The 114066-nt window shown below is 53.8% G+C and carries 119 protein-coding genes, 3 tRNA genes and 1 pseudogene (2 of these 123 cut by a window edge); 54 read left to right on the top strand and 69 right to left on the bottom strand.

Annotation, left to right across the window (positions count from 1 at the left end; translation table 11 throughout):
- Positions 1-54, top strand: the final stretch of a protein-coding gene (rsmF, locus tag O1723_RS08715; protein ID WP_023337426.1) for a 16S rRNA (cytosine(1407)-C(5))-methyltransferase RsmF. It extends 1344 nt beyond the left edge of the window; the window shows 54 of its 1398 coding nt (coding positions 1345-1398); its start codon lies beyond the left edge, outside the window; its stop codon occupies positions 52-54.
- 106 nt (positions 55-160) lie between these two features.
- On the top strand, positions 161-400 hold the full coding sequence (locus tag O1723_RS08710; protein ID WP_008500472.1) for a YebV family protein: 240 nt from the start codon (positions 161-163) through the stop codon (positions 398-400).
- Positions 401-434: 34 nt separating this feature from the next.
- Here O1723_RS08710 and pphA read toward each other — a convergent pair whose 3' ends face one another.
- Positions 435-1079 carry a protein-serine/threonine phosphatase gene (gene pphA / locus O1723_RS08705; protein WP_014884297.1) on the bottom strand — a complete coding sequence of 215 codons (645 nt, stop codon included), beginning with the start codon at positions 1077-1079 and terminating at the stop codon, positions 435-437.
- A gap of 167 nt (positions 1080-1246) precedes the next feature.
- Here pphA and O1723_RS08700 point away from each other — a divergent pair, with 167 nt between their 5' ends.
- Complete coding sequence (locus O1723_RS08700; protein ID WP_014884298.1) at positions 1247-2188, top strand: VirK/YbjX family protein; 942 nt, start codon at positions 1247-1249, stop codon at positions 2186-2188.
- Positions 2189-2658: 470 nt separating this feature from the next.
- On the opposite strand, the gene O1723_RS08695 is transcribed toward O1723_RS08700, so the two are convergent.
- Entirely contained in the window at positions 2659-3048 is a 390-nt protein-coding gene (locus O1723_RS08695) for a HumD family translesion DNA polymerase (protein ID WP_411860180.1), read from the bottom strand.
- A gap of 113 nt (positions 3049-3161) precedes the next feature.
- Here O1723_RS08695 and O1723_RS08690 point away from each other — a divergent pair, with 113 nt between their 5' ends.
- The 4 genes from O1723_RS08690 to O1723_RS08675 all read left to right on the top strand — a co-directional run bounded on the left by O1723_RS08690 (position 3162) and on the right by O1723_RS08675 (position 6385).
- Positions 3162-3524, top strand: a complete 363-nt coding sequence (locus O1723_RS08690; protein WP_032665674.1) for a GtrA family protein — start codon at positions 3162-3164, stop codon at positions 3522-3524.
- A complete protein-coding gene (locus O1723_RS08685; RefSeq protein WP_325824667.1) occupies positions 3521-4453 on the top strand; it encodes a glycosyltransferase family 2 protein in 933 nt (310 codons plus the stop codon). Before O1723_RS08690 ends, O1723_RS08685 begins: the two co-directional genes overlap by 4 nt.
- Before the next feature lie 9 nt (positions 4454-4462).
- Complete coding sequence (locus O1723_RS08680; RefSeq protein ID WP_325824668.1) at positions 4463-5965, top strand: glucosyltransferase domain-containing protein; 1503 nt, start codon at positions 4463-4465, stop codon at positions 5963-5965.
- 147 nt (positions 5966-6112) lie between these two features.
- Positions 6113-6385, top strand: a complete 273-nt coding sequence (locus tag O1723_RS08675) for a P63C domain-containing protein (RefSeq protein WP_325824669.1) — start codon at positions 6113-6115, stop codon at positions 6383-6385.
- Between the two features lie 390 nt (positions 6386-6775).
- Here O1723_RS08675 and O1723_RS08670 read toward each other — a convergent pair whose 3' ends face one another.
- Positions 6776-8053, bottom strand: coding sequence for a tail fiber domain-containing protein (locus O1723_RS08670; RefSeq protein ID WP_325824670.1), 1278 nt, complete (start codon positions 8051-8053; stop codon positions 6776-6778).
- 44 nt (positions 8054-8097) lie between these two features.
- Here O1723_RS08670 and O1723_RS08665 point away from each other — a divergent pair, with 44 nt between their 5' ends.
- The 9 genes from O1723_RS08665 (at position 8098) to O1723_RS08625 (ending at position 12580) form a co-directional block, all read left to right on the top strand.
- Entirely contained in the window at positions 8098-8757 is a 660-nt protein-coding gene (locus O1723_RS08665) for an MT-A70 family methyltransferase (protein WP_325824671.1), read from the top strand.
- Positions 8754-8972 (top strand): hypothetical protein, encoded by a 219-nt coding sequence (locus O1723_RS08660; RefSeq protein WP_325824672.1) that lies wholly within the window; start codon positions 8754-8756, stop codon positions 8970-8972. Before O1723_RS08665 ends, O1723_RS08660 begins: the two co-directional genes overlap by 4 nt.
- Entirely contained in the window at positions 8969-9505 is a 537-nt protein-coding gene (locus tag O1723_RS08655; protein ID WP_058687938.1) for a phiTE_072 family protein, read from the top strand. The genes O1723_RS08660 and O1723_RS08655 overlap by 4 nt, the downstream gene beginning before the upstream one ends.
- A gap of 91 nt (positions 9506-9596) precedes the next feature.
- Positions 9597-9812 carry a TraR/DksA family transcriptional regulator gene (locus tag O1723_RS08650; RefSeq protein WP_325824673.1) on the top strand — a complete coding sequence of 72 codons (216 nt, stop codon included), beginning with the start codon at positions 9597-9599 and terminating at the stop codon, positions 9810-9812.
- Positions 9812-10159 (top strand): hypothetical protein, encoded by a 348-nt coding sequence (locus O1723_RS08645; RefSeq protein WP_062937910.1) that lies wholly within the window; start codon positions 9812-9814, stop codon positions 10157-10159. The genes O1723_RS08650 and O1723_RS08645 overlap by 1 nt, the downstream gene beginning before the upstream one ends.
- Positions 10137-10376, top strand: a complete 240-nt coding sequence (locus O1723_RS08640) for a DUF4222 domain-containing protein (RefSeq protein ID WP_109956906.1) — start codon at positions 10137-10139, stop codon at positions 10374-10376. Before O1723_RS08645 ends, O1723_RS08640 begins: the two co-directional genes overlap by 23 nt.
- 283 nt (positions 10377-10659) lie before the next feature.
- Positions 10660-11037 carry a beta-sandwich lipoprotein gene (locus O1723_RS08635; protein ID WP_045281533.1) on the top strand — a complete coding sequence of 126 codons (378 nt, stop codon included), beginning with the start codon at positions 10660-10662 and terminating at the stop codon, positions 11035-11037.
- A 216-nt stretch (positions 11038-11253) separates the two neighbouring features.
- The gene (locus tag O1723_RS08630; protein WP_112020517.1) at positions 11254-11526 is read left to right on the top strand and encodes an excisionase; all 273 of its coding nucleotides are present in this window, start codon (positions 11254-11256) and stop codon (positions 11524-11526) included.
- Positions 11495-12580, top strand: a complete 1086-nt coding sequence (locus O1723_RS08625) for a tyrosine-type recombinase/integrase (protein WP_023330711.1) — start codon at positions 11495-11497, stop codon at positions 12578-12580. Before O1723_RS08630 ends, O1723_RS08625 begins: the two co-directional genes overlap by 32 nt.
- A 319-nt stretch (positions 12581-12899) precedes the next feature.
- Here O1723_RS08625 and O1723_RS08620 read toward each other — a convergent pair whose 3' ends face one another.
- The 3 genes from O1723_RS08620 to yobA are packed head-to-tail and all read right to left on the bottom strand — an operon-like array spanning position 12900 to position 14497.
- The gene (locus tag O1723_RS08620) at positions 12900-13238 is read right to left on the bottom strand and encodes a YebY family protein (RefSeq protein ID WP_014884299.1); all 339 of its coding nucleotides are present in this window, start codon (positions 13236-13238) and stop codon (positions 12900-12902) included.
- Positions 13239-13254: 16 nt separating this feature from the next.
- Positions 13255-14124, bottom strand: coding sequence for a copper homeostasis membrane protein CopD (gene copD / locus O1723_RS08615; RefSeq protein ID WP_014884300.1), 870 nt, complete (start codon positions 14122-14124; stop codon positions 13255-13257).
- A gap of 1 nt (position 14125) precedes the next feature.
- Complete coding sequence (gene yobA, locus O1723_RS08610; protein ID WP_014884301.1) at positions 14126-14497, bottom strand: CopC domain-containing protein YobA; 372 nt, start codon at positions 14495-14497, stop codon at positions 14126-14128.
- A gap of 137 nt (positions 14498-14634) precedes the next feature.
- Between yobA and O1723_RS08605 the strand changes: the two genes are divergently transcribed.
- From O1723_RS08605 to exoX, 3 genes are all read left to right on the top strand, one after another.
- Positions 14635-14865 carry a DNA polymerase III subunit theta gene (locus tag O1723_RS08605; RefSeq protein WP_013096102.1) on the top strand — a complete coding sequence of 77 codons (231 nt, stop codon included), beginning with the start codon at positions 14635-14637 and terminating at the stop codon, positions 14863-14865.
- 110 nt (positions 14866-14975) lie between these two features.
- The gene (locus O1723_RS08600; RefSeq protein ID WP_014884302.1) at positions 14976-15626 is read left to right on the top strand and encodes a carbon-nitrogen hydrolase family protein; all 651 of its coding nucleotides are present in this window, start codon (positions 14976-14978) and stop codon (positions 15624-15626) included.
- A 24-nt stretch (positions 15627-15650) separates the two neighbouring features.
- Complete coding sequence (gene exoX / locus O1723_RS08595) at positions 15651-16313, top strand: exodeoxyribonuclease X (protein WP_014884303.1); 663 nt, start codon at positions 15651-15653, stop codon at positions 16311-16313.
- Here exoX and ptrB read toward each other — a convergent pair.
- Both ptrB and O1723_RS08585 read right to left on the bottom strand, forming a co-directional pair.
- Complete coding sequence (gene ptrB, locus O1723_RS08590) at positions 16310-18370, bottom strand: oligopeptidase B (protein ID WP_023337428.1); 2061 nt, start codon at positions 18368-18370, stop codon at positions 16310-16312. The two genes, exoX and ptrB, sit on opposite strands and share 4 nt — an antisense overlap.
- Positions 18371-18455: 85 nt before the next feature.
- On the bottom strand, positions 18456-19106 hold the full coding sequence (locus O1723_RS08585; RefSeq protein WP_014884305.1) for a tellurite resistance TerB family protein: 651 nt from the start codon (positions 19104-19106) through the stop codon (positions 18456-18458).
- 169 nt (positions 19107-19275) lie between these two features.
- Here O1723_RS08585 and purT point away from each other — a divergent pair, with 169 nt between their 5' ends.
- Positions 19276-20454, top strand: a complete 1179-nt coding sequence (gene purT / locus O1723_RS08580) for a formate-dependent phosphoribosylglycinamide formyltransferase (protein ID WP_014884306.1) — start codon at positions 19276-19278, stop codon at positions 20452-20454.
- A gap of 42 nt (positions 20455-20496) precedes the next feature.
- Here purT and kdgA read toward each other — a convergent pair whose 3' ends face one another.
- The 3 genes from kdgA to zwf all read right to left on the bottom strand — a co-directional run bounded on the left by kdgA (position 20497) and on the right by zwf (position 24699).
- Entirely contained in the window at positions 20497-21138 is a 642-nt protein-coding gene (gene kdgA / locus O1723_RS08575; protein ID WP_014884307.1) for a bifunctional 4-hydroxy-2-oxoglutarate aldolase/2-dehydro-3-deoxy-phosphogluconate aldolase, read from the bottom strand.
- 39 nt (positions 21139-21177) lie between these two features.
- On the bottom strand, positions 21178-22989 hold the full coding sequence (gene edd, locus O1723_RS08570; RefSeq protein WP_014884308.1) for a phosphogluconate dehydratase: 1812 nt from the start codon (positions 22987-22989) through the stop codon (positions 21178-21180).
- 234 nt (positions 22990-23223) lie between these two features.
- On the bottom strand, positions 23224-24699 hold the full coding sequence (gene zwf / locus O1723_RS08565; RefSeq protein WP_014884309.1) for a glucose-6-phosphate dehydrogenase: 1476 nt from the start codon (positions 24697-24699) through the stop codon (positions 23224-23226).
- A gap of 358 nt (positions 24700-25057) precedes the next feature.
- On the opposite strand from zwf, the gene O1723_RS08560 reads away from it, so the two are divergent.
- Complete coding sequence (locus tag O1723_RS08560) at positions 25058-25933, top strand: MurR/RpiR family transcriptional regulator (RefSeq protein WP_032629265.1); 876 nt, start codon at positions 25058-25060, stop codon at positions 25931-25933.
- Between the two features lie 134 nt (positions 25934-26067).
- Positions 26068-27510, top strand: coding sequence for a pyruvate kinase (gene pyk / locus O1723_RS08555; RefSeq protein WP_008500455.1), 1443 nt, complete (start codon positions 26068-26070; stop codon positions 27508-27510).
- Between the two features lie 45 nt (positions 27511-27555).
- Here pyk and lpxM read toward each other — a convergent pair whose 3' ends face one another.
- The 3 genes from lpxM to znuA all read right to left on the bottom strand — a co-directional run bounded on the left by lpxM (position 27556) and on the right by znuA (position 30926).
- Positions 27556-28527, bottom strand: a complete 972-nt coding sequence (lpxM, locus tag O1723_RS08550; RefSeq protein ID WP_023330719.1) for a lauroyl-Kdo(2)-lipid IV(A) myristoyltransferase — start codon at positions 28525-28527, stop codon at positions 27556-27558.
- A gap of 119 nt (positions 28528-28646) precedes the next feature.
- Complete coding sequence (gene mepM, locus O1723_RS08545) at positions 28647-29966, bottom strand: murein DD-endopeptidase MepM (protein ID WP_014884312.1); 1320 nt, start codon at positions 29964-29966, stop codon at positions 28647-28649.
- Positions 29967-29981: 15 nt separating this feature from the next.
- Positions 29982-30926 (bottom strand): zinc ABC transporter substrate-binding protein ZnuA, encoded by a 945-nt coding sequence (znuA, locus tag O1723_RS08540; protein WP_014884313.1) that lies wholly within the window; start codon positions 30924-30926, stop codon positions 29982-29984.
- A 77-nt stretch (positions 30927-31003) separates the two neighbouring features.
- Between znuA and znuC the strand changes: the two genes are divergently transcribed.
- Both znuC and znuB read left to right on the top strand, forming a co-directional pair.
- Positions 31004-31759 carry a zinc ABC transporter ATP-binding protein ZnuC gene (gene znuC, locus O1723_RS08535; protein WP_014884314.1) on the top strand — a complete coding sequence of 252 codons (756 nt, stop codon included), beginning with the start codon at positions 31004-31006 and terminating at the stop codon, positions 31757-31759.
- Complete coding sequence (gene znuB / locus O1723_RS08530) at positions 31756-32544, top strand: zinc ABC transporter permease subunit ZnuB (protein WP_014884315.1); 789 nt, start codon at positions 31756-31758, stop codon at positions 32542-32544. The genes znuC and znuB overlap by 4 nt, the downstream gene beginning before the upstream one ends.
- A gap of 143 nt (positions 32545-32687) precedes the next feature.
- On the opposite strand, the gene O1723_RS08525 is transcribed toward znuB, so the two are convergent.
- The 7 genes from O1723_RS08525 to aspS form a co-directional block, all read right to left on the bottom strand.
- Positions 32688-33140 (bottom strand): hypothetical protein, encoded by a 453-nt coding sequence (locus tag O1723_RS08525; protein WP_014884316.1) that lies wholly within the window; start codon positions 33138-33140, stop codon positions 32688-32690.
- 195 nt (positions 33141-33335) lie between these two features.
- Complete coding sequence (gene ruvB / locus O1723_RS08520; RefSeq protein WP_014884317.1) at positions 33336-34346, bottom strand: Holliday junction branch migration DNA helicase RuvB; 1011 nt, start codon at positions 34344-34346, stop codon at positions 33336-33338.
- Positions 34347-34354: 8 nt separating this feature from the next.
- Positions 34355-34969 (bottom strand): Holliday junction branch migration protein RuvA, encoded by a 615-nt coding sequence (ruvA, locus tag O1723_RS08515; protein WP_014884318.1) that lies wholly within the window; start codon positions 34967-34969, stop codon positions 34355-34357.
- Positions 34970-35050: 81 nt separating this feature from the next.
- Positions 35051-35572 carry a crossover junction endodeoxyribonuclease RuvC gene (ruvC, locus tag O1723_RS08510; protein WP_014884319.1) on the bottom strand — a complete coding sequence of 174 codons (522 nt, stop codon included), beginning with the start codon at positions 35570-35572 and terminating at the stop codon, positions 35051-35053.
- 34 nt (positions 35573-35606) lie between these two features.
- A complete protein-coding gene (locus O1723_RS08505) occupies positions 35607-36347 on the bottom strand; it encodes a YebC/PmpR family DNA-binding transcriptional regulator (protein WP_014884320.1) in 741 nt (246 codons plus the stop codon).
- A 27-nt stretch (positions 36348-36374) separates the two neighbouring features.
- Positions 36375-36818, bottom strand: a complete 444-nt coding sequence (gene nudB, locus O1723_RS08500) for a dihydroneopterin triphosphate diphosphatase (RefSeq protein ID WP_014884321.1) — start codon at positions 36816-36818, stop codon at positions 36375-36377.
- Between the two features lies 1 nt (position 36819).
- Positions 36820-38592, bottom strand: coding sequence for an aspartate--tRNA ligase (gene aspS / locus O1723_RS08495; RefSeq protein WP_014884322.1), 1773 nt, complete (start codon positions 38590-38592; stop codon positions 36820-36822).
- Positions 38593-38856: 264 nt separating this feature from the next.
- Here aspS and O1723_RS08490 point away from each other — a divergent pair, with 264 nt between their 5' ends.
- Genes O1723_RS08490 through cmoB form a run of 5 tightly spaced genes read left to right on the top strand, consistent with a single transcriptional unit; the run spans position 38857 to position 42437 of the window.
- A complete protein-coding gene (locus O1723_RS08490; RefSeq protein WP_014884323.1) occupies positions 38857-39423 on the top strand; it encodes a hydrolase in 567 nt (188 codons plus the stop codon).
- Positions 39420-40238, top strand: coding sequence for a DUF72 domain-containing protein (locus O1723_RS08485; protein WP_014884324.1), 819 nt, complete (start codon positions 39420-39422; stop codon positions 40236-40238). The genes O1723_RS08490 and O1723_RS08485 overlap by 4 nt, the downstream gene beginning before the upstream one ends.
- Positions 40239-40289: 51 nt before the next feature.
- On the top strand, positions 40290-40685 hold the full coding sequence (locus O1723_RS08480; protein WP_014884325.1) for an MAPEG family protein: 396 nt from the start codon (positions 40290-40292) through the stop codon (positions 40683-40685).
- A gap of 40 nt (positions 40686-40725) precedes the next feature.
- Complete coding sequence (cmoA, locus tag O1723_RS08475; RefSeq protein WP_014884326.1) at positions 40726-41469, top strand: carboxy-S-adenosyl-L-methionine synthase CmoA; 744 nt, start codon at positions 40726-40728, stop codon at positions 41467-41469.
- Positions 41466-42437 carry a tRNA 5-methoxyuridine(34)/uridine 5-oxyacetic acid(34) synthase CmoB gene (gene cmoB / locus O1723_RS08470; protein ID WP_014884327.1) on the top strand — a complete coding sequence of 324 codons (972 nt, stop codon included), beginning with the start codon at positions 41466-41468 and terminating at the stop codon, positions 42435-42437. Before cmoA ends, cmoB begins: the two co-directional genes overlap by 4 nt.
- Before the next feature lie 262 nt (positions 42438-42699).
- On the opposite strand, the gene cutC is transcribed toward cmoB, so the two are convergent.
- The gene (gene cutC / locus O1723_RS08465; RefSeq protein ID WP_014884328.1) at positions 42700-43443 is read right to left on the bottom strand and encodes a copper homeostasis protein CutC; all 744 of its coding nucleotides are present in this window, start codon (positions 43441-43443) and stop codon (positions 42700-42702) included.
- Positions 43444-43521: 78 nt separating this feature from the next.
- On the bottom strand, positions 43522-44082 hold the full coding sequence (locus O1723_RS08460) for a VOC family protein (protein ID WP_014884329.1): 561 nt from the start codon (positions 44080-44082) through the stop codon (positions 43522-43524).
- 239 nt (positions 44083-44321) lie between these two features.
- Here O1723_RS08460 and argS point away from each other — a divergent pair, with 239 nt between their 5' ends.
- The gene (argS, locus tag O1723_RS08455; protein WP_014884330.1) at positions 44322-46055 is read left to right on the top strand and encodes an arginine--tRNA ligase; all 1734 of its coding nucleotides are present in this window, start codon (positions 44322-44324) and stop codon (positions 46053-46055) included.
- Positions 46056-46090: 35 nt separating this feature from the next.
- Here the strand turns inward: argS and bglB are convergent, their stop codons facing one another.
- From bglB to flhB, 5 genes are all read right to left on the bottom strand, one after another.
- Positions 46091-47230: a beta-galactosidase BglB gene (bglB, locus tag O1723_RS08450; RefSeq protein ID WP_032645369.1), complete on the bottom strand. Its 1140-nt coding sequence runs from the start codon at positions 47228-47230 to the stop codon at positions 46091-46093.
- A 4-nt stretch (positions 47231-47234) separates the two neighbouring features.
- Entirely contained in the window at positions 47235-48818 is a 1584-nt protein-coding gene (locus O1723_RS08445; protein WP_014884332.1) for an MFS transporter, read from the bottom strand.
- Positions 48819-49080: 262 nt separating this feature from the next.
- The gene (gene flhE / locus O1723_RS08440; RefSeq protein WP_014884333.1) at positions 49081-49473 is read right to left on the bottom strand and encodes a flagellar protein FlhE; all 393 of its coding nucleotides are present in this window, start codon (positions 49471-49473) and stop codon (positions 49081-49083) included.
- The gene (gene flhA, locus O1723_RS08435) at positions 49473-51551 is read right to left on the bottom strand and encodes a flagellar biosynthesis protein FlhA (protein WP_014884334.1); all 2079 of its coding nucleotides are present in this window, start codon (positions 51549-51551) and stop codon (positions 49473-49475) included. Before flhA ends, flhE begins: the two co-directional genes overlap by 1 nt.
- Positions 51544-52692, bottom strand: coding sequence for a flagellar biosynthesis protein FlhB (flhB, locus tag O1723_RS08430; protein ID WP_014884335.1), 1149 nt, complete (start codon positions 52690-52692; stop codon positions 51544-51546). The genes flhA and flhB overlap by 8 nt, the downstream gene beginning before the upstream one ends.
- A gap of 502 nt (positions 52693-53194) precedes the next feature.
- On the opposite strand from flhB, the gene O1723_RS08425 reads away from it, so the two are divergent.
- The 4 genes from O1723_RS08425 (at position 53195) to O1723_RS08410 (ending at position 58304) form a co-directional block, all read left to right on the top strand.
- A complete protein-coding gene (locus O1723_RS08425) occupies positions 53195-53770 on the top strand; it encodes a fimbrial protein (RefSeq protein WP_014884336.1) in 576 nt (191 codons plus the stop codon).
- 124 nt (positions 53771-53894) lie between these two features.
- Complete coding sequence (locus tag O1723_RS08420; RefSeq protein WP_023337434.1) at positions 53895-54587, top strand: fimbrial biogenesis chaperone; 693 nt, start codon at positions 53895-53897, stop codon at positions 54585-54587.
- Between the two features lie 89 nt (positions 54588-54676).
- Positions 54677-57151 carry a fimbria/pilus outer membrane usher protein gene (locus O1723_RS08415; protein WP_088555717.1) on the top strand — a complete coding sequence of 825 codons (2475 nt, stop codon included), beginning with the start codon at positions 54677-54679 and terminating at the stop codon, positions 57149-57151.
- Positions 57141-58304: a fimbrial protein gene (locus tag O1723_RS08410; RefSeq protein WP_023337436.1), complete on the top strand. Its 1164-nt coding sequence runs from the start codon at positions 57141-57143 to the stop codon at positions 58302-58304. The genes O1723_RS08415 and O1723_RS08410 overlap by 11 nt, the downstream gene beginning before the upstream one ends.
- Positions 58305-58350: 46 nt before the next feature.
- Here O1723_RS08410 and cheZ read toward each other — a convergent pair whose 3' ends face one another.
- The 11 genes and pseudogenes from cheZ to O1723_RS08355 all read right to left on the bottom strand — a co-directional run bounded on the left by cheZ (position 58351) and on the right by O1723_RS08355 (position 69968).
- The gene (gene cheZ, locus O1723_RS08405; RefSeq protein WP_014884340.1) at positions 58351-58995 is read right to left on the bottom strand and encodes a protein phosphatase CheZ; all 645 of its coding nucleotides are present in this window, start codon (positions 58993-58995) and stop codon (positions 58351-58353) included.
- Positions 58996-59005: 10 nt separating this feature from the next.
- Positions 59006-59395 carry a chemotaxis response regulator CheY gene (gene cheY, locus O1723_RS08400; protein ID WP_000763862.1) on the bottom strand — a complete coding sequence of 130 codons (390 nt, stop codon included), beginning with the start codon at positions 59393-59395 and terminating at the stop codon, positions 59006-59008.
- A gap of 17 nt (positions 59396-59412) precedes the next feature.
- Positions 59413-60462 (bottom strand): protein-glutamate methylesterase/protein-glutamine glutaminase, encoded by a 1050-nt coding sequence (locus O1723_RS08395; protein ID WP_023337437.1) that lies wholly within the window; start codon positions 60460-60462, stop codon positions 59413-59415.
- A complete protein-coding gene (gene cheR / locus O1723_RS08390; protein WP_014884342.1) occupies positions 60459-61325 on the bottom strand; it encodes a protein-glutamate O-methyltransferase CheR in 867 nt (288 codons plus the stop codon). The genes O1723_RS08395 and cheR overlap by 4 nt, the downstream gene beginning before the upstream one ends.
- A gap of 19 nt (positions 61326-61344) precedes the next feature.
- Positions 61345-62946: a methyl-accepting chemotaxis protein IV gene (tap, locus tag O1723_RS08385; RefSeq protein ID WP_023337438.1), complete on the bottom strand. Its 1602-nt coding sequence runs from the start codon at positions 62944-62946 to the stop codon at positions 61345-61347.
- Positions 62947-62990: 44 nt separating this feature from the next.
- Positions 62991-64658 (bottom strand): methyl-accepting chemotaxis protein II, encoded by a 1668-nt coding sequence (gene tar / locus O1723_RS08380; RefSeq protein ID WP_248190963.1) that lies wholly within the window; start codon positions 64656-64658, stop codon positions 62991-62993.
- 83 nt (positions 64659-64741) lie between these two features.
- Positions 64742-65704, bottom strand: a complete 963-nt coding sequence (locus O1723_RS08375; protein WP_014884345.1) for a Csu type fimbrial protein — start codon at positions 65702-65704, stop codon at positions 64742-64744.
- Positions 65701-68084, bottom strand: a pseudogene (locus O1723_RS08370) (fimbria/pilus outer membrane usher protein). Before O1723_RS08370 ends, O1723_RS08375 begins: the two are co-directional and overlap by 4 nt.
- Positions 68060-68818: a fimbrial biogenesis chaperone gene (locus O1723_RS08365; RefSeq protein WP_032665643.1), complete on the bottom strand. Its 759-nt coding sequence runs from the start codon at positions 68816-68818 to the stop codon at positions 68060-68062. Before O1723_RS08365 ends, O1723_RS08370 begins: the two are co-directional and overlap by 25 nt.
- 16 nt (positions 68819-68834) lie before the next feature.
- Positions 68835-69383: a Csu type fimbrial protein gene (locus tag O1723_RS08360; protein ID WP_032629056.1), complete on the bottom strand. Its 549-nt coding sequence runs from the start codon at positions 69381-69383 to the stop codon at positions 68835-68837.
- A 12-nt stretch (positions 69384-69395) separates the two neighbouring features.
- Positions 69396-69968: a Csu type fimbrial protein gene (locus O1723_RS08355; protein WP_023337442.1), complete on the bottom strand. Its 573-nt coding sequence runs from the start codon at positions 69966-69968 to the stop codon at positions 69396-69398.
- Between the two features lie 429 nt (positions 69969-70397).
- On the opposite strand from O1723_RS08355, the gene O1723_RS08350 reads away from it, so the two are divergent.
- Positions 70398-71657, top strand: a complete 1260-nt coding sequence (locus tag O1723_RS08350; protein ID WP_023337443.1) for a dicarboxylate/amino acid:cation symporter — start codon at positions 70398-70400, stop codon at positions 71655-71657.
- A gap of 103 nt (positions 71658-71760) precedes the next feature.
- Here the strand turns inward: O1723_RS08350 and cheW are convergent, their stop codons facing one another.
- From cheW to flhD, 6 genes are all read right to left on the bottom strand, one after another.
- Positions 71761-72264: a chemotaxis protein CheW gene (gene cheW, locus O1723_RS08345; RefSeq protein ID WP_014884351.1), complete on the bottom strand. Its 504-nt coding sequence runs from the start codon at positions 72262-72264 to the stop codon at positions 71761-71763.
- Between the two features lie 19 nt (positions 72265-72283).
- Positions 72284-74332 carry a chemotaxis protein CheA gene (gene cheA / locus O1723_RS08340; RefSeq protein ID WP_023337444.1) on the bottom strand — a complete coding sequence of 683 codons (2049 nt, stop codon included), beginning with the start codon at positions 74330-74332 and terminating at the stop codon, positions 72284-72286.
- Positions 74333-74336: 4 nt separating this feature from the next.
- Entirely contained in the window at positions 74337-75266 is a 930-nt protein-coding gene (gene motB / locus O1723_RS08335) for a flagellar motor protein MotB (RefSeq protein WP_014884353.1), read from the bottom strand.
- Positions 75263-76150, bottom strand: a complete 888-nt coding sequence (gene motA / locus O1723_RS08330) for a flagellar motor stator protein MotA (RefSeq protein ID WP_008500417.1) — start codon at positions 76148-76150, stop codon at positions 75263-75265. Before motA ends, motB begins: the two co-directional genes overlap by 4 nt.
- A gap of 123 nt (positions 76151-76273) precedes the next feature.
- Positions 76274-76852: a flagellar transcriptional regulator FlhC gene (flhC, locus tag O1723_RS08325; protein ID WP_014884354.1), complete on the bottom strand. Its 579-nt coding sequence runs from the start codon at positions 76850-76852 to the stop codon at positions 76274-76276.
- 2 nt (positions 76853-76854) lie between these two features.
- Positions 76855-77205, bottom strand: a complete 351-nt coding sequence (gene flhD, locus O1723_RS08320) for a flagellar transcriptional regulator FlhD (protein WP_013096050.1) — start codon at positions 77203-77205, stop codon at positions 76855-76857.
- Positions 77206-77998: 793 nt separating this feature from the next.
- Here flhD and uspC point away from each other — a divergent pair.
- A complete protein-coding gene (gene uspC / locus O1723_RS08315) occupies positions 77999-78427 on the top strand; it encodes a universal stress protein UspC (RefSeq protein WP_014884355.1) in 429 nt (142 codons plus the stop codon).
- 16 nt (positions 78428-78443) lie between these two features.
- Here uspC and otsA read toward each other — a convergent pair whose 3' ends face one another.
- The 5 genes from otsA to araF all read right to left on the bottom strand — a co-directional run bounded on the left by otsA (position 78444) and on the right by araF (position 84393).
- Positions 78444-79868: an alpha,alpha-trehalose-phosphate synthase gene (otsA, locus tag O1723_RS08310; protein WP_014884356.1), complete on the bottom strand. Its 1425-nt coding sequence runs from the start codon at positions 79866-79868 to the stop codon at positions 78444-78446.
- Entirely contained in the window at positions 79843-80646 is an 804-nt protein-coding gene (gene otsB / locus O1723_RS08305) for a trehalose-phosphatase (RefSeq protein WP_023337445.1), read from the bottom strand. Before otsB ends, otsA begins: the two co-directional genes overlap by 26 nt.
- A gap of 176 nt (positions 80647-80822) precedes the next feature.
- Positions 80823-81803 (bottom strand): arabinose ABC transporter permease AraH, encoded by a 981-nt coding sequence (araH, locus tag O1723_RS08300; protein ID WP_014884358.1) that lies wholly within the window; start codon positions 81801-81803, stop codon positions 80823-80825.
- A 14-nt stretch (positions 81804-81817) separates the two neighbouring features.
- A complete protein-coding gene (araG, locus tag O1723_RS08295; RefSeq protein ID WP_014884359.1) occupies positions 81818-83332 on the bottom strand; it encodes an L-arabinose ABC transporter ATP-binding protein AraG in 1515 nt (504 codons plus the stop codon).
- Between the two features lie 71 nt (positions 83333-83403).
- The gene (gene araF, locus O1723_RS08290) at positions 83404-84393 is read right to left on the bottom strand and encodes an arabinose ABC transporter substrate-binding protein AraF (RefSeq protein ID WP_008500409.1); all 990 of its coding nucleotides are present in this window, start codon (positions 84391-84393) and stop codon (positions 83404-83406) included.
- Positions 84394-85182: 789 nt separating this feature from the next.
- Here araF and O1723_RS08285 point away from each other — a divergent pair.
- Both O1723_RS08285 and O1723_RS08280 read left to right on the top strand, forming a co-directional pair.
- Positions 85183-85686, top strand: coding sequence for a non-heme ferritin-like protein (locus tag O1723_RS08285; protein ID WP_014884361.1), 504 nt, complete (start codon positions 85183-85185; stop codon positions 85684-85686).
- A 154-nt stretch (positions 85687-85840) separates the two neighbouring features.
- Entirely contained in the window at positions 85841-87184 is a 1344-nt protein-coding gene (locus O1723_RS08280) for an anaerobic C4-dicarboxylate transporter (protein ID WP_014884362.1), read from the top strand.
- A gap of 42 nt (positions 87185-87226) precedes the next feature.
- On the opposite strand, the gene O1723_RS08275 is transcribed toward O1723_RS08280, so the two are convergent.
- Both O1723_RS08275 and azuC read right to left on the bottom strand, forming a co-directional pair.
- Positions 87227-87478 carry a DUF2766 family protein gene (locus tag O1723_RS08275; protein WP_014884363.1) on the bottom strand — a complete coding sequence of 84 codons (252 nt, stop codon included), beginning with the start codon at positions 87476-87478 and terminating at the stop codon, positions 87227-87229.
- Between the two features lie 109 nt (positions 87479-87587).
- A complete protein-coding gene (gene azuC, locus O1723_RS08270) occupies positions 87588-87671 on the bottom strand; it encodes a stress response protein AzuC (protein ID WP_014884364.1) in 84 nt (27 codons plus the stop codon).
- Positions 87672-87908: 237 nt separating this feature from the next.
- Here azuC and yecR point away from each other — a divergent pair, with 237 nt between their 5' ends.
- Complete coding sequence (yecR, locus tag O1723_RS08265; RefSeq protein ID WP_014884365.1) at positions 87909-88247, top strand: YecR family lipoprotein; 339 nt, start codon at positions 87909-87911, stop codon at positions 88245-88247.
- A 197-nt stretch (positions 88248-88444) separates the two neighbouring features.
- On the top strand, positions 88445-88942 hold the full coding sequence (gene ftnA / locus O1723_RS08260) for a non-heme ferritin (RefSeq protein WP_014884366.1): 498 nt from the start codon (positions 88445-88447) through the stop codon (positions 88940-88942).
- 36 nt (positions 88943-88978) lie between these two features.
- Here ftnA and O1723_RS08255 read toward each other — a convergent pair whose 3' ends face one another.
- Positions 88979-89320, bottom strand: coding sequence for a hypothetical protein (locus tag O1723_RS08255; RefSeq protein ID WP_023330745.1), 342 nt, complete (start codon positions 89318-89320; stop codon positions 88979-88981).
- Between the two features lie 231 nt (positions 89321-89551).
- Between O1723_RS08255 and tyrP the strand changes: the two genes are divergently transcribed.
- Complete coding sequence (gene tyrP / locus O1723_RS08250) at positions 89552-90763, top strand: tyrosine transporter TyrP (RefSeq protein ID WP_032645268.1); 1212 nt, start codon at positions 89552-89554, stop codon at positions 90761-90763.
- Between the two features lie 34 nt (positions 90764-90797).
- On the opposite strand, the gene O1723_RS08245 is transcribed toward tyrP, so the two are convergent.
- Positions 90798-91466, bottom strand: coding sequence for a YecA/YgfB family protein (locus O1723_RS08245; protein WP_014884369.1), 669 nt, complete (start codon positions 91464-91466; stop codon positions 90798-90800).
- Positions 91467-91879: 413 nt separating this feature from the next.
- Here O1723_RS08245 and O1723_RS08240 point away from each other — a divergent pair, with 413 nt between their 5' ends.
- From O1723_RS08240 to O1723_RS08210, 7 genes are all read left to right on the top strand, one after another.
- Positions 91880-93001, top strand: coding sequence for a branched-chain amino acid ABC transporter substrate-binding protein (locus tag O1723_RS08240; protein ID WP_023337447.1), 1122 nt, complete (start codon positions 91880-91882; stop codon positions 92999-93001).
- A gap of 99 nt (positions 93002-93100) precedes the next feature.
- Positions 93101-94015: an ABC transporter permease subunit gene (locus O1723_RS08235; protein ID WP_014884371.1), complete on the top strand. Its 915-nt coding sequence runs from the start codon at positions 93101-93103 to the stop codon at positions 94013-94015.
- 11 nt (positions 94016-94026) lie between these two features.
- Positions 94027-95301 (top strand): high-affinity branched-chain amino acid ABC transporter permease LivM, encoded by a 1275-nt coding sequence (gene livM, locus O1723_RS08230; protein ID WP_023337448.1) that lies wholly within the window; start codon positions 94027-94029, stop codon positions 95299-95301.
- The gene (locus O1723_RS08225) at positions 95298-96173 is read left to right on the top strand and encodes an ABC transporter ATP-binding protein (protein WP_248190961.1); all 876 of its coding nucleotides are present in this window, start codon (positions 95298-95300) and stop codon (positions 96171-96173) included. The genes livM and O1723_RS08225 overlap by 4 nt, the downstream gene beginning before the upstream one ends.
- Positions 96170-96886, top strand: coding sequence for an ABC transporter ATP-binding protein (locus O1723_RS08220; protein ID WP_023337450.1), 717 nt, complete (start codon positions 96170-96172; stop codon positions 96884-96886). The genes O1723_RS08225 and O1723_RS08220 overlap by 4 nt, the downstream gene beginning before the upstream one ends.
- 231 nt (positions 96887-97117) lie before the next feature.
- The gene (locus O1723_RS08215; RefSeq protein ID WP_023337451.1) at positions 97118-97336 is read left to right on the top strand and encodes a cold shock domain-containing protein; all 219 of its coding nucleotides are present in this window, start codon (positions 97118-97120) and stop codon (positions 97334-97336) included.
- Positions 97337-97462: 126 nt separating this feature from the next.
- The gene (locus O1723_RS08210; protein WP_248190960.1) at positions 97463-97690 is read left to right on the top strand and encodes a hypothetical protein; all 228 of its coding nucleotides are present in this window, start codon (positions 97463-97465) and stop codon (positions 97688-97690) included.
- Between the two features lie 371 nt (positions 97691-98061).
- On the opposite strand, the gene O1723_RS08205 is transcribed toward O1723_RS08210, so the two are convergent.
- From O1723_RS08205 to uvrY, 6 genes are all read right to left on the bottom strand, one after another.
- Positions 98062-98148 (bottom strand) — tRNA-Leu (locus tag O1723_RS08205).
- 11 nt (positions 98149-98159) lie between these two features.
- Positions 98160-98233, bottom strand: a tRNA-Cys gene (locus tag O1723_RS08200).
- Positions 98234-98279: 46 nt separating this feature from the next.
- A tRNA-Gly gene (locus tag O1723_RS08195) sits at positions 98280-98355 on the bottom strand.
- A gap of 152 nt (positions 98356-98507) precedes the next feature.
- Positions 98508-99056 carry a CDP-diacylglycerol--glycerol-3-phosphate 3-phosphatidyltransferase gene (gene pgsA, locus O1723_RS08190; protein ID WP_023337474.1) on the bottom strand — a complete coding sequence of 183 codons (549 nt, stop codon included), beginning with the start codon at positions 99054-99056 and terminating at the stop codon, positions 98508-98510.
- A 56-nt stretch (positions 99057-99112) separates the two neighbouring features.
- Positions 99113-100945 (bottom strand): excinuclease ABC subunit UvrC, encoded by a 1833-nt coding sequence (uvrC, locus tag O1723_RS08185; RefSeq protein ID WP_014884376.1) that lies wholly within the window; start codon positions 100943-100945, stop codon positions 99113-99115.
- Positions 100942-101598: a UvrY/SirA/GacA family response regulator transcription factor gene (gene uvrY / locus O1723_RS08180; protein ID WP_023330806.1), complete on the bottom strand. Its 657-nt coding sequence runs from the start codon at positions 101596-101598 to the stop codon at positions 100942-100944. The genes uvrC and uvrY overlap by 4 nt, the downstream gene beginning before the upstream one ends.
- A gap of 385 nt (positions 101599-101983) precedes the next feature.
- On the opposite strand from uvrY, the gene O1723_RS08175 reads away from it, so the two are divergent.
- A complete protein-coding gene (locus O1723_RS08175) occupies positions 101984-102037 on the top strand; it encodes a hypothetical protein (RefSeq protein ID WP_418885776.1) in 54 nt (17 codons plus the stop codon).
- Positions 102038-102062: 25 nt separating this feature from the next.
- Positions 102063-102287: a DUF2594 family protein gene (locus O1723_RS08170; RefSeq protein WP_014832453.1), complete on the top strand. Its 225-nt coding sequence runs from the start codon at positions 102063-102065 to the stop codon at positions 102285-102287.
- Between the two features lie 66 nt (positions 102288-102353).
- Here O1723_RS08170 and sdiA read toward each other — a convergent pair whose 3' ends face one another.
- The 8 genes from sdiA to O1723_RS08130 all read right to left on the bottom strand — a co-directional run bounded on the left by sdiA (position 102354) and on the right by O1723_RS08130 (position 109505).
- Positions 102354-103076, bottom strand: coding sequence for a quorum-sensing transcriptional regulator SdiA (gene sdiA / locus O1723_RS08165; protein ID WP_014884378.1), 723 nt, complete (start codon positions 103074-103076; stop codon positions 102354-102356).
- Positions 103077-103297: 221 nt separating this feature from the next.
- Entirely contained in the window at positions 103298-104050 is a 753-nt protein-coding gene (gene tcyN, locus O1723_RS08160; RefSeq protein ID WP_014884379.1) for an L-cystine ABC transporter ATP-binding protein TcyN, read from the bottom strand.
- Positions 104047-104715, bottom strand: a complete 669-nt coding sequence (gene tcyL, locus O1723_RS08155) for a cystine ABC transporter permease (protein ID WP_014884380.1) — start codon at positions 104713-104715, stop codon at positions 104047-104049. Before tcyL ends, tcyN begins: the two co-directional genes overlap by 4 nt.
- Before the next feature lie 21 nt (positions 104716-104736).
- On the bottom strand, positions 104737-105723 hold the full coding sequence (dcyD, locus tag O1723_RS08150; protein WP_023330807.1) for a D-cysteine desulfhydrase: 987 nt from the start codon (positions 105721-105723) through the stop codon (positions 104737-104739).
- A gap of 107 nt (positions 105724-105830) precedes the next feature.
- Positions 105831-106631: a cystine ABC transporter substrate-binding protein gene (tcyJ, locus tag O1723_RS08145; RefSeq protein ID WP_014884382.1), complete on the bottom strand. Its 801-nt coding sequence runs from the start codon at positions 106629-106631 to the stop codon at positions 105831-105833.
- 86 nt (positions 106632-106717) lie between these two features.
- Positions 106718-107269, bottom strand: coding sequence for a flagella biosynthesis regulatory protein FliZ (gene fliZ / locus O1723_RS08140; protein ID WP_014884383.1), 552 nt, complete (start codon positions 107267-107269; stop codon positions 106718-106720).
- A gap of 54 nt (positions 107270-107323) precedes the next feature.
- Positions 107324-108043, bottom strand: a complete 720-nt coding sequence (locus tag O1723_RS08135; protein ID WP_014170714.1) for an RNA polymerase sigma factor FliA — start codon at positions 108041-108043, stop codon at positions 107324-107326.
- Between the two features lie 163 nt (positions 108044-108206).
- Positions 108207-109505: a FliC/FljB family flagellin gene (locus O1723_RS08130; protein WP_023337476.1), complete on the bottom strand. Its 1299-nt coding sequence runs from the start codon at positions 109503-109505 to the stop codon at positions 108207-108209.
- A 269-nt stretch (positions 109506-109774) separates the two neighbouring features.
- On the opposite strand from O1723_RS08130, the gene fliD reads away from it, so the two are divergent.
- The 4 genes from fliD to amyA all read left to right on the top strand — a co-directional run bounded on the left by fliD (position 109775) and on the right by amyA (position 113584).
- Complete coding sequence (fliD, locus tag O1723_RS08125; protein ID WP_023337477.1) at positions 109775-111187, top strand: flagellar filament capping protein FliD; 1413 nt, start codon at positions 109775-109777, stop codon at positions 111185-111187.
- A gap of 30 nt (positions 111188-111217) precedes the next feature.
- Positions 111218-111628 carry a flagellar export chaperone FliS gene (gene fliS / locus O1723_RS08120; protein ID WP_023337478.1) on the top strand — a complete coding sequence of 137 codons (411 nt, stop codon included), beginning with the start codon at positions 111218-111220 and terminating at the stop codon, positions 111626-111628.
- Positions 111628-111999 carry a flagella biosynthesis regulatory protein FliT gene (fliT, locus tag O1723_RS08115; protein WP_014884388.1) on the top strand — a complete coding sequence of 124 codons (372 nt, stop codon included), beginning with the start codon at positions 111628-111630 and terminating at the stop codon, positions 111997-111999. Before fliS ends, fliT begins: the two co-directional genes overlap by 1 nt.
- A gap of 97 nt (positions 112000-112096) precedes the next feature.
- Positions 112097-113584 carry an alpha-amylase gene (gene amyA / locus O1723_RS08110; RefSeq protein ID WP_023337479.1) on the top strand — a complete coding sequence of 496 codons (1488 nt, stop codon included), beginning with the start codon at positions 112097-112099 and terminating at the stop codon, positions 113582-113584.
- 93 nt (positions 113585-113677) lie between these two features.
- Here amyA and yedD read toward each other — a convergent pair whose 3' ends face one another.
- Positions 113678-114066, bottom strand: partial view of a lipoprotein YedD gene (yedD, locus tag O1723_RS08105; RefSeq protein ID WP_023337480.1) — the 3' portion only. 25 nt of this gene lie beyond the right edge of the window; 389 of the gene's 414 nt are visible here — the last part of the coding sequence; its start codon lies off the right edge, out of view; the stop codon is at positions 113678-113680.

Here is a 114066-nt window from a genome sequence, read left to right as displayed (position 1 = left end):
CGGGAGTTGGTCCGCGATGGCCGGTTGTTTACGGGTAACAGTCCCACCGACTAAAAAAAAGCGCATTTTTTTACTGGCGATTTTGCTCTCCTTGTCTACGATCAAAAATGGATGCCCATACTGGTCATACCAGATTCTGAAAACCGACCCGGAGAGCACTATGACGAAAACCAGCGTGCGTATTGGCGCTTTTGAGATCGACGACGCAGAGCTGCGCGGCGAAGCACAAGGCGATCGAACGTTAAGTATTCCCTGCAAGTCCGACCCGGATTTGTGCATGCAACTCGACGCATGGGATGCGGATACCAGCGTCCCGGCGATACTTGATGGCGAACACTCTGTTCTTTACCGTGAGCATTACGATAGCAAAACCGATGCCTGGGTCATGCGCCTTGCCTGACCTAAAGAGAACCCGCCCGAAGGCGGGTTATTTATTACTGTAGCTGTGCCAGCGTGAAGTAACCGTCGAACACCGCTCCGGTATCAATATAGTGCAGGTTATCAAAATCATACCGCCTGTCGACGGGCGTATGCCCGAACCAGAAATGATCCGCACCGCTAATCCCCTGCCCTTTGCCCACCATAAAGCCCATCAACCTGTCGCGATCCCACAGCACGCGCTGGGCGCTCACCGGTTTTTGCCAGCGGTATTCCGCGGCGGGGTAATCTGCGTGCGCAATAACATTGAGACCGTTTGCACAGGTTATCTCGATAATATGCGGCAATTCGCGGCAGGCGTTTAGTAACGTGCGCGCCAGCGCCTGCTGCTCGCGATCAAGGCGCGTAAACCACACTCCACCATTCATCGCCCACAGCGCAGAATCATTATTGTCCAGACTATCCATTGCCATTTGCTCATGGTTACCCCGCACGGCTCTGAACCATTTCTCATTGATGAGCTGCAGTGTTTTTACGCTGTCAGGACCGCGATCGATCAAATCGCCAACGGAAATAAGCAAATCCTCATACGGATTAAAATGGCGGCGTTTCAGTTCGTCCATAAGCCACTGATAACAGCCATGTATATCGCTGACAACCCAGACGTGACGCCACATCCCACCCTCTATTCGCTGATACATAAGGCCTCCTTTAAACAGTATAGCCGCCGTATAAAATGCAAAAGACGGGAGCGGTCCTTACAAAGTCAAACAAACGGTAAACCAACCAGAAATAAAGATCCTCACGCTATTAATCCCTTATTCCTGGCTCCTTAGAATAGAGGCAGAAAAAAACGAGGGATCTTCACGTGTCTAATACACACCTGCATAACGATGTGTTCTACCCACATCGCACAAATATTATTTCCGAGCTGGTGAACGGCGAACGTGTCCCGGGACCCATCTGGCGAAAACGCGATTATCGGCTGAAGTTCCTTTTACGTTCGCTTCTGTTCTGGTCTTCCACCCGTCGCATGCTGGAAGCCCTTTCAGGGCGTGACGATTTCGACAAACTGCTCGCCGCTCAAATTACATTGCCCAGCAAGACCCATCGGCAGTATCTGATGCGTGGCCTGACCGCGAACGATCGCGCCGACGCTATCGTTAACCATTATTACTGGATCGATAGCCTGAAAGAGCGCGCCCTCGCCCAGGCGCTGACCAGCCCGCAGGAACAAACCGTTGTTCAGTTCCATGCAAAAGAGGGCGTGATCTATACGGTTAATGCATCCTCTGCCGGGAAAGCCGAGCGCGAAGGTGAGAGCACGCTGTGGCTGCGCGATAACGAGGATACGCTGCTTGCCAGCCTGACCTTTAGCGTAGCCCGCAGCAACGGACAACGCGTAATAGTGATTGGCGGGCTTCAGGGCCCCCGCCGCTGCGTGTCGCGGGACGTCATTAAACAATCCACCCGCGCCTGTCACGGCCTGTTTCCTAAACGCGTGCTGATGGAAGTTCTTTTCCAGCTGGCCTTACAGTCATCTGTTAAGGCGATTTTTGCCGTCAGCGACGAGGGACACGTTTTCCGCGCATTGCGCTATCGCCTCAGCAAAGGCCGCCATTTCCACGCCAGCTATGACGAATTCTGGGATTCTCTGGGCGGTAAAAAGGTCTCCGGCTTCTGCTGGCAACTCCCGCTGCAGATGGAACGCAAATCTCTCGACGAGATCGCGAGCAAGAAGCGTGCGGAATACCGCCGTCGTTTTGAATTGCTTGATGAAATTGAGGCGTCGGTAAAATCCCGCTTTTAAGCACGGCGCTGACTTTCCTTAATTGCTCACAAAAATTTAACAAAACAGGCAAAAAGGGCTGGACTTCCGCCTGCGGTGTTGTGATATGTTTTACGAAGTCGCACAGGATGCATCCGCTGTATAAAGATGATAAAAGACCTAACGTATTGTCTTTCATACAGATAAAAAGAGACCGAATACGATTCCTGTTTCCGTCACAACCAGCCTTTTTTGATTTAATTCAAACGCTTACGCTTCAGAAACCCGTTAAATTCGGGTTTCAATGCTTACCAATACATCCATTCAAGATCAAACCGTTGCCATCTTTTTCGTGTGGTCGACGAGTGAACTTCGGGATCGCTTCGATCCGAAATCTCCCAAACTTTGCGTAGCTCCTTCCAGTTTCGCAACTTGCCGCTTTACGCCTTCCCATACCATCAGCATAATCCCCACCGATCCGTTTGTAAGACTTATCAGGTGCTCACTTATTCTTACATCACAGGACAATCATCAAACTCACCAGAAAGAGCATCGTTGATGCAGTACGTGATCACCCCAAACACCGGCCGCGATGTATCCGACACATCGTCTTTCATCGGTAACGGCTCCCTCCTTCCATTTTCTGGGTTTTCCAGGCAGGGATGCGGTAGCGTCCTGTAGCGCATAATCCTGAACTCACCATCAAAAGCACAGACAAGCAGAGAACCATCCTTCGGCGTCAGCGACGAATCGACGATAAGCATAGCGCCCTTCATGATCCCGGCGCGCAGATATGTCGTGCCGGCTACCATCATGTACGTGGCTGCGGGATGAGCGATAAGACGCTTATCGAGTGATATGCGCTCTTCAACGTAGTCTGCTGCAGGACTCGGGAACCCCATAATGCACCTCCGATAAATACTGTATGAACATACAGTATAATTAATCATTGGGGGTGATCAATGGTTGATCAGGTGATAAACTTCAGACCTTTCCGAATTGACTGATTTATATAATGTTAAAGCTCTTTGCTAAGTACACATCAATCGGCGTCATAAACACGCTCATTCACTGGGTAGTTTTCGCTATTTGCATATACGTGTTTCACACAGGTCAGGCACTTGGAAACTTCGCCGGTTTCGTCTTGGCGGTGTCGTTCAGCTTCTTCGCAAACGCCAGGTTCACCTTTAAGTCTTCGACAACTACGATGCGCTACATGCTCTACGTTGGATTTATGGGAACACTAAGTGCTGCTGTAGGTTGGGGCGCTGATAGATCTGGCATGGCCCCTATTATCACGTTAATCATCTTCTCCGCCATCAGTCTGGTGTGCGGTTTTATCTATTCAAAGTTCATTGTCTTTAGGGATGCGAAATGAAAGTTTCTCTGGTCGTTCCCGTCTTCAACGAAGAAGACGCCATACCTATTTTTTATAAAACGGTTCGGGAATTTGAAGGGCTTCAGCAGCATGAAGTCGAGATAGTCTTCATAAACGATGGCAGCAAAGACGCTACAGAATCAATTATCAACGCGCTTGCTGTTTCCGATCCGCTTGTGGTCCCGCTGTCATTCACAAGAAACTTCGGTAAAGAGCCTGCGCTATTCGCTGGCCTGGACCATGCAACAGGTGAGGCAATAATCCCAATTGATGTTGACTTGCAGGACCCAATTGAGGTCATTCCACACCTGATAGAGAAGTGGCAAGCCGGGGCTGATATGGTCCTTGCTAAACGCTCTGACCGCTCTACTGATGGACGACTCAAACGCAAGACCGCTGAGTGGTTCTACAAGCTGCACAACAAAATAAGCAACCCGCAGATAGAGGAAAATGTTGGCGACTTTCGCCTGATGTCTCGGGATGTTGTTGAGAATATCAAGCTAATGCCTGAGCGAAACCTTTTCATGAAAGGTGTACTGAGTTGGGTTGGTGGCCGCACTGACGTTGTTGAATATGCCCGTGCAGAACGTGTTGCCGGGAATTCTAAGTTCAATGGCTGGAAGCTGTGGAACCTTGCATTAGAGGGCATTACCAGTTTCTCAACTTTTCCACTGCGCATGTGGACGTATATCGGCTTGTTCGTTGCTGGCCTGGCCTTCATCTATGGTGCATGGATGATAATTGACACGATTGCTTTCGGTAACCCGGTTCGCGGCTATCCATCAATGCTTGTTTCAATACTTTTCCTTGGTGGGGTTCAGTTGATAGGCATAGGTGTTCTTGGGGAGTATATCGGAAGGATTTATGTTGAAGTTAAGGGAAGACCGCGATACATCATCAAAAATTATGAACCAACAAACAAGTCTTAAGGTGTTAAAATGCTTCGTTTCAATTTAGACAAAAAGCTTTTTTCAATGATATTGCTTATATCATTGATATTCTTCTTACCAATTATCTTATCAAGTCACTATTACGTTGATGATTTAGGTCGTTCTATTTACGGATATTCAAAGTGGTCTGAGAACGGCAGGCCTCTTGCTGATCTTTTATTCCTATCTTTGAGCTTTGGGCCTCAGTTGCCAGACATATCTCCACTACCGCAATTGCTTGCCTTGAGCATCTTATCGCTGAGTGTTTACTTTTCTGCAAAAGCATTTCTCACTGAATTTGATGGGTACGTTGCTGCCATCATTTCAATGGTTGCAATTTCAAGTCCATTCTTGTTGGAAAATCTATCATATAAATACGATGCTTTCCCAATGTCGATATCCGTGTTGTGTGCAATAATTCCTTTTGCATTCAAAGCGGTAAAATTAAAAAAACAATTTCTATATTGCTTCACTTCTGTAATTTTAATTTTGTGCATCTATCAGGCATCAATTAACATATATATAATATTCGCTATTTTATACGTATTAAATCTATTCAGATTGGGCGAAACTCGCAATGGATTGTTATCAATAGTAGCATCCATTGGCGGATTAGGTATTAGTTATCTTATATATTCAACTTTCATTTCACCATATTTTTTAGTTGGTAGTTATAATTTAAGGCATAGTGAACTTGCAACTTCAGGAATAAATGATGCCTTAACGGTTATATCACGCAATATTTCTGAATTTGGAAATTTGTTAAGTCTTGTTGTTACCACACCATTTATAATATTTTCTGTAGTAGTGTTAACATTATCTTTAATTGCATTAATAAAAATCGCATTAGTTAAATGTAGCTCCTCTTACCTTGAGAAAATAATGAAGCTTTTAGTCATTGTATTTTCTCCATTGGCAGTTTTGTGCATGATAACAGGCCCAATGATGCTCCTAAGGGACCCAGTACTGTCTCCTAGGGTTCTAATGGCATTTGGAACAGCATGCTTCTTCTTTGGGGTACTTTCTACGTGGGCCTTCTCTCGCACAAAAGTTTATAAATTAATATGCGGAATTTTGTTTACAGTCTATGCTCTATACTCTTTAGGGGTTACCTATGCTTACGCTAACTCACTTAACAACCAAGAAAAGTATGAGAATGCGATAATTCAATTAATGATGTCTGACTTAAATAACCTTGGTTTGAACAGTTATCAATTTATTGCTTTCAGAGGGGGGGTGTCGTTATCGCCTGAAGTTCGGATGGCAGCAAAAAAATACCCAATAATTTCAAAGCTTATACAACCAACAATAAATAATCAATGGGTCTGGGGTCACACCCAAATGATGCATTTTGATTTGGATAAGAAATTTCAAAGCTTTGATTATCACATGTCCCTTAAATCGAGTTTATGCACATTTAAAAATGTCAGAAACTCTAACAACTATAACATTTTAGTTGATAAAGAAAGCTCAACTGTTGTATTTGATTTCACGAAGACAGAGTGTAAATAGCTTTTGAAAGCCCCCCCTCCAGATACTGGGGAGGGGGAGTGTATTTATATTCTACTTGTATAAGTAGCACCGGAAAATAGGTATTTTCCATACCTTGTTTTGCTCCAATCCCCTTCCAGCCTCATAGGAAAGAGAGGTATTCAGGTTATGCGCGCTCGCACCATCAACGGATGTGAGAAGATCAACGCTACATGGGATATTGTGAAAGCTTGGCGTTGTTTTAATTACCCACCAGAGTTTTTTGAGCAGTTGTACCGATTGAGAGGTGTTCCGTTCAAAGCCAATATGCTCAAGCCACAATACTTAGGGCATCTTGTAAACAATATAACTTATGACCGTATGGCACCTGAGCTCAGAAGCGCATTAAAAGAAGAAAGAGCAAAAACCAAAAAATCGGGGCAAAAATGCATCAATTTTTAACCAATGGAACAGGATACAGCCTTCTCCAGAAGAGGCTCACAGGAGTCACAACGCTGATGCAAGCCAGCGATACATATGAGGGCTTCTTAGAGTTACTTGATAAAGTACATCCTCTTATGAAAATAGAAGAGAGTCATGATATAGATTAACCCATCACTCAGTCAGACAACTACCCGGCCCCCAAGCCGAGTTCTTTGTTTACAGAGCCTAGAAAGCACATTTGGCTGAGTTCCTGATAGTTCGCCAGGTTGGCCTTTAGATTTTACTCGGTTAATATTCCCCACGTTTGCTCGGGCATGAACACTGAGCAACCAGCCGCCGCCCGTTCTTTCTTAAGTCGGACGGCGGTTTTATTAGCGAAGCCGTTTCAATATGCTGTCTTCAGGTATATCAAGCTCCACCCTGTTTTAGCTCATCAACCTGTTTACTAAGTTCTGCTACCTTTGCGTTAAGTGCCTTTATGGCTGCAAGGGCATCCATCATCAGTGGGTTAAGGTCAAGCGTCATTTTCCCTACACCCTCAGCAGAGTGAACATATTCCTTGTCGATTTGTTCGATCTGCTGAGCAATTACGCCACGGCGCTCTGTCTGCTCATCATCATCAAGATAGTAGAATCGCTTAAACTCCATTTGACAGATGTTTTCAAGAGAATCAGCAACATCGAGATCGCCGTTGACGTGTTTAAAATTAATATCTGATGTTCCAACAGACTGCATCTGTGTCCATGGAATGGTGGACGAAGGAGTATTCATAGCAGCACTACCCAGGTTCCTGACAAAAAGATTGCCGGATACTCCTGTAAATATCTGCTGTCGGCGCGTAGGGTCATACCCGCATACAATTCCCGATCCTGCTTGCGGCGCCCAGGAAGTACCAGAGCCGTCAATGCCATAAAACCCTGATTCGGTATTTCCTAAGACGTTAACAGTTGGAGTTCCGAAACCGAAATAGCCCACACCTAAAACATTACCAGTATTGGGGCCAACATCCTTGGTGGCGGCACTTCCTAAACCAAGGTTTGTACGAGCACCTGCTGCTGTCTTATCACCGGTTCCACCCTGGGAAATGCTTAGCGCGGTAGTCAGCCCGGAAAGACTGGTGATGTCACTGTTTGCCCCTTTCTTCGCCAGCGATTTCTGCCCCGGTACGGTGACGGGCACACCGTTAATCGTGATAGTGACGTCTGTAGTACCGTTCATCACATCAGCAAAGCCGCTCATGTAGCGCTGGTACATCGTGAAGGTTTCAGCAATGTCCTGCGCCAGGCCATCCACACTCAGGCTGTCGCTCAGAAGAATGGCATATTTGGTTCCAGCAGGGATAGCAGGGTTAGCAGCTGGCGTAACGGTGAGAGAGGTTGCGCTTCCAATCGCGGTAATCTGGAAAACCTGCGCCGGGCTGGTCAGCGCGATGACGGTACAGCCGTTACGAATCAGCGAGCCAGCTGCAGTGAAGTTTGTTCCCGTACCTGTAAGGGTACCCGGTTCACCTCGGCAAAGATGTCCTGCTTTATGGAATTGATCCGGACGTTCAAAACATAGACTGGTCAGGATTCTATGGCCCGCGCGGAAATATGGGCGCGCCGTCCGTTCCGGAAGTCGTCGAGTGGGCGAAGACCGGTCGGGGGGGGAAGGTTTACGACCTGGTGAAAGCGAGCATAGACGCATCAGTTTGTTCGTCTCGTTATGGACTCTGTGAGTGAGGATTAGTGATGACTGGAAAATATTCTCTTATTTACGCTGATCCTCCCTGGTCTTACGGCAACACCAGCAGTAACGGGGCAGCCGCCGACCACTACTCCACCATGAAGTTAATCGACATCAAGCGCCTGCCAGTATGGGAGCTTGCCGCCGAAAATGCAGTGCTGGCGATGTGGTACACCGGCACGCATAACCAGGAGGCCATCGAACTGGCCGAGGCCTGGGGATTTACCGTTCGCACAATGAAGGGCTTTACCTGGGTGAAGCTGAATCAGAACGCCGAGCTGCGAATCAACAAGGCGCTGACAGAGGGTGAAATCACCGACTTTTACGACTTCCTCGATTTGCTTAACACCGAGACGCGCATGAACGGAGGCAACCACACCCGGGCCAACACCGAAGATCTGCTGATTGCCACCCGTGGCGCCGGGCTGGAACGTAAGCACGCCGGGATTAAGCAGGTGGTCTACAGCCCGCTCGGAGCACACAGCGAAAAGCCGTGGGAAGTTCGCCACCGAATGGAGCTGCTTTACGGCGATGTACCGCGCATTGAGTTATTCAGCCGAAGCGCAGCGCCAGGCTGGCATCACTGGGGAAATCAGTGCGCCACCGCCGCGGTTGAATTGCTTCCCGGCTGCGCCATCCAAGTCGTGAAAACGGAGGCCGCATGACGCCAGAAACAGACAACGCCATCCGCGCCGCCTGCCGCCGCTGCACCGAAGAAATCCAGCAGGCCATGCGCAAAAAGCCAAAGCCTAACTGGAACGAAACGGTGCCTCCCATCATCAACAAGCATCACAAGAAAATTGGAGCTCTGGGAGTTAGCCTCCTGGAGTTCGTCGTATACACAGGGCGGCTTAATCGCCGCTTCGGAGTTGAATCGTGAAGGTTGAAAAAAGCGATGTTCTGGCGTTTACCATTTCAGATGTTGAACGCCTCGACCCTGTCAGGGTGATGATTGAAAACTATGAGCCCGGTAAGGGTCGCATCACAATCACCTGCTTCGGTAAGGCGTGGACCGGAGCCTGGTTTGCTATGGGCGGTGATACCGTGCAGGAGTTCATTAAGCGCGTCAGCAATGATTACCTAATCGGCTATTTTGACCCACAACTGCAAAGCACAGTGGACGATGATAATGACGCCAACCTTGCTTTCGTGAAGGGTGAGATTATCCGGCTGCGTCGTGAGCATGAAATTGACGGCAATGAAGCGCGATCAATGTGGGATGAGGCTGAAGATGCTGAAGATGTGAAGGCGAGCTGCTGCAATTATCTCGTCGGCGACAAGTTGCTTAACCTGCTAGGTGATGATCCATGGTACGCAAAATGGCCGTCAGTGCCGAACCATCATTATCAATACCTCGAACGCATCATTGATGCAGTGCGCGGTGGGCTCGCAGAACTGGAGTGCGCCGCATGAAGGCACTAATCACCAGGTCGCTAAAGCGGCCTTTTTTATTGCTGGTGTTCACATTCAACAGAATTAACAGACAGTTCCGGGAGCATTGACCATGGATATCATCGATACCGCAGCAGAGATTGAAGAGCTTCAGCGTAACGCTGCCCTTTCCGCTCACCGAGTAAACCGCAACGTCGTATCAGCTGAACGTTGTGAAGAATGCGACGAACCAATTCCCGAGCCGCGGCGTGCTGCCGTCCCCGGCTGCCAGACGTGCGCCAGTTGCCAGGCTGATTTGGAACTTATCCGTAAGCAAAGGGGCTCCTGATGGATTACACCAAACTCAGTGACGGTGAAATAAGTGTAAGGCTCGCATATTTCCTGAAGCCAAAGTACACCGCCACTATTCACCCGCATGAAAAGACCGGTGCCAATTTGTCGTGGAACTGGTTTAACACGGTACAGAACACCGCCTGGTTTCCGTTACGTCGTGCCGAAGAGCTCTACCCGGCAATGAAGAAGCATCGAATCGGTCTGGTACCATTAGGTAAGACCGTGTGGCAGGCAACTCATGAGTCTGGTGTCAGCTCGACTCACCGTAACCCGCTGCGCGCTGTGGCAATCGTCTACCTCCTTTTGCAGGAGTCAGCCAATGTTCAGGATAATCCAGCCTAACACCTGGTACGCCGATGATTTCGGCGCACCCTGCAAAATCCTCCGCGCTACCCACGAAGTAATCCACTACATCCGCAACGGTCGCACCTGCATCGCCAGCATGGGCCGCTTTCAACACGAATTCGAACCGCTGACCAAAGCACAGGCCGAGCGGATCGCCGAAGAAATCGAAACAGCAGAGCACCTGAAGAAGCTGCGCGCCCAGCGTGCGGCATGAGGAGAGATTATGAAGAGAAATTCGGCCGCTCGGCGGCTACTTGGGATGGATCACTGGCGTAGTAATACGCAGCTCATGTCGTACTCGCATTGGCATGTAGCAGTAAAGAAAGGGAGGTCTAACCCTAGCTGGGTTGCTGTTCGAACACGAAGTTATGACTTCTCCAATTTCGATGAATAACGCAACTGATAGCCAGTTATGAGCTGGCTATTGGGTGCGAAAGCACTGCCACGTTATCCCTTTTGCCCGGCCCCGCGCCGGGCTTCTTTTTACAGGTGACAAAATGAAAAAAGGTTTACTGCTCCTGGCTGTTCTGGCGCTGTCAGCGTGTGATGTGAATGATGCGGATGTGGCCAGCCGCAACGTCAGCAAAGCCGCGGACAATTTCGAAGCTCAGCGTCGCTTTGTTTTTTATAACGGCATTACCGGCGAATTTATGCTGGAGATCACCGGACTTTGCTCCAAAGACAATACCAGCACCGATCGTACCCTGGGCGTCATCTGCAAGACCGGGCCGGGCGTCTACAAAAAGCACATGCTCGGCCTATCAGATAACGTGACCTGGTTCATGGAAGATCTGAGCGGCACGAACGCCAGCGTGAACCATTATCGCGTCACCTTCAAACCTTCCGTAATCATCCCTGACATCGATATCCGCTAACCACTTTTACAGCAGGAGCGCCCCATGCAATCAAACCCCATGACCTGGCTCATCGCCGCACTTATGGCGCTGGGCGCTCTCATCTCATTTCTTCACGAACCGGAAGGTGTGCAATGGCTGCTTTTAATGTGGGCGCATTGATTTACCATCCTGATTTCGATTAATCAACACGTCAATGCGGCCTCGCATATAATGCCAGGTGGCTAAGGAGTTCTCATGGCTAAGCTTCTCAATTTGCAGGAATGGGCTGCTGAGGTCTACACGACTCCACCCTCCATTTCTACTCTGCGTCGATGGACGCGGGATGGGCGAATTTATCCGGCGCCGGAACTGCACGGAAAGGAGTATAAGGTTCAGCCTGACGCTATCTACGTGGATCCGCGCAAGAAGAATCGGCGCGCTAAACCGAAACACACCAAACTGCCGTCCGGCGGCACCTTACTGGAGAGACTGACTCATGGCGAAAAGGCCAGTACGTTACGACGCTAACCTGCCACGTAACCTGACCTATCGTAAAAGAGACAGGCTTTACAGCTGGCGCAATCCAGTGACCGGGCAGGAGATTTCTCTTGGCCGGATTGATCGCAAGGACGCCGTTGCCCAGGCCATCGAGGCCAACAACTACATCGACCAGAATTACCTTCCATCTTCTCTCCTGGATCGCATTAAGGACGTGCCAACATTCACAGTGGCCGCATGGCTGGAGCGTTACGAGGTAATTCTCGAGCGGCGCGAGCTGAAACCAAACACGATGAAGGTCAGGCGAAACCAGATCGCCACCATAAAGGAAGAGTTCGGGAAAATTCCCCTCGCTTCTGTCACGACAAAGGACATCGCCTCATTCCTTGAAGCGTACATTCTCTGCGATAAAAAGAGCATGGCTTCCGGGCTCAGGTCTGTGCTGATGGACATCTTCAGGGAGGCGATTGTGGAAGGACATGTCGACAGGAACCCGGCAGAACCGACGCGAACGCCGACACCGAAAGTTAAGCGAGAACGCTTACTGCTCGAACAATTCACGGTCATCCGCCAGGCAGCGTTAACTCATTCTGAATGGGCGCCAAACGCATGCGATCTGGCACTGGTCACCGGCCAGCGGCGGGAGGATATCTCACTGTTCAGGTTCAGTGACATTAAAGACGGGAGGCTTTTCGTTACTCAGGAGAAAACAGGTCACAAACTGGCGCTTCCCCTTGATTTGAGGCTGGACGTCGCCGGGCTTGTGTTGCAGGATGTCATTGATCGATGCCGGGTGAATAACCCTTCCGACTTCATGCTTTACTCTCCGGTCCGCCGCGGGGGAAGAAAGCCGGGGCCGCTAACGCCTGACGGTCTTACCCAAGCCTTTGCAGAGATAAGGGATTCGACCGGGTTAAAATTCGGACCTAATCCACCTCCTTTCCATGAGATCAGAAGTCTGGCGAGCAGGCTCTATGAAAAGGAGCGCGGGGAGGAATTTGCTCAGCGCTTACTCGGCCACAAAAGTTTAACAATGACCAAAAAATACCTGGACGCACGCGGTGCAGAGTATGTTATGGTTTAGACAGGATATGGAATATTCGAGTAATTTTCGGGGGATTTCGTGTTAATACCGAAAAAACCTTTGAAAAACAAATAGATAAAAAGAGACCGAATACGATTCCTGTATTCGGTCCAGGGAAATGGCTCTTGGGAGAGAGCCGTGCGCTAAAAGTTGGCATTAATGCAGGCTAAGTCGCCTTGCCTTTTAAGAATAGATGACGACGCCAGGTTTTCCAGTCCACAGTTAAAGCGGCCAGAAAAAAAGCGTTAAATCATCATCAAAAACAAAAAACCGCAGTGCTTTCGCGAGCATCTGCGGTTTTTTATTGGAAACCTGAACGCTAGCAGAGCTTGTCAGCGCGTTCGATAAACGGTGTCAGGCTCATCTTCTGCCCTGGGTGAGCCGGGTCATCAATCTGGATCACGCTGATGGGCTGGCCGCTGCTCTTGCCGCTGGCCACCTGCTGCTCTGCAACCTCATTCAACGGGTATTGCACCAGCGTACTCGGGTTGATCGCGTATAACGCATGGCCCGGACGACAGGTCAGCATCACCTCTTCGCGATTAAACGCCCACTTGTCTTTACCCACTTCAAAACGGCTGACGGTGATCACCTGCGGCGCGGCCAGAGCGCTCCCCGTGCAGGCCAGCAATAAGAGCGAAAGTACTGTTTTTTTCATATGTTAGTTAACCTTGTCAGAAGGGTTCCCAGGTGGCGAACAGGCTGACCGCTGCCAGAACCAGCGCTCCCAGCACCACTTCTGCCTGTGTCATCCTGATAAAAAGCTGTTGTGCCCTCCCGGAATCCGGACGAAACCGTGGCACCAGAAAATACCGATTTGCCAGCGCAATTGCCACCATCAACGCCACCAGCGCACATTTGAACAATAAAAGCTGCACGTAGCCAGCCTGCCACGGAATATGGACGCCCAGAATCAAGAGCGAATTGATCGTCCCTGTGAGCAGCACGCCCGCGACGGCATAGTGGCCTACGCGCGAGAAACGCATCATGGTGTAGATGGCCGCGTTCTGCCAGCGCCCTTTTGCCAGATGCATGCAGAACAGCAGCGGCAGTAATCCGCCGAGCCAGGTTGCGGCACATAACAGATGAACGGCATGATTGAGACGCTGCACAGCCCCCAACGGACCTTCGTTCATCGTCGCGTGGCCTACCCCTGCCAGCAGCACAAACTGCCCCATTGCGAGCAGTAGCAGCCGGGAGCCTTTCAGCGGCGCAAGCCACGCGGCAGCAACCGTAATGGAAGCAAGGATAATTTGCCACAGCCAGACGCTGCCAAACTGCGTCCCCAGTACGCCGTGCCAGACTTGCGGGTTAAACACATCTCCCCAGCCGTCGCCCATTAATCCGCCCTGAAGCATGAACATCAGAAGCGCAGCGGCCAGGCTGATTAAAGATGCCACCCGCTGCTGTAGCGCGAAACGCAGAGCCATCAGACGGTGGAGAGAGGAAGGCGCCAACCAGACGCTGTATAGCGCATTACCAAAAACGAGCATCAGCGCCGCGAAATGGATAAAGCGCAACCCAACATAGACCAGTGCCAGCATGCTATTTCACGCTAAAGTGATAGCTGCCTTTGGTTTTGTGGCCGTCGACGGAAACCACATGCCAGTCCACCTGGTAGGTTCCGGTCGCCAGCGTTTGCGCCAGCGGAACGATCAGTTGAGCCTTGTTCTTTTCGTCTCGCGTTACGGCTCCCGTTTTGACGACCTGCTTGTGCGCATCCGTCACCACCACACCGCTAAATCCCGGTTCGATACCTTCCGAAAAATTCAGCGTCAGTGACTGCGGAGCGCTCACCACGCTGTCTGCTGCCGGGCTCTGCTGTTTAAGATGCGCATGCGCCAGCACAGTAGGTGAGATAACGACTGATGCCAGAAAAACCAGCGCGCATACCGTGCGTGAAGTGGATAATCCCATCGCGATCATTCCTTTTTGTTATGTCTGTATGCTAAAGAATAACGCTGTATAATAGACGAGTCGAGGATCATCCCACCTCCGCTTGTCATCGTCGCGCAATCGCGGTAACGTTGCCGCCGCATAAACAGGAGAAGGAAATGAAAATCAATCTGGCCGCCCTTCCTCAGGACGAGATGGATAAAGTGAATGTCGATCTCGCAGCCGCTGGCGTTGCGTTCAAAGAGCGTTACAACATGCCCATCGTGGCTGAAGTTGTGGAACGGGAACAACCCGCCCATTTGCGCGACTGGTTCCGGGAAAGATTAATTGCTCACCGTCTCGCTTCGGTCAACCTCTCTCGTCTGCCGTACGAGCCTAAAGTTAAATAAGCTTAACGAGTCGTTACACTTCCTTACGCGAAATCTGGCAGGATAAGAAAACCCTGATTAAATTAGGTGTATTCTTAAATCCCTGCGACTCAGTGTATAAGGAAGTCACGATGTCACAATGGAATATAGCGGCAGCCCAGTATGGCGGGCAGTATCACAGTGTTGATGAACACGTTACCCACCACCTACGCTTCATTGCCGAAGCGGCACAGCAGCAGTGCGATCTGCTGGTCTTCCCGGAACTCTCCTTAACCGGCTCAGGCACAACGACGTTACCTCCCCCACCGTGCGACGCGCAGCTGGAACCCTTGCTTGATGCGGCACATTTTTACCAGATTAGCGTTATTGCCGGGCTTCCCCTTGAGCGGAATGGCCAGCGTCAGAAAGGTCTCGTGCTCTTTACGCCCTCTCGGCCGAGCATCGTGCGCTATCCGCAAGGCGGCGGTGCGAGCCTGGTTCCGGGGGATAAACAGCTCACCATCATTGATGCGCAGGGCGATTCCCCCAATCTCGATCCGCAAGCAACGCTGTTCACCAGCAGCCAGTCGGTAAGGGACAACCGCTGGCGGCAGTCCATCAGCACCCTGCAACGCTTTGCACACAAATATGCCATTGCGGTATTAATGGCGAACGCCAGCACCGGCAGCGCATTATGGGATGAAAAAGGCCAGTTGATCGTGCGGGCGGATAAAGGCGAGCTGCTGTTGACCGGCACGCTTAACCGACAGGGTTGGCAAGGCGATATCATTCCTTTAGGCTAAGCGTTTTAAGCTCAGGAGATTTTCATGCTGCGCGTCATTGATACCGAAACTTGCGATCTTCAGGGCGGAATTGTGGAGGTGGCCTCGGTCGACGTCGTTGACGGAAAAATAGTCAACCCGATGAGCCATCTGGTGCGGCCCGATCGCCCTATTAGCCCGCAGGCCATGGCTATCCATCGCATCACTGAATCAATGGTGGCGGATAAACCCTGGATAGAAGACATTATCCCGCACTACTATGGCAGCCCGTGGTATGTCGCCCACAACGCCAGCTTCGACCGTCGGGTTCTCCCCGACATGCCCGGGGAATGGATTTGCACCATGAAGCTGGCGCGTCGCCTGTGGCCGGGGATCAAATACAGCAATATGGCGCTGTATAAATCCCGCAAGCTCAGCGTCAGAACGCCTGAAGGGCTGCACCATCACCGCGCCCTGTATGACTGCTATATCACCGCTGCGCTGCTGATCGATATTATGAATACTTCCGGCTGGACACCGGATGATATGGCGACGATTACCGGCCGTCCTGCACTGCTGACGACGTTCACCTTCGGAAAATACCGCGGGAGAGCAGTATCGGATATTGCGGATAAAGATCCGGGCTATCTGCGCTGGCTGTATAACAACCTCGACAAGATGAGCCCGGAGCTACGCTTAACCCTGAAGCATTATCTGGGTGAAGCTTAACGTTCAGCCTGGCCTGGAAGCGTATCCTGCGCCAGGCCGATCAAAAAGGCGTATTCCAGCGCCACCCCTTCATAAGATTTAAACCGCCCCGACTTCCCTCCGTGCCCGGAGTCCATATCGGTACAGAGCAGCAGCAGGTTGTCGTCGGTTTTCAGTTCCCGCAGCTTCGCCACCCATTTCGCCGGTTCCCAGTACTGCACCTGTGAATCGTGCAAACCGGTGGTCACCAGCATGTGCGGGTAGGCTTTCGCTTCCACGTTATCGTACGGGCTGTACGCTTTCATATAGCGATAATAGATTTCATCCTGTGGATTCCCCCACTCTTCAAACTCCCCGGTCGTGAGCGGGATAGATTCGTCGAGCATGGTGGTGACCACATCGACAAACGGTACCTGCGCAACGATGCCCTTAAAACGCTCGGGACGCTGATTGATCACAGCGCCCATCAGCATGCCGCCCGCGCTGCCGCCCATGCCAAAGCAGAGCTGCGGATCGCCATAGCCTTGTTCAATTAAGGCGTCGCAAACGTCGAGATAATCATTGAACGTGTTTTGCTTTTTCAGGAATTTCCCGTCTTCATACCAGTGCTGGCCCAGCTCACCGCCGCCGCGAATATGAGCGATGGCAAAAACAAAGCCGCGATCGAGCAGACTTAATCTGCTGCTGCTGAAGTCGGCATCCATGCTGGAACCATAGGAGCCGTAGCCGTAAACCAGGACAGGGTTTTTACCTTTCTGAAAATGCGCCTTGTGATACACGAGCGAAACCGGCACCTCGACACCATCGCGCGCGGTAACCCACAGGTGTTCGCTACGATAATTGTCGGATTCAAATCCCTTCACTTCTGTTTGCTTCAACACCTGGCGCTGGCCGGTATCCATATCCAGTTCGAACAGCGTGTCCGGCGTGGTCATCGACGAGTAGCCATAGCGCAGCCGGGACGATTCAGGCTCAGGGTTAAAACCAATCCAGGTGACGTAGGCCGGGTCGTCGAACGCGATCCCTATCACCTCGCGCGTTTTGCGGTTGATTTGCCGGATACAGGTCAACCCCCGCTGACGCTCTTCCACCACCAGCCAGTCGGTAAACAGCGTGAACCCTTCGAGCATCACCTGTTCCCGCGCGGGAATAAGCACCTCCCACTTGCGCTCGTCGCGCACCTTGGTCTTATACAGGCCAAAGTTTTTCCCCTCGCGGTTTGAGCGCAGATAAAAGCTGTGCTGGAAGTGATCCAGACTGTACTCATGGTCTTTTCGGCGCGGCAGAAAGCAGAGCGGCTGGGCATCAGGCAGTTCGGCATCCAGCAGTAGCACTTCTGAGGTGGTAGCGCTGGCAAGGAAAATAATCACATAGTGGCGTGAGGACGTTTTATGCAGGCTGACATAAAACGTTTCGTCTTTCTCCTCATACACCAGTTCGTCATCGGCGGAGTCCGTGCCTACACTGTGGCGCCACACCTGATAAGGCAGCAGCGTGGCGGCGTGCTTTTTAACGTAATAGACCGTCTCGGAATCGTTCGCCCAGACAAAATCCGGGGAGACGTTTTCCAGCATTTCCGGATACCAGTTACCGGTTTCAAGATTGCGGAATCGCAGGCCATACTGACGACGGGAGAGATAATCCTCCGCCAGCGCCATAATGGTGTTATCCGGGGAGATGGACATACCGCCCAGCGTATAAAACTCGCTGTGGGCGGCACGCTGGTTGGCATCCAGCAGAATATCCCATTCATCCCACTCGGCGCTTAATACCGACTGTCGCTGATAGATGGGATATTCACTGCCGGGCTCGTAGATATGCCGATAACGATAGCCGTTTTTGGTCCAGGGCGCGGAGATATCGCGCTGAGGAATGCGCTGCACCATTTCGTTCAGCAGCTGGTCCTGAAGCGCCTGCTGGCTGGACATGACCTTGCGACCGTAATCGTTTTCTTCATGCAGGTAGTCGAGTACCTCTGGGCGGGAACGTGAATCGTCCCGTAGCCAGTAATAGTTATCTATACGCGTATCGCCATGGGTGGTAATCGCATAAGGAGTACGTCGGGCTTTCGGTGGCATGACATCATTCTTTTAAGTTTTACACCCTATAAGGTTGGCAAAACCCGCGCATGATGCAAGCGAAACATGGCTACATCAGCGATAGCTAGCCCTGTAGCATCTGTTTTTGCTCCCGGATATCCTGCTCGATCCCCTCGCGAACATCCTGAGGAATTTTCAACGCATCGCCCAGGGCGTTGAGATAGCTGCGTTCCATAAAGTGGTCAATATCAATGGCGGCACAGCTCAGGAAATAGAGTTCCAGCGCCTCTTCCTCATTCTGCACGCTTTGCGCCAGACGCTGCGGATCGAGCGGCTGCTCAATGGCCTGCGCCACCAGCGTTCTGCCCTGCTCCTCCACGCTGGCTTCTCGCATCTGCTGCTCGATAGCCGCTCGTTCTTTATCATCAATATGCCCGTCGCTTTTTGCGGCAAACACCAGCGCAAGAATGAGCCGCTCCGTACGCAGATCCAGCGGCGAAGTCTCCTCCCCAAAGTGGGGTTCATCCTGGTGCGCCGCGCGTACCCTGTCCTTGTACTTGTTCCACAGCACGGTACCGGCGATAGCGCCGCCACCGGCCAGCAACGCGCCGGTACCGTACTTTGCCAGCAGCTTACGTGAGGATTTATTGGCGACCAGCAGCCCTGCCAGCCCTCCGAGCGCCCCCGGTACCAGCAGTTTGCTGAGCCCCTGGTCGCCGGAACCTGATGTTTTCTGCCCTAACATGGATTGCAGTTGATTTAACCAGCCTGACATGGTTTCCCTCACTTAACGGTTAACATTTCCACAGCGTAAGCGAGCAGGCGTCAGGAAATGTCCGTCGAGGCTAAAGAAGCGCAAATTTCTCGTCGGCCCTTTTGCCCTGCGCAAGACAGACGCAAACGTTTTCGTTTATACTGCGCGCATCTTTTTCAGGGGGAATGTTATGACTCGTTTAGGAACCGCGCTGCGACCTGCGGCGACGCGTGTGATGCTGTTAGGATCGGGCGAGCTGGGGAAAGAAGTCGCCATTGAGTGCCAGCGTTTAGGGGTAGAAGTGATTGCCGTAGACCGCTACGCCGACGCGCCCGCCATGCATGTTGCCCATCGTTCTTATGTGATTAACATGCTGGACGGAGAAGCTCTGCGGACACTCATCACGCAGGAGAAACCGGATTTTGTGGTGCCGGAGATTGAAGCTATCGCGACCGATACGCTGATCGCGCTTGAGCAGGAAGGTCAGCGCGTGGTGCCTTGCGCCAACGCAGCGAAACTGACCATGAACCGCGAAGGCATTCGCCGCCTGGCGGCAGAGGAGCTGGGGCTGCCCACTTCAAGCTACCGTTTTGCGGGCGATAAAACCGCATTCCTGCAGGCCGTCGATGAGATGGGTTACCCGTGCATCATTAAGCCGGTGATGAGCTCCTCCGGAAAAGGACAGAGTTTTATCCGCGACAGCAGCACGCTGGACAAAGCCTGGGATTATGCGCAACAGGGTGGCCGTGCCGGAGCTGGCCGCGTGATCGTCGAGGGGGTGGTGAAGTTTGATTTCGAAATCACCCTGCTTACCGTCAGCGCCGTGGATGGCGTCCATTTCTGCGATCCGATCGGTCACCGCCAGGAGGATGGCGATTACCGCGAATCCTGGCAGCCACAGCAGATGAGCGCCCTGGCGCTGGAACGTGCCCAGGATATCGCCCGTAAAACCGTTCTGGCGTTAGGTGGTTACGGTCTGTTCGGCGTGGAGCTGTTTGTCTGCGGCGACGAGGTGATTTTCAGCGAAGTCTCCCCTCGCCCGCATGACACCGGTATGGTGACGTTGATATCGCAGGATCTCTCCGAGTTCGCCCTGCATGTTCGCGCCTTCCTTGGCCTGCCGGTTGGCGGTATTCGTCAGTACGGCCCGGCGGCCTCGGCGGTGATCCTGCCGCAGCTGACCAGTCAGAACGTGACGTTTGATAACGTCGAGGGCGCAACGGGCGCCGGGTTACAGGTACGTTTGTTCGGTAAGCCGGAGATCGACGGCACCCGTCGTCTGGGCGTGGCGTTAGCAACCGGGAATAACGTCGACGAGGCCATCGCACGCGCTAAAGCGGCGGCAGCGAACGTTGAGGTAGCAGGATAAAAAAAACGGGCCGAAAGGCCCGTTTTTCATACGATAAAAAACTTATTGCTTCGCGCCTTCAACCGCTTCGCGAGCCAGTTTCGTGATGCGATCCCAGTCGCCCGCTTCCAGCGCATCCGCTGGCACCAGCCATGAACCCCCGATGCACAGCACGCTTTTCAGCGCCAGGTAGTCACGGTAGTTCGCCGGAGAGATACCGCCCGTCGGGCAGAAACGCACCTGAGAGAATGGACCTGCAATCGCCTGCAGCGCTTTGGTGCCGCCGTTGGCTTCTGCCGGGAAGAATTTGAACTCTTTCAGGCCGTAGTCCATACCCAGCATCAGTTCAGACACGGTGCTGATACCCGGGATCAAAGGAATAGTGCCTTCGGTCGCTGCTTTCAGCAGCGGCTCGGTCAGGCCAGGGCTGATAGCGAACTGAGCTCCGGCCTCCGTGACTTCTGCCAGCTGTTGCGCGTTGAGAACAGTGCCCGCACCGATGATGGCGTCCGGCACTTCTTTGGCGATAGCGCGAATCGCATCCATCGCGCAGGCGGTACGCAGGGTCACTTCCAGAACACGAACGCCACCCGCAACCAGCGCTTTCGCCATTGGCACAGCGTGCTCCAGCTTGTTTACCACGATAACCGGCACGACAGGGCCAGTGGTCAGGATTGCTTCTGCACTTGTTTTCCAGTTTTTCATCAGAGTTTTCTCTCGCCAGATCGTTAAAATCAAGTCGTCTTAAAACGTAATACAGGTCGCGCCCTGCTCCGCACCGGAGAGTTTCTCACGCAGCGCGCTGAACATTTCGCGTCCGGTCCCCACGCGCGATGCGCTCAGGTCAGGAATATGTGGCTGACGTGCCGCCAGCTCTGCCTCATCCACCAGCAGGGTTAACTCACCTGTCTGACCGTTCACGCGGATCATGTCACCGTCGCGCACTTTCGCCAGCAAACCGCCGTCATAAGCTTCCGGCGTGACGTGGATGGCTGAAGGCACTTTGCCGGATGCACCGGAGAGGCGTCCATCGGTCACTAACGCAATTTTGAAACGGCGGTCCAATAATACACCAAGTGGTGGCATAAGTTTATGTAATTCTGGCATGCCGTTCGCTTTTGGCCCCTGATGACGCACTACCACCACACAGTCTTTATCAAGCAGACCCGCGTCAAAAGCGGGTAATACGTCGTGCTGGCTTTCAAACACCACAGCCGGCGCTTCAATAACCTGGTTCTCTTCCGGTACAGCAGACGTTTTCATCACCGCACGACCGAGGTTGCCGCTCAGCACTTTGGTGCCACCATGAGGAGAGAACGGATTGTCGATGGTGGCAATCACCTGCGCATCGAGAGATGCGGTCGCCCCGTCGCGCCAGTCCAGCTCGCCATTGTTCAGCCACGGCTCCTGGGTATAGCGCTGCAGGCCAAAGCCTGCCACGGTGTTGACGTCTTCATGCAGCAAACCGCCTTTCAGCAGCTCGCGCATCAGCAGCGGTACGCCACCCGCAGCCTGGAAGTGGTTGATGTCCGCCGGACCGTTCGGGTAAAGACGTGCCATCAGCGGCACCACGGAAGAGATCTCAGAGAAATCATCCCAGTTGATCAGAATGCCCGCCGCGCGCGCCATGGCTACCAGGTGCATGGTGTGGTTGGTCGAACCGCCGGTGGCCAGCAGAGCCACGATACCGTTGACGATCACTTTTTCGTCGACCATTTTGCCCATCGGCATCCATTCATTGCCGTTTCCGGTCAGACGCGTCACCTGACGTGCTGCGGCCTCAGTCAAGGCCTGACGCAGAGGTGCATCCGGCTGGATAAAGGACGAGCCCGGCAGCTGCATGCCCATAAATTCCACCACCATCTGGTTGGTGTTGGCCGTGCCGTAGAATGTACAGGTACCCGGCGCATGGTAGGACGCGGCTTCCGCCTCCAGCAGCGCCTGACGGTCTGCTTTTCCTTCCGCATACAGCTGGCGAATACGCACTTTTTCTTTGTTCGGCAGGCCGCTTGCCATCGGGCCAGACGGCACAAAGATCGCGGGCAGATGGCCAAACGACAGCGCTGCCATCACCAGTCCCGGAACGATCTTGTCGCACACGCCCAGGTACAGTGCGCCATCAAACATGTTGTGTGACAGGCCTACTGCAGCAGACATCGCAATCACTTCGCGGCTGAGCAGCGACAGCTCCATACCATCCTGCCCCTGGGTCACACCGTCGCACATTGCCGGCACGCCACCCGCGACCTGACCTACCGCATTCACGCTGTGCAGCGCGTTACGAATGATATTGGGATAGACCTCATACGGTTGGTGGGCGGAGAGCATGTCGTTATAGGAGGTAATAATGGCGATATTGTTACGCAACATGCTTTTCAGGGAGGCTTTATCATCGGGCTGGCAGGCCGCGAAGCCGTGCGCCAGGTTACCACAGGCCAGCTGGGAGCGATGGACGGTATTGCTCTTTGCCTGTTCAATCCGGGCGAGGTAGGCCGAACGGGTCTCCTTCGAGCGCTCAATAATGCGTTGTGTTACGCGTAACAATGTCGGATTCATAAAAGCTCCTCTAATTTATCTGTCCGGGCTCAGGAGTTTACAACGTCGCTGGCAGTTGTTAACACCGCTGAAACGCTTGCCGTCCGGAGCTCTGGGGCAAAATCACTTCCGGCAGTGTAATAAAAAAAGCGCCGCGGGGAAATCCACGCGGCGCTTAAAAGAATAAAAATTGTGCCACTAGCTGTGTTAGATCATGTTACCGGTAAAATAACACTTTCGGGCTAGTGGATTATCCTACTCAAACTCGTTCCAAGAGCGGCCATCACGGGTGATCATGGCCACCGATGCAACCGGACCCCAGGTGCCCGCCTGATACGGTTTTGGCGCATCCTGATCGGCTGCCCAGGCTTCGGTAATGGAATCGACCCATTTCCACGCCTCTTCCACTTCATCACGACGCACGAACAGCGCCTGGATACCACGCATGGTTTCCAGCAGCAGACGCTCATAAGCATCCGCGAGGTGCGTCTGGTTGAAGGTTTCGGAGTAGCTCAGATCCAGTTTGGTGGTCTGCAGGTTATGCTTGTGATCCAGGCCCGGCACTTTGTTGAGGATCTGGATATCAACCCCTTCGTCCGGCTGCAAACGAATGGTCAGTTTGTTCTGCGGCAGTTCCTGCCAGGACTCTTTAAACAGGTTCAGTTCCGGGTTTTTGAAGTAGACGACGACTTCGGAACATTTGGTTGGCAGACGTTTACCGGTACGCAGGTAGAACGGCACGCCCGCCCAGCGCCAGTCATCGATGTCCACGCGGATCGCTACAAAAGTCTCGGTGTTGCTGGATTTGTTCGCGCCCTCTTCTTCCAGGTAGCCCGGCACTTTTTTGCCTTGCGCAAACCCGGCGGTGTACTGGCCGCGAACGGTCTTCTCACGCACGTTGGAGCGGTCAATGCGGCGCAGCGACTTGAGCACTTTGACTTTGGCGTCGCGAATGCTGTCTGCCGTCAGGTCAGACGGCGGTGACATGGCGATCATGCACAGAATTTGCAAGAGGTGGTTCTGGATCATGTCGCGCATTTGGCCTGCCTGGTCAAAGTAACCCCAGCGGCCTTCGATACCTACCTCTTCCGCCACGGTGATTTCCACGTGGTCGATAGTGCGGTTGTCCCAGTTATTCACAAACAGGGAGTTAGCAAAACGCAGCGCCAGCAGGTTCAGTACCGTCTCTTTACCGAGATAGTGGTCGATACGGTAAACCTGGCACTCTTCGAAGAACTCTCCCACCTGGTCGTTGATTTCACGCGAGGTTGCCAGAGAGGTACCCAGCGGCTTCTCCATTACCACGCGCGCCGGTTTGGCGTTCAGTTTGGCTTCGCCGAGACCTTTGCAGATGGCGCCGAAAGTGCTTGGTGGCATGGCGAAATAGTTAATGGTGACACGGTTTTTCTGATCCAGCATGGCGCCCAGGCGGTTAAACGCGCTGACGTCATTGACGTCCAGGTTGCAGAAATCAAGTCGACCGCTCAGGGTATCCCACAAACTTTCATCAATTTTTTCCTTCATGAAAGTTTCGAGCGCCTCGCGGACGACTTTGGTATAAGCGTCCTTATCCCAGTCGGCGCGCCCTACCCCCAGGATACGGGTATCCGGATGAATTTGGCCCGCTTTCTCCAGTTGATACAGGGAAGGCAGCAATTTTCGGCGTGCAAGATCGCCTTTCGCGCCGAAAATGACCAGGTCACATGCCTGGGCTGTTTGCGTTACCGCCATGTCATTCTCCTCAGTTGGATCACCTGGTACTTCTGCCAGGTATCGTTGTAATTTTATTACAATGCACTGTACTGCTTTTACGTCATTCCCGAAACCATTAGCACTTATCCTCTCGTGCGATACGGCAATTTTTCGCCTTGCAGCCGATTAAGGGGGCATTATGACGCAACAAGCGTCGATAATTTGCGCAACAGGGTCATAGCAAAACCCGACATCGATCAAGTAATGAAAAAAAACAACAACATTATCTTGTCGACTGTTACCCTTTATGGAAGCCACAGGGGTAATATCGGCTAATCGAATGAAGATTTCATCCATTTATGAAATCGTTTCCACCCCCACGAGCGCCCTGTTAACAATGAATATGCTTGAAAAAATCCAGTATCAACTGGAACACCTTAGCAAATCCGAGCGAAAAGTGGCTGAAGTCATTCTTGCCTCTCCCGCTCAGGCGATTCATTCAAGCATCGCCGCGCTGGCTCAGGAAGCAGGCGTTAGCGAACCGACCGTTAACCGCTTCTGCCGTAGCCTGGAAACGCGCGGCTTTCCTGATTTTAAACTGCATCTGGCACAAAGTCTGGCAAACGGCACCCCTTATGTTAATCGTAATGTGGATGAAGACGACAGCGTAGATGCCTACACGGCGAAAATTTTTGAGTCAGCTATGGCCACGCTTGACCACGTTCGTCAGTCTCTGGATATGAGTTCGGTGAACCGTGCGGTGGATTTACTTACCCAGGCCAAGCGGATCGCGTTCTTCGGACTTGGGTCGTCGGCCGCCGTGGCGCACGATGCCATGAATAAATTCTTCCGCTTCAACGTGCCGGTGATTTATTCCGATGACATTGTGCTGCAACGCATGAGCTGTATGAATTGCAGTGAAGATGACGTCGTGGTACTCATTTCGCATACTGGCCGCACCAAAAGTCAGGTGGAACTGGCGCAGCTGGCCCGTGAAAACGATGCCATGGTGATCGCCCTCACCACCGCCGGTACGCCGCTGGCACGAGAGGCGACGCTCGCCATTACGCTGGACGTCCCGGAGGATACCGATATGTATATGCCTATGGTTTCCCGTCTGGCACAGCTCACGGTTATAGACGTGCTGGCGACCGGTTTTACCTTGCGCCGGGGCGCAAAATTCAGAGATAACTTGAAGCGAGTCAAGGAAGCGCTGAAGGAATCGCGTTTTGATAAAGAATTGCTCATAAAGAGCGATGTTTCCTTAAAGTAGATAACGAAGACGTAACCAATAATTACGATGTAATGATTTACGGCATTCGGTCCACTCTTTGCTGCCTTGCGGCAGATGAAGGCCGATTCAATGTTCACGCAACACCAAAGTTGTTTCAGTCAACGGAGTATTACATGTCCAGAAGGCTTCGCAGAACCAAGATCGTTACCACCTTAGGCCCGGCCACCGACCGCGATAATAACCTTGAAAAGATTATCGCCGCGGGTGCCAACGTGGTGCGCATGAACTTCTCTCACGGTACGCCAGAAGACCATAAATTACGTGCCGACAAAGTGCGTGAGATCGCCGCTAAACTGGGCCGCCATGTCGCTATCCTCGGCGATCTGCAGGGTCCTAAAATTCGTGTCTCCACCTTCAAAGAAGGTAAAGTTTTCCTCAATATCGGCGATAAATTCCTGCTGGATGCCAACCTGGGCAAAGGCGAAGGCGATAAAGAAAAAGTCGGGATTGACTATAAAGGCCTGCCAGCTGACGTGGTGCCTGGCGATATCCTGCTGCTCGACGACGGACGCGTACAGCTGAAGGTGCTCGAAGTTCAGGGGATGAAAGTGTTCACCGAAGTCACCGTCGGCGGCCCGCTCTCCAACAATAAAGGTATCAACAAACTGGGCGGCGGCCTCTCTGCGGAAGCGCTGACCGATAAAGACAAAGCGGACATCGTTACTGCGGCTCTGATCGGCGTTGACTATCTGGCAGTCTCCTTCCCACGCTGTGGCGAAGATCTGAACTATGCACGCCGTCTGGCCCGTGATGCAGGCTGTGATGCCAAAATTGTTGCCAAGGTTGAACGCGCGGAAGCCGTTTGCGATCAGGACGCCATGGACGATGTGATCCTGGCTTCTGACGTGGTGATGGTGGCCCGCGGCGATTTGGGTGTGGAAATCGGCGATCCTGAGCTGGTTGGTATCCAGAAAGCGCTGATTCGTCGCGCACGTCAACTGAACCGCGCGGTGATCACCGCGACCCAGATGATGGAATCCATGATCACCAACCCAATGCCAACCCGTGCGGAAGTGATGGACGTCGCTAACGCCGTGCTGGATGGTACCGATGCGGTAATGCTGTCTGCGGAAACCGCTGCGGGCCAATATCCTGCTGAAACCGTGGCCGCGATGGCGCGTGTCTGCCTGGGCGCAGAGAAGATCCCAAGCATCAACGTCTCTAAACACCGTCTGGACGTGCAGTTCGACAACGTGGAAGAAGCGATTGCGATGTCTGCCATGTACGCGGCAAACCATCTGAAAGGGGTTACCGCGATCATCACCATGACCGAATCAGGCCGTACCGCGCTGATGACTTCCCGTATCAGCTCCGGTCTGCCGATCTTCGCCATGTCCCGTCATGAACGTACGCTGAACCTGACGGCGCTGTACCGCGGTGTGACGCCAGTGCACTTCGACAGCACCAATGACGGCGTGGCAGCCGCGCACGATGCCGTCAATCTGCTGCGCGACAAAGGTTACCTGGTGTCCGGTGATATCGTTATCGTGACGCAGGGTGATGTGATGAGCACCATTGGCTCAACCAACACCACCCGCGTTATGACCGTCGAGTAACAACGTCTGTGTTAAAAAGCCCTCTCCAGATGGAGAGGGCTTTTTTTATTTCCTCGGATAAAGCTCTTTACGCTTATAGGGCTCCGTTTCACCCGGCTTTCGCGTTTTAAGCAGCTTCAATATCCACGTGTACTGTTCGGTATGCGGCCCCACCAGGATTTCCACCTCTTCGTTCATGCGACGCGCAATGGTGCGATCGTCAGCGGTCAGCAAGTCATCCATCGGCGGGCGGACTTCAATGCTCAGACGGTGCGTTTTACCATCATAAACCGGGAAGAGTGGGATCACGCGGGCGCGACACACCTTCATCAGGCGGCCAATCGCGGGAAGTGTGGCTTTGTAGGTCGCAAAGAAGTCGACAAACTCACTGTGCTCCGGTCCGTGGTCCTGATCCGGCAGATAGTAGCCCCAGTATCCCTGACGTACGGACTGAATAAACGGCTTGATACCATCGTTACGCGCATGCAAACGACCGCCAAAACGACGACGTACGGTATTCCAGACAAAGTCGTAGATTTTGTTGCCCTGGTTATGGAACATGGCCGCCATCTTCTGACCCTGAGAAGCCATCAGCATCGCCGGAATGTCGACACCCCAACCGTGAGGAACGAGGAAAATCACCTTCTCGTCATTGCGACGCATTTCGTCAATGATTTCCAGCCCTTTCCAGTCAACACGGTCAACGATTTTTTCCGGCCCTTTCAGCGCCAGCTCTGCCATCATTGCCATTGCCTGCGGCGCGGTGGTATACATCGCATCGATGATAGCCTCGCGCTCGGCATCGCTTTTTTCGGGAAAACAGTAATAGAGGTTGATCTGCGCACGGCGACGCGCGCTTTTGCCTAAACGCCCGGCCAGACGGCCAATTTTCCCCAGCAGGGGATCGCGCAGCGCAGCAGGCAGCATAGCGATGCCTGCAAAGGTGTAGACCCCGAGCCAGGCGCCCCAGTTGCGCGGATGGCGAAAGGATTTTTCAAACTCAGGAATGTATTCAATATTGTTTTTTTTTGTTTCCATGCTGGTTCCAGGGTCTGGTGACGCAAAATTTTATTGATAGTGTAGCGAGGCAGTCGTCCACGCACAAAAGAAAAAGCCGGCGCATACTGACACCGGCTTTTTTCACAAAAACAGAAGGCTTAGTTTAAGCTCAGCTGCGGTATCACCTCTTTCACCTGCGCCAGGTAATCAGAACGATCTTTACCCGTCAGGCCTTCGGTGCGTGGCAGTTTCGCCGTCAGCGGGTTTACGGCCTGTTGGTTAATCCACACTTCATAGTGCAGGTGCGGGCCGGTCGAGCGTCCGGTGTTGCCGGAGAGCGCGATACGGTCGCCACGTTTCACTTTCTGTCCAGGTTTAACCAGCAGTTTACGCAGGTGCATATAGCGGGTGGTGTAGGTACGACCGTGACGCACCGCGACATAGTAGCCTGCGGCACCGCTACGTTTAGCCACGACCACTTCACCATCACCCACAGCCAGCACCGGCGTGCCCTGCGGCATGGCAAAGTCAACGCCACGGTGTGGTGCGACGCGCCCGGTAACCGGGTTCAGACGACGCGGGTTAAAGTTAGAGGAAACGCGGAACTGTTTAGCCGTCGGGAAGCGCATAAAGCCTTTCGCCAGTCCCGTACCGCTGCGGTCGTAGAACTTACCGTCTTCGGCACGGATGGCATAGTAATCTTTGCCATCAGAGCGCAGACGTACGCCCACCAGTTGGCTCTGCTCACGCTTGCCGTCGAGCATTTCGCGAGACATCAGCACGGAAAACTCATCGCCCTTCTTCAGCTTGCGGAAATCCATCTGCCACTGCATGGCTTTGATCACCGCACTGATTTCAGAGCTGGTGAGGCCGGCATCACGGGCGCTGGAAACGAAGCTTCCGCCTACTGTGCCTTTCATCACGCTGTTCACCCAGTCGCCCTTCTGCATTTCACTGGTCATTTTGAAACCGTTTGCAGTGCGATCGTAGGTGCGGGTTTCACGGCGGGACATCTCCCAGGTTAACCGCTGGAGATCGCCATCCGCCGTTAAGGTCCAGGAGAGCTGTTGCCCTATTTTCAGGTTACGCAGGTCTTTATCTGCAGCAGCGAGCTGACTGATATTCCCCATGTCGATACCGTACTGGTTGAGCACGCTGCTCAGCGTGTCACCGGTAGAGACAACATACTCGTGGATCCCGGCCTCGTTCTCGATTTTATCGTCCAGTTCATCCTGGGGAATCGCTTCATCTTCCTGAGCAGCCTGGTCGATAGGCTCACTGGCTTCAGGCAGCAAAGAACGGATCTCGCTCTTTTCAAGCTCGATGGTTTTGATGATAGGCGCAGAACTCGGGTGGTAAACATAGGGCCGCCAGACGGCGACCGCTAAGGTGAGTACTGTAAGCGACCCCAGCATAACGCGGTGGGGTCGAGGCAGATTGTTAAATGCCAGGGCGACAGAGCGGGCTATCTGTTGCACGTATTCACTTCCTCGTTAATCTCCTTTCAGGCAGCTCGCATACTGGTTCGCCAGTTGGCTGAGGAACTGCGAATAGCTCGCTTTGCTCAACTGGATATTCGTTCCTAGCGGGTCAAGGGTCCCCATGCGCACGGATGTCCCCCTGGCCACGGCTTCTACGACCGCTGGCCTGAACTGTGGCTCAGCAAAAACGCATGTCGCTTTTTGCTCAACCAACTGTGTTCTGATTTCATGTAAACGCTGCGCACCAGGTTGAATTTCAGGGTTGACGGTGAAGTGCCCAAGCGGGGTCAAACCATAGTGTTTTTCATAGTAGCCATAGGCGTCATGAAAAACGAAATACCCTTTTCCTTTCAACGGTGCGAGCTCATTACCTACCTGCTTATCGGTTGCGGCTAATTGTGCCTCAAAATCCTTCAGGTTGGCGTCTAGTTTGGCTCGACTTTGCGGCATAAGTTCCACTAATTTGTCGTGGATTGCAACCGCTGAAAGCCGCGCTATCTCTGGGGAAAGCCAGAGATGCATGTTGTACTCACCATGATGGTGATCTCCATCACCTTTTTCACCCTCTGCCGCGTGATGGTCATGTTCATCACCGTCGTCATCCGTGCCTTTCATGAGCAACGGTTTCACGCCGGAAAGCCCGGCAATCGCAACCTGTTTATCGCCTGAAATCTGTTTGGCCGACTTCTGCATAAACGCTTCCATCTCTGGTCCAATCCAGACGACTAAGTCCGCGTTTTGTAAGCGTTTTACATCTGAAGGGCGAAGAGAATAGTCATGCTCAGAGGCCCCGTCAGGCAGCAAAACCTGGGTTTCCGTCACCCCATCGGCAATGGCCGACGCGATGAATCCAAGCGGTTTAAGCGAAGCGACAACCGCCGCGTTAACATCTTGTGCGGTTGTACCCCAAAGGGCAGCGGATAATGCTGCGAAAAGAAGCGTATTTTTATGTAACATAATGCGACTAATCATCGTAGTGAATGCGTGGAATGTGATATTATAACATTCGTTGACTTCTTCAAGCTTAAACTGACATGACGACACTGGTTTCTCTCGATAATATTTCGGTCTCTTTCGGCCAGCGCCGCGTCCTCTCTGACGTGTCGCTGGATCTGAAGCCCGGCAAAATTCTGACGCTGCTTGGTCCTAATGGCGCAGGTAAATCCACGCTGGTACGGGTTGTACTGGGTCTGGTGACGCCCGATGAAGGTGTTATCACCCGCGAGGAAAAATTGCGTATCGGCTATGTGCCTCAGAAATTACATCTGGACGCCACGCTGCCTTTAACGGTGAGTCGCTTTCTGCGTCTGCGCCCCGGCACGCGGAAAGCCGATATTCTCCCGGCGCTGAAACGCGTACAGGCGGGCCACCTGATTGACGCGCCGCTGCAAAAACTTTCCGGGGGTGAGACGCAGCGCGTTTTGCTGGCGCGCGCGCTGTTGAGCAGCCCGCAACTGCTGGTGCTTGATGAGCCTACCCAGGGGGTGGACGTTAATGGTCAGGTCGCGCTTTATGATTTGATCGATCAGCTTCGCCGTGAACTGAATTGCGCCGTGCTGATGGTCTCCCACGATCTCCATCTTGTCATGGCGAAAACGGACGAAGTGCTGTGCCTTAACCATCATATTTGCTGTTCCGGCACGCCTGAAGTGGTCTCGATGCACCCGGAGTTTATCTCCATGTTTGGCCCTCGTGGCGCTGAACAGCTGGGTATTTACCGTCATCATCATAATCACCGCCATGATTTACAGGGACGAATTGTCCTGCGCCGGGGAAATGGACACTCATGATTGAACTGTTACTGCCCGGCTGGCTGGCCGGGATTATGCTTGCCTGCGCCGCGGGTCCACTCGGCTCGTTTGTGGTCTGGCGCAGAATGTCCTATTTCGGTGATACCCTCGCGCACGCCTCTTTGCTGGGCGTGGCTTTTGGTTTACTGCTGGATGTGAATCCCTTCTACGCGGTGATTGTCGTCACCCTGCTGCTGGCAGCCGGGCTGGTCTGGCTGGAGAAACGTCCGCACCTCGCCATTGATACGCTGCTTGGCATTATGGCCCACAGCGCGCTCTCGCTGGGTCTGGTCGTGGTGAGTCTGATGTCGAATATCCGCGTCGACCTGATGGCCTATCTGTTTGGCGATCTGCTTGCCGTGACGCCGGAAGATTTAATTTCCATCGCCTTCGGTGTGGTGGTGGTACTCGGTATTCTGCTCTGGCAGTGGCGTAACCTGCTGGCGATGACCGTCAGCCCGGACCTGGCCTTCGTCGACGGCGTGAAGCTGCAGCGGGTTAAGCTACTGCTGATGCTGGTGACGGCATTAACCATCGGCGTGGCGATGAAGTTCGTCGGGGCGCTGATTATTACCTCGCTGCTGATCATCCCTGCCGCCACGGCGCGCCGTTTTGCCCGCACGCCGGAGCAGATGGCCGGTGTGGCCGTGATTATCGGGATGATTGCGGTAACGGGTGGGTTAACCTTCTCGGCGTTTTATGACACGCCTGCGGGGCCGTCAGTGGTGTTGTGTGCGGCGGTGTTGTTTATTTTTAGTATGATGAAAAAACAACCGAATGCATGAATGAGCGATTACCGCTTTCATAGAGGGTCACGCTTCGCTTCATGCGCTGTGATCAACGCATGGCGGGACTTAAACCTCTGGAGTGCGCCCATGTTGGGTGCCAACGTAAATAAGCACCGATAAAATTATCGGTGCTTATTTTATTACCTGGTACACGTTGCTAAATGCAATTTGGCACCAGGGACGTTTATCCCGCCTTCCATATCAAGACACTTGACAATACCATCGGTATCAACTTTTTTCAGCTGTCCGTTAACATAGTCCCAATGACTCGCAATAGGTTCATATTCGCGTATATAAACTTTGCCGCTTGCTGGTGCGAAGGCATATTCTGGATATGTTTCCAGCATCAGCATCCCATTCATAGCGAAATTGAGCTCACGAATATTCTGCAATTCTGGATTAGAACCACATGGCTCCATCACCGCCTGCTGGTAAGCAATGCCAGTCATACATAATTTTCGTCCGTTACTGGTATTTTCAAGTTTATTATCCACCATTTTCCATGTTTGGGTTCCGGAAATAGCGGCATTCGCGGCGCCAGACAAAGCCGCCATAGTCAGAGCGGCAATAGTCAGAGCCGTCATTGTTTTCATTTTGTTATTCCTGATGTGATGATGAAATTTATTCATAGCATGGATATCGCTATAAATTCATCATAGAGGGAATAAGCGAATTATCTAAAATGATAGGTAGGATAAATTTATCCAAAATAATATGGATGATAATTCAGATGAGGTAACTAATCGGTCAGCGTCGCAGGCGAAATTTAACATCCCGCCTGCTCATCATTACGGCATTGACGGTGGCGTAATGCCGAAATGATTCCACGCCCGCACCGTCGCCATACGACCACGCGGCGTACGCTGTAAGAATCCCTGCTGGATCAAATACGGCTCCAGAACATCCTCGATAGTTTCACGCTCTTCACCGATCGCCGCCGCCAGGTTATCCAGCCCGACCGGTCCGCCAAAGAATTTATCCAGCACCGCCAGCAGCAGTTTGCGGTCCATATAGTCAAAGCCTTCGGCATCGACGTTAAGCATATCCAGCGCCTGGGCGGCAATCTCTGCCGAAATGGTGCCATCGTGCTTCACTTCGGCAAAGTCGCGCACGCGACGCAGCAGGCGGTTGGCAATACGCGGCGTACCGCGCGAACGCTTCGCCACTTCAAAAGCGCCCTCTTCGCTCATCTCCAGCCCCATATAGCGCGCGCTACGACCGACAATATGCTGCAGGTCCGGCACCTGATAAAACTCCAGACGCTGCACGATACCGAAGCGGTCGCGCAATGGAGAGGTCAACGATCCGGCACGGGTCGTTGCGCCAATCAGGGTAAACGGCGGCAGATCGATCTTGATGGAGCGCGCAGCCGGGCCTTCACCAATCATGATATCCAGCTGGTAATCTTCCATTGCCGGATAGAGCACTTCCTCTACCACCGGAGACAGACGGTGGATTTCATCGATAAACAGTACGTCATGCGGTTCAAGGTTGGTCAGCATTGCCGCCAGATCGCCGGCTTTCTCCAGCACCGGGCCGGAGGTCGTGCGCAGGTTGACGCCCATTTCATTGGCAACGATATTCGCCAGCGTGGTTTTCCCCAACCCTGGCGGGCCAAAAATCAGCAGGTGATCGAGCGCATCGCCGCGCAGCTTTGCCGCCTGGATGAAAATCTCCATCTGGGAACGTACCTGCGGCTGGCCGATATACTCATCAAGCAGTTTCGGGCGGATCGCACGATCCACCACGTCTTCTGCCTGAAGGGTGCCTGCCGATACCAGGCGGTCTGCTTCAATCATCCTTTACCTCACAATGCAGCGCGCAGCGCTTCACGAATCAGGGTTTCACTGCTGGCATCCGGTTTGGCAATTTTGCTTACCATCCGACTGGCCTCCTGAGGTTTATAGCCCAGCGCCACCAGCGCGGCAACCGCTTCCTGCTCAGCGTCATCATCTGTTGACGGCGCCCCAGATGACGTCAGAACCAGATCGGTGGCTGGGGTGAACAGATCGCCATGCAGACCTTTAAAGCGGTCTTTCATCTCAACAATCAGACGCTCGGCGGTTTTCTTACCAATCCCCGGGAGTTTAATCAGCGCCGCAGGATCTTCGCGCTCAACGGCATTCACGAACTGCGGAGCAGACATACCGGACAAAATCGCCAGCGCCAGCTTCGGCCCCACGCCGTTGGTTTTAATCAGCTCGCGGAACAGAGTACGTTCCTGCTTGTTGTTGAAGCCGTAAAGCAACTGAGCATCTTCACGCACCACGAACTGTGTAAAGACAATCGCCTCTTTACCCGCGTCCGGCAGCTCGTAGAAGCAGGTCATTGGCATGTGGACTTCATAGCCAACGCCACCCACTTCCAGCAGCACTAACGGGGGTTGTTTTTCAATGATGATGCCTCTGAGTCTGCCTATCACGTGACGCTCCTGCGTTCTGGAAAATGTTTGACTGGCGACATAATAAAAAAAGGCTGGATGTTTATCCAGCCTGATTTCTCTTTATCGTAACCTGCCTCGCGCCAGATTGAGCCGCGATTCACTCATTTGCATCGCGTTCTGGCTGACGTGACAGTGGGTAATCGCAATGGCCAGCGCATCGGCTGCATCGGCCTGCGGGTTCGCGGGAAGCTTCAGCAAGGTACGCACCATATGCTGCACCTGGCTTTTCTCCGCGCTACCTATCCCCACCACCGTCTGCTTTACCTGACGTGCGGCATATTCGAACACCGGAAGATCCTGGTTCACGGCGGCAACAATTGCCACGCCGCGCGCCTGCCCCAGCTTTAGCGCCGAATCGGCGTTTTTTGCCATAAAGACCTGCTCAATGGCAAAAAAATCAGGCTGAAACTGGGTGATGATTTCCGACACGCCCGCATAAATCAGCTTCAGGCGCGACGGCAGATCGTCCACTTTGGTGCGAATACAGCCGCTGCCGAGGTAGGTTAGCTGGCGTCCCACCTGGCGGATAACGCCATAACCGGTGACGCGCGAGCCGGGGTCAATCCCAAGGATAATCGACATCACGCGTCTCCCGTAAACGGCTTATACGCTCTCATCAGAGAGTCGCTGCAACCTCATCAGAGATTTCACCGTTGTGATACACTTCCTGCACGTCGTCGCAGTCTTCGAGCATGTCGATCAGACGCAGCAGTTTTGGCGCAGTTTCCGCATCCATGTCCGCTTTGGTGGATGGGATCATGGAAACTTCAGCGTTGTCCGCTTTCAGACCCGCGGCTTCGAGTGCATCGCGCACGGCGCCCATCTCTTCCCACGCGGTGTAAACGTCAATTGCGCCATCATCGTAGGTCACCACGTCTTCCGCACCGGCTTCCAGGGCGGCTTCCATGATCACATCTTCGTCGCCTTTCTCGAAGGAGATGACGCCTTTTTTGCTGAACAGGTAAGAAACGGAACCGTCGGTACCCAGGTTGCCGCCGGTTTTAGTGAATGCATGGCGCACTTCTGCAACGGTACGGTTACGGTTGTCGGACAGACACTCAACCATTACGGCAGTACCGCCAGGGCCGTAACCTTCATAAATGATGGTTTCCATGTTCGCGTCTTCATCACCGCCTACACCACGTGCGATGGCACGGTTCAGGGTGTCACGCGTCATGTTGTTGGACAGCGCTTTATCCACCGCCGCGCGCAGACGCGGGTTAGAGGCCGGATCGCCGCCGCCCAGACGTGCCGCTGTCACCAGCTCACGAATGATTTTGGTAAAGATCTTACCGCGTTTGGCATCCTGTGCCGCTTTACGGTGTTTGGTGTTGGCCCACTTACTATGACCTGCCATAAAAAGTTCTCCAAAAATCGCGCCTTCTCAGGCAGCGTTAATTACAAATTCTTCAATCGCCTGCCGGTTGCTCCACGACTTGGTCAGTGCGGCGGCATCCGTCGCATCCACCCAGCGGTAGTTCAGGTGTTCGGTAAACACGATCTCCCGCTCATGGGGGAGCGCGAGACAGAACCACGATTCCGTATTGCGCTCAATGCCCGGCGCGTAGCGATGACGTAAATGGCTAAAAATTTCAAACTCCACCGTGCGCTGACAGTCCTTCAGGGTCAGTTGCTCGCGAGCAACATCAATGGTGACCTCTTCCTTTACTTCACGCGCGGCGGCCTGCGGCGCGGTTTCCCCCTCTTCCAGGCTGCCGGTAACCGACTGCCAGAAATCAGGATCGTCGCGCCGCTGCAACATTAGCACCCGCTTCGTGTCCTGGGCATAAATGACAACTAAGACAGAAACGGGAAGCTTGTATGTCATATCAGTTTTTCTCTTCCTTCTTCACCACCTCAATGCCCAGCTCAGCCAGTGCAGTCGGGTTAGCAAAGCTTGGCGCTTCGGTCATCAGACACGCTGCGGCAGTGGTTTTCGGGAAGGCAATAACATCACGAATGTTATCGGTACCGGTCAGCAGCATGGTCAGACGGTCAAGACCGAAAGCCAGACCTGCGTGTGGAGGTGTACCGTATTTCAGGGCGTCCAGCAGGAAGCCAAATTTCTCGCGCTGCTCCTGTTCGTTAATGCCCAGGATGCCGAACACGGTCTGCTGCATTTCGCCGCTGTGAATACGCACGGAACCCCCACCCACTTCGTAGCCGTTGATCACCATGTCGTAGGCGTTTGCCACCGCATCTTCCGGAGACGCTTTCAGCTCTGCCGCCGTCATGTCTTTTGGCGAGGTGAACGGGTGATGCATCGCGGTCAAGCCGCCTTCGCCGTCGTCTTCAAACATCGGGAAGTCGATAACCCACAGCGGTGCCCATTTGGTTTCGTCGGTCAGGCTGAGGTCTTTGCCCAGCTTCAGACGCAACGCGCCCATCGCATCGGCAACCACTTTCTTGTTGTCTGCGCCGAAGAAGATCATGTCGCCATCCTGCGCGCCGGTGCGCTCAAGAATCGCTTCCACGATGTCCGCATTCAGGAACTTCGCAACCGGGCTGGTGATCCCTTCCAGACCTTTCGCACGCTCGGTTACTTTAATATAGGCCAGACCTTTCGCGCCGTAGATCTTAATGAAGTTGCCGTAATCGTCGATCTGCTTACGGCTCAGTGCCGCACCGCCCGGTACGCGCAGGGCTGCAACACGGCCTTTCGGATCGTTAGCCGGGCCGGCGAATACCGCGAACTCAACGGATTTCACCAGGTCTGCAACATCCACCAGCTCCATCGGGTTACGCAGGTCTGGTTTGTCGGAACCGTAACGACGCTCGGCTTCGGCGAAGGTCATGATCGGGAAATCGCCCAGCTCGACGCCTTTCACGTCATTCCACAGGCTACGCACCAGCGCTTCCATCACTTCACGCACCTGCTCGGCGGTCATGAAGGAGGTTTCCACATCGATCTGGGTGAATTCTGGCTGACGGTCAGCACGCAGGTCTTCGTCGCGGAAACATTTGACGATCTGATAGTAGCGATCGAAACCGGACATCATCAGCAGCTGTTTGAACAGCTGTGGAGACTGTGGCAGCGCGTAGAATTTGCCTTTATGTACGCGGGATGGGACCAGATAATCGCGCGCACCTTCCGGTGTGGCTTTGGTCAGCATCGGGGTTTCGATATCGAGGAAACCGTGGTCATCCATAAAACGGCGCACCAGGCTGGTGATTTTCGCACGGGTTTTCAGGCGCTGGGCCATCTCCGGACGACGCAGATCCAGGTAGCGGTATTTCAGACGCGCTTCTTCCGTGTTGACGTGGTTGGAGTCCAGCGGCAGCGCTTCAGCACGGTTAATGATAACCAGATCGGACGCCAGTACTTCAATGGCACCCGTCGCCATGTCTGCGTTGACGTTTTTCTCGTCACGCGCACGCACGGTACCGGTGACCTGAATGCAGAACTCATTACGCAGCTCAGAAGCCAGCTTCAACGCATCCGCACGATCCGGGTCGAAGAACACCTGAACGATACCTTCACGGTCGCGCATATCGATGAAAATAAGGCTACCAAGATCACGACGACGGTTGACCCAACCACACAGGGTGACCTGCTGTCCGACGTGGGACTGACGCAGCTGCCCGCAATATTCTGTACGCATGAGATATCCCTTAATTAGCCGCAGGCTAAATGTCGCCTGGAATGCAGGCTACTATGTCGCAGCTTTCTGTATGTCACAACTGGATGAAAAAAGGCGGCTATTATACTGGAAATTCCGCCGGACGATAAGAGCGAACCACGGCCTGACGGTCGTTTGCTGCACTCTTATTGCGCATTCTCACAAAAATTAACAAAATTATCCGACCCATTACAGGTCATCACGTCGTATGGTGTTACGGAAGTGATTCATTTAACGGGAGTAACGATGTTAACACTGGATGCCAGCAAAACCGCGCTTGTGGTGATTGATTTACAGGAAGGGATCCTGCCCTTTGCCGGTGGCCCGCACGCTGCGGATGATGTGGTTAGCCGCGCCGCTCGTCTGGCGGAAAAATGCCGTGCCAGCGGTGCCCCTGTAGTCATGGTGCGCGTCGGCTGGTCCGCTGATTTCGCCGAGGCGTTAAAACAGCCCGTTGATGCACAGGCGCCCGCCCATGCCCTGCCGGAAAACTGGTGGACGTATCCGGTGTCGCTGGGCAAACGCGACAGCGATATCGAAGTGACCAAACGTCAATGGGGCGCATTCTACGGAACCGATCTGGAACTGCAGCTCCGCCGACGTGGTATCGACACCCTTATTCTGTGCGGCATTTCCACCAACATCGGCGTGGAGTCTACCGCCCGTAACGCCTGGGAGCTGGGCTTTAACCTGGTCATTGCGGAAGATGCCTGCAGCGCGGCTTCCGCGGAACAGCATCAGGGTAGCATGACCCATATCTTCCCGCGTATCGGACGCGTGCGCAGCACGGACGAGATCCTCAGCGCACTATGATGTATGTGGGGTTACCCCAGTGGTCGCACCCGAAATGGGTGCGCCTGGGCATCACCGGCCTGGAAGAATATGCCCGACACTTCAACTGTGTCGAGGGCAACACGACCCTCTACGCGCTGCCTAAAGCGGAGATTGTTGAACGCTGGCGGGAGCAAACGACCGACGATTTCCGGTTCTGTTTTAAGTTTCCGGCGACCATCTCCCACAACGCCGCGCTGCGCAACTGCGGGGATTTAACCGAAGAGTTCTTTACGCGCATGTCGCCACTGGCGAACCGGATTGGGCAATACTGGCTCCAGCTTCCCGCTACGTTCGGCCCGCGCGATCTGCCTGCCCTGTGGCAGTTTCTGGATAGCCTGCCCCGCGAGTTTACCTACGGCGTGGAGGTCAGGCATGCTGAATTTTTTGCCAAAGGTGAAGCAGAAATAGCGCTCAACCGCGGCCTGCTGGAACGTGCGGTCAACCGTGTCATTCTTGACAGTCGCCCCGTCCACAGTGCAATCCCGCACAGTGAAGCGATTGTGGATGCACAACGCAAAAAACCGAAAGTGCCGGTCCACGCCATCGTCACCGCGCAAAACCCGATGGTCAGGTTCATCGGTAGCGACAACATGCTGCAAAATCAGGCGATGTTCGCCGTCTGGCTGCAAAAATTAGCAAAGTGGGAGCAAACCACTACGCCCTATCTCTTTTTGCACACACCGGATATTGCGCAGGCACCCGAACTGGTCGATGCTCTCTGGCAGGCCTTGCAGGCTGCGGTTCCCACCGTGGGCAACGCCCCCTCCATTCCACAACAATCTTCTCTTTTCTGATATCACCCCCTATCATAGTGAAGTGCCATCTGCCAAAAACAGGGAGTTTGTATGGTCAGCGCGCTGTATGCGGTGTTAGGTGCATTACTGCTGATTAAGTTTTCATTTGATGTTGTGCGTCTGAGAATGCAGTACCGTGTTTCTTATGGTGACGGCGGTTTTTCGGAACTGCAAAGTGCTATCCGCATTCACGGCAATGCAGTCGAATACATCCCCGTCGCCTTGATTTTACTGCTGTTTATGGAGATGAATGGCGCAGAAACCTGGATGGTTCACGTCTGTGGCCTGCTTCTGATTGCTGGCCGGCTTATGCATTATTATGGCTTTCACCACCGCTTATTCCGCTGGCGTCGTTCCGGCATGAGCGCGACCTGGTGTTCGCTTTTGCTGATGGTGCTGGCTAACCTTTGGTATATGCCGTGGGAGTTGGTTTTCTCCCTCCATTAGCGCACAATACGCCACTTTATTTTTCCCGGATTTTTACGTTATGTCAGATCGCGACACGCTTTTTTCCGCGCCTATCGCCAGCCTGGGCGACTGGACCTTCGATGAACGGGTAGCCGAAGTCTTCCCGGATATGATCCAGCGCTCTGTTCCCGGTTATTCCAATATTATCTCTATGATCGGTATGCTGGCTGAGCGCTTCGTTCAACCCGGCACGCAGGTCTATGACCTGGGCTGCTCGCTCGGCGCGGCAACGCTGTCGGTACGTCGTAACGTTCATCATGAAGATTGCCGAATCATTGCCGTCGACAACTCCCCGGCGATGGTAGAACGCTGCCGTCGCCATATTGATGCGTATAAAGCCCCTGTACCGGTGGACGTCGTCGAAGGCGATATTCGTGAGATTGAAATTCACAACGCGTCGATGGTCATCCTGAATTTTACCCTGCAGTTCCTGGTGCCTGAAGACCGTCAGCTGCTGCTGGACAAAATTTACCAGGGGCTAAATCCCGGCGGCGCGCTGGTGCTTTCCGAGAAATTCAGCTTTGAGGATGCCGACGTTGGCGAACTGCTGTTCAATATGCACCACGATTTTAAACGTGCGAACGGTTACAGCGAGCTGGAGATCAGCCAGAAGCGCAGCATGCTGGAAAACGTGATGCTGACAGACTCCGTAGAAACCCACAAAGCACGCCTGCGCAAAGCCGGATTTGAGCATAGCGAACTGTGGTTCCAGTGCTTTAACTTTGGCTCACTGGTGGCGCTAAAAGCCGGAGATGCAGCATGATTGAGTTCAGTAATTTCTATCAGCTGATAGCTAAAAACCATCTGTCTCACTGGCTGGAAACTCTGCCCGCGCAGATTGCCGCATGGCAGCGCGATCAGCAGCACGGCCTGTTAAAGCAGTGGTCAAATGCGGTGGAGTATCTGCCAGAGCTGACCCCGCATCGTCTGGACCTGCTTCACAGCGTCACCGCAGAAAGCGAAGCACCGCTCCCGGCCGGGCAGATCAACCGCATCGAAACGCTGATGCGTAACCTGATGCCCTGGCGCAAAGGGCCTTTCTCGCTCTACGGGGTGAACATCAACACCGAATGGCGCTCCGACTGGAAATGGGATCGCGTTCTGCCTCATCTGTCTGACCTGACCGGGCGCACTATTCTGGACGTGGGCTGCGGCAGCGGTTACCACATGTGGCGCATGATTGGCGCAGGCGCGCATCTGGCAGTCGGTATCGACCCAATGCAACTGTTCCTGTGCCAGTTTGAAGCAGTGCGTAAACTGCTGGGCAACGACCAGCGCGCCCACCTGCTGCCGCTGGGAATTGAGCAACTTCCTGCCCTGAAAGCGTTTGATACCGTGTTCTCCATGGGCGTGCTCTATCATCGTCGCTCCCCGCTTGAACATCTGTGGCAGCTGAAAGATCAGCTGGTCAGCGGCGGCGAACTGGTACTGGAAACGCTGGTGATCGAAGGTGACGAACATGCTGTTCTGGTGCCGGGCGATCGCTACGCCCAGATGCGTAACGTCTACTTTATCCCGTCCGCGCTGGCATTGAAGAACTGGCTGGAGAAGTGCGGTTTTGTGGATGTGCGGATTGCCGATGTCAGCGTGACGTCACTCGAGGAGCAGCGCCGCACCGACTGGATGATCACCGAGTCGCTGGAGCAGTTCCTTGACCCGGCCGACCACAGCAAAACCATCGAAGGCTATCCGGCACCGATGCGTGCGGTATTGATCGCGACGAAGCCGTAACCCTTTAGCCGGGTGACGGCTACGCCTTACCCGGCATACGCGTCGCACGTTTTCTCCAAAATAGTTCAAGTTGCAGCAAGGCGGCAAGGCAGCGAATCCCCGGGAGCTTACATCAGTAAGTGACCGGGGTGAGCGAGGCGGCCAACGCGGCTGCGGCTTGAAATATGAAGGAGAAAAAAAGGCCCCTGTGTAATTTGCAGGGGCCTGGTACAAGCAAGCATCATATTGGGCGACATGATGCGCGGTAAAAATCGGTACGTTGCTACACGTGATAGCGCTCAATCAGCGACTTCATTTCCGCAACCGACTCTCCATCTACACCGTAGCGTGAATACTCATCCGCTTCAGCATCCGTCGACATTGACAGCCCTGTATTGCGATAACGCATGGGTGAAGGTATCCATTTCCCCGCAGAGCTGTGAAGCTCTTCCACCCCGGCGTTTAAAAACCGTTCCAGATTGCCGGCACGGACTCCCGCACCCGCCATTATTATTGGAACACCGGAATGGGCTTTTAGTTCCGTAATTAATTGCAGACCTTTTTCAGCAGAAGACTGTTGCCCTGATGTCAGAACGCGCGCCACACCCAGTTCGGCAAGGGTATCAAACGCTTGCAGTGGGTTTTTGCACATATCAAACGCACGATGAAACGTCACGGCCATTCCTTTTGCGGCGTCCATCACCTGACGCATACGCGGCAGATCGACCTCACCGTCTTCATCCAGCAGGCCGGTCACCAGCCCGGGGAACCCGAGGTCACGAACAAGGGCGATATCTTCAAGCATGGCACTGAACTCACCCGACGTATAACAAAAATCACCGCCGCGAGGACGAATAATGGGGTGTACCGGAAGGGTGACGGCCTTACGGGCCGACGTCAGCACGCCGTATGAGGGCGTTAACCCTCCTTCTTTCGGGGCGGCGCACAGTTCAATGCGATCGGCCCCTTTCCGTTGCGCGGTGACGGCACACTCCACGCTATAACAACAAATCTCCAGCAGCGCCATCGACTCCTCCTTAAAATCGGCTTAACGCGCCATCATGGCACGCCTCTTGTTTTGGGTCTCAGCGACGAGTCACAACTCTCAGGCTTCGCTGGCAACGATCTGCTCAATGGTCCACGGATGAAATTTCACCGTCACCTGCCCGTCAGTCACGGCCAGCGTCGGATTAGGCAGACGCTCACGCTCGCCTTTGGGCGAACTTGTCTTCACAAAAATGCCCGGCTGGCTTAATCCCTCGTCTGAGAGCAGGGCCAGCGCGCGCGCGTTCAACGTTTCCGGCTCACCCGGCAGGACGATTTCGATATGCTCCCAGCCTTCGTGCGGGTAACGTTTTTCACCCGGCCATGGCAGTTCTACAACGGTGAATTGCCAGTGCGCCACGCAGACCGGTTCATGCAGTTTGAACAGACAAATGGGACGACCATTAATCATGTTCTCAGAAAGCAACTCACCACACTGTTCAAACCCGCGACGCCAGCGCTCGGCAGTCGCGTTTTGATGGCAGCGCAAAGAGATGTGATCGGCCTCAAGCGGCGCGATATCCAGACCAAGACGGGTGGCAAGTTCTGTGAACGCCTGGGTGAAGCGCGGTAAATCTGCGGAAATATCATGCAGTTCGTCAATGGATTGCCAGTTCGCCATACGTCAGTCTCTTTTCATGTCGCAAAGCCGCTAATTTACTCTGTTGCCCTGTTTCGACCAACCTCTGAATCGCGGTTTTTACGACTGCATGTTTATGCACCTCTTCTCTGGCTGGATTCTGAGCAATCTTCGGGCCCCGCAATGCTGACGGCAGAAGGCATTTGCAGTATACTCCCGCCCTAAATTCTTTAACTGGCGCGGGCGGTTGTAGGCCCGCATCAAAAACGTAAGGTATCCAGGTGAATATTCAGGCTCTTCTCTCCGAAAAAGTCAGTCAGGCACTGATTGCCGCAGGTGCGCCTGCGGATTGCGAACCACAGGTTCGTCAGTCAGCAAAAGTACAGTTTGGCGACTATCAGGCTAATGGCGTGATGGCAGTGGCTAAAAAACTGGGCATGCCGCCGCGACAGCTCGCTGAGCAGGTATTGACGCATCTGGATCTCACCGGTATCGCCAGCAAAACCGAAATCGCTGGCCCGGGCTTTATCAACATTTTCCTGGAGCCTGCATTCCTGGCAAGCCACGTTGACGCGGCGCTGAAATCAGACCGTCTGGGTGTCTCCCGACCACAAGCGCAGACGGTGGTGATCGACTACTCTGCCCCGAACGTGGCGAAAGAGATGCACGTTGGCCACCTGCGTTCCACCATCATTGGTGATGCCGCGGTGCGCACGCTTGAGTTTCTCGGTCACAAGGTAATCCGCGCAAACCACGTTGGCGACTGGGGTACCCAGTTCGGCATGCTGATTGCTTACCTGGAAAAACAGCAGCAGGAAAACGCGGGCGAAATGGCGCTGGCGGACCTGGAAGGGTTCTACCGCGAAGCGAAAAAGCATTACGACGAAGACGAAGCCTTTGCCGAGCGCGCGCGCAGTTACGTCGTCAAGCTGCAGGGCGGGGATCAATACTTCCTCGAGATGTGGCGCAAGCTGGTGGACATCACCATGTCCCAGAACCAGCTTACCTATAACCGTCTGAACGTGACCCTGACCCGTGATGATGTGATGGGTGAGAGCCTTTATAACCCAATGCTGCCGGGCATTGTGGCGGACCTGAAAGCGAAAAACCTGGCGGTTGAGAGCGAAGGTGCAACAGTCGTGTTTCTTGATGAGTACAAAAACAAGGAAGGTGAACCGATGGGCGTGATCATCCAGAAAAAGGATGGCGGCTATCTCTACACCACCACCGATATCGCCTGCGCGAAGTACCGTTACGAAACCCTGCATGCTGACCGTGTGCTTTACTACATCGACTCCCGTCAGCACCAGCACCTGATGCAGGCCTGGACTATCGTGCGTAAAGCCGGTTACGTACCGGATTGCGTTCCGCTGGAACACCACATGTTCGGCATGATGCTCGGTAAAGACGGCAAGCCGTTCAAAACCCGTGCGGGTGGTACCGTGAAGCTGTCTGACCTGCTGGATGAAGCGCTGGAGCGCGCCCGTCGTCTGGTGGCAGAGAAGAACCCGGACATGCCTGCCGACGAGCTGGAAAAACTGGCTAACGCCGTCGGTATCGGCGCGGTGAAATACGCGGATCTCTCTAAAAACCGTACCACCGACTATATCTTCGACTGGGATAACATGCTGGCGTTTGAAGGCAACACGGCGCCTTACATGCAATATGCTTACACCCGCGTGCTCTCGGTGTTCCGTAAAGCGAACATTGATGAAAACGTGCTGGCGAATGCGACCGTGACCATCACGGAAGATCGTGAAGCCCAGCTGGCGGCGCGTCTACTGCAGTTTGAAGAGACGCTGACGGTTGTCGCCCGTGACGGTACGCCGCACGTTATGTGCGCTTACCTGTACGATCTGGCGGGTCTGTTCTCCGGCTTCTACGAGCACTGCCCTATTCTGTCTGCGGAAAATGAATCGGTCCGCAACAGCCGCCTGAAGCTGGCGCAGCTGACGGCGAAGACCCTGAAGCTGGGTCTGGATACCCTGGGTATCGAAACCGTAGAGCGTATGTAATACAAAAAACCCGGCAGCCGCCGGGTTTTTTATTATCAGAAATACTTCCGCAAATACTCCGTCAGACACAGAATCGCCATGGCCTGTCCATAGGGCATCGACGTCAGCGGGATTTGGCGATAAAACGCCAGGTCGCTGCCCATCCCCGTGCCGAACGACGTTTGCAATAACTCCCCTTCCGGCGAGATATTTTTCACGATGCCGCGAATCGCTTTTTCAGCAACGTCAGCATACGCAGGCGCAACATAGCGCTTACGCACCGCTTTCAGGATCCCGTAGGCAAACCCGGCCGTCGCGGACGCCTCCAGGTACGAGCCCGGATCGTCCAGCAGAGTATGCCACAAGCCGCTCTCGTCCTGACACTTTTCCAGCGCGGCAATTTGCGCATTCAATACCTGCACTAGATAACGGCGCACGGCGTTGTTTTCCGGCAAATCAATCAGTTCGAGGAAATCCGGAATCACGATGGTGAGCCAGCTGTTGCCCCTCGCCCAGCGGGCACGGGCAAAGTTATGGTTGCCGTCGTAACTCCAGCCGTGGAACCACAGGCCCGTCTCCCGGTCCATCAGGTTCTGCACGTGCAGCAGGAACTGATACACCGCCTCTTCAACGTACTCCGGTTTGTTGAGCAGTTTGCCGATTTTCGCCAGCGGCAACACCGTCATCATCAGCGTGTCATCCCACATCTGCTGATGATTCTCTTCCGCCAGGGTGATGTGCTGCATGCCACCGTGATCGGTGCGCGGCATCTCGGTCATCGCCCATTCCGCCCAGCTTTCCAGCCACGGCAGCCAGGCCGGGTTTTTGGTCTCTTCATAACGACAGGCCAGCGTCAGGAACGGCGACATCGTATTAACGTTTTTGGTAGTGGCACCTTCAGCAAAACGGTCAGCAAACCAGCTGTCGATAATCTCGCGCATGCCTGTGTCACCGGTCTGGCAGTAATACTGCCAGATACCGTACAAACCGACGCCGTGCGTCCATTCCCATCCGCCCCAGCCTTTGGTGTCGATCACGCGCCCGTCGTCCAGCCGCAGCAAAAACTCACCCGTCTTGTCGTGGATATTGACCAGGTTATGCGTCACCTTTTGAATCAGTGCTTTCAGCTCATCTCTGGCGATAAAGCGTTCAGGTTGACGCAATAACGGGCTATGTTTGACAGGCCAAACTTTCATCATCTTAACCTCTGTTGTATGTCGAATTCAGTACTGCACGATCCTTCAGCGAAGGTGCGGCTGGCTTATTACGATTCAGATAACCGATGTTGTTATTACCCCACAGTGACGCATACGGCATACCGGCCAGCATCTCGACAGTGGCGCGGGCGTGCGGCGTCGCTGATTCCGGTATCGCATGACCCCACGCACGCATTTTCGCGGTCTCCTCGCGCAGCGTGCTATGGGTCTGTAAATTCAGTCTGAAGCTCAGGGAAACGAGGAATCCGCAGAACAGCACCAGGAGGGTGCCCACACTCAGGATCATCAAAATGGTATGGCTCACTTCCGCAGGCTGCACTTTCTGACCGCTGACAAAGCCGGACATCTGCATCACGATGCCCACCAGCATCACCGCACCGGCCTGAGAGGCTTTACGGGTGAGGGTCATGATGCCGGCGAAGATCCCTTCGCGGCGCTGACCGGTGATCACTTCGTCCACATCAGCGATGTAGGTATAGGTATTCCACGGCACGTAGTTGATACCGCCGCGGCCAAGACCGGCAATGGCAGAAACCAGCAGCAGCAGAGAATAGATGTCGCTCAGCCCGGCATAATAGAGGACGGCGTAAGAAAGAGAGGCCAGGCCAAACAGTACCACCACCATGCGGTAGGACGGCGCAGGACCAAAGCGAATGCACAGCGGGATCATCCCGAGCACGGCGAGAAACTGGAAGATGGCCATCGTACCGAGCAGGTTAGAGGCCATTGAGGCTTCCTGCATCAGCACAAACACCACGTAGTAGGTGAAGACCGCGTTAAATACATCCTGCGCAATGTAGCCGCCGAGATACATGCCCAGATGCTGGCGGAAAATTTTAATTCGCAGCGTAGAACTCAATTCCACGAACAGACGATTAAGGCTCTGGCCCAGCGTCAGCTTCTTCTTCTCTTCTTCAGCCCGCAGCGCCGCTTCGGACCATTCCTCACGCGGACGTTCCCAGGTAAAGCACCAGACGAAAATGAGCATCAGGGCGCACAGAACGGAGAAAACCAGGCTTGCATAGAAGAAGGAGACCGCATTGTCTTTACCGAAATGCGTGAGCAATATCCCGGGCAGAAAGGAGGCCAGAATGGCGGACATCTGCGCCATGGAAATACGCGCCCCGGAGAACTTGGTTTTCTGTTTGAAGTCATCGGTCATTTCCGGCACCAGCGTCTCGTACGGCACCAGAATCATGGTGTAGACGATATCAAACACCAGATAAGTCAGCAGGTAATACCAGAAATTCATGTCCCCCACCCACATCAGCGAGTAGCTGAACACGCACGGGATCCCCAGCAGAATAAAGAATTTACGTCGACCAAAGCGCTTTCCGAGCCAGGTCGTACCGAAGTTGTCCGTCAAAAACCCCATTAACGGACTGACAACGGCATCCAGTACCCGTGCCGCGGCAAAAATGAACGTTGCTTCAATCGGTGTGAGTCCACAGAAGGTGGTGTAAAAATACAAAAGCCAGGCCGCCGTCAGGGCGGTGGTACCCGCCCCGAGGAAATCACCTGACCCGTATGCAAGATAATTTGCGAGTCCAATTTTACGTGTTTTCATTGCCGTCAACCCTAATCAATGTTGGGAGACTCCCTGTAAGCAAACCTCGTCCGGGAGCTTTTACACGGCTACAGTAAAGGCATCGACTTCCTGATACCTTTCTGTTTCTGCCATCACACAGGGGGGGAATGGCAAAAATGCAAAGAGTATCGTCACGCGTGTCACTGATTTATAAAACAGCGTTTCTTTTTCATCAAAAGGTGAGGTCAGTTTTGCGAGCCAGCCATCAGTATTCCCTGATGGCTGGTGAAAAAGCGGGCAGTTAGCGGTAGTTTACAATGACAGAATTGCTCTGCACTTTTAGCGCCGGGATCAAACGTCCCCCGCCCGGCACTTCCCAGATAAAACGCAAAGGTTCAATGGCGGGCACGCCGTTGAACGCCTGCGTCGTGCCATTCTCTCCGTCGATTTCCGTACAGCGACTCTGGGAGCAGAGCCGCACCCGCAGTCCGGCTGGCGTTGGGCCAATCAGTCTGTAATTCCAGACCACCATCCCCATCAGACCGGAAACCGCTTCAGAGGGCGACAGCGGAGTAGAAGACATGGCGACACCCCGGTTGCTCAGGGTCACGCCCATGCTGCTTGCCTGCCAGGCGCCTTCCCCGGCCGCCTGTGCCGCCAGCGGGAAGAGCATAATCCAAAGCCATTTAGCCATTATTTTCCTCCAATCGTCGCCGTCATGCGGATATGACGGTTATCCGACAACTCCATATTCGACAGCACCACCAGCTGGTTCAGGCTGCGACGCAGGAAGCGCGACAGCAGCGGACGCAGCGCATGGTTGACCAGCAGCACCGGTGGCGCCCCCAGCATCTCCTGACGTGCCAGCGCCTCCTGGGTCTGCTCCAGCAGGCGATCCGCCAGACCTGGCTCCAGGCCGCCCCCGCCCTGCAGGGCCTGCAGCAGCAGACGTTCAAGCGGCGTGTCGAGGCCAATCACCTGCACTTCTCCGGTTCCCGGGAACCACTGCTGCGTGATTGCACGCCCCAGCGCCACGCGCACCACCGCCGTCAGCTCGTGCGGATCGCTTTGCAGCGGCGCATGCTCGGCAAGGGTTTCCAGAATGGTTCGCATATCGCGGATCGGCACTTTTTCCTCGAGCAGGTTTTGCAGCACCTTGTGCAGCGTGGTTAACGTCAGCACGCCCGGGACCAGATCTTCCGTCAGCTTCGGCATCTCCTGCGTCACGCGGTCGAGAAGCTGCTGCGCTTCCTGACGACCAAACAGCTCTGCCGAGAATTGCCCAATCAGATGATTAAGATGGGTTGCCACCACGGTACTGGCTTCGACTACCGTATACCCCTGGATTTGCGCCTGCTCTTTCAGCGCACTTTCAATCCAGATGGCCGCCAGACCAAAGGCCGGATCGACGGTTTGCTCGCCCGGCAGCGTGCCTGCCGCGGTGCCAGGGTTAATGGCCAGCCAGCGACCCGGGTAGGCATCACCGCTGCCAATTTCGACCCCTTTCATCAGAATACGGTAGCGTGCAGGCGGCAGATCCATATTGTCACGGATGTGAACCACCGGCGGCAGGAAGCCCATATCCTGAGCGAATTTTTTACGGATACTGCGGATACGGCCAAGCAGCTCGCCATCCTGCTGAAAATCCACCATCGGGATCAGGCGATACCCCACTTCCATTCCCAGGGAATCTTCCAGCTGCACGTCGTTCCACGTCGCCTCGACGGCCTGAGTATTCTCCGGCATTTTCACCGGAACCGGATCCGCCGCCGGTTGGGTTTCACGGCCACGCATCCACCAGGCAAGGCCCAGCAGACCCGCCGTAAACAGCAGGAAGACGAGGTTTGGCATGCCCGGTACCAGACCAAGCAAACCCAGAACGGCAGCGGCCAGCAGCATTACGCGCGGGTTACTGAAGAGCTGGCCAACCATCTGCTCGCCAACGTCCTGATCGGTACTCACGCGGGTGACAATCACGCCCGCCGCCGTGGAGATGACCAGCGCCGGGATCTGCGCGACCAGACCATCACCAATAGTCAGCAGCGTGTAGCTTTCCGCCGCGTGGCCCATGTCCATGCCGTGCTGCAATACCCCCACCAGCAGGCCGCCCACCACGTTAATCACCATGATCAGAATGCCCGCGATGGCATCACCGCGCACAAACTTACTCGCACCGTCCATGGATCCGTAGAAGTCCGCTTCCTGAGTGACTTCCGCACGGCGTTTTTTGGCTTCATCTTCCGCGATTAACCCGGCATTCAGATCGGCGTCGATCGCCATCTGCTTGCCCGGCATCCCGTCCAGCACAAAACGGGCGCCCACTTCCGCAATACGTCCGGCACCTTTGGTGATAACCATAAAGTTGATGATCACGAGGATAACGAATACCACGATACCGATAGCGAAATTACCGCCGACCAGGAAGTGGCCGAAGGCCTCCACCACTTTACCTGCTGCTGCCGCGCCGGTGTGTCCTTCCATCAGAATGATACGCGTGGACGCCACGTTCAGCGCCAGTCGCAGCAGAGTGGTAAACAGCAGAATGGTCGGGAACGCGGCAAACTCCAGGGTCCGCTGAGTGAACATCGCCACCAGCAGCACCATAATGGAGAGCGCAATATTAAACGTGAACAGCAGATCGAGGATGAATGCCGGGAGCGGCAGAACCATCATCGACAAAATTAACAGGATGAGAATCGGCCCGGCGAGGATCTGCCATTGGGTCGATTTCAGGTTGCCGGGCAGGCGCAACATTGCCACCAGATTAGCCATCAGTGTCCTTCTCGTTCATAAAATCCAGCGCGGCAGGCACCGGAAGGTTCTCAGGTTTCACAGGCCGTTGACCCCCGGCCAGACGCCAGCGTTTCAACTGCCATACCCAGGCCAGCACTTCCGCCACCGCGGCGTAGAGTTGTCCCGGGATCTGTTGTCCGATTTCCGCATGGCGGTATAAGGCACGCGCCAGCGGTGGAGCTTCCAGGATCGGCACGCGGTTTTCGGTGCCAATTTCCCGGATACGAAGTGCGATCAGCCCCGCCCCTTTCGCCACCACTTTCGGCGCGCTCATCTTGTTTTCGTCGTAGCGCAAGGCAACGGAATAGTGTGTCGGGTTGGTGACGATGACATCCGCCTTCGGCACATCCTCCATCATGCGCCGACGAGCGGCAGCACGTTGCATCTGACGGATACGCCCTTTAACGTGCGGGTCACCTTCCATCTGCTTATATTCGTCACGGATATCCTGACGTGACATTCGCAGTTTCTTGAAATGGCTATAAAGCTGGAAGATAACGTCAAAACCGACCATCGGGATAATGCTGAGCACCACCAGCAGCGCGCAGAGTCCAACCAGATTCAGGGCGTTACTCATGGCAGTAAGGGGCGACTCGCTGATGAGGCGCATCATTTCGGGCCAGTGATACCAGAGGAAGAACCCGGCAGAACTGCCCATCAGTACCGATTTGAGAATAGCCTTGAGCAGCTCGGCCCCGGTCTGCGCCGAAAACATTTTCGCAATGCCCGGCAGTGGGTTCAGCTTCGAAAATTTGGGCTGCAGTGATTTTCCGCTAAACACCAGACCGCCCAGCATGACTGGAGAGACCAGCGCCACCAGCACCACGCCGGTAATTAAGGGCAGCAGCGCAACCATGGCCCCTTTTATTAACTGAATAATCTGGCTGAGGATCAGATTCGGGTCATTGACCATAGTGTGGTCAAAACGTAAGCCAGTTGAGAGCATTCCCGCCAGCTTGCGGGCGAGCGACTCCCCACCCCACCAGATAATGCACACCCCTACGACAAGGATCAGCAGGGAGGTCAATTCTCGGGATCGGGGGATCTGCCCTTCCTCACGCGCTTTTTCAAGTCGGTGGGGTGTGGGGGCTTCCGTTTTGTCGTCGTTCTCTTCTGCCACAGTGCATGCTCAGCCCATTACGTCACGGTTATCTTGCCACGGGAGGTTATCGCCAATGGGTAGATAAACCCCTATAATTATGCCCTGTTAACCACTTTAACGATTAAACGCTGTAGCGAGGCTGTTTGCCGTTCAAAAAACGCACAACTCAGGTTTGGCAATCACTTTTTAATACTGATTATTTTTTAAAAGTGTTTTTAATAAAAATAAATATAAAATTTTTAAAAACTGAGTTGGCCGGTTTCATCATCAAAATACGTCTATTTTTTGATCAAAATATACTTATGGATAATATTAAATCGAAAAAATTATAATTGATTTATATCAATGATGGTTTTTCTCCAGTATTAAAATATTTTTCATAACGGTTATAATAATTAATATTAATCTTGACCCGCAATTACTTGAAGGAAATTACCCGCTATACTTCTGCACGGTGTCAATTGAGCCAAAATATTAAATTGAATACCTAACGTGTTTTTAAACTCAGGAGTTTTTGCAGATGGATTTCAAAAATAACTTTATGGCTGGCGCAGTACTTGCGGCCATTTCGATGGGCAGTTTTGCTGCCGAAATGAATGCGGGGACGGTCCACTTTACGGGAGAAATTATTGAACCGAGCTGCACCATTCAGGGTGATAGCGGCACGGACAGTACGGTCCCTCTGGGGACGTACCCTAAATCTCTTTTTAAGGCGGTCGGAACTGAATCTTCCCTGACCCCGTTCTCGATTACGCTCGCAAACTGCCCGGTAAAGAGCGATGGGCTGCCGGCAGTACAGCTCACCTTTAACGGCACGACGACCCTGACCAATACCTCTACGCTGCTGGATGTCAGCAAAATCACCACCACCGGTGAGACCGCCGCTACCGGTATCGGCGTCGCCGTTAGCCCGGCGGGCAAAGACACTCAACTTATCACCATGGATGGGGCAGAAGGACAGGTTTATATTCAACTGGCCACCCGTACTACCGATACCATTAAAGCCGACTTTAACGCCCGCTATAAGTCATTTGCCGCAACGGTGACCGCTGGCCCTGCCGATGCGGATATGACGGTGAATATTTTATACCGTTAATACCTGTTTATCTAATATTCAGCATGCCACTGATTAGATAATGACACGTAATGCGTCATGCTCCGATAATAGTCCGAAAGCGGACTATTATCATTATTTCAACCTGCTCCAATAAGGGTTTCCCGTGCGCACATCCCTGCTGTTTTTATTATGCCTTCCCGTTATAACAAGTTCGTTTTGTCACGCCGCGGGAATACAAATCGGCCGCACCCGCATAATTTACGATGCTGCAAAAAAGGAAGTTGCCCTGCCGCTTACGAACAGTGAAAAAGAATTGCCCTGGCTGATCCAGACCTGGACAGACACTGGCGATGGCAAAACGCGTGGGCCCTTTATTGTCACGCCCCCCCTCTTTCGACTCGATCCTCAAAAAGAGCAAAGCCTGCGAATCACCTGGAACGGCAGCCCGTTACCGAAAGACAAAGAGACGCTGTTTTATTTGAATGTACGCACTGTGCCCGCAACAGCCGCAGAGGATGCCGATAAAAACGTGCTACGACTCATCTACAAAACGCGCCTGAAGCTGTTCTGGCGTCCCGTGGGGCTCAACGGGACACCGGGCGAATCCTGCAAAAATCTGCGCTTCGTGCGCCATGGGCAGCAGCTTGCGGTGATAAACGACGGTGCGTTTTACACCGTTTTTGACTCTCTCTCGCTCGGCTCGCAGAAGCTCGACAGTGCCGATATGGTGGGGCCAACATCACGTGTTGATATCCCTCTTCCCGATGCTGCACCGGCGGATGACGTCAGCTGGCGGTGCATTACCGATTACGGCAATGCCTCCGAAAAATATACGTTCCATCTGACCAGGGGATGAACGACAGAATGATTGCAGGACGTAATTTCTTGCCTGTTTGGGGAACCTTTCGGCTGAATTCGGTTACCCGCTGTCTGGCAAGCACCCTTATGCTAGTGGTGTTTTCCGCAGATGCCCGGGAGTATCTTTTTTCCCCTTCCTCGCTCGAAGGGGACATGCTGACGCAGCAGGATATCGACCTCTCGCTTTTTACAAAATCGAATGCCCAGTTGCCCGGCACCTACTCTTCCGTCATCACAATCAACGATCGCAGGCTGAAGGATGCCAACATTCGCTACGTCAGCAGATCTGACGGGCACCTGATCCCCCAATTGAGCCCCGCGATGCTGCGCGCCTGGGGCATTAATATCGACCGTTATCCTCCGTTGCTGAAGCGTCCGGCGGAGGAAACGCTCCCAGAGTCGCTGGATAACTATATTCCACAGGCGTCTGCAGAGCTTGATTTCTCAACAATGACGCTTAGGTTGAGCATCCCCCAGGCCGCGCTGGCTGATAACGGTCGCGATTTTATCGATCCCTCGCGCTGGGACGATGGTGTTCCCGTCCTGTTCAGCGATTATTCGCTGTCGGGCTCGCAAAGCAAAGAAGATCGCGAGGACAGCACAGAAAGCCGCTATCTGAATTTGCGTACCGGGGCGAACCTGGGCGGCTGGCGTCTTCGAAACTACTCAACGTGGAGCAAATCGGACGGCGATTCACAGTGGGATAACATCAACACGTTCCTGCAGCACGACATCGACGCGCTGAGAGCGCAGTTCACCGCGGGCGAGAGCAGCACGCATGGCGAAGTGTTCGACAGCCTGCAGTATCGGGGCGTCAATCTCGCCACGGACGAAGAAATGTTGCCCTATAGCCAACGCGGTTATGCACCGGTCATTCGCGGCGTCGCAAGCTCGAATGCGGTCGTCTCGGTGCGCCAGAACGGATATCTCATCTACCAGCAGAACGTTGCCCCCGGGGCGTTTGAGATCAACGACCTTTACTCCACCACCAACAGCGGCGACCTGGAAGTGACGGTGAAAGAGGCCGACGGCACCGAACATCACTTTACTCAACCCTACTCAAGCATCGCCATTATGCAGCGCCCGGGACACATGAAGTATGAATTGACGGCGGGCCGTTATCGCGCAGACAGCGGGAGTGACCAAAAGGAGCCCGACTTCCTTCAGGGGAGCGTCATCTACGGCGTCAACAATCTGCTGACCTGGTTTGGCGGGCTAACCCTTTCGCAAGACTATAGTGCCCTCAATACGGGCGCTGGCATTGCGCTGGGGCCGCTGGGTTCGCTCTCTACAGACGTCACCGCCGCCGATACCACGCTTGACGACGGCAGCAAGCATGTCGGCCAGTCCTGGCGCGTACTCTATTCGGGGAAAATTGACGCCACCGATACCAATTTCACGCTTGGCAGTTATCGCTACTCGAGTCGCGGGTATTACAGCTTTGCTGACTCTAATCAGAAGCAGGACGGACACGATAGCGATTTGCTCTTCCGCTATAACAAACGCAACCGCGTTCAGGCCAGTATCAGCCAGAACCTTGCTGGCGTCAGTCTCTATCTTAACGGCTACCAGCAGGACTACTGGGGGACGTCGAAAAAAGAACGCAGCCTGTCGTTAGGTTTTAACACCGTTCTGTCTGGGGTGAGTTATCACCTGGCATATACCTACAGTAAAACGAACGACGAGGAGGCCGACCGGATGGTCTCCTTCGGCTTTAGCGTGCCGCTAACTCGCTGGCTCCCCCGCGCGTGGAGTAGCTATAACATCAGCAACACCAAAAATGGCTACACCCGACACAATATCGGCGTCAACGGAACGCTGCTGGACGACGAACGTTTAAGCTATTCGCTGCAGCAAAGCCATTCTAATCACGATGGGGAGGATACCAGCAGCGTATATGGTACCTATCGTTCTCAATACGCCAACCTGAATGCCGGTTATTACGCCTCTTCCGGCAGCGCGGAGCAGATGAACTACGGGATCAGCGGGGCCATTGTTGCACACCCGCGCGGCGTTACGCTGGCGCAGCCGTTAGGGAGCCAGTTTGCCATTGTCAATGCCAACGGCGCCTCCGGTGTACGCTTCCAGAACCAGCAGGGTATTCAGACAGACTGGCTGGGTAACGCCGTTATCCCGTCCCTGACGCCGTATGAGGAAAATGCGATTCGTATCGACACCGCAAGCCTGCCCGAAAACGTGGAGAGCAGCGATACGTCAATCCGGGTGATCCCTTCACGTAATGCCGCCGTTGAAAGCCGGTTCGATGCGCACGTTGGTTATCGAATGCTGATCGCGTTAACCCGCCCCGGCAATCAACGCGTCCCCTTTGGCGCAATCGTCACCAGCGCGAACGCGGACCTGAGCGGCATCATGGACGATACCAGCACGGTATACCTGGCCGGCGTCGGCGAGCCCACACAGCTCACGGTGAAATGGGGAAAAGCGCCAGACCAACAGTGCGTCGCCCATATTTTACAGCAGGCAGAGGGATACACGGAGAGCCCTAACGGTATCCGTTCAACCCGCGCGCTTTGTCAGCAGGAAACAGCTTATGCTCACTAAAATGAAAAGACGAACCCTTACGGTTTCTCTGACCAGCACGCTGATGCTGGTATCGACGGGGTCTTTCGGCGCCGTCACGGTACTCAAAAATTGTTTCGGAGCCCCACAGACGTATTCCATTGATTACCATCATGAATTTACATCGACGGAAAACGTTGCAAACAACGATTATGATATTCCGGGTCACCTGGTCGGCGCAGGTGCCGACCTGGAAGCAAACTGCACGTGCCCGGGAAACATGTTTTCGTCAAGCACCGTCTACGAAAAAACCCTGGCTGGCAGTCCCCTTAACCCCGGCACCAGCGGTACTGGCTATCTTACGGATAAAGTTGATGCCCACATTACTGGCTATGCTGATGCGATTAACTCCCCGGACGGCAGCTCGCTCACCCCAATCCCGATCAATGAGTACCCGACCCCGCGGGGAAATATGCTTACCGTGCTCGAATCGAGCCTGTCTAAAACAGAAGAAGAAAGCGACGTATGCAGCAATGACTCCCGGCCTGACGGTGGTGCCGCATCGAAACGCAAGTTTCGCTGGAACGTCGTGGCCGTGCTGCTGCACATAAAAAAACCGATACTGGGTGAAGAGGTGATCCCGGCGACGCTCATCGCCCAAAACTACGCCTGCCTTTATATTGGCACCGGTGGAAGCTGCGACGCCACTCAGGCAGAACACGTCTCTGATATCTGGTTTGGCGGCACCCTTTCTGCACCGCTGAGCTGCACCATCAACGCAGGCAGCACGATTGAAGTCCAGTTTGGCAGCATCGTCAGTAAACAGTTTACCCGCAAAGGGCAACCGCCTCAGGGCTATGCCCTAAAAAGCGTCGATATTAACTACCACTGTGACGATAACGCCGTTGGTAATAATGACCGGATAAAGCTCACCCTGACGGCCGACCAGGGCATAGTGGATAGCAGTACGCCCTACATTGCTAAGCTGCTTGAAAGGGACGATCTGGGCGTGCGGGTGTACGACGAAAATAGCCAGAACGTGGCGCTGGATGGGACTTATGCATTTCCAGTAAACCTGGACGAGCAGGGAAACGGCAGCGTTAAAATACAGGCGGTTCCCGTCAGCACTACGGATGCCACGCCCGCACCGGGGAGCTTCGAAGGAAACGTCACGGTGAAGATGGAGCTGCGCTAGAACAGACCCTCAGGTTACGCAGGCAACCTGAGGGTAACGGCACCAATCAGAAGCCGAGGCTGTCCAGCAGATCGTCAACCTGATCCTGGCTTGCCACCACGCCCGCTTTGCTGGCGTCGAGCTGTGGGCCATTGAGCAGGCTTTCGTTCTCGCGTTTTGGACGGGCTGCCGGTTCCGGGATGTTCTCCAGCAGAACCATCAGCAGCTGGCGTTCAATCTCCTGAATCACATCCATCATGCGCTTGATCACCTGACCCGTCAGGTCCTGGAAATCCTGCGCCATCATGATATCCAGCAGCTGGGCGTTGGTGAAGCTGGTGTGGCCCGGCACATCCCCCAGGAACTGACGGGTATCGGTCACCAGCTCGCGGGCATTCGCCAGCTCGATCGGGTTCTCGAACCACTCATCCCAGCGTTGGGTCAGCGCTTTCGCGCCCTTTTCCATCGCATCCTGATGGGGCTGCGACGCTTCAACGCTGTTCAGCGCACGTTCTGCCGCCTGGGCGGTCATCTGCACAACGTAGTCCAGACGATCTCGCGCGTCAGGAATCGCTTCCGCCGCTTCCGCAATCGCCTGATCCAGACCCAGCTCACGCAGGCTGTCACGCAGCATGCGCGTCAGGCTGCCAATACGGACGATGATATCGCTCGGCGAGTGTTCTTCAACGGGTTTCATAGCAGGTTGCAACATTTCCATCACCTCACATGCCGAGTTTCTCGAAGATCTTACCGAGCTTCTCTTCCAGGGTTGCCGCGGTGAATGGCTTCACCACATAGCCGCTTGCGCCCGCCTGTGCAGCAGCAATGATGTTCTCTTTTTTCGCTTCTGCGGTGACCATCAGAACCGGCAAGGACGCCATTCCCGCATCGGCACGAATGGTTTTCAGCAGCTCCAGACCGTCCATGTTTGGCATGTTCCAGTCGGAGATAACAAAACCAAACCCACCCGCCTGCAGTTTGTTCAGCGCATCAACGCCGTCTTCTGCTTCTTCAACGTTGTTGAAGCCCAGCTCTTTCAGCAAGTTGCGCACAATGCGACGCATGGTGGAAAAGTCATCCACAACCAAAAACTTAAGCTCTTTATCCGCCATAAAATAATACTCCTGAGTCAAATACGTATTGCCTGTCCGGCACTGATTTTCGCCAGCATCTGCTGGCTTACCTGGCTAAGATCGACCACTTCGCTCACGCCACCCATATTGATGGCCTCGCGCGGCATGCCGAACACCACACAACTTGCTTCATTCTGCGCAATCGTCCAGGCGCCAGCCTGGTGCATTGCAAGCATTCCGGCGGCACCATCGTTGCCCATCCCCGTCAGGATCACCCCAACGGCGTTGCGCCCCGCATGTTTCGCCACCGAATGAAACAGCACATCCACCGACGGACGGTGCCGCTTGACCGGCGGTCCGTCATGAATTTTGATTTGATAGTTTGCACCGCTGCGCGCCAGCTCCATATGCTTATCACCCGGGGCGATATAGGCATGTCCCGGAAGCACGCGCTCGCCGTCTTCCGCCTCTTTCACGCTGATCTGACACAGCTTATTCAGGCGTTCGGCGAACGAGCGGGTAAAGCCTGGCGGCATATGCTGGGTAATCAGAATACCCGGACTTGAAAGCGGCAATGGCTGGAGTACATGACGAATTGCCTCTGTTCCTCCGGTTGACGCCCCAATAACCAGCAGTTTTTCCGAGCTGAGTAACGGGCCGGCCTTCAGGGTTGCCGGGGCGGCCATTGGCTTATGGGCCGCCAGTTTTGCCCGCGATGCGGTACGAATTTTCTCCGCGATCATCTCGCTATACGCCAGCATCCCCTCGCGAATACCGAGCTGCGGTTTGGTGACAAAATCTACCGCCCCCAGCTCCAGCGCGCGCAGGGTGATTTCCGATCCTTTCCCGGTCAGGGAGGAGACCATCACCACCGGCATCGGCCGCAGCCGCATCAATTTCTCCAGGAAATCGATGCCATCCATGCGCGGCATCTCGACATCCAGCGTGAGCACGTCGGGGTTATATTTTTTAATTAAATCCCGCGCGACCAGCGGATCGGGCGCCGTTGCTACCATCTCCATGTCGCTGTGGCTATTGATGATTTCAGTCATGATCTGACGCATCAGCGCTGAATCGTCGACAGACAATACCCTGATTTTACTCATGCTTTTTCCTTACTCAGCGCATATACCGTTTGCCCACGCAGGCTAAACTCTCGCGCGAGGTTGCTGAAGTTTTCCGAGTGCCCGGCAAACAGTAAACCGTCAGGCTTGAGCAACGGAACAAACCGACGCAGAATGTCCTGTTGCGTCGTTTTATCAAAATAAATCATGACGTTACGGCAAAAAATGGCGTCGAATGGCCCCGGCACGTTGTACTGCTTGTCCAGCAGGTTAACGGGCGCGAATTCGACGCAATTCGCCAGCTCCTGGCGTACGCGTACCAGGCCTTCATGTGGGCCTGTCCCACGCATGAAATATCGCTGCAACTGCTGCGGCGACAGCGTTTTCAGTTCGTCCTGGCGATACACGCCGTTGCGCGCCTTCTCCAGCACCTCGGTGTCGATATCGCTGGCGTAAACCTTCCAGCGCCCGGGCGCCATCCCAAGCGTGTCGGCAAGTGTGATTGCCAGCGAGTACGGCTCTTCACCGGTCGAGGCGGCCGCACTCCAGACGCGATACTCCCCGGTACGACGCCGCGCGTGCTCGGCCAGTACCGGGAAGTGGTGGGCTTCGCGGAAAAAGGCCGTCAGGTTAGTGGTTAACGAGTTGATAAAAGCCTGCCACTCTGCGCTGTTCTGGTTGGCTTCGAGCATGCTCAGATAGCGACCAAAATCATCCAGCCCCAGCGTACGCAAGCGCCGCACCAGACGGTTGTAGACCATGTCCCGCTTATGATCCGCAAGCACGATCCCTGCACGCTGGTAGATTAACTGACATATCCGACGAAAATGCGCGTCGGACAGCGCGAGGCGCTGTGTCATCTGCAACAATAATGACGTTTGCCCAGGGGGCATTGGTGATGTCATAGCGCCTTCTTAATTACATTCAGGATACAACTGGCACGGCCTGCGACCGCCCGACTTCTGTTACTGCTTCAACGTGCTCTTTCACATTAAATACCGCGACCAGCCCGGTGAGACGATCCGCCTGGCTGGCCAGCTGATCGGTTGCCGCTGCCGCTTCCTCAACTAACGAGGCATTCTGTTGCGTCACCTGATCCATCTGGCTGACGGCCTGAGCAACCTGCTCAATGCCGCGACGCTGTTCGTCCGACGCAGACGCAATCTCGCCCATGATGTCGTTAACCCGCGTGACGGAGGTGACGATCTCATGCATGGTATGCGCCGCCGTATCCACCAGGGCTGAGCCTTGCTGGACGCGTGATACCGACTCTTCAATCAGGACCTTAATCTCTTTCGCCGCGTTGGCGCTGCGGCTGGCCAGGTTACGCACTTCCCCCGCCACGACCGCAAACCCACGCCCCTGTTCACCGGCGCGCGCCGCTTCAACCGCGGCATTCAGCGCCAGAATGTTGGTCTGGAACGCGATACCGTCGATCACGCTGATGATGTCACCAATCTTTTGCGAGCTGGTGGCAATCTCCTGCATGGTGCTGGCAACGTGAGAGGCCTGATCGCCCCCTTTTTTCGCCGTCATTGCCGCCTGTTTTGACAGGTCAGACGCCTGACGCGCGTTATCGGCGTTCTGGCTGACCGTCGCGGTCAGCTGCTCCATGCTGGCCGCCGTCTGCGCCAGCGAGGCCGCCTGCTGCTCGGTGCGGGAAGAGAGATCGTTGTTGCCTGCCGCAATCTCTGAGATCCCGGTGTGCATGGCATAACTGCCCTGACGCACATCGGAGACGGTTTCCCGCAGGGCACCCTGCATCGCCTTCAGGCTGGCAAAGATCGCCGAAATTTCGTTCTTACCGAACACCGCCACCGGACGCGCCAGATCGCCCTTCGCAATACTGTCGAAGTGGCTGCTGATAATCGCCAGCGGCTGCACAATCATTTTGCGTGACCAGAGCAGTGCCCCACCGGTCAGTAGCCCCGCCAGAATCACGACGACGCCAAAGATCACACCCGACATGTGATAGCTGATACGGCTGTCTTCCTCTGCACGTTGAACAGACTGGTTAATATCCTGCTGCCACGCGTTAAAGCTGTCGTCGAACGCATCCTGTGAGGCCTGCACCGGCGCGGTCATAAAGTCCGAGAGCTGGTTGTTCTCAAGCCAGGTCGCCTGGTGGTCCAGATCGCTGTACCACTGTTCAAAGTTCTTCTTCATGGCGGCTTTCAGCGCGTGCTCTTTCTCGCTGCCCGCCGCCTGCGCCGTGAAAGCGTTAAACTGTGCGCCAGCCTGTTTCAGGCTGCTTCGCGCGGTGGCCATCAGCGCTTTAATGTCATCCGGCGGATAGCTCAGCGCGGTTAAGGTGCCCGCCTTGTTCAGCGCAGTGCTTGCCTGCAACAGCACGGCACGCGTTTGTGCCAGTGCGGAGCGCTGCTGATTACTCGCCTCAACATCCTGCAAATTCTGATAGCCATCGCGAAACGCCCAAAAAGACAACCCGTTACTGCCAACCTGCAACACACCGCAAAGGATCAGAATCAAAAACAGTGTGGTCGAGATACGAATACGATTTAACATCCACGCTCCCATCAAGCGGCAAGCAGCCGCGGTTTAATTGTCAGTCAAAATGTTTCCCAGTTTTCATCTTGTCCGGCCGGTGCAGCACGCAGGCGAGTTGCCGTCGATTCGGCGGCAGGCGCTTTATACGTGGCTTGCGCAGTGACCGTATTTCCAGCGAGTGAAGCGAGACGAAACGCCGAGACGGCCATCTTCAGACGGCTCGCCTGGTCTTCAAGTGCAGCGGCCGCGGCCGCGGACTCCTGCACCAGCGCGGCGTTTTGTTGTGTCACGCGATCCATTTCCGATACCGCCAGGGCAACCTGGTCGATACCACGACTCTGCTCATCAGATCCAGAGGCGATTTCACCCATGATGTCCGTTACGCGGGTAACAGCATTCACGATGTCATTCATGGTCTCCCCGGCGCTTTCCACCAGTACCGAGCCGGTATCCACGCGGGAGACTGAGTCTTCAATCAGGGCCTTAATCTCTTTCGCCGCGTTGGCGCTGCGGCTGGCCAGGTTGCGCACTTCCCCGGCAACCACCGCAAACCCGCGACCCTGCTCACCCGCCCTCGCCGCTTCCACGGCGGCGTTCAGCGCCAGGATATTGGTCTGGAAGGCGATGCCGTCGATGACGCTGATGATGTCGGCAATTTTCTTCGAGCTGTCGGCAATTTCGTGCATGGTTTTCACCACGCCATCCACCACGCGGCCGCCGCGCTGCGCCGTCTCGGAGGCGCTTTCAGCCAGCTGAGAGGCCTGACGGGCGTTATCGGCGTTCTGCTTCACGGTTGCGGTGAGCTGCTCCATGCTGGCAGCGGTCTCTTCCAGCGCGGACGCCTGCTGCTCGGTACGGGATGAGAGATCGTTATTCCCCATCGCAATTTCGCTGGTGCCGGTATAGATGGCATCCGTGCCGCTACGCACGTTGGCGACGGTATCGATGAGCGAGCGCTGCATATGGTCAACGCTGTTAGCCAGTTCGGTAATCTCATTGCGCCCGGAAACGGCCAGCGTTTTGGTTAGATCGCCACCGGCAATTTCACGAATGTGGGCAATGACGCGACCGAGAGGATTCAGCAGGATGTGGCGAATGCCGTACCACACCGCGACCAGGACAATAACCAGCGCCAGCGCCATCGCCGCCATCTGCCATTTCGCAAAGCGGTAGTCATTCTGGCTTTCCGTAAAGGCCGAGTGATACAGATCGCCACTGGCCTTCGCATATTCCCCGAGCGCGGCGCCGAGTGCGTTTTGCATCCCCTGCGTGGGCTGTGCGAAATAGGCGTCCATGTTGCCGCTCTCCAGGAACTGGATCAGCTCCGTCAGGCCAGCAAAGTATGCAGTGTATTTTTCATCAATATTCTGGCTAACCTGCGCCATAGCAGGCTGCGGCGCGATCTGTTTGAAGGCGGCGTAGTGTTTTGCGGCGTCAGCCAGGGTGGCGCGGGCATTTTTCAACAGATCGGTCTTCGCGCTGCTCTGCTGATTGTTAGGGTCCATCATCATGCGCGCGGACGAGCGGCTCAGGTTGATACGCGTTTGCAGCATCAGATCCCACGTCGAGGTGAGTTCACTCTGCTGCAGGCGAAGATCGTTCGAGGCGGCGAAACTGTCCTGGTTCTGTTTTAATGACGAGAAAAAAAGCCCGCCGGAGATAAGCTGAAGTAGTGCGAAAATGACCAGCACCATCATAAGCATTGTGACAACGCGGATACGGTTCAACATACAACACCTTCTCATAGATTTATTAACGGTGTTATCGGCACAGGCCACAGGAACTTTACATTTGCGAAAGGGAAAAGCGTGGACTAAAACGCGACGTCAACAATCAGCGTATCGGTGTAGGTGCCAGCGGGCGGCGTAGTCTGACTGGTCAGGACCTTCGCGGTGTAGTTGTAGGTGCGCAGTAAACCGTCGGTGCTGACCTGGGACGCGGTCGCGCTGGTCCAGCGTTCGGCACCGCTGCCGCCCCAGCGGTTGGTGGTGGCTTCTTTATAAATATCATAACTGAGGAAGTTGCTGCCGCTCACCATACGCCGTACGTTGTTCAGGGCGTTGGCACCATTATTAATGCCAATGGTGTAGGTGCTGCCTTTAGTACAGGTCACGGCAATGGCTTGCGAGACGGTGGGGAAACTTTGCACCAGCGGCGCGCTGTTAAAGTTCACGTCCGGCGTGGTCATGGCGCTGCAGTCATTGGTGACGGTCATGTTCAGCAGAATACTGGTTGTTGCGGTTCCCGACTGGGGAGACGTACAAAGGCTTCCAAGACCGACAGCACAGACGTTGTAATTGATGCTGAAGGTCAACAGCACCTGGTAAGGCCCGGCCGTCACGTTTTGCCCGGCGACGGTGCGAAAATAGAGCGGTATGTTGTACCGCTTTGAGCCAAGCAACCCCAGCAGGGTGTTACCGCTCCAGGTATACGATTTACTTATCTGCACTTCGCTACTGCTCGCACAACCCGATAATCCACACAGCCGGGTGGGGATCACATCAGTAATACTCGTGTCGTCGGTGCGTTTCAGGTTGGCGCGGCTGTTGCCCGAAACCGACGCCGCGGTGTAATTCAACGTCACCGAATCGTTGGTCAGAACATTCAGTACCGCATCGCATGCCACTACCAGCGTACCGGTGGTTTCCACCTCCCCGGTTCCGCTAAGCGCAAACGACGTGACGCTACCAAACGAGGCATTGACCGTACTGATGGTACACGCCGCCCAGCCCCCGCAGGAGAACAGCAGCAGCATCAACAGCAGCCAGCGTTTCACGGGCCCTCCCGACACACCAGCGGACCGTAGGTTTGCAGCTTATGCTGCGGATTAGGCCCCACGTTCAGGTCGCCGTGCAGCGCTTCCCGGCAGGCGTGATCACCTCAAGCGGATTGACGTCGCTGAGATTCTCCAGCTAGGCGATCCCGTCATAGCCCACCACCGCATTACTGCGCGAGGCTCGCCGCACCTGGCTTCCAACCGGAATCGCTTGCCCGCGCGCATCATGCAGAATGACGCTTGCCACTCTCTCCTGCTCCATCGGGAAATCCACCAGATAACCGCTGTGACGACGGATGGCAATCCGCCGCTCCGTCTCTTTCAGCCGGGTATCCGCAGGCAGATTCAGCGTATCAATCCGGTAGCTTGCCGGGTAATACGCCGACACCCCGCTGACCAGCAGGTAACCGTTGTTATTCGTTTTACCCACGGGCTGGTTCTCATAGCTGACGGGCACGTCCGGATGACCGTCGGTGCTGATCACCACAAACGCATCGTTGATTTTGTTCGCCGCAAACAGCTCTCCGTCCATCAGGACAATCGCGCCCATTGCCTCGCCCCACCAGGTCATGGTGTCTCTTTCGCCGTAGCCGCCGCCCTGCAGTTCGATGTTGTTATTGCGCCAGCCCAGCGTACCCTGCTGATAATCACTGGATTTTGACTGATTTGCCCAGGCCATGTTCCAGCTAAAACCACCGTCAGAAGGCATGGAGTGGTTATAGTTAATCCGCTGCGTGCTGCCCGCATCCGGGGTGTTCTCAACGGTGACGGCAGCGCTGTCGCGTGCGCCCAGCGGCACCTGCAGCGAGAGCGCAACCGTCCAGTCCCCCCGCTGCTGGTCCCGGCTGCCGGCCAGGTAAATACTGCTTGCGCCCCACAGATTTCGGCTCCATGAGAGATTCAGCAGCTCCGTTTTTTGGCCGTCAAAGCTCTCTACGCCGATCCAGGCCGCGCCAATATTGCCGTACTGCCCCATATTAAACGTCAGGGAATACTGGTCCGTATTGCGGCTAAAGCTGGCGATGGGTTTGTCGTTTTCGTCATACACCGTCGGCTGGTCATAAAGGGCAAGATTGCCAAAACCGCGATCGCGACGCGTGTGCTGGGTGGCCACGCTGAACTCGCTGGTATTGTACTGGTAACCCCAGTTGATTTGCCCGCCGTTGTCTCCGCGCATGCGGCTTTGTGAGTAAGAGGTGTTCACTACGCCAAACTGGCCGAGTTTGATCACCGTCCCCGCCCCGCCCAGGGCCAGCTCCTGCGCCCCTTCCGCATGGCCCTCCAGCGTCAGCCAGTCGGTCACCCCGTAGCGATACGAGCCGCTACCGGCAGCAGGACCGTAGTCAAAATTCCTGATGCCATAGCTCCGGCGCAGGCTGCCGAGCGTCACGGCGCCGTCACTCAGCCCTTGTTTGAGCAAATCGCTGGTGACATAAAACGGTAGCGTGGTACTCACCTGACGGCCCAGCGCATCGGTGGTGACCAGCACCGCATCCCCGGCACCGTTGATATAGGGCAGATTGGTCAGGGTGAAGGGGCCAGGCTGAAGCTGGGTTGAGCCAGAGCGATAGCCGTTGATAAACAGATCCACCGAGGTAGGCACCGCGGCTTCACCCGAAAACTCCGGCAGCGGCCATGTCACAAGGTCCGGGCGCAGGGAGAAATCACGTCCGTAGCTAATACCGCCCATCCGCACGCTGGAGGTCCAGCTCAGGGCATCGCTGATCACGTCCCCCGCGCTCAAGGTGGTCGCGTCATCCTCACGGGTTATCAGCAGCGTCGTGTCATAGCGAACATACCCTTCCTGTTGACCGTCGTTTCCGGTGAAATTTTTCCGGGCGTAGCCGGTGGAGGAGAACGAGCCGTTCTCGTTGAAGTAGCGGAATTCATGCCAGAGCGACGCCTGACCGCCAATATGTTCCGTGTGGTTGGTATACAGATCGTAATTCAGCAGCGCCCCACGCCCATAGTGCGGTTTGGTCTGCGCCGTTTGGGCACTGAAAGGCGTCACCCGGGCACTGATCCAGTCGCGGGGAACGGTCAGCAACAGGCGCTGTGCGGCACTGTCATACGCCACACGAACCTGACTTAGTGAGGCGAGATTCACCTCGCCGGCGGGCACATGTTCCGGGGGGAGCCCCGCGCGCAGCAAATCGGCGCTGGAGATAAAGAAAGCGCCGTTACGTTGCGTCACGGGTACCACCAGACCGGTGTCGTAGTGGTTGAGCACGAGGGCAAGCTGGAAAACCGCCTCATCATTTACCGCCTGCGCCTGAGGAGGCGGCGGTAAACTGTCGTCACCGGGATCGGCCCAGGTTGTGGTGCTGACGCAAAGCAGTAGCATCATTGCCGGCTTCAGTTGACGGGCGTCGACTGCCATTGTTCATCCCTGGCATTAATCTGCGCGCTCATCCGGTCCGGCTGACGAACGCCAGCGGGAATTGGCCAGCTGCGGGTGCTGCCCGGGAGGACGTAACCCAGTAATCCCTCCGCTACGGTGCGTTTCTGTCCGCCCTGATCCAGTGACACCTGACTTAATCTGACGTGCACATCCCCCTGATTACGTACCTGTAATGCAGGCTGTCCTCCCTCGTGGGTCACGCGCCAGCTCAGGTTTCGGGTCTCGGCCAGGGCATGATGCGCCCCCTCTTTAAGGGTCGGGATACCCTGTCCGTAGACAAACAGCGGAATGGAATAGCGCATCTGTAATTTAAGGCCGATGGAGGGTTCGGCTTTCGCGTCGGGCTGGGGAATTTCATCAACAATAATGCGGTAGGCTTGTTCGACCCCGACAGGGACTGCGCTCTGTTTGATAAGGCGAATCAGCTGTTTATTGCCTTTCTGAATGGTGACAATGGGCGGGCTGGCGACCACGTCCTGCTGCGCGCTGTAGCGTTCGTATCCCCCTTCCTGCTTCCAGCGCACAATACGCACCTGCATCGTCGTTGCGCTGTTTCCCTGGTTCTGGATCCACAGCTCCGTGGCGTTGGCATCTGCGGCAAGCCAGGGATCGATGGGCCAGAGCAGAATGGTGGCCGCCGCCTGCGCCTCGCCTGTGGCCGCGACGCCTGATAAAACACCCGCCAGACACAACTGCCGGAACAATGGCTTCATCGACTCTCTCCCTTTATTACCATGACAAGGTCACGGTGAGCTGATCGGAATAGGTTCCTGCCGGGCTAAAGCCGGTCAGTAGCGCCACGCCAAAAAGCGGCAGCGCGATGTTATTGCTGTTGGTATAGGTCACCGGTATTGCCTGGTTAACGCCAATTTCGCTGTTGGCGGCCAGCGAGCTGCTGCTGTAGAGCCGGTACGGCACCAGTTCTGTTCCTCCGGACCGCTTCATCCGACGGACGGATGAATAATTTTGACCGCCATTAATGCTCATGCTCAGCGCCACGCCAGGCGTACAGGCGATAGACAACGCCCCGTTTGGCACAAAGCTGGTACTGACTGGCGCGCTTTCCACCCCGTTATGGGTGCCAAAATCCAGCGTACCGAGAAGCCCCCCGCTACCGGTGGCCACCGCGCAACCCGGTACAATGGTCGCGCTGACCTTAAAGGACTGCGATGTCACCGCCCCCGCAGCAGGTATCAGCAACAGCCCGACGATCAGCGCGAAAAAAGGCTGCACGCTTCCCTCTGCGCGTTTGCGCAGACCTGTAAAAGGGGCCTTCATGGCAGTGCAGATCTAATAGGTCACGCTGACGTTAATCGTGTCGGTATAGGTCCCGGGTACCACCGTTACGCTGTTCCCGCCTCCGGTAATGCGGCCGTACAGGGTATAACTGTCGACCCCACCTGCCGTAGACGCGATCGGCAACGCGGTGTTATTGGCAATCACAGAGTTGAACCCGCTGTCGCTGTACAGGCTATAAGCCACGCCCTGTGCCGCGTTGGCCGTATTGACCAGGTAGCGCTCAGGCGTCCCTGGCGACCCCACCACGGATCCAGGGGCGGTGGAATGGGTATTGCCGGTTATCGCGACCGTATAGCTGGCGGTCGTACACTGGACGGTAAAGGTGTTTCCGCCGCTGGCGCCGCTCAACTGCGTCGTAAGGGTGGAAAACGTTGCGGGATGGGTACCAAAATCGAGCGTCCCGAAGTTAATACCACTTTGCGTGGGCGATCCGTTTATCAGGCAGCCGTTTGTCAGCGTCAGCGTCGCCCCGATGGTGCCGCTACTGGTAACGGCCAGTGCCTGATTAACTACGGTCGTAGTCAGTAATGTGCCTGCACAGATCAAAAGGAGTTTTCTTTTCATTTACCACCCTCCAGAAGACGTCTCCGTTCCCTTGCAACATTTTATTTTTAACGTTCAAGATGTTAGCCCCGCTTAACGTTCCTCTGAGGGGGTTATTGAGAATTTAGTTTACGGATATCGCTTCGACCACCCGACGCAGGGTAGTCACAACCTATGTCTTATTGACAGCATTTATTTTTTAAAAACAGAAAGTTAAACCGAAATAAAAGAATATTCGGGCGCGAAGCCTGAGGATATATCCGCAAAAGTGTGATAAGCGTCACAATATATCGTCTGCACATTAACAACAAAATTAATAAAACTTAAAAACTTGTTGTATCCCCCTACGCTTTGCGTCAATTTATGTGCCGAATAATTTCCCGCGCAGTAATAAAAAATCTATATGTATCGGCGCGGGCGACATCTAAAGCGCATAGAGGGTCTTTTTTCGTGGCAAGTGCAAACAAACTCACACTCTTCATCGTGATATTCATGATGGCGGGTATTCTTTCAGGAGCAGCAATTCATGAATACGCATCTGCGGATGCCATTAAAGCCTGGTCGGATAATATTACCCTGCTGACCGACATCTTCCTTCGTCTGATCAAAATGGTTATTGCACCCTTGGTCTTCAGTACGCTGACCGTCGGCATTATGAAACTGGGCGAAACCTCCACCATTGGCCGCGTTGGCGGTAAAGCGATGGTGTGGTTTATCAGCTCATCGGTGCTCTCCATTCTGGTCGGACTGTTTATCGTCACGCTGGAGCATCCGGGAAGTGGCCTGAACCTGACGATCCCAACCGAGGCGGTAGATACCGGTCTGGCCGTTGGGGGCATGACGCTGAAAGCGTTTCTGTCTCACACTATTCCAACCAGTATCGCAGGCGCGATGTCGAACAATGAGATCCTGCAGATTGTGGTGTTCTCAATGTTCTTCGGTATCGGCGGTGCGTCGCTGGGGCAGAAATTCAACGCGCCGCTGGTTGCCGCGCTGGATGTGGTTTCCCATATCATGCTGAAGGTAACCGGTTACGTGATGTACGTTGCGCCGCTGGCCATCTTTGCGGCGATCTCCTCCGTCATTGCCACTCAGGGCTTAGGCATTCTGTTGAACTATGCCTCCTTTATTGGCGGTTACTATGTTGCCATCCTTCTCACCTGCCTGGTATTGCTCGCCGTGGGCTATATGGTTTTGAAAAAAGAGGTGTTTCGCCTGGTCAGCATGTTGAAAGACCCGGTGCTGGTGGCGTTCACCACCAGCAGTTCTGAAGCCGCCTACCCTAAAACGCTGGAGCAACTGGAGCGTTTTGGCTGCTCACGCAATATCGCCTCTTTTGTTCTGCCAATTGGCTACTCCTTCAACCTGGTGGGGTCGATGGTGTACTGCTCGTTCGCGTCGATGTTTATCGCCCAGGCGTATAACATTCACCTGAGTTTCTCAGAGGTAACGGTACTGATGTTAACCCTGATGCTGGCGTCAAAGGGGATTGCGGGCGTACCGCGTTCGTCCCTGGTGGTGCTGGCCGCGACCATTCCAAGTTTTAATATCCCGGTAGCGGGCATTCTGCTGCTGATGGGGATCGACCATTTCCTGGATATGGGGCGTTCAGCCATTAACGTGCTGGGGAACGGGATTGCGACCGCGATGCTGTCGCAGAATGAAGGGGCGCGGGAAGCGGAAGCTGAGCTGGTAAAGCAGGAAGCGTAAGGATATGAAAGGGGTGAGGCCTGATGCCCTCACCCCGACCCTCTCCCACAGGGAGAGGGAGCAAACATAAAAAACGGCAACCGGGTTGCCGTTTTGCTTTTACCTACGCTACGTGATTCGCCGCGATATCCAGCAGCGCCATCTCTTCGCTGTTCAGCAGCTTCTCAATGTTCACCAGAATCAGCATACGCTCGCCGAGCGCACCCAGACCGGTCAGGTATTCGGTCGACAGGGTGACCGCAAACTCCGGCGCAGGGCGAATCTGGTCAGAGGTCAGAGAGAGCACGTCAGATACGCCATCCACCACGATACCCACCACGCGCTGCCCCAGGTTCAGGACGATCACCACGGTGTTGTCATTGTAGTCAACGTCGCCCTGGCTGAACTTCACGCGCAGATCGACGATGGGCACAATGACGCCGCGCAGGTTGGTGACACCTTTAATAAAAGCAGGTGTGTTAGCGATGCGGGTAACCTGATCGTAACCACGAATTTCCTGCACTTTAAGGATATCGATGCCGTACTCCTCATCGCCTAAAGTGAATACCAGGAATTCCTGTCCTGATGGCTCGCCCGCCAGTTTCGTTACATTACTCATACCGGTCATGTTTTTACCTTCTACTTAATCAGGCGGCTGTGTACGCCACACGTTGTTCACGATTTAATCCCTGAAGCGCCGACACATCGACGATCAGCGCCACGCTACCATCACCCAGAATGGTCGCGGCAGAAATACCAGGCACTTTGCGGTAGTTGCTTTCGAGGTTCTTCACCACCACCTGATGCTGACCAATCAGCTGATCAACCAGCAGCGCATAGCGACGGCCCGCACTTTGCAGGATCACAACGATGCCCTGCGTGGCCTCTGTCTTCGCGCCGTCCACTTCGAACACTTTCCACAGTTCCACCAGCGGCAGATATTCCCCGCGCACTTCGAGCACGCGCTCACCGCCCGCCAGCGGATGCAGATCTTCTTCACGCGGCTGCAGGGATTCCATCACCGCGTTCAGCGGAAGAATGAACACTTCGTCTGCCACTTTCACGGACATCCCGTCGAGGATCGCCAGCGTCAACGGAAGCAGGATGCGAATGGTGGTGCCGGAACCCTGCTTAGACTGGATCTCAACGTGGCCGCCCATCTCCTGGATGTTACGTTTCACCACGTCCATGCCGACGCCGCGCCCGGAAACGTCAGTCACCTGCTCTGCGGTAGAGAAGCCGGGCGCGAAGATCAGCATCCCCACTTCTTCATCGGTCATGTTTTCGTTGACCGCCATGCCCTGCGAAATCGCCTTCGCCAGAATACGCTCGCGGTTAAGACCCGCGCCGTCATCGGTCACTTCGATGCAAATATTCCCGCCCTGATGTTCCGCAGAGAGAATCAAATTGCCCACCGGCGATTTTCCGGCAGCAATGCGGTTTTCCGGCAGTTCAATACCGTGGTCGAGGCTGTTACGCACGAGGTGCGTTAACGGGTCGATAATGCGCTCGATCAGGCTCTTATCCAGCTCGGTGGAGCTACCCATCAGCGTCAGTTCAATCTGTTTATTCAGTTTGCTCGCGAGATCGCGTACCAGGCGCGGGAAGCGGCTGAAGACATATTCCATCGGCATCATACGGATGGACATGACCGATTCCTGCAGATCGCGGGCGTTACGTTGTAACTGACCCATACTGGTGATCAGATCGCCATGGGTAACCGGGTCCAGTTCATTAGAACGTTGTGCCAGCATCGACTGGGTGATCACCAGTTCGCCCACCAGGTTGATCAGCTGGTCAACCTTCTCAACGGCAACGCGAATGCTGGTGGATTCGCTGGAGCGCGCGGCCGGTTTTTCACCACGTGCAGGTGCAGCAGCGTCTTTTGGCACCGCTTTCAGCGCCGGGGCCGCAGGCGCGACAGCCGGGGTCGGAGCCTGAGCGATGACGGCCACCTCTTCCTGCGCTACTGGAGCTTCCGCTTCGGCGGTTTCGGTTTCGGTTTCGGTTTCGAAGGCAATCTGGTCGGCTTCAATCACAAAGCACAGCACCGCCACGATATCGTCCTGACCAATCCCGTCATCAAGCGTAGCGGCGAGGCTGTCTTTGCCTTTCACGACATTGCTTAACGTCGCCAGGTTACCCAGCTCTTCTTCCAGCAGGTTAACCTCATTCTCTTTCAGGCGTGAAAGCACAACACGCAATTTGCCCGCTTGCGCAGCGGCTGGCGCGGTTTCACCGGCACCAACCGCATCGACAACGCTCAGTTTTGCAGCAGGGACAACGGCTGCTGCGACCTCACCTTTTGCTTCCAGGGCGAGCTGGCGAAGCGCATTGCAGATATATTCAAAGCTGGCGGCATCAGGCTCTGCCGAACTTTTATAGGCGTCGAGCTGTTCCTGCATAATATCTTTGGTTTCCAAAAACAGGTTGATAATGTCGGTATTGAGCTGCATCTCACCGCGTCGTGCTTCATCCAGCAGGTTTTCCATTAAATGGGTTGTTTCCTGCAGGATGGTAAATCCAAACGTTCCGGCTCCGCCCTTAATGGAATGCGCCGCACGGAAGATGGCATTGAGCTGCTCGGAGTCCGGTGCTTCGGGCACCAGGTCGAGCAAATGTTGCTCCATATCGGCCAACAATTCGTCGGCTTCATCAAAGAATGTCTGGTAAAAATCGCTAATATCCATGCTCACGCTATCACCTCGGATTGGCTGGTGGCGATGTTGGAACGGCAGCCGAAGGAACGGCCCCAGGCTGTTTTAAATCGTCCAGTGACTCATTCTGACTTTCGGCGTTTTCATGCAGGATGGCCTGCTCCGCCTGCTGGTTCAGCACTAAAAGACTGATACGACGGTTGATGGCGTCATCCGGCCCGCGGTCGGAGACGCGCATGGTTGCTGCCATGCCGACCACGCGCAGTACCTTGCCATCATCAAGCCCACCGGCCACCAGCTCGCGACGCGAGGCGTTGGCACGATCGGCAGAAAGCTCCCAGTTGCTGTATCCCTTCTCCCCACTGGCGTACGGGAAATCATCCGTGTGGCCTGACAGGCTGATTCGGTTAGGAATGCCGTTCAGCACCGGTGCAATAGCGCGCAGAATATCGCGCATGTACGGCTCAACCTCGGCGCTGCCGGTTTTAAACATCGGACGGTTCTGGCTATCAATGATCTGAATACGCAACCCTTCCTGCACCAGATCGATTTTCAGGTGCGGTCGCAACGCACGCAGTTTGGGGTCAGCCTCAATCAGCTGATCGAGATCGCCACGCAGTTTTTTCAGACGCGCCTGTTCCATCTTCCTCTTCAGCTCGTCGATGTTCGGCTCTTTTTTCACCTCACCCTTCTGCTGGGTGTAATCATCACCGCCGCCAGGAATGGGGCTGTCGCTGTTAGAGATACGCGGCCCACCGGTCACTGCCGTCGCCAGCGGCGTACGGAAATATTCGGCAATCTGGATCAGTTCTTTCGGGCTGGAGATGGAGATCAGCCACATCACCAGAAAGAACGCCATCATTGCAGTCATAAAGTCGGCGTACGCGATTTTCCACGAGCCGTGCGCGCCATGCCCACCGCCCTTGTGCTTGCGTTTTTTTACGATGACGATCGGATGGGACTGGTTTTTCATGCGTCCTCAGTTGTCGTCTGTTGGTTTGGGTTTTTCACCGCGCGCACGTGTTCTTCAAGTTCGATAAACGACGGACGCTCGCTGGAGTAAAGCGTTTTACGGCCAAATTCAACCGCGATCGGCGGCGCATAACCGTTGAGGTTTGAGAGCAGCGTGATCTTCACGCACTGCATCATTTTGGTGGTTTCCGCGCTCTTCTGGCGCAGGACGCTGGCCAGCGGAGAGATAAAACCATAAGCCAGCAAAATACCGAGGAAGGTCCCTACCATCGCATGGGCAATCAGCGCGCCCAGTTCGGCCGCCGGACGATCCGCCGACGCCAGGGCATGTACCACCCCCATCACCGCCGCAACGATACCGAAAGCCGGAAGCGAGTCACCCACCAGCGCCAGGCTGTTGGCCGGCACTTCAGATTCGCTTTCGTGGGTTTCGATCTCTTCATCCATCAGCGCTTCGATTTCGAAGGTATTCATATTGCCGCTAATGATGAGTCGCAGATAATCGACGATGAAATCCAGCATCATGGCATCAGCCAGAATGCGCGGATAGCTGGCAAAAATTTCGCTCTCTTTCGGGTTTTCAATATCCCGCTCAAGAGAGAACATCCCCTGCTGACGTGACTTCGCCATCAGGCGATAGAGCAGAGCCAGCAGATCCATATACATGCTTTTGGTATATTTCGAGCGACGGAACAGCAATGGAATGGCTTTCAACGTGCCCTTGATGGATTTGCCGTTGTTACCAACGATAAAAGCCCCTACCCCTGCGCCGCCGATGATAATAAGTTCAGCCGGTTGATAGAGTGCTCCAAGGTGCCCGCCGGTCATCATGTAACCGCCGAAAACTGTACCGAGAACTACCAGGTAACCTAATAAGATAAGCACGACATCATCCTTCCGCTAGTGACTATGGCAAGGACGTTCAGTTCGTAGCGTTTACCGTTTGAGGGGTAAAAAAAAGCAGCGGTAATGACTTACCGCTGCTGGAATCTTGCCCACACGTTCGGGTTAAACAGCTTGTTCGATCTGTTCATCCAGCAGTTGTGGAATAATATCGGCAGCATCCCGGGAAAGTTTACGTCTTTTTACTGCGCGGGATGGAGGCTGGCATAAACTACAGGCGAAGCTGCCAACAGGCTGATGAGCATGGGTAATAAAATTGCCATCGCAGCAATTACAGCGCGACAATTCAAGCATTCCGCTCTCAACAAAACGTACCAGCGTCCATGCGCGGGTCAGTGCCAGCAGGGGGCCTTCGTCCTGCTGCGGGCATTGTTCAAGGTAAAGTTTATACGCTTTGATCACGGCGTCGACGCCGCTACACAAACCGGTTTTCAGAAGGTATTGCCAGGCGTTACAGAACATCGATGCGTGGATATTTTGCTCCCACGTCATAAACCAGTCTGTCGAAAACGGCAACATGCCTTTCGGCGGGGGACTACCACGTAACTCTTTATACAGTTTAATGAGGCGACCACGGCTCAGCTGAGTCTCGCTTTCCAGCATTTGTAAACGAGCACCCAGCGTAATCAGCTCCATGGCAAGCTGTATGTCACGCGCTTCCTGAACAATGCTTTTCTCGCTCATTGCTAGGCCCTTTTCTTACGGGCTGCGTCATCAGGCTGGCTGATTTCGTTAAGCAAGCGAGTGGAGAGAAGAATACCGGTATGGATCTGTTGCAGATCGTCAACACGGGATTCCTGCGTCAGACGCGTGATCGTCTGCGGATTGTCAAAACGGAACTGGCAAACCAGTTGATTCGTTTCGGCCAGTTTTACCATCTGCGGGAGGGTTAAACCACCCAGCATGGTTGCCATTTCTTCGTTAATACCCAGACGAAACATCGCGGACGCTTTGTCCTGACTAATTAAACGCTGCGCGAGCAGTAAATATGACAAATTGATGTCATAGATATGTTTTAGCAACTCGGATGTATGCATTGTTCCCATCCCGAATAACCAACTATTATTTTTATGCGGAAAGACCGCACCCCGTGATGTCGCCGGGAAATCACCCGGTATAAAAAGAAAAGGCTAAATGCATAGTTGAATCTAGGTTTGTATTCATCGAAACGCGCAAGAGTCGAAACGCAGTAACGTCTCTTACGTGGTTTATCATTTCTTACAAATAACTAAGATTTTTCCTAATTCGACGCAAACTCTACTCGTCAGATTTGCCACATACAATGCAGCCACCCTCAAATTTAAAAAAATGTGATCCACGTCACACAATTTAAGTGAATATCCTCCATAAATCCATCAGTATGACTTGTAGTTTGTTCATTTTTTGCCCATTTGGCACAGTTTTGTATTCTTAATCGACGAATAGTCATGCAGAAGGGTGAAGCGAACTGGCATGTATCGTGCTTTTCCTGCCGTGAGCGCGCCCCGGAAACCTTCACAAGATGCTCATCTTAAGGAAACATTTTTCTTACCGTGAAAAAACATAGAGTTATGCAAGCCGCCCATAAAAATTGTTTCAGAGCGTGATCATTCGAAATATGTTTATAACGGGTTAAAACGATTTAACGGCAAAAGAGGGAAATTGTGTGATTTACGTTAAGTTGTTAATTTTTTTCATTTAGACGCGTTTTTCAGTTATTCTTCTTATAAGAATAATTAATGAATAATTATGATAAGCTTCACACTAATGTCGTAATCCCCTCTTGCAGATCCTGGTCATTCGCGGTAATGGTGATCACACGCTGTCTTTCAGACATCTAAGGAGTGCGACATGAGTTACTCCCATCTGCTTGTATCTGTTGCTGTTTCCCCCGAAAGCCATCTGCTTGTTTCCCGGGCCGTGTCCATCGCCAGGCCCAGCAATGCGCGCATTAGCCTCATCACGCTTGCAGCCGAACCCGAGATGTATAATCAGCTGGCAGCCCCCATGCTGGAAGATATTCGTGAGGTATTGCAGGAAGAAACACAGCAATTTCTGCGAGAGTTGGTAGAAAAGGCACAATATCCTGTTTACGAGACCGTAATTGCGACCGGTGAACTTAATGCTCATATTCTCGACATGTGTCGCAAACAGAATATTGATTTAGTGATTTGCGGGAACCATAACCACAGCTTTTTATCTCGCGCAGCTTGCGCGGCAAAATCTATTGTCGCGTCAAGCCAGGTTGATGTGCTGTTAGTGCCGCTTGGGGGGTCGTAAACCCCCCGGAGGAATATCAGGCGAGTTTAGGGAATGTTGCGATCTTTTTTTGCAGATCGCCTTCATGGCTTTGCGGCGTTATTTCGCGGAGATCCTGAATAAAACGCGCCTGCCAGTGATTAATATCGTTCTTACGGATCGTTTCCATCATCTCAGCATGGCGTGAAATGCGCTCCGTCAGCGGCATGGTCAACGCGCGGTTGAGGGCATTAGCCACGTCATCCCTATCGTAAGGGTTCACGATAAGCGCTGACGTGAGCTCATTCGCCGCCCCGGCAAACTGGGAAAGCACCAGTACCCCCGGGTCCGCCGGGTCCTGAGCCGCCACATACTCTTTTGCCACCAGGTTCATCCCGTCACGTAACGGGGTGACCAGCCCGACGTCTGCATAGCGGAAGACTTTCATCAGGATTTTGCGGTCAAAATGCTGATTCAGGTAAAAGAGCGGCGTCCAGCCAAGCTGACCATAGCGACCATTGATGCGCCCCGCTTCCGTTTCCAGCTGGTGACGAATATCCTGGTAGGCCTGAACTTCACCGCGCGACGTTGGCGCTATCTGGGTATAACGAATTTTACCGTGGTGCTGAGGGTATTTATCCAGCAGCGTTTCATAGGCCAGGAAGCGTTCCGGTAGTCCTTTGGAATAATCCAGACGCTCTACCGAGAAGATATTCTTCACATGCTTGAGTTCATTCTTCAGCTGCGCCAGCTTCGGCGGCAGCGGGCCGGAAGCCTGATCCGCAATCTCGTCGGGTTCAATCCCAATCGGATACACTTCGGTGTGGAAGGTTTTCCCCCACGCCGTATGGGTCTTGCCGCCTTTTGTCATCAGTCGCGTTTTACCTGACACCGAATCCAGGAACGCGAGGCGGTCATTTTCGGTCTGGAAGCCCAATAAATCGTAATCACACAGCCCCTCCAGCAGCGCTTCATGCGGCGGCAGTGCGGTAAAGATCTCCGGCGTCGGGAACGGTATGTGCAGGAAGAAGCCAATCCGGTTGTTTACTCCCCTTTTACGCAGCTCTCGGGCGAAGGGCAGCAGGTGGTAATCGTGGATCCATAAAATATCGTCTTCCTCTATAAGAGGCAGCAGTTTATCCGCCAGTAGCGCGTTGACGCGCGAATAGCCTTCGAAGGATTCACGCTGGAATTTGACCAGGTCAAGACGATAATGAAACGCAGGCCACAGCACGGCGTTGGAGAATTGCGAGTAATACTCGTCATAGTCTTTCTCTTTCAGCGCAAAGGATGCCCACGTGATATTCCCACGCGTCACTTTGTTAAGCGGTTTCTCTTCTTCACTGATTTCACCACTCCAGCCAAACCACAGCCCACCAGCAGCTTTCAAGGCACCTAACACCCCTACCGCCAGGCCACCTGCACTGGATTTTTTATCATCAGGCGGTGCAATTCGGTTAGAGACGACGACTAAGCGACCCATAATGGTTTCCCCCTTTGTTTTGCGCTATTTGTTGTTGTTGCTGGTTAGCGATATCAGATATCCACTGCCAGACGGCGTCGACATTTGCCAGACGCCATTCTGCGACAGTGTTACCAGGCCCCACCTTAACGGCGATCCCTCCGGCCTGATTCACCACGCGAAATCCGGCCTCGTCGGTCAGATCATCGCCTAAAAATACCGGTATACGTCCCTTAAATGGCGGTTCCGCCATAAACGCCGCAATAGCAGCACCTTTATTAATGCCCTCAGGTTTTATCTCAACGACACACTTCCCCGGCTGCAGCGCGAGCTGCGGGTGTGCATCGGCCACGCTACGGGCAATCGCAAATATCGCTGCTTCGTGATGCGGTGCCTGCCGATAGTGCAAGGCGAATGCCATGCCTTTCGCTTCCAGTTCCGTACCCGGGAGTGACGCCAGCGCCGAGGAGAGTTCAGTGTGTAACGCCTGAATTAAGGTATCGGGGAGTGATACAACATGCAGTTGATCATGGATATCGCGGCGCTCCGCTCCGTGTACACCGGCTAGCGGAAAGTGGTAAGGACTGGCGAGCACATCCAGCTCGGCCATTGAGCGCCCTGAAATCAATGCCAATGCGCCCTCGTTCAGTCGAGAGAGCTGCTGCAAATTCTCTAGCACCGTATCCGGTACGACCACGTCGTCAGGATGCGGCTGGATCCCGGCGAGCGTCCCGTCGAGGTCAAAAAAGAAAGCATATTTTCCGGGCAGTACAGGCGGTGCGGTTAACGAGTCAGCCACCCTTTTCCTCCTTACAGTTGATGAGAGGTAAACGCCTTTACCTCTTTCATAGCCATGTAAGTATAGACAGTGTGATGGGGCTCGCCATTTGACAACCGCCCCGCCAGCAAAACTGGCGAGGCGGTTCAGGGGTCAACTATGGTTATAAGTTGAGCAATAAAAAGTCAGCGTCGGGGTTACACGGTACGCTTCGCTTTTTGCTTGTAACGGTCGAATATCACCGCCGCCAGCAGGATCAGACCACGCACCACGTACTGAGAGAACGGTGAAATATTCAGCAGGTTCATGGCGTTCTCTACCGTCCCTAAAATCAGGATACCGGCCACCACATATGAGATTTTTCCGATGCCACCCTTGAGGGAAACACCCCCTAAAACGCAGGCAGAAATGACGATCAGCTCATAACCAATCGAGGTCATTGGCTGACCGCTGGTCATACGCGAGGCCAGAATAATCCCGGCGGCGGCAGAAACCAGTCCCGAGAGGACAAAGATAATAATCTTAGTGCGCACCACCGGCACACCGGCCAGACGTGCGGCTTCTTCATTGCCCCCGATAGCCAGAGTATTGCGGCCAAACGTGGTCCGGTTGAGCAGGAAGCCGAACAGGATCAGGCAGGCCACGGTGAGCCAGATTGGCGCAGGCAGGCCCAGCCAGTTGGCGTAACCTAGCGTAAAGAAGCGCTCGTCTTCAATCCCGACCGCTTTACCGTCGGAGATGATATAGGCCAGACCTCGCACAATTTGCATCGTCGCAAGCGTGGTTATCAGGGCGTTAATCTTCAGACGAGCAATGACAAAACCGTTCACCAGGCCGCTAAGCACGCCGAGTAACAGACCCGCCAGCACGCCAATCCACAGGCTTTCTGTCATGTTGATCACCACGGCGGTGGTCACGCCCGCACAGGCGATAACAGAGGCCACCGACAGGTCGAAATCACCGGAGGCCAGACAGAACAGCATACCGCAGGCCACCATGCCGGACATGGAAATGGCCAGGCCCAATCCTTTCATATTAATGAAAGTGGCAAAGTTAGGGACGAAGATCGCACAGGCGACGAAAAGTGCGGCAAAGACCACCAGCATGCCGTACTGATCCCAGATACGACCAAAACTAAAAGCCGACTTCGGCGCTCCGGATGTAGTAACAGAGGACATCATTAACTCCTTACTCAGGCGACTGCCTGGCTGACTTTAGGCATGGCGAGGTTCAACGCCTGTTGTTCATTCGCCTGTTCATGAAGTAATTCACCGGCGATTTCGCCTTCACGCATCACCACAATGCGGTCGGCAACGCCAAGCACCTCCGGCAGATCGCTGGAGGCGAAAAGTACCGCCACGCCGCGTTTTGCCAGTTCATAGATCACGTTATAAATCTCGTGTTTTGCGCCCACATCGATACCGCGCGTCGGCTCATCCAGCAAAATGACCTTCATGTCTTCCGACAACCAGCGGCCTAAAATGGCCTTCTGCTGGTTCCCCCCTGACAAATTCATAATCAGCTGTTCCGGGCCGGGCGTTTTAATATTCAGCGAGCGAATATGGTGGTCGGCATTGCTCGACTCCCAGCTGTCGTTTATCAGGCAACCCGCGCGAATAAACTTACGGCGGGCGGAAATATTGATGTTGTCACGCACCGAATGCACCGGAATGATCCCTTCCGCTTTGCGGTCTTCCGGACAGAGCATCATTCCTGCCCTGATCGCGTGGGCGGGTTTCTGGATATCAACCTGCTCACCGTCGATGGAGACCCGCCCTGCGGAAATGCGGGTACCCCCGAACAAGCCTTTCATTAATTCGCTGCGCCCCGCCCCTACCAGGCCAAACAGCCCGACGATCTCGCCGCTGCGGACGGATAATGAAACCGGTGTTCTCACGCCTGGCGCTTTCACGTTTTCCAGCCGCAGGCGTTCAGGGCCATACTCGCGCGGCTTCCAGTGATAGATATCGCCCAGATCGCGCCCGACCATCGCCTGAACAAGCTGGTCATGGTTAACCTGCTGCATATCGCTAAAGGTGCGCACATAGCGCCCATCTTTAAAAACGGTAATGGCATCGCTCAGGGCAAATATCTCTTCCATGCGGTGCGAGACATACAAAATGGTGCGTCCTTCCTGTCGCAACTCGCGGATCACGCGGAACAGGTTTTCGATTTCACGCTTGGAGAGCGAGCTGGTGGGTTCATCGAAAGCAATAATTTTGGCGTTGCGCGCCAGCGCCTTGGCAATTTCAACCATCTGCCACTGGCCGATGGAGAGATATTTCAGCGGCGTCTGGGGATCGACATCCAGACCAAGATGTTTAAGCTGCAGCCCCGCTTCATAATTAAGTAGCGAACGGTTCACCACGCCGCCTTTGTGCGGAAGCTGGCCTAAATAGATATTTTCCGCCACGGTCATCTCGGGAATAAGGTGCAATTCCTGATAGATAATGGCCACCCCGGCATTAAGCGCCGCCGTGGTATCGGCAAAGGCCATCTCTTCGCCGCGAATAGCCAGCGTGCCGGTTGTTGGCGCGTAGTTGCCGCTGAGGATTTTTAACAGCGTGGATTTCCCCGCTCCGTTTTCCCCCATCAGGGCGTGAACCTGTCCGGCATAGCAGTCAAAGCTGATATCGGTCAGCGCATTAACACCGGGGAACGTTTTCCCGATGCCGCGAAAAGAGAGATAGGGATGAGACTGTTGCATAACGACTCCGTGATTCCTGTAGTCTGTACGTCTGGCCCCTTACGGCGAGTAAGGGGCACAATCACAGCGTATTACTTACCGCCCAGTCCTTTTTTCGCCAGTTCCTCTTTGAAGTTGTCGCGGGTGATCAGCACCACGTCGGTCACTTCGGTAAATTTCGGCGGTTCAGCGCCTTTGGTTACCCAGTTGTAGAGCATTTCGCTGGATTTGTAGCCGTGGACATCCGGGCTTGGCAGCAGAGAACCGTAGAAGCCGGTGGCCTGCGCTTTGGAAAGCTCACTGACGGCGTCAACGCCGTTGATGCCAATTCCGATCACATCGGGCGCTTTAAAGCCCTGGCCTTCTGTCGCACGGACCCCACCCAGCACGGTGTTATCGTTCATACCGACCACCAGCCAGTGCTTCACTTCCGGGTGCTGAACCAGCATGGAGTTCGCGGCGTCAAATGCCCCCGGGATATCGTTGGATTTGGTCGGGACTTTATAGATCTGTTTCTCCGGGAAACCGGCCGCTTTCAGCGCGTCCATTGAGCCCGTCGTACGACGACGTGCCGTGTCCAGCTCATCAGCGGTAATGGCCATGACGGCGGTCTCTTTCACATCCCAGCCGCGTTTCTGCATTTCTTTATAGAGTTCCTGACCCTGACGTTCGCCGATTTTGGTCGCCGCCATCATGACCAGCGGCACGCTGTCCATCGGTTTGCCTTTGGCATTCACGAACTGATCGTCAACGGCAATGACTTTCATGTCGTAACCGCGGGCTTTCGCCGCAATGGCGGACCCCAGTTTCGGATCCGGTGTACAGATAACAAAACCTTTTGCACCGCTGGCCGCCAGGCTGTCGATGGCGTTCAGCGTTTTCTCACCGTCGGGCACGGCGATTTTAATCACTTCAAAACCTAAATCTTTCCCGGCTTTATCTGCGAATTTCCACTCGGTCTGGAACCAGGGTTCTTCGGGCTGTTTTACCAGAAAACCGAGTTTTAAATTCTCAGCGATAGCGGATTGTGACATAACGGCAGCCAGACCGATGGCCGCCAGCGCTTTAGTAAATTTGTGCATGGTAAACTCCAGCTTTAGCATTCTTTTCTGTAGGGAATATTTGCGTGCTTCTTATTTAATCGGACTTAAAACAAGGCATTAGCGCTTACCTCGTCATAAGCGTTATTGCTGGTGATAGTTTTAGCGGGAAATTAATCATCCATAAGAGAGCCCCATCACACCGCAGAATTACAGTAATTGCGTACATAAATTCAGCGAAAAATGACATAAAAAAGGCAGGATTTGTCAGACAAATAAAAGAGGGGTGAGCAGAATTATCCATAAGATTAGCTAAGAAGTCCCTGATGCCATTAGACCTGTCACGCCGGGGCTAAGGGTTGAAAGGAACACCCTGCTTTCCATCAAAAAAACACACTCGCGCTGAAAATATATTTCCCGGCAAAAATTGATTTAGCACAATTTTAATGAAACATCATATATGCGAAATGAATTATCTGTATTTATTGCTTTCCCAGATAATTATTCCGGCGCAATACCCCCGAAACACAAACCGCAGCACTAAAAACAGACTATCCCTTTGTTATTAGTAAGATAGTGAGATTTCATTTCATGGGAATCTATTTGCATATTTGTACTATATTAAATTTTGTAATGTATGGTAAAAACAGCGGGATTAAGACTTTTCTTAAATTAAAGACAACGGTATGCTTATTTATATCGAACACAGGAAGTGAATTTCGGTCAGCTTTGGCACTGCAGAATCTCTTTTTCTGCTCTATTTCTTCGTATTTGCCTGGCGCTCAGGTTAAGCAACGGACATCACGTCCCACAGTCTATAAGGATATGAGTATGGCTACCCAAACGATGATGCAAAAACTTAACGCGCAGATGAACCTTGAGTTTTACGCCTCAAATCTGCACCTTTACCTCAGTGCGTGGTGTTCCGAGAAAAGCCTTACGGGCTCTGCCACGTTCTTTCGTTCACAGGCCCAAAGCAACGTCACCCACATGATGCGCGTCTTTAATTTCCTGAAAGCGGCGGGGGCAAACCCGGTTGTTAAAGCCCTGGAGGGGATCAACGATAATTACTCTTCTCTGGAAGAATTGTTTGAAAAGACGCTGGAAGAGTATGAACAGCGTTGCACGACACTCAACAAGCTGGCCGATGAAGCCAGAGCGCAGCATGACATGACCACGCTGAAATTCCTGCGCGATATGGATAAAGAGCAGCAGCAGGACGGAATGCTGCTGAAAACCCTTGCGGACGAGATCCATAATGCGCAACAGGCAGGTTTGTGCCCGGAACAAACCGATCGCCACCTGCTCGACATTGTCACAGTGCAGCATCACTGACGCTTTTGACCTGCTCCCGTTCGGAGCAGGTTACCTTCCCTGCGCCAACCTTCTGCTTTTGCTGAGATTTAACAAATCAGATCTCGCTCCCAATGATTAACCACACAACATGTAATGATTTATTTAATTACATAATCATTGACGAGGGAGCAGCATGATCACCATTGAGTTTATTGTCATTCTCCTCTGCCTGCTGACGGGTACACGTTTCGGCGGCATGGGGCTTGGGTTAATCAGCGGGATTGGCCTTTTTATTTTGTGCTTTGTCTTTGGTCTCCAGCCCGGCAAGCCGCCGGTTGACGTGATGTTGACCATTCTCGCCGTGATTGGTTGTGCAGCCACCCTGCAAACTGCCGGCGGGCTCAATGTCATGATGCAATTTGCCGAACGCCTCCTGCGCAAACATCCGCAGCACATCACGCTTCTCGCCCCGTTTACCACCTGGATGCTGACCTTTCTCTGCGGTACCGGCCATGTGGTCTACACCATGTTCCCCATCATTGCGGATATCGCCCTGAAAAAAGGGATCCGACCCGAGCGCCCAATGGCCGTGGCATCGGTAGCATCGCAGATGGCAATCACGGCATCACCGGTTTCCGTCGCCGTCGTGTCGCTGGTCTCCATCCTGGCCGCCCAGCATGGGATCGGTCACGCGTGGGGGATCCTGGAAATACTCGCCGTGTCGGTTCCCGCTTCACTTTTTGGTGTCGCCATTGCTGCCCTGTGGAGTTTACGCCGCGGGAAAGATTTGTCTGACGACAGGGAGTTTCAGGAAAAACTAAAAGATCCAAAGCAGCGTGAGTTTATCTATGGCGGTACGGAGACGTTAATGAATCAACGTTTTCCGAAGCAGGCTTACTGGTCGACCTGGATTTTCTTTGCCGGTATTGCCGTGGTTGTCCTGCTCGGGGCCTTCCCTGAACTGCGCCCCGCCTTCGAGCTGAAAGGCAAAATGACGGCGCTGTCGATGAACCTGGTCATTCAGATGATGATGCTCATTGCCGGTGCCGTGATGCTGATGGCCTGCAAGGTCAATGCCTCAGCCATTTCTAACGGCGCGGTATTTAAGGCCGGTATGGTGGCGATTTTCTCGGTGTTCGGGGTGGCGTGGATGAGCGATACCTTTTTCCAGGCGCATCTGGACGAGTTAAAACTGGCGCTGGAAGGCGTGGTGAAAAGCCATCCGTGGACGTATGCCATCGTGCTTTTCCTGGTGTCGAAGCTGGTGAACAGCCAGGCGGCTGCCCTGACGGCCGTGGCGCCAATGGGGCTGATGCTGGGGATCGATCCAAAAATGCTGATCGCCTTTTTCCCGGCGTCATACGGCTATTTTGTTCTGCCGACCTATCCCAGTGATTTAGCCTGCATCGGCTTCGATCGCTCAGGAACCACCCGCATCGGCAAATTCATCATTAACCACAGCTTCATTCTGCCCGGATTAATCGGTGTGAGCTGCGCGTGTGCGGCGAGCTACCTGCTGGTACAGACTTTCTTTTAAAGGCATCAACGGGCGACTTACGCGGTCGCCCGTTTGCAGATATTAATGCGACTCGCCCTGCGGGGTGAAGCGCAGCTCAATCAGCGCGATGGCTTTCTGGATCGCACGAAGCGTCACCGGGTCAGCGGCGGCAGGATGGCTGGTGAAATCAATGTTTCTCAGCTGCGTGGACATCTTCTCGCGGACTTCAACTGGGGCAATAACATCCAGAACATCAAGGATTTGCTTAATAACCAGCTGACAGGCAACAACGTCAGAGACCAGTTCCTGATCGGCGCTCAGGTTTTGTGACATGGGGCTTCTCCTTATTTAAAGGCCGCCATAGTATCAAAACGCAGCCCCTGACATCTCCCCTTCGTCACCAGCAGGAACAAAAAAACCCGCCGAAGCAGGTTTTTTTTTATCAGAACATGGCGCCCGGCGGCACGTCTTTAAAGGTGCGGCAGTAATTGGCCCACATACTTTTGAGGATTTTGCGCAGTTTCATTGTGATGCTCCATTAACTTGTCATACAGCTTTATCGTCAATGCGCCTATAATATGACCACCATCACAAAAATCAATGTTTTTGCGATGTGCGTCACAATTAAATTTACTGCAACACCTGTTAGCCAGCAAAACCGCGAACAAAATCAAAGAGAGAAGGCAGATCGTCCGGCTATTCCTGGCATTGGGCTACGTCTCTGCGGGTACGATAACGTATCTCCATCCACTCAGAGCGAACCATGAAAAGAGTCATCGTAGCCGGTACGATCCTGCTGCTCGCGGGATGCAGCGTTAACCGTCAGGCGGAAATCAGTAGCCTCGACGCACCAAACGGCATTGTCCGCCTCGATTACGGTCAGGCCGTGCTGCAAAATGCCTGGTCTGACGAATATGTAAATAACGGCACCGCAGTGAAAGCCTGCCAGGGTATGGGGTATGCCACCGCGTCTGCCTACGGGCAACCCGTCAAAACCTGTACGCTGATAAGCGGCTCTTTGTGCCTTAACGAAAGCGTGACCATTCAGTATAAATGCATGGGTTATGCCGTTAACCCTAAGTCAAATAATCCCTGGTATTAATCCAAGCTGCCAGCGTTTGCTGGCACTTTATTTAACTAAGAACAAAAACAATTCGCATTAATATAAAACCGACAATGCGTTTTATTCCCATTCGTATTTTGAAGTAATGAATATTTATTTTACGTTTTGCAAATAATTAAATAACAAATTATAGTGTCGCTCATTGTGAACCAGTAATAATAACCCGGAGCGTCACCATGCTGAAAACTGAAATGATCGACAAGCTCAATGCGCAAATGAACCTTGAGCTCTTTTCATCCCTTCTCTACCAGCAGATGAGCGCCTGGTGCAGCTACCACAGCTTTGAAGGTGCGGCCGCGTTTCTGCGTCGCCATGCGCAGGAAGAGATGACCCACATGCAGCGCCTGTTTGATTATCTGACCGACACCGGCAGCCTGCCGCGCATTGAGACCGTGGCCTCGCCTTTTGCCGAGTATAATTCTCTCGATGAACTGTTCCGCGCCACCTACGAGCACGAACAGCTGATCACGCAGAAAATTAACGAACTGGTTCATGCGGCAATGACCAGCCAGGATTATCCAACCTTTAATTTCCTGCAATGGTATGTGGCAGAACAGCATGAAGAAGAGAAGCTGTTTAAATCCGTGCTGGATAAATTATCCCTGGTGGGTAAATCAGGTGAAGGTCTTTACTTTATTGATAAAGAACTTTCCACTCTCGATACACAGAATTAATTTCAACGCGGTGCGGGTTTCCTGCACCGCGTTAATTTACATACATCCTGCGCAGCTGGTACAGCGCCAGTCATGGGGATTGACGGCCTGATAAAAATAGCGGTAGCTGGCCGTCTCAAGCGGAATACCCACCTCGAAAAACAGGTCTGTCAGCCAGTCAACGTTTTCAATAATCCACTCATCTTCCTGTAAGCCTTGTGCAAAGGTTTCATCTTCAGGATCAATAACCGAATAGATTGCCCAGGTGCCCATATCCTTTTCGCGGCGGGACTCAGGCAGCGTCAGAGGCTGGTTCTGCCAGCTCATTATCCAGTGTCCATGGCACAACAGATTGCCTCCCCGGCTCCATGCCGCTTTAAATGGATTCTCCCCCGCCATAAAAAACCCTCACATTATTTTATTATTTGCACGAGTTGTTTACGTTACGCCTGAAATTTGCGCCGTGACATTGCTCTTATGAAGTAGGCATCGCCCCATCAAGGATCACAGCATGCCTAATCTGTAAAGATTTTATTACACACCTTGTAACGGTGATTTGACGAATTACGGCTTTTCCCTTACTCTGCGCCGCAGAAATTGTCGCGATTCACCATCGTTGTAGAGGAAAGCGTGAGAAACAGAACCCTGGGAAGTATTTTTATCGTCGCCGGAACGACGATTGGCGCAGGAATGCTGGCAATGCCCCTGGCTGCTGCAGGTGTGGGATTCGGGATGACGCTGCTGCTTCTTGGCACACTCTGGGCGCTGATGTGTTACACCGCGCTGCTACTGCTTGAGGTTTACCAGCACGTGCCCGCCGACACCGGTCTGGGTTCACTGGCGGCGCGCTACCTGGGACGCTACGGTCAGTGGATAACCGGCTGTAGCATGATGTTCCTGATGTACGCCCTGACTGCCGCGTATATTAGCGGGGCCGGGGAGCTCATCGCCTCCAGCGTCAATGACTGGTTTGGCTCTGACATTACCCCGGCGACGGGGGCAATCTTCTTTGCGCTCATCGGCGGCGGCGTGGTCTGCGTGGGGACCTCGCTGGTCGATCTGTTCAATCGTTTTCTCTTCAGCGCCAAAATTCTGTTTCTGATTGTCATGCTGGTCCTGCTGGCACCGCATGTGCACAAGGTTAATCTGCTGACGTTGCCGCTGGAAAAAGGGCTCGCGCTTTCCGCTATCCCGGTGATTTTCACCTCGTTTGGCTTCCACGGCAGCGTACCGAGTATTGTCAGCTATATGAACGGTGATATTCGCAAGCTGCGCCGCGTGTTTGTTATCGGCAGCGCGATCCCGCTCATCGCCTATATTTTCTGGCAACTGGTGACGCTGGGCAGCATTGACTCTTCAACCTTTATTGGACTCATGGCGCAGCACGCTGGCCTGAATGGTTTTCTGCTGGCACTTCGCGAGGTCGTCACGTCTCCTCACGTGGAGCTGGCGGTCCACCTGTTTGCCGACCTGGCGCTGGCGACCTCGTTCCTGGGCGTGGCGCTCGGCCTGTTTGATTACCTGGCCGACCTGTTCCAGCGTCGCAATACGGTTAGCGGGCGGTTGCAGACGGGGGTAATTACTTTCCTGCCGCCGCTCGCGTTTGCGCTGTTTTACCCACGCGGGTTTGTGATGGCGCTGGGTTACGCCGGCGTGGCGCTGTCGATCCTGGCACTGTTACTCCCTTCCCTGCTGGCATGGAAGAGCCGCCAGCAGCATCCTCAGCAGGGGTACCGCGTGGCGGGAGGAAAACCGCTGCTGGGCATTGTGTTTAGCTGTGGGGTGGTGATTATTCTGGTGCAGGTATTGATTGCCGCCGGCATGTTGCCGGAAGTGGGTTAAATAAAAAAAGGGGCTATCTTTAGCCCCTTTTTTATCAATGCAAACAGCAGCTCTTAAACTTCTTCCCGCTGCCGCAAGGACACGGATCGTTACGCCCGACCTTCGTGCCGTTCACAATCGGCTTCTTTGCTTCCGGCTGCTGCGGGTTATCTACCCAGTATTGATATAAACGCAGTGCCGCTGGCTGGATGCGCTCAATGCTGGCGATATAGTCTTCTTCGCTCAGTTCATCAAGCTTCTCGCTGTTCTCTTCCGTACCGTGCAGGGCAATCACCTCGAGATCGGCCTTCAGAGACTCCGGCAAGGCTGACCAGTCCGTCAACGCCACGCCGCGCATATAGCCATAGCACCACTCTTCCACCACGGTGTAGCTCTCACCGTCGACGTCGTTATATCCAAACATCGGCTCAAACTGGTCCGGGTATTCGCTCAGCCGCTCAGCAATGTCGTTCATATGCTTAAAGCAGAGATCGATAAAACGGTTCATTTCACGATCGTTTTTCCAGCGCGGAATGTATTTCTCCCCGCCCCACACGGCCACCAGCCAGGTATCTGGCTCAACGACAACAGGGCCGGAAAGCACTGCGGTAAGCATGCCGTCCAGTTCGGATACATCAATCACGGACGCATCGTCATGGCCGTAAGACATGAGAGTCTCTTCCAGCCATGCCATTTCGCTTTCATTTAATGGACCTTCCGTCATCGCGGACACTCCTGATAAAAAGGAAAAGATCCTAACACAGTTCTTACGCCGTTCCCGGCTGAAGTTTAGGTCTTCATTGCTGCAAAAGTGTGCAAATCGTGACCCTTGCACAACTTATGGGCTTTAATGTTAACGATATGTGATCTCCGCTGTAATTTCTTCTCCTGCCGCAGGGCGGCAGAACGCGGCGCTCTATACTCAAAGATGTCATAACCCCGTCAAGGGGTTAACCATTCTGGCAACGTTTTTGCTTGCTGTTCTTCGCGCGACGCTGCGCATGGAAACCTCGCCGTATCATGCAGGATGCCGTTCGTTTAGTGCATTTTGTTCTTGCCCGTGTTTTGGATTGGCTGCGCCCTGGGCGTTCAGGTTTACGCCGTGGTGCAAAAACCTCTTTGCTAAGGAACATAATAATGTCGCTGAAATTAATCAGAACTCCCCTGTCTCTTGTGTTAGCTGGTTGTCTGGTGACGGCGTTTTCCGCCCGGGCAGATATCGTGATTGGTGTCGCCGGGCCGTTTACGGGACCCAATGCCACCTATGGCGATCAGTACTGGCACGGCGCAACGCAGGCCGCTGAAGATATTAACGCTGCCGGCGGGATTAACGGTGAGAAAATCAAGCTGGTTCAGGGTGATGATGCGTGCGAGCCTAAACAGGCCGTGGCTGTCGCCAACCGCTTAGTCGACCAGGATAAAGTCAACGCCGTTGTCGGCCATTTCTGCTCCTCATCGACCATGCCCGCCTCTGAGGTGTATAGCGATGCGGGGATCATTTCCATTACCCCCGGCTCGACGAACCCGCTGATCACCGAACGCGGTATGAGCGATATGTTCCGCATGTGCGGCCGCGATGACCAGCAGGGCCAGGTTGCCAGCGACTTCATCATTGATAAGCTGAAAGCCAAACGCGTGGCGATCATTCACGATAAAGACACCTATGGGCAGGGGCTGGCAGACGCCACCAAAGCGGCACTGGCGAAACGCGGGATCAAGGATGTGATGTACGAGGGGTTATCGCGCGGTGAAAAAGACTTTAACGCGCTGGTGACGAAGATTGGCGCGCAAAAACCGGACGTGGTGTTCTTCGGTGGCTGTCACCCGGAAGCCGGTCCGCTGGTTCGCCAGATGCGTGAACAGGGCGTGCAGGCGAAATTCTTCTCCGGCGACTGCATTGTTAATGAAGAGATGGTGACGGCGGCGGGCGGTCCACAGTATACCAACGGCATTTATATGACTTTCGGTAAAGATCCTCGCCTGATCCCGGACGGTAAAGCAGTGATTGAGAAATTCCGCGCCGCTAAATTTGAACCGGAAGGTTACACCCTCTACTCCTATGCTTCCGTGCAGGCCATTGCTGCTGCGTTTAAAGCCACGGGCGGCAAGGACTCCGCCAAAGCCAGCGAGTGGCTAAAAGCGAATACGGTCGACACGGTGATGGGTAAAAAAGCCTGGGACAGCAAGGGCGATCTGAAAGTCTCCGACTACGTGGTTTACCAGTGGGACGACAAAGGAAAATATAAGGAAGTGCAGTAACGGGACGGAATCACGCTCAACGTCGGCGGGCCTGCCTGCCGGCGCGTAATAAACATCAGGCTGCACACCATGTGCAGCCTATAAAACGAGCGCGCTAAGATGAGTACATTCTTCCTGCAGCAGTTAATCAATGGCTTAACGCTGGGCTCCGTCTACGGCCTCATCGCCATCGGCTACACCATGGTGTATGGCATTATCGGGATGATCAATTTCGCCCACGGCGAAGTGTATATGATTTCCGCTTACCTCTGCGCCATTGGCCTGGCGCTACTCTCTTTCTTCGGCCTGCAGTCATTCCCCCTGCTGATACTGGGAACGCTGGTATTCACCATTGTCGTTACGGGGGTGTACGGCTGGACCATCGAGCGTATTGCTTATAAGCCGTTGCGGAATTCTACGCGCCTGGCGCCGCTTATCTCTGCCATCGGGATGTCGCTTATCCTGCAAAACTACGCGCAGCTGAGCCAGGGGCCGCGCCAGCAAGGGGTGCCAACCATGCTCGACGGCGTACTTCGTCTGCATCTGGGCGAAGGTTTTGTGCAAATAACTTATACCAAAGTATTTATCCTGGTCGCCTCGTTTGCCGGCATGCTGGTGCTGACCTGGATAATCAACCATACCCGGCTGGGGCGGATGTGCCGCGCGGTACAGCAGGACCGTAAAATGGCCTCCATTCTGGGGATCAACACCGACCGGATTATCTCCCTGGTCTTTGTCATTGGTGCGGCCATGGCGGGCCTGGCAGGTGTGCTCATCACCATGAATTACGGCACCTTTGATTTCTACGTCGGGTTTGTGATTGGCATTAAGGCGTTTACCGCAGCGGTGCTCGGCGGGATTGGCTCCCTGCCGGGCGCGATGCTCGGTGGGTTGATTCTGGGCGTCGCCGAGGCGCAATTTTCCGGCATGGTGAACTCCGATTATAAAGATGTGTTCTCGTTTGGCTTGCTGGTCTTGATCCTGATTTTTCGCCCTCAGGGTCTGCTTGGCCGCCCGATTGTCGCCAAAGTGTGAAGGAGAATACGATGACCTCTCACGGCTTTTCGCTTAAGCGCTGTATTCTGGACGCCATTTTTTCCGGCCTGATTGCGTTAATCATTTTTGGCCCGATTGCCGGCGTGGTGCTGGACGGATACAGCTTTAACTTCGCCGGGCAGCGACTCGCATGGATAGTCGGCATCGTTATGCTGGGTCGTTTTCTGCTGAGCGCTTTTTTAAGTACCGCCCCAGGTGCACGTTTTCAGGCACGTTTTGAAGCCGACAGCGCAGGTGTTTATGTCCGGCCACCGGAATACAAAAGCCGCATGCGCTGGATTATTCCCCTGGTGATTGCCGTTGCCATTTGCTTCCCGTTTGTCGCCACCAAATATGTGCTGACCGTCGCCATTCTCGGACTGATCTACGTGCTTCTCGGGCTGGGGCTGAACATCGTCGTGGGTCTGGCGGGTTTGCTGGATCTGGGGTATGTCGCTTTCTATGCGATTGGTGCGTACGGCCTGGCGCTGGGGTATCAGTATCTCGGCTTAGGCTTCTGGAGCATGCTGCCGCTGGCGGCCATTATGGCCGCTGCCGCGGGCGCCCTGCTCGGTTTTCCGGTACTGCGCATGCACGGTGACTATCTGGCCATTGTCACCCTCGGGTTCGGGGAGATCATTCGCCTGATCCTGAACAACTGGCTGACGTTCACCGGCGGGCCTAATGGCGTGTCGGCCCCTCCTCCTACCTTTTTCGGCCTTGAGTTTGGACGACGCGCAAAAGAAGGCGGCGTGCCTTTTCACGAGTTTTTCCACCTCACCTATAACCCGAACATGAAGTTTATCTTTATCTATACGGTGCTGTTTCTGGTGGTAATGCTGGTGCTCTATATCAAGCACCGCCTGACGCGGATGCCGATCGGCCGGGCGTGGGAAGCCCTGCGGGAAGACGAAATTGCCTGTCGCTCCATGGGGCTCAATCATGTGCTGGTCAAGCTGTCGGCCTTTACGCTGGGCGCATCGACTGCGGGCATCGCCGGGGTATTCTTCGCCACCTATCAGGGGTTCGTGAACCCGACATCGTTTACCTTCTTTGAATCCGCGCTGATCCTCGCCATTGTGGTACTGGGCGGCATGGGGTCTACGCTTGGCGTGGTGCTGGCCGCCTTTGTGCTGACGGTCACGCCGGAACTGCTGCGCAGTTTTGCCGAGTACCGGGTCCTGCTGTTTGGCATGCTGATGGTGGTGATGATGATCTGGCGTCCACGCGGTTTGATCCGCATTAACCGCAGCGGATTTGCCGTGCGTAAGGGCGTCGCGCCATGAACGAAACGATATTGCGCGTTGAACATCTGATGATGCACTTCGGCGGGATTAAGGCGCTAAACGACGTCAACCTGGACGTGCAGCGTGGTTCCATTACTGCCCTGATTGGGCCAAACGGGGCGGGAAAAACCACCGTATTTAACTGCCTGACAGGCTTCTACAGAGCCTCCGGCGGCAATATTTTATTTACCAGCCGCAATAAGACGACCAACGTCATTCAGGTACTCGGGCAAAAATTTCAGCCGGGTGACTGGATTAACCCCGCGCAGTTCGGGCAGCGTCTGTTCTATAAAATGTTTGGCGGAACCCACCTGGTCAACCGCGCCGGGCTGGCGCGCACCTTCCAGAATATCCGTCTGTTTCGCGAGATGTCGGTCGTGGAAAATCTGCTGGTCGCACAGCATATGCGCGTTAACCGTAATCTGCTCGCCGGGATCGTTAATTCCCCGGCCTACCGTCGGGCTGAAAGCGACGCCCTCGACAGAGCGTTCTACTGTCTGGAAGCTGTCGATCTGGTGGACTGTGCCAATCGCCTGGCGGGGGAGATGTCGTACGGTCAGCAGCGGCGCCTGGAGATTGCCCGGGCAATGTGTACCGGACCGGAGATGATCTGTCTCGACGAACCTGCCGCCGGGCTAAACCCGGTTGAAACGCATAAGCTGAGCAGCATCATTCGTTTTCTGCGGGATCATCATGACATCACGGTATTACTGATTGAGCATGACATGGGGATGGTGATGGAGATTTCGGACGATATTATCGTGCTCGACCACGGTGACGTGATTGCCAGGGGGAAACCCGCGCAGATCCAGCATGATGAAAAGGTCATTGCCGCCTATCTTGGCACGGATGAAAGCGAGGTCACCCTATGAGCGAACCGCTGCTGGCCTTCCGCGAGGTGGATGTGTTTTACGGCGTGATTCAGGCGCTGAAAGAGGTCTCACTTGAGGTGAATACAGGAGAAACCGTGGCGCTGATTGGCGCAAACGGCGCGGGTAAATCGACATTACTGATGTCCATCTTTGGCCAGCCGCGTATCCGCAACGGACAGATCCTTTATCGCGGCGAAGACATCAGCCATAAATCCACCCACTACGTCGCCTCCGGCGGCATTGCGCAGGCACCTGAAGGCAGACGTATCTTTCCGGATATGACCGTCGAAGAGAACCTGCTGATGGGGACCATCCCGATTGGCAACCAGTTTGCGGCCGAAGATATGCAAACGATGTTCGATCTGTTCCCTCGCCTGAAAGAACGGCGTAAACAGCGCGCGATGACCCTGTCCGGCGGAGAACAGCAAATGCTGGCTATCGCCCGGGCGCTGATGAGCCGTCCGACGCTGCTGTTGCTGGATGAGCCCAGCCTGGGCTTAGCCCCGATTGTGGTGAAACAGATTTTCCAGACGCTGCGCGAGCTGGCCCGCAACGGGATGACGATCTTCCTGGTGGAGCAGAATGCGCACCACGCGCTGAAGCTTTCCGATCGCGGGTATGTGATGGTTAACGGGCAGATCCGCCTGAGCGGCAGCGGCGAGGAGCTGCTGGGCAATCAGGAGGTGAGGAAGGCGTATTTGGGTGGGGTGTGACGTCGGCTTAAGCGGGTCCCAAAGGGCAAAAATAAAATTTGCTTATTAGCCCATCCCATGCCTTAATGATCGCGTTGGTTCGATACAATATTTTATATGCGGTATTTTTCCAGTCAGTCCTCTTAACCAGGCGCTATCTCTGATATCCCCTCCTTTTGAGTTCATACGTATACGTTTATACGTTCCCTATCATAACGTTGTTATTCTAAACGTCTTCAAATGGAGTATTTTATGTCATCCAGGATCTTAGGTCTGGTCAAGTGGTATAACGAAGATAAGCGCTTTGGATTTATCTCCCCTCTCGATGGAAGTAAAGATGTATTTGTTCACTTTTCTGCCTTACAGGAAGAAAGTGTCAATACGCTTTTCGAAGGCCAAAAGGTCGAATTCGCTATTATTGCCGGTAATAAAGGCCCAGCGGCAGCCAACGTAATGCTCTGCGATAAGTAATATTATCATTGCGCTACGACGACGATGAGACCTTTAGCAAGCAAACGGCCCTTTGTGGAAAAATATAAATAGAACCCCATTGGAAATTTGCGGCTTGAAAAACAACGACAAAATACAAGGTGATATATGAAAAAAGTGATCGTTTTTTTTAATGGAAAACCTTGCATAGCTATCTCGGTACTTAAAGGGGTTACATCAATACGTGAAGCGTATCCCAACGGAGAAGAAGTCAATCTACAGATCATGTCGGCAGGTTTCCCGTCCTTAACAGGTGACCATGAGGTTATCTATGTTGCATCTGATCGGGAACTGGCCTCACAGGAAATCTTTGATGCAGCCTCTAAATATTTGTAACTATCGGATTTTACAGTTCTAATTTTAGAAAACTGTTACGCTTTACCATCATTATAATAACTATGCATCATTCTTATCGCCTGCTTTATGTAGGCTTTTTTTTATGAAGCCTACCGATACACCAGTGTTGCCTCGACTCCTGCCGTTTTTCATCATTTCACCAGCAGTAACATAATCACATTTACGTAACGGCATAAGTAAAAAGACATAGTCCAGAAAGCACTTCATGATTGAAGAGTAAAAATGGTGCGGTAGGCAGGCGGGGAAAAAATGACAATTACTAATAAGTAACATAGATTTCAAACACAAAAAAACCACCTTTCGGTGGTTTCACGACACTGCTTATTGCTTTGATTATTCTTTGTTTCCCATGGTAGCCGGAGTGGGACTTGAACCCACACAGCGCGAACGCCGAGGGATTTTAAATCCCTTGTGTCTACCGATTCCACCATCCGGCCAGGGAAGAAAGTGGAGGCGCGTTCCGGAGTCGAACCGGACTAGACGGATTTGCAATCCGCTACATAACCGCTTTGCTAACGCGCCGTAAAACTTTTCTAACTGACACCCGCTATTGCGCATGTCTTTAATCTGGAGCGGGAAACGAGACTCGAACTCGCGACCCCGACCTTGGCAAGGTCGTGCTCTACCAACTGAGCTATTCCCGCATGTCATCAAGTCAACTTCTAAACACTTGATTTCATTATCGTCCGGCTTGCTGTGCCGCCGTTCGATGCGTTGCATTCTACTGATATGACGTTATGAGTCAACGTTATTTTTTGCTTCCCTGGATCGTTTGCTGAAAATTACGGCGAAACGATCACTGATCAAGCAAATCCCCGCGCGCAGCGTTCAAATATTGCAGCATTGACCACAGCGTCAGCACTGCCGCTACCCACAGCAGACCAATTCCCGCCCACTCAACCCAGACGTTTGGACGCCAGAGCATCCAGACCAGCGCCGCCATCTGTGCGGTCGTTTTCACTTTCCCGATCCAGGAGACCGCCACGCTGCTGCGTTTACCCAACTCCGCCATCCACTCACGCAGCGCAGAAATGATGATTTCACGGCCGATCATGGTTGCCGCAGGCAGCGTCACCCACCAGGTATGATAGTGTTCAGCCACCAGCACCATCGCGATAGCAACCATGACCTTATCCGCTACGGGATCGAGAAACGCGCCGAAGCGGGTGCTTTGATTCCAGCGACGCGCCAGATAGCCATCAAACCAGTCCGTTACCGCTGCGATAAGGAAGATCAATGCGCAGGCAAAAGGTGCCCACACAACCGGCAGATAAAACGCCAGCACGAAGAACGGAATGAGTACAACACGAAAGAGAGTGAGCAACGTAGGGATATTATATTGCATAGTGACGGTAACTATTTGTTGTCAGTAAAATTTAGCTCTATGTTGCTACAGAGCCCTCAATGTTTCAACGAGTAGTAGATCTTTTCTGCCAGCCCTTGCGAAATACCCGGCACTTTTGCAATTTCCTCCATGCTGGCGTTGAGTAATCCTTGCAATCCGCCCATATACTTCAGCAGCATCTGGCGACGTTTTGGCCCGACGCCCTCAATGGTTTCCAGAGTACTGGTATTTTTCACCTTCGCCCGTTTTTTACGGTGCCCGCTGATAGCATGGTCGTGCGATTCATCGCGAATATGCTGGATAACATGCAGCGCCGGAGAGTCTGGCGGCAGACTGAAGCCCTCACCTTCCGGTTCGAAGAACAACGTCTCCAGACCCGCCTTACGATCGGCCCCTTTCGCCACACCTAACAGCAGCGGATGGTTTTTGTCCCACTCAACGTCGAGCGATTCAAATACCGCTTTCGCCTGGCCAAGCTGGCCTTTACCACCGTCAATCAGGATCACATCCGGGATCTTGCTCTCTTCAATCGCTTTACCGTAACGACGACGCAGCACCTGATTCATGGCGGCATAGTCGTCCCCCGGCGTAATGCCGGTGATGTTATAGCGTCGATACTCGGCGCGCAGCGGGCCATTAGCATCAAACACGACGCAGGATGCTACCGTCTGCTCACCCATCGTATGGCTGATATCGAAACACTCCATACGTTTCACTTCCGGCAACTTCAGGAGCGTTGCCAGCGCGGTTAACCGCTGGCTGACCGTCGATTGCTGAGACAATTTTGTGGTCAGGGCCGTCGCCGCGTTGGTCCGCGCGAGCTTCAGATAACGCGCCCTGTCGCCGCGGGGTTTGGTTTGTACGTTGACCCGACGGCCCGCCAGCTCGGAAAGCGAATCGGCCAGCAGGGTTTTATCGTCAAGGTTGAAATCGAGCAGGATCTCCGAGGGGAGCGTGCGCATCTGGCTTCCCTGTAGATAGAACTGGCCGACAAAGGTTTCCACCACTTCCCCCAGCTCGGTACCACCAGGCACTTTGGGGAAATAGCTGCGGCTGCCGAGTACCTTGCCCTGGCGGATAAACAGCACGTGAACACAGGCCATTCCGGCGTCAAAGGATACGCCGATAACGTCGAGATCGTCACCGGTATTCGAGACAAACTGTTTCTCGGTGACCCGGCGCACCGCCTGAATTTGGTCACGGATCCGTGCGGCCTCTTCAAACTCAAGTGCGGCGCTGGCTTTTTCCATCCGCGCGATCAGCTGGGTTAACACCTGATCGTCTTTTCCGGCTAAGAACAGGCGTACATAGTCCACCTGCTGGGCATACTCATCTTCACTGACCAGCCCGGCAACACAGGGGCCCAGGCAGCGACCAATCTGGTACTGCAGACACGGACGCGAGCGGTTACGGTAGACACTGTTTTCGCACTGACGAATCGGGAAGATTTTTTGCAGCAGCGCGAGCGTCTCCCGCACGGCATAGCCATTCGGGAAAGGACCAAAATATTCCCCCTTCGCGTGTTTTGCACCACGGTGCATCGCCAGACGCGGATGAGTATCGCCACTGAGAAAGATAAACGGATAGGATTTATCGTCCCGCAACAGCACGTTATAGCGCGGTTGATAGAGCTTTATATAATTGTGCTCAAGCAGCAGGGCTTCGGTTTCGGTATGCGTGACGGTGACATCAATATTATGAATGAGAGAGACCAGCGCTTCAGTCTTACGGGAGGCAAGGTTGCTGCGAAAATAGCTGGAAAGGCGTTTTTTAAGGTCTTTCGCCTTCCCCACATAGATAACCGTACCGCCAGCGTCATACATCCGATAGACGCCAGGCTGGCTGGTTACCGTTTTCAGAAATGCTTTTGAATCGAACACATCACTCACTGACTTAACAACGTCTCCGCATTACATAAACCATGTCGGATGGCCAGATGAGTCAGTTCAACATCACCATGAATGTTCAGTTTACTGAACATTCGATAACGATAGCTGTTCACCGTTTTCGGGCTGAGGTTCAGCTGTTCCGAGATCTCATTTACCTTCTGACCTTTCGTGATCATCAGCATAATCTGCAATTCGCGCTCAGACAAACTGGCAAACGGGGACTCGTTTTTCTCGGGTTCGATCTGGCTCAAAGCCATCTGTTGCGCAATGTCAGAGGCGATGTAACGCTGCCCGGCAAACACGGAGCGGATGGCATTGACGACCTCCTGCGGAGCGGCACCTTTGCTCAGGTAACCGGCCGCACCCGCCTGCATCACTTTCGCAGGCAGTGGATTTTCAGTATGCACGGTCAGCATGATGACTTTGGTATCTACGAAGGTACGCGCAATTTTGCGCGTTGCCTCAAGGCCACCGATGCCGGGCATGTTCATATCCATCAGCACCACATCGGCGGAGTTTGTGCGGCACCATTTTACGGCATCTTCCCCACAGCACACCTCTCCGGCAACTTTAATCCCTTTTATATCTTCAAGAATGCGTCGTATCCCTGCGCGCACCAGTTCGTGGTCATCAACAAGAAGGACGTTGATCAAAGGAAATGTCTCCAGAATAGGGATAACGCTACTGAGTGGTAATTTGGTTTATATTAACGGTTTTCCTCACAAGATTAAAACGTTAAAAAATCGGCTATTCGATTTTGCTCTCGTTTTTGGAAATTAGCCTGTACAGTCCGTGGAAAGAGAGTCCTTGCCATCAGGGCTTTTGCGCTTTTTTTTAAGCATCCGTATTCAAAAAGTTACAAAAACCTTGCTCCTTTTCCTCGGGGAAAACAGTTTTCAGATTTTTGTAACAATAATTAACGGTAAGCAAACCACTCATAAACAATTAATAGTCATACCAGGGCATCAGTCTACCGCCTGGCGGAGTTTACGCAAATAAACAGCGCAGTAAAAGTACGAAAAACAACCGCTGCATTTTTTGCTTCAGCTTGTGGTATACTCCGCCGCCTTGACTTTCGTCGTCGCGCTTTAGCGCCGTTTAATAATGAGGAAAATAAATGAGCACACCTGAATTTGCCACTGCGGAGAATAACCAGGAACTGGCACAGGAAGTAAACTGCCTGAAAGCACTGCTGACGCTGATGCTGCAGGCGATGGGCCAGGCTGATGCTGGTCGTGTGATCATTAAAATGGAAAAGCAAATCGCGCAGATGGAAGACCAGGCGGAATCGGCTGTATTTGCAAACACCGTTAAGCAAATTAAACAAGCGTACCGCCAGTAACAAAAAACGGCTGGATGCACTGCATTCAGCCGTCCGCTCGTCTGTCACGCAGAACGTACTCTCTAATCAGATCAGTCCCGTTGCCGCCGCGTAACAAGCAATCTGGGTTTTGTTGGGTGCATTGAATTTTTTCTGCATATTCTTCTGATGGAAGTTAACCGTATTCTCTGAAATGGAGAGAATGATCGCTATTTCCGCTGACGTCTTCCCTTCCGCAGTCCATTTCAGAATTTCCCGCTCACGCTTGCTGAATTTCATCTCTGGCGGCATCACCATCCCATCTTCAAAACGCAACAGCGTGGTTAATGCCATTTGCACCAGCATTTGCAACCGTAGTTCTATTTCTTCCTGCCTGTACGGCACATCCTGCACACTCGTACGGGAAACCGAGAGGAAACCGAGCGCGTGATTAGGCAGCATCAGACACTGCGTTATTCCCGTGCGTAAACCGTGATCCTGTGCGTTATGCCATAACTCCTGCGCATCCGCGAATAATGCGTCCGTCCAGGGAAGATGACCCTGAATGAAATTCTCCGGCTTTAAAACCGGATCAATCGCGAAATAGTTCGCGGATTGATATTGCGCCATCCACTGCTTTGGATAAGTGGTTTGCAGCGAGACCTTGGGTCGCGTAAATGGCACGGGATGGCGCACGCAGAGCGCGTAATAATCGAATTCAAGCGCCTGCGTTTGTCGCTGAAGTTCCTGATATACCTCGTCGGCACAGGTCAATTCCTGAAACCGGAGGAAGCAATCCCGTCGCCAGGTGAAAAAGTCTGAATCCTTCATACTTACTAAAAGAAGCCTCTGAAAAGATAATCATTATTATGGTGAATATAACCTAACACATAAAACTTATTTCTAACCACAAAATATCGGCAATAACACAATTAACTTTACTATTGATAAGGCTTATCTGCTTCGGGTGGAATAAAAAAGCAGACGCCCGGGGCAACAGGGAGAATAATTTGCTCCAGAAAAGATTTCAGGAGCAAATAAGGACAAAAATGCTACTGCATGAGGAATTTTTCAAGGAACTGACGGGTTCGCGGCTGTTGAGGATCCGCAAATAAACTTTTCGCCGGCCCCTGCTCCACAATCCGCCCCTGGTCCATGAAAATGGCCCTGTCCGCCACGTCACGAGCAAAGCTCATTTCATGGGTCACGATGACCATCGTGCGCTTTTCCTGTGCCAGCTGCCGAATGGTGTTCAGCACCTCGCCCACCAGCTCGGGGTCGAGCGCCGAGGTCGGTTCATCAAACAGGATCACGTCAGGGCGCATCGCCAGCGCACGCGCTATCGCCACGCGCTGCTGCTGGCCTCCTGACAGGCGGCGCGGATAGCTGGTCTCTTTACCTGCCAGCCCAACTTTAGCGAGCAGCTCGCGGGCACGCGCCGTCGCGTCCTCTTTTGGCTCACCTTTTACGATGACCGGCCCTTCAATAATGTTTTCCAGTACCGTGCGGTGCGGAAAAAGATTGAAGTTCTGGAACACAAAGCCCACATGCTGACGCAGACGGCGAATTAATCCTTTCTGCTGGCTGATGGATTTACCGGTATCAATCGTAATCTCCCCGACCCGGATGGTGCCCCCTTCCGGCTGTTCAAGCAGGTTAATACTGCGCAGCAGCGTCGTTTTTCCCGACCCGCTCGGCCCGATAATCGCCACCACTTCGCCCTGCTCCACTTCCAGATCGATCCCGTGGAGCACCGTTTGACCATGGAATTTTTTCACCAGGTTTTTAACGTCGATAGCACTCATTTTGGATCACGCTCCTGGCGGTTAAGCTGGTTTTCAAAATAGTTTTGCAGAGCAGACAACACCGTTGCCATCACCCAGTAAATCAGCGAGGCAGCCAGATACATGGTGAAGACTTCAAGGGTGCGCGAGGTAATAAGCTGCGCCTGACGGAACAGTTCAGGCACCTGAATCGTTGCGGCCAGAGAGGTATCTTTGACCAGGCTGATGAAGCTGTTGCTCAGCGGCGGAAGCGCCACACGCGCAGCCTGCGGCAAAATAGCGCGACGCAATGTTTGCCACGGCGTCATCCCGATACTGGCCGCCGCTTCCCACTGACCTTTATCAATGGACGAGATTGCCGCGCGCAGGGTTTCAGAGGTATAGGCCGCCGTATTGAGCGACAGACCAATCATCGCCGCCGGGATCGGATCCAGCTCGATACCGAATTGCGGTAGACCGTAGTAGATCATAAAGAGCTGAGCAATGAGTGGCGTACCGCGAAACACGGAGATATAAAAACGCGCCAGCCAGCGTACCGGCAGAATGGGCGACATACGCATTAAGGCCAGCACGAAGCCCAGCACGAGGCCGAAGAACATCCCGCCAATACTCAGCTGGAGCGTAAATACCGCACCTTTCAGCAGATACGGCAGGGAATCAATAACCAGTTGTATACTTTCTTGCATTATTATTTTTCGACCTGATTTTTAGACATGAGGATGATAAGCAAACAGCGCGGGCGCCCCGCCGGTGTGCACAAATAAAATCGGCCCTTCATCCTTAAAGCGTTTCTGCGTAATGCCATCTATAAGCCCGGCCATCGCTTTACCCGTATAGACCGGATCAAGCAGTATACCCTCAAGGCGCGCCAGCAGTTTAACCGCCTCCATCCCCTCTTCATTAGGCGTGCCGTAGCCCGGCGCAAAATAGTCATCCCAGAGCAGAATATCGGCTTTTGCCTTAAGCGCCAGCTGCTCTGCCACCGCCTGCTGTAACGTGACCACTTTCGGCTTTTGATCCGCAACGCTGCGGGACACCGTCACGCCTATCAGTTCCACCTCGGGCATAAGCTGCTCCAGCCCCACCGCCAGCCCGGCGTGCGTGCCTGCACTGCCAGACGCGACAACCACGGAGGAGAGGCTCACCGCCCCCTCACACTGCTGCGCGATCTCCAGCGCACTTTCCACATAACCCAGCGCGCCCAGCGCATTCGAACCGCCGACAGGGATAACATAAGGACGGAAACCCTGCGCTTCGAGGCGCGTAGCCAGTTCGTCGAGCTGGGCAGTCGGGTCGGTCAACGCATCGACCATCTCCACCTGCACATTAAACAGATCCAGCAGCAGACGATTACCGTTTGTGAGATAATTTTCTGCCCGCGTGCCAATTGGGTTTTCCAGCAGTGCCACGCAATGGAGACCAAGCTTCGCCGCGACTGCCGCCGTCTGACGAACGTGGTTGGACTGGATTGCCCCGGCGGTGATGAGCGTGTCCGCCCCTTCACGCAGTGCATCCGCGGCCAGAAACTCCAGCTTACGCAGCTTGTTGCCCCCCATCGCCATCGGCGTCACGTCATCGCGCTTAATGAAAATATCGCGTCCTACGTAATCAGAAAATCGCGGCAGATACTCCAGCGGAGTCGGCGCGCCGATAAACTCCAGGCGGGGAAAGCGCGTTAAATTCTGTAGTGACATGGGTTCTCCGGTAACTCAGACAAAATGTGATATTTTTCATTATGCACGCAGACGCGTAAGAAATAAAAAAGGCGCTTTTAAAAGCGCCTTTTTTTCACGTCAAAGACTTATTTGGTGACGTCTGCGCCGAACCACTTCTCGGAGAGCGCCTTCAGGCTGCCGTCTTTTTGCATATCAGCAATCGCAGCGTCGATCGCTTTCACCAGGTCTTCGTTACCTTTACGGACCGCAACACCGGATTCCTGACGAGAGAACGCATCACCGGCAACCGCCAGAGTGTTGTTGGTTTTCTTCACCAGATCCAGCGCGGCCAGGCGGTCAACCAGAATGGCGTCAATACGACCTACGCGCAGATCCTGGTATTTCGTCGGGTCATCATCATAGGTACGGATGTCCACGCCCTGAACGTTCTGGCGCAGCCACTCTTCGTAGTTCGTGCCCAGGCCGACACCCACTTTTTTGCCTTTCAGGTCGGCCGCGGTTTTGATGGTGCCTTCGTTACCTTTCTTCACCAGCGCCTGAATACCGGACACGGTGTACGGCGTGGAGAAGTCATACTTCTTCTTACGCTCGTCAGAAATGGTCACCTGGTTAATCACCACGTCAATGCGTTTGGAATCCAGCGATGCCAGCATACCGTCCCATTTGGTCGGTTTCAGGGAGGCTTTCACGCCGAGGTGTTTTGCCAGTTCTTCGGCAAATTCCACTTCAAAACCGGTCAGTTTGCCGTCGTCGCCCTGGAAGCTGAACGGAGGATAGGTTCCTTCCAGCCCAACCAGCAGCGTTCCGCGCTCTTTTACTTTGTTCAGCAGATTTTCTGCAGCGAACGTTTTCACGCTCATACCCGCAACCAGCGCCACGGCCATAACGCCCATCAACGCCTGACGACCCAGAAGTGCTAATTTCATAAATACCCCGATAGCGTAGAATTTTTACGTAGTGTAGAGAAATCGCCTGCGACGTCAAAGGCGACTGCGCTACATCTTATTCTTTTTTAATATATATCAGAAGTTGTTCCGGCGTGGCCTTTCTGCTTCATCGCGCCCGGCATTTGTACCTTATATTGCGCATACTTGCGCAGCGCAATACGGTAGTTGTTGGTGCTGGTGGCAGGCAGCCACGGCTCCAGATTCTCATCCAGATAACCGGTTTTTAGCAGATCGCGAGAGATGTTGTTAACGGTCAGATGCTGTCCTAGGCGGCGCAGGCGAACCACATATTCGCGCACGGTGCCGTGGCTCATCTCCGTTTGTTCAAACAGGAATTGTTTGAAGCCGATAATGTCGAAGAAGTCGCTTTGCTCTTTGCAATGGAGATCGCCACAGAAACGGCAAAGCGCCACCCACTCTTTCTGCTCTTCGAGCCACGCCGCTTCGTCCATCAACGTGTCGAGGCGAGAGATCGCGATTTTATTCACGATCTCGCCACGGCGAACCAGCGTGATACGATCGAGTAGTTTCTTACAGTGGGCGCAATGCGTCTGGCTGTGTTTAAAGTCTTTCAGGTAGCGGCTTAAAGGCCGTCTTTTTGATTGCTGCACCGTCATGATAACTCCTGGTTGTCAATACGTTGTGCGGCATTTTTCGGGTGAAAAAATCACCTATAACTTACCCAGCTTGGTTCGTAAGCGTTTAATGGCCTGGCTGTGCAACTGGCTCACCCGCGACTCCCCCACCTCCAGAACAGCGCCAATCTCTTTGAGATTAAGCTCTTCCTGGTAATAAAGGGTCAACACCAGCTGTTCGCGTTCAGGCAGCGCTTCAATCGCTTCCATTACGCGCTGGCGTAAATTCCCTTCCATTAAATGGTGTAACGGGTTTTCCTGCTGGTGTTCATCCGTCACCAGCTCGATGCTATCGCCATGCTCTTCGCGCCACTCGTCATAAGAGAAGAGTTGGCTATTATTGGTATCGAGCAACATCTGACGATACTCTTCAACAGCAATGCCAAGACGTTCCGCCACTTCGGTTTCCGTTGCGTTGCGTCCCAGTTCCTGTTCCAGCTGCCCCATCGCATGCGCCACTTCGCGGGCGTTGCGGCGAACACTTCGCGGCACCCAGTCACGGCTGCGCAGTTCGTCCAGCATCGCACCACGAATACGCTGAACTGCGTAAGTCGTAAATGCCGTTCCTTGCAGAGCGTCGTATCGGTCAACTGCATTCAATAACCCGATACCGCCCGCCTGTAGCAGATCGTCAAGTTCCACGCTCGCCGGCAAGCGCACCTGGAGGCGCAATGCTTCGTGACGCACCAGCGGGACATAACGCTGCCACAGCGAGTGTTTATCCATTACACCTTCAGCGGTATAGAGTGAATTCACGATAAACAGCCCTGCGTTAATTGAGTTATCGGCATGATTATCCGATTCTGCAGGGGTTTCAATCGGGTGAATAGTGAGTGAAATGAGGGGTTATTTGGGGGGTTATGCGAATAGCGCTAAATAAAAAACCCCGCCGAAGCGGGGTTTGAGCATTATCAGGCGATTAGCCCTGCAGCAGAGACAGAACCTGCTGAGGAACCTGGTTAGCTTTGGACAGCACGGAGTTACCGGCCTGCTGAACGATCTGCGCTTTAGACATATTGGACACTTCGGTCGCATAGTCGGCGTCCTGAATACGGGACTGCGCTTCAGACAGGTTGGTGGTGGTGTTGTTCAGGTTGGTTACCGCAGAGCTCAGACGGTTCTGTACCGCACCCAGAGAAGAACGGAATTTATCAACAGAAGCGATAGCTTTGTCCAGCAGAGCCAGAGGGTTCTGAGTTGCAGTACCTTTCAGCTCAGCAGTTGCAGCCGCGCCGCTCAGTTGCAGAGTACCGGTAGCAACACCAGTAGTTGGCGCTGCTACGCCGCTGTTCGCCAGAACGTCGGTGCCGTTAGTACCAGCCTGGTAGTTTTTGCCCTGGATGGTTACGTAACCAACAGCTGCGCCAGCAGAGTCGGAAGTTACTTTGATCAACTGACCGTTCTGAGTTGCACCAGTAACACCGTTGGTAGCGTCATCATAGGTCACGTCAGTGGTGTTCAGGTTAACTGCACCAGAGGTGGCGTCTACAGACACAGAGTAGTTGTCGGAACCAGAAGATACTACGAATGTACCAGTACCGTTACCCGCAGAGTTCTGAACTTCGTGCAGGCTCAGGGTGCTTGCATTCACGCCCAGTTTAGTTGCAACTGCGCTCAGGTCCACATTCTTCGATGCAGCAGTGGTATCGCCGATCGTAGTGATAGAATCGCTCAGTTTCAGGGAGTTCTGAGAAACAGAGAAGCCGCCCAGGCCCAGAGTAGAAGAGTCGATTTTCTGCAGGTCGATGTTGATGGTCTGGCCATCGTTTGCACCAACCTGAATCGCCATAGAACCGTTTTTAGCCAGTACGTTCACGCCGTTGAACTGAGTCTGACCCGATACGCGGTCGATTTCAGACAGACGGGATTTGATTTCGTCCTGGATTGAAGACAGGTCAGAATCAGAGTTAGTACCGGTGGTCGCCTGAACGGTCAGTTCACGAACACGCTGCAGGTTGTTGTTGATTTCAGACAGCGCGCCTTCAGTGGTCTGCGCCAGAGAGATACCGTCGTTAGCGTTACGTGCAGCCTGAGTCAGACCTTTGATGTTAGACGTGAAGCGGTTAGCGATAGCCTGGCCCGCAGCATCATCTTTAGCGCTGTTGATACGCAGACCAGAAGACAGACGCTCGATAGAAGAAGACAGAGCAGACTGGTTCTTGTTGATGTTGTTCTGAGTGATCAGCGAGAGGCTGTTGGTATTAATGACTTGTGCCATGATTTCGATTCCTGTTGTTCATCAAATCTGTTTGGTTAGATTTGGGTTTCCACCCTTCGGCTTCATCGCCGTCAAAGGTGTTATCGTCTGGTCCAAAACAACCTTTAGATTTTTTTTCAGGATCTCGATAATTTTTTTAGCCACGGAAATACTCTTCTCTATTACCGTTATTCCCGCCATTAAAAAAAAGAAATTAACCGTAAACTTTCCCCCATTAAGGCCGATAACCCCACTATTCGTTCTACGTGTCGATAGATTAAGGAATAAATATGGCAAGTATTTCATCATTGGGGATTGGTTCGGGTCTTCAGTTAGCAGACATTCTGGATAGTCTGACCAAGGCCGAAAAAGAGCAGCTAACACCGATTTCCAAACAACAGTCATCTTATACCGCCAAGCTGAGCGCTTACGGCACGTTGAAGAGTTCACTGGAAGCGTTTCAGACCGCCAACACCGCGCTGAATAAAGCCGACTTGTTTACGGCCACCAGCACGGCGAGCAGCACCACGGCATTCAGCGCCACCACCTCCGGCAGCGCGATTGCGGGTAAATACACCATTAGCGTGTCGCAGCTGGCGCAGGCGCAAACGCTGACCACCAAAAATACCCAGGCGGATACTAAAACCGCTATCGCCACGACAGATAGCAAAATTACCTTTACCGCAGGCAACGGTAAAAAACCGGTGACGGTAGATATCAGCGCGGCCAACTCCTCGCTGAACGGCATTCGTGATGCCATTAACAAAGCGGATGCCGGTGTCACCGCCAGTATTATTAACGTCGGTAATGGTCAGTATCGTCTGTCCATCACCTCTACCGAAACCGGGGCGGACAACGCGGTCAGCATCAGCGTGAGCGGCGACAGCGCTCTGCAATCCTTTATGGGTTATAACGGCACCAGCACCGACGCCAGCAACGGGATGACGGAAAGCGTCACCGCGCAGAACGCGAAGCTGAAGGTGAACAACGTAGATATCGAAAACAGCAGCAATACCATCAGCGATGCGCTGGAAGATATCACCCTGAACCTGAACGATGTCACCACAGGCAACCAGACGCTGACGATCACCAAAGATACGTCGAAAGCGGAAACGGCAATGAAAGCCTGGGTGGATGCCTACAACACCCTTCAGGACAGCTTTGCAACATTAACCAAATATACGGCGGTGGATGCAGGTACAGATGCACAGGATGCCAGCAACGGCGCCCTGCTCGGTGACAGCACGCTGCGTACGATCCAGACCCAGCTGAAAACCATGCTGAGCAACACCGTCGGCGGTACCACTTATAAAACGCTGTCGTCACTGGGCATTACCTCGGACCCAAGCTCAGGAAAACTGGAGCTGGACAGCACGAAGCTGAAAAAAGCGCTAACTGATAACCCAACCGCCGTAAAAGATCTGGTTGTGGGCGACGGTAAAGCCACCGGTATCACCACCACCATGGCCACCAATCTGACTGACTGGCTCTCCAGCAAAGGGATTATCCAGGCGGCAAAAGATGGGGTCAGCAAAACGCTGAACAAGCTGACGGATCAATACAACTCAGTCAGCGATCGTATTGATGCACGTGTGGCACAGTATAAAGCTCAGTTTACCCAGCTGGACGTACTGATGACCTCATTGAACAACACCAGTAGCTACCTGACGCAGCAGTTTGAAAATACGTCCAGCAACAAGTAGTAAACGCTAATCAGACCCGAGGGGGATAACATGTACGGCGCAAAAGGTACACAAGCCTACGCAAAAATAGAGGTTGAAAGCGCGGTGATGAGCGCCAGCCAGCAACAGCTGGTTATCATGCTATTTGATGGAGCCCTCAGCGCGCTGGTTCGCGCGCGTCTGTTCCTGCAAGACGGCAATATCCCGGCAAAGGGACTCGCGATTTCGAAAGCGATCAACATTATCGAGAACGGTCTGAAGGTCGGCCTGGTGGAAAGTAATGGTGATGAGCTCACACAAAACCTGATCGCCCTTTATGCCTATATGGTTCGTCGCCTCCTGCACGCCAATGTGAATAACGACGCCAGCGCCATCGAAGAGGTGGAAACATTGCTGCGCAATATCGCTGACGGGTGGAAGGAGGTTGCCGGTACCCCACAACTGATGCAGGACGCCTTCTAATGAGTAATGCACCGCAGCTCTATACCCTTTATCAGCAACTCCTTGAGCAGAGCCAGTTGATGTTGCGACTGGCCCGGCAGGGGCTATGGGATGATCTGATCATCTGTGAAACCGACTATGTTAATGCGGTGCACTCACTGGCTCGTCTCACTCAGGAAAGTGAACCTTCGATGCAGATTCAGGAGCAGCTTCGCCCGACGCTGCGGGTGATCCTGGACAACGAAGGCCAGGTAAAAACATTGCTGCAAGCCAGAATGGATGAGCTGGCGAAGCTGGTTGGGCAATCCTCCATCCAGAAAACCGTTCTCTCCACCTACGGTAATCAAGGCGGCCATGTCCTGGTTCCGCAAAGTAATAGCGATATCAGTTAGCCATTTAACTGGCGTACGAGCATTAACCGTTTCGTACGCCAGCATTTCTGCCAAACCTGCGCCATACTTGAGTTTCGCGACCTCATGGAGATGGTGCATGCGCAACCCAACACTTTTACAATGTTTTCACTGGTATTACCCTGCTGGCGGTGAATTGTGGCGAGAAGTCACGGCGTTAGCCCCTAATCTTAATGAAATCGGCATCAATATGATCTGGCTTCCCCCCGCGTATAAAGGTGCGTCCGGCGGGTATTCGGTTGGCTATGACTCATACGATCTGTTCGATCTCGGCGAATTTGACCAGAAAGGCAGTATCGCCACGAAATACGGTGACAAAGCGCAGCTGCTGGAGGCCATAGAGGCGCTGAAAAGCAATGATATCGCCGTGCTGCTGGACGTCGTGGTGAACCACAAGATGGGGGCAGACGAGAAAGAACCTGTCCGCGTTCAGCGCGTGAACGAGCAGGACCGCACGCAAATTGATGATGAGATCATTGAGTGTGAAGCCTGGACACGCTACACCTTCCCTGTCCGTGCCGGGCAATATTCTCAATTCGTCTGGGATTACAAATGCTTCAGCGGCGTGGACCATATTGAAAACCCGGATGAAGACGGCATCTTTAAAATCGTCAACGACTACACCGGCGAAGGCTGGAACGATCAGGTTGATGATGAGATGGGTAACTTCGATTATCTGATGGGCGAGAATATTGATTTTCGCAATCACGCGGTCACCGAAGAGATCAAATACTGGGCCCGCTGGGTCATGGAACAGACGGGCTGCAACGGTTTTCGTCTGGATGCCGTCAAGCATATTCCCGCCTGGTTTTATAAAGAGTGGATTGAGCACGTCCAGGACGTCGCTGACCAGCCGCTGTTTATTGTGGCGGAATACTGGTCCCATGAGGTGGATAAGCTGCAGGCCTATATTGACCAGGTCGACGGTAAAACCATGCTCTTTGATGCTCCCCTGCAGATGAAATTCCACGAAGCTTCTCGTCAGGGACGGGATTATGACATGAGCCAGATCTTCACCGGTACGCTGGTGGAGGCGGATCCGTTCCATGCGGTCACTCTCGTCGCTAACCACGACACCCAACCTTTGCAGGCGCTGGAAGCACCGGTAGAAGCCTGGTTTAAACCGCTGGCGTATGCGTTGATCCTGCTGCGGGAAAACGGCGTGCCGAGCGTGTTTTATCCGGATCTCTTCGGGGCGAGCTATGACGATACGGGTGGAGATGGCGAGACCTACCACATCGACATGCCGGTCATTGAGCAGCTTCATGAACTGATCCTCGCCCGGCAGCGTTTTGCCCACGGCGTGCAGACCCTGTTTTTTGACCATCCTAACTGCATCGCCTTCAGCCGCAGCGGTACGGAAGACGATCCCGGCTGTGTGGTAGTGATGTCGAACGGCGACGACGGCGAGAAAGTGATTTGTCTTGGGGAAAATTACGGCGACAAAACGTGGCGTGATTTCCTCGGCAATCGCGAAGAAACGGTCACTACCGCGGCAGATGGCGAAGGCACCTTTACCTGTAATGGAGGGAGTGTCAGCGTTTGGGTAATAGAAGATGCGCTGTAGAAACAATGCCGGGTGGCGCTGACGCTTACCCGGCTTACGGGACGGTACTTTTGTAGGCCGGGCCAGGCGAAGCCGCCACCCGGCAACAAACGGCTACGGTAGTTTACTCTCCAGCGGGTTTTTGCTCAGGTAATCAGTACATTCCACCGTTGGGCGGTCAACCTTCTGCAGCTCCATCCCGTCATACTCAAGCGTCGCGCCATCACGCTCCAGCGGATAGATATCCAGCTTGCGGGTAACGTTGTAGTAGCTGTCTGAACGCAGCATGATTTTACCCGGCACGGCAATCACGCGCTGCCACTGGCGGCAGTCCAGCGTATCGCCCTCTTCGGTCACCACCAGCGTGGCAATCGCTTCAGGACTGACCAGGCTACTCTGCGGTCCTTTTGACTGCCAGTATCCCGCCATATGCGCCGGGACAGGATGCTTGATCACATCCTGATAGTTATCGACCTGTACGCACCCGGTCAGTGCCAGCAGCG

Source organism: Enterobacter cloacae complex sp. HYC080_NIDB, from assembly GCF_056673325.1.
This window is presented reverse-complemented; position numbering and strand designations above follow the sequence as displayed.

What these genes read in the sequence shown, in the direction of transcription:
- O1723_RS08170 (WP_014832453.1), top strand. Translation starts at nt 102,063, where the DNA reads ATGAGCACACCTGAATTTGCCACTGCGGAGAATAACCAGGAACTGGCA.
- ruvC (WP_014884319.1), bottom strand. Translation starts at nt 35,572, where the DNA reads ATGTCGATTATCCTTGGGATTGACCCCGGCTCGCGCGTCACCGGTTAT.
- ftnA (WP_014884366.1), top strand. Translation starts at nt 88,445, where the DNA reads ATGCTGAAAACTGAAATGATCGACAAGCTCAATGCGCAAATGAACCTT.
- O1723_RS08240 (WP_023337447.1), top strand. Translation starts at nt 91,880, where the DNA reads ATGTCGCTGAAATTAATCAGAACTCCCCTGTCTCTTGTGTTAGCTGGT.
- pphA (WP_014884297.1), bottom strand. Translation starts at nt 1,079, where the DNA reads ATGTATCAGCGAATAGAGGGTGGGATGTGGCGTCACGTCTGGGTTGTC.
- livM (WP_023337448.1), top strand. Translation starts at nt 94,027, where the DNA reads ATGACCTCTCACGGCTTTTCGCTTAAGCGCTGTATTCTGGACGCCATT.
- araH (WP_014884358.1), bottom strand. Translation starts at nt 81,803, where the DNA reads ATGTCCTCTGTTACTACATCCGGAGCGCCGAAGTCGGCTTTTAGTTTT.
- O1723_RS08225 (WP_248190961.1), top strand. Translation starts at nt 95,298, where the DNA reads ATGAACGAAACGATATTGCGCGTTGAACATCTGATGATGCACTTCGGC.
- fliD (WP_023337477.1), top strand. Translation starts at nt 109,775, where the DNA reads ATGGCAAGTATTTCATCATTGGGGATTGGTTCGGGTCTTCAGTTAGCA.
- O1723_RS08365 (WP_032665643.1), bottom strand. Translation starts at nt 68,818, where the DNA reads ATGAAGCCATTGTTCCGGCAGTTGTGTCTGGCGGGTGTTTTATCAGGC.
- O1723_RS08355 (WP_023337442.1), bottom strand. Translation starts at nt 69,968, where the DNA reads ATGAAAAGAAAACTCCTTTTGATCTGTGCAGGCACATTACTGACTACG.
- pyk (WP_008500455.1), top strand. Translation starts at nt 26,068, where the DNA reads ATGTCCAGAAGGCTTCGCAGAACCAAGATCGTTACCACCTTAGGCCCG.
- tap (WP_023337438.1), bottom strand. Translation starts at nt 62,946, where the DNA reads ATGTTAAATCGTATTCGTATCTCGACCACACTGTTTTTGATTCTGATC.
- O1723_RS08585 (WP_014884305.1), bottom strand. Translation starts at nt 19,106, where the DNA reads ATGTCAGGCTGGTTAAATCAACTGCAATCCATGTTAGGGCAGAAAACA.
- ptrB (WP_023337428.1), bottom strand. Translation starts at nt 18,370, where the DNA reads ATGCCACCGAAAGCCCGACGTACTCCTTATGCGATTACCACCCATGGC.
- ruvB (WP_014884317.1), bottom strand. Translation starts at nt 34,346, where the DNA reads ATGATTGAAGCAGACCGCCTGGTATCGGCAGGCACCCTTCAGGCAGAA.
- tar (WP_248190963.1), bottom strand. Translation starts at nt 64,658, where the DNA reads ATGTTGAACCGTATCCGCGTTGTCACAATGCTTATGATGGTGCTGGTC.
- O1723_RS08410 (WP_023337436.1), top strand. Translation starts at nt 57,141, where the DNA reads ATGCTCACTAAAATGAAAAGACGAACCCTTACGGTTTCTCTGACCAGC.
- motB (WP_014884353.1), bottom strand. Translation starts at nt 75,266, where the DNA reads ATGAAAAACCAGTCCCATCCGATCGTCATCGTAAAAAAACGCAAGCAC.
- cutC (WP_014884328.1), bottom strand. Translation starts at nt 43,443, where the DNA reads ATGGCGCTGCTGGAGATTTGTTGTTATAGCGTGGAGTGTGCCGTCACC.
- uspC (WP_014884355.1), top strand. Translation starts at nt 77,999, where the DNA reads ATGAGTTACTCCCATCTGCTTGTATCTGTTGCTGTTTCCCCCGAAAGC.
- kdgA (WP_014884307.1), bottom strand. Translation starts at nt 21,138, where the DNA reads ATGAAAAACTGGAAAACAAGTGCAGAAGCAATCCTGACCACTGGCCCT.
- O1723_RS08620 (WP_014884299.1), bottom strand. Translation starts at nt 13,238, where the DNA reads ATGAAAAAAACAGTACTTTCGCTCTTATTGCTGGCCTGCACGGGGAGC.
- cheZ (WP_014884340.1), bottom strand. Translation starts at nt 58,995, where the DNA reads ATGTTGCAACCTGCTATGAAACCCGTTGAAGAACACTCGCCGAGCGAT.
- tcyJ (WP_014884382.1), bottom strand. Translation starts at nt 106,631, where the DNA reads ATGAAATTAGCACTTCTGGGTCGTCAGGCGTTGATGGGCGTTATGGCC.
- nudB (WP_014884321.1), bottom strand. Translation starts at nt 36,818, where the DNA reads ATGACATACAAGCTTCCCGTTTCTGTCTTAGTTGTCATTTATGCCCAG.
- O1723_RS08220 (WP_023337450.1), top strand. Translation starts at nt 96,170, where the DNA reads ATGAGCGAACCGCTGCTGGCCTTCCGCGAGGTGGATGTGTTTTACGGC.
- O1723_RS08640 (WP_109956906.1), top strand. Translation starts at nt 10,137, where the DNA reads ATGTTCAGGATAATCCAGCCTAACACCTGGTACGCCGATGATTTCGGC.
- O1723_RS08255 (WP_023330745.1), bottom strand. Translation starts at nt 89,320, where the DNA reads ATGGCGGGGGAGAATCCATTTAAAGCGGCATGGAGCCGGGGAGGCAAT.
- flhC (WP_014884354.1), bottom strand. Translation starts at nt 76,852, where the DNA reads ATGAGCGAGAAAAGCATTGTTCAGGAAGCGCGTGACATACAGCTTGCC.
- O1723_RS08210 (WP_248190960.1), top strand. Translation starts at nt 97,463, where the DNA reads ATGAAAAAAGTGATCGTTTTTTTTAATGGAAAACCTTGCATAGCTATC.
- O1723_RS08395 (WP_023337437.1), bottom strand. Translation starts at nt 60,462, where the DNA reads ATGAGTAAAATCAGGGTATTGTCTGTCGACGATTCAGCGCTGATGCGT.
- O1723_RS08605 (WP_013096102.1), top strand. Translation starts at nt 14,635, where the DNA reads ATGAAAATCAATCTGGCCGCCCTTCCTCAGGACGAGATGGATAAAGTG.
- flhD (WP_013096050.1), bottom strand. Translation starts at nt 77,205, where the DNA reads ATGCATACATCCGAGTTGCTAAAACATATCTATGACATCAATTTGTCA.
- O1723_RS08635 (WP_045281533.1), top strand. Translation starts at nt 10,660, where the DNA reads ATGAAAAAAGGTTTACTGCTCCTGGCTGTTCTGGCGCTGTCAGCGTGT.
- O1723_RS08485 (WP_014884324.1), top strand. Translation starts at nt 39,420, where the DNA reads ATGATGTATGTGGGGTTACCCCAGTGGTCGCACCCGAAATGGGTGCGC.
- araG (WP_014884359.1), bottom strand. Translation starts at nt 83,332, where the DNA reads ATGCAACAGTCTCATCCCTATCTCTCTTTTCGCGGCATCGGGAAAACG.
- znuB (WP_014884315.1), top strand. Translation starts at nt 31,756, where the DNA reads ATGATTGAACTGTTACTGCCCGGCTGGCTGGCCGGGATTATGCTTGCC.
- O1723_RS08625 (WP_023330711.1), top strand. Translation starts at nt 11,495, where the DNA reads ATGGCGAAAAGGCCAGTACGTTACGACGCTAACCTGCCACGTAACCTG.
- dcyD (WP_023330807.1), bottom strand. Translation starts at nt 105,723, where the DNA reads ATGTCACTACAGAATTTAACGCGCTTTCCCCGCCTGGAGTTTATCGGC.
- O1723_RS08415 (WP_088555717.1), top strand. Translation starts at nt 54,677, where the DNA reads ATGCTAGTGGTGTTTTCCGCAGATGCCCGGGAGTATCTTTTTTCCCCT.
- O1723_RS08235 (WP_014884371.1), top strand. Translation starts at nt 93,101, where the DNA reads ATGAGTACATTCTTCCTGCAGCAGTTAATCAATGGCTTAACGCTGGGC.
- tcyL (WP_014884380.1), bottom strand. Translation starts at nt 104,715, where the DNA reads ATGCAAGAAAGTATACAACTGGTTATTGATTCCCTGCCGTATCTGCTG.
- O1723_RS08660 (WP_325824672.1), top strand. Translation starts at nt 8,754, where the DNA reads ATGACGCCAGAAACAGACAACGCCATCCGCGCCGCCTGCCGCCGCTGC.
- O1723_RS08695 (WP_411860180.1), bottom strand. Translation starts at nt 3,048, where the DNA reads ATGGGGTTCCCGAGTCCTGCAGCAGACTACGTTGAAGAGCGCATATCA.
- exoX (WP_014884303.1), top strand. Translation starts at nt 15,651, where the DNA reads ATGCTGCGCGTCATTGATACCGAAACTTGCGATCTTCAGGGCGGAATT.
- zwf (WP_014884309.1), bottom strand. Translation starts at nt 24,699, where the DNA reads ATGGCGGTAACGCAAACAGCCCAGGCATGTGACCTGGTCATTTTCGGC.
- O1723_RS08645 (WP_062937910.1), top strand. Translation starts at nt 9,812, where the DNA reads ATGGATTACACCAAACTCAGTGACGGTGAAATAAGTGTAAGGCTCGCA.
- O1723_RS08600 (WP_014884302.1), top strand. Translation starts at nt 14,976, where the DNA reads ATGTCACAATGGAATATAGCGGCAGCCCAGTATGGCGGGCAGTATCAC.
- aspS (WP_014884322.1), bottom strand. Translation starts at nt 38,592, where the DNA reads ATGCGTACAGAATATTGCGGGCAGCTGCGTCAGTCCCACGTCGGACAG.
- znuA (WP_014884313.1), bottom strand. Translation starts at nt 30,926, where the DNA reads ATGTTACATAAAAATACGCTTCTTTTCGCAGCATTATCCGCTGCCCTT.
- cmoB (WP_014884327.1), top strand. Translation starts at nt 41,466, where the DNA reads ATGATTGAGTTCAGTAATTTCTATCAGCTGATAGCTAAAAACCATCTG.
- O1723_RS08360 (WP_032629056.1), bottom strand. Translation starts at nt 69,383, where the DNA reads ATGAAGGCCCCTTTTACAGGTCTGCGCAAACGCGCAGAGGGAAGCGTG.
- O1723_RS08670 (WP_325824670.1), bottom strand. Translation starts at nt 8,053, where the DNA reads ATGCGTCTATGCTCGCTTTCACCAGGTCGTAAACCTTCCCCCCCCGAC.
- O1723_RS08685 (WP_325824667.1), top strand. Translation starts at nt 3,521, where the DNA reads ATGAAAGTTTCTCTGGTCGTTCCCGTCTTCAACGAAGAAGACGCCATA.
- pgsA (WP_023337474.1), bottom strand. Translation starts at nt 99,056, where the DNA reads ATGCAATATAATATCCCTACGTTGCTCACTCTCTTTCGTGTTGTACTC.
- O1723_RS08560 (WP_032629265.1), top strand. Translation starts at nt 25,058, where the DNA reads ATGAATATGCTTGAAAAAATCCAGTATCAACTGGAACACCTTAGCAAA.
- tcyN (WP_014884379.1), bottom strand. Translation starts at nt 104,050, where the DNA reads ATGAGTGCTATCGACGTTAAAAACCTGGTGAAAAAATTCCATGGTCAA.
- O1723_RS08490 (WP_014884323.1), top strand. Translation starts at nt 38,857, where the DNA reads ATGTTAACACTGGATGCCAGCAAAACCGCGCTTGTGGTGATTGATTTA.
- flhA (WP_014884334.1), bottom strand. Translation starts at nt 51,551, where the DNA reads ATGGCTAATCTGGTGGCAATGTTGCGCCTGCCCGGCAACCTGAAATCG.
- flhE (WP_014884333.1), bottom strand. Translation starts at nt 49,473, where the DNA reads ATGGCTAAATGGCTTTGGATTATGCTCTTCCCGCTGGCGGCACAGGCG.
- O1723_RS08215 (WP_023337451.1), top strand. Translation starts at nt 97,118, where the DNA reads ATGTCATCCAGGATCTTAGGTCTGGTCAAGTGGTATAACGAAGATAAG.
- znuC (WP_014884314.1), top strand. Translation starts at nt 31,004, where the DNA reads ATGACGACACTGGTTTCTCTCGATAATATTTCGGTCTCTTTCGGCCAG.
- cheY (WP_000763862.1), bottom strand. Translation starts at nt 59,395, where the DNA reads ATGGCGGATAAAGAGCTTAAGTTTTTGGTTGTGGATGACTTTTCCACC.
- O1723_RS08650 (WP_325824673.1), top strand. Translation starts at nt 9,597, where the DNA reads ATGGATATCATCGATACCGCAGCAGAGATTGAAGAGCTTCAGCGTAAC.
- sdiA (WP_014884378.1), bottom strand. Translation starts at nt 103,076, where the DNA reads ATGAAGGATTCAGACTTTTTCACCTGGCGACGGGATTGCTTCCTCCGG.
- O1723_RS08680 (WP_325824668.1), top strand. Translation starts at nt 4,463, where the DNA reads ATGCTTCGTTTCAATTTAGACAAAAAGCTTTTTTCAATGATATTGCTT.
- O1723_RS08245 (WP_014884369.1), bottom strand. Translation starts at nt 91,466, where the DNA reads ATGACGGAAGGTCCATTAAATGAAAGCGAAATGGCATGGCTGGAAGAG.
- O1723_RS08675 (WP_325824669.1), top strand. Translation starts at nt 6,113, where the DNA reads ATGCGCGCTCGCACCATCAACGGATGTGAGAAGATCAACGCTACATGG.
- fliS (WP_023337478.1), top strand. Translation starts at nt 111,218, where the DNA reads ATGTACGGCGCAAAAGGTACACAAGCCTACGCAAAAATAGAGGTTGAA.
- fliZ (WP_014884383.1), bottom strand. Translation starts at nt 107,269, where the DNA reads ATGACGGTGCAGCAATCAAAAAGACGGCCTTTAAGCCGCTACCTGAAA.
- O1723_RS08280 (WP_014884362.1), top strand. Translation starts at nt 85,841, where the DNA reads ATGATCACCATTGAGTTTATTGTCATTCTCCTCTGCCTGCTGACGGGT.
- O1723_RS08525 (WP_014884316.1), bottom strand. Translation starts at nt 33,140, where the DNA reads ATGAAAACAATGACGGCTCTGACTATTGCCGCTCTGACTATGGCGGCT.
- cmoA (WP_014884326.1), top strand. Translation starts at nt 40,726, where the DNA reads ATGTCAGATCGCGACACGCTTTTTTCCGCGCCTATCGCCAGCCTGGGC.
- O1723_RS08690 (WP_032665674.1), top strand. Translation starts at nt 3,162, where the DNA reads ATGTTAAAGCTCTTTGCTAAGTACACATCAATCGGCGTCATAAACACG.
- O1723_RS08285 (WP_014884361.1), top strand. Translation starts at nt 85,183, where the DNA reads ATGGCTACCCAAACGATGATGCAAAAACTTAACGCGCAGATGAACCTT.
- amyA (WP_023337479.1), top strand. Translation starts at nt 112,097, where the DNA reads ATGCGCAACCCAACACTTTTACAATGTTTTCACTGGTATTACCCTGCT.
- edd (WP_014884308.1), bottom strand. Translation starts at nt 22,989, where the DNA reads ATGAATCCGACATTGTTACGCGTAACACAACGCATTATTGAGCGCTCG.
- O1723_RS08710 (WP_008500472.1), top strand. Translation starts at nt 161, where the DNA reads ATGACGAAAACCAGCGTGCGTATTGGCGCTTTTGAGATCGACGACGCA.
- cheW (WP_014884351.1), bottom strand. Translation starts at nt 72,264, where the DNA reads ATGACCGGTATGAGTAATGTAACGAAACTGGCGGGCGAGCCATCAGGA.
- otsA (WP_014884356.1), bottom strand. Translation starts at nt 79,868, where the DNA reads ATGGGTCGCTTAGTCGTCGTCTCTAACCGAATTGCACCGCCTGATGAT.
- O1723_RS08130 (WP_023337476.1), bottom strand. Translation starts at nt 109,505, where the DNA reads ATGGCACAAGTCATTAATACCAACAGCCTCTCGCTGATCACTCAGAAC.
- purT (WP_014884306.1), top strand. Translation starts at nt 19,276, where the DNA reads ATGACTCGTTTAGGAACCGCGCTGCGACCTGCGGCGACGCGTGTGATG.
- O1723_RS08445 (WP_014884332.1), bottom strand. Translation starts at nt 48,818, where the DNA reads ATGAAAACACGTAAAATTGGACTCGCAAATTATCTTGCATACGGGTCA.
- O1723_RS08460 (WP_014884329.1), bottom strand. Translation starts at nt 44,082, where the DNA reads ATGGCGAACTGGCAATCCATTGACGAACTGCATGATATTTCCGCAGAT.
- yecR (WP_014884365.1), top strand. Translation starts at nt 87,909, where the DNA reads ATGAAAAGAGTCATCGTAGCCGGTACGATCCTGCTGCTCGCGGGATGC.
- araF (WP_008500409.1), bottom strand. Translation starts at nt 84,393, where the DNA reads ATGCACAAATTTACTAAAGCGCTGGCGGCCATCGGTCTGGCTGCCGTT.
- lpxM (WP_023330719.1), bottom strand. Translation starts at nt 28,527, where the DNA reads ATGGAAACAAAAAAAAACAATATTGAATACATTCCTGAGTTTGAAAAA.
- O1723_RS08425 (WP_014884336.1), top strand. Translation starts at nt 53,195, where the DNA reads ATGGATTTCAAAAATAACTTTATGGCTGGCGCAGTACTTGCGGCCATT.
- yobA (WP_014884301.1), bottom strand. Translation starts at nt 14,497, where the DNA reads ATGGGATTATCCACTTCACGCACGGTATGCGCGCTGGTTTTTCTGGCA.
- O1723_RS08480 (WP_014884325.1), top strand. Translation starts at nt 40,290, where the DNA reads ATGGTCAGCGCGCTGTATGCGGTGTTAGGTGCATTACTGCTGATTAAG.
- fliT (WP_014884388.1), top strand. Translation starts at nt 111,628, where the DNA reads ATGAGTAATGCACCGCAGCTCTATACCCTTTATCAGCAACTCCTTGAG.
- O1723_RS08275 (WP_014884363.1), bottom strand. Translation starts at nt 87,478, where the DNA reads ATGTCACAAAACCTGAGCGCCGATCAGGAACTGGTCTCTGACGTTGTT.
- O1723_RS08665 (WP_325824671.1), top strand. Translation starts at nt 8,098, where the DNA reads ATGACTGGAAAATATTCTCTTATTTACGCTGATCCTCCCTGGTCTTAC.
- cheR (WP_014884342.1), bottom strand. Translation starts at nt 61,325, where the DNA reads ATGACATCACCAATGCCCCCTGGGCAAACGTCATTATTGTTGCAGATG.
- azuC (WP_014884364.1), bottom strand. Translation starts at nt 87,671, where the DNA reads ATGAAACTGCGCAAAATCCTCAAAAGTATGTGGGCCAATTACTGCCGC.
- copD (WP_014884300.1), bottom strand. Translation starts at nt 14,124, where the DNA reads ATGCTGGCACTGGTCTATGTTGGGTTGCGCTTTATCCATTTCGCGGCG.
- O1723_RS08505 (WP_014884320.1), bottom strand. Translation starts at nt 36,347, where the DNA reads ATGGCAGGTCATAGTAAGTGGGCCAACACCAAACACCGTAAAGCGGCA.
- bglB (WP_032645369.1), bottom strand. Translation starts at nt 47,230, where the DNA reads ATGAAAGTTTGGCCTGTCAAACATAGCCCGTTATTGCGTCAACCTGAA.
- O1723_RS08630 (WP_112020517.1), top strand. Translation starts at nt 11,254, where the DNA reads ATGGCTAAGCTTCTCAATTTGCAGGAATGGGCTGCTGAGGTCTACACG.